The sequence below is a fragment of the Amycolatopsis sp. 2-15 genome (genome assembly GCF_030285625.1).
In the GTDB taxonomy this organism is placed as follows: Bacteria; Actinomycetota; Actinomycetes; order Mycobacteriales; family Pseudonocardiaceae; genus Amycolatopsis; species Amycolatopsis carbonis.
Genome location: NZ_CP127294.1, coordinates 1,165,304 through 1,277,002, shown reverse-complemented (window position 1 = coordinate 1,277,002; position 111,699 = coordinate 1,165,304). Strand labels below are relative to the sequence as shown.

Genomic DNA, 111,699 nt, shown 5'->3' with positions numbered 1-111,699 from the left:
CCGAGGCACACGGCTATTTCCGGCTCATGTCGACGTAACGCTGCACGTCCGGCTTCACTTGCATGGCGATCCACGCCACCACGCCGACGAGCACGATCAGCAGCAGCCACCGCTTGAGCATGGTCAGACCTCCGTCTTGAGGGAGTCTTGCGGGAGACGCGGGGTGGTGCCCCACGCCAGTTCCTTCACCGCGCGCACGGCCGCGGGCACGGCCGCCGCGACCTCGGCGCTGAGCCCGATCCCGGACTCGACCGACTTCGGCTCACAGCCCACGATCAGCACCCGCCCCGCGTCGCCGCCGAGCAGCCGCAGCAGGCGGAACACCGCCTCGGGCTGCATGCCGTGGGCGTCGATGACGGGCGCTGCCGCCATCGCGTCGACGTCGGCCTCGATCAGCGACAACGTGCCCGGCTCGACCCCGTGCGGCGTCGCGTCGAGCAGGATCGTGGTGTCGTAACCGCCGAGCAGGTCGTAGGCCAGGTGCAGGCCGGAGACGCCGTAGTCGGCGATCTGCACCCACTCCGGCAGCTCCTCGTGTTCGAGCTGCTTGAGCACTTCGACGCCGAAGCCGTCGTCGCCGAGGAAGATGTTGCCGATCCCCGCCACCATCACCTGCGGTCTCATGTCGGCTCCAATTCGTCGGGGGAGAAGTAGCGGAAGCGGCCGTGGGCGTTCTGCAGATCGGCGCCCGGGTCGTCGTCGAGGGTCACGGCCACGTGCGTGGTCCCGTCCACATCGGACAGCACCGCGCGCACGGTGGCGACGCGGCCGGTGAGGAACATGTCCTGCGCGTCGGCGCCCCGCAGGTTCGGGTGCAGCCGCACGCGCGAGCCCGCGGCGACGCGGGTGCCGGCGACCACGACACCGTCGGTCTCCGGGGAGACGGACGCGTCGGCTCCGGGGTCCCACCAGGGCACCTCGGGGTTCGCCGGCAGGTCGGTTTCCTCCCCGGTCACCGAGCGCAGGTATCGCACGGTGCCGTGCAGCCGGTCGAGCAGCTCCTGCGGCAGGTCGTCCACGCGGTCCACCAGCGCCGCCGCCCGGGGATCCGTCGCTCGGGCCTCGCGTTTCTCCTCGTCGGTGAGCGCCATCGTGCGCAACGTGAGGATCTCGTCGATCTCCGTGCCGTCGAAGAGCTCACCGGGGCTTTCGGGGGCGATCGACGGGTCGTCGTACAGGATGATGGGGGACGCCAGCATCACCCCGCTCCGTGACGACCCGCCGATCAGCACCGGCCACACGCGCTCGTTCACACACGCCTCGACGGCCGGCTTCGCCCACTCGGGCGGGTCGAGCATCGAGAGGAAGTGGCCCGAGTCCACCGCCAGGATCACGTGCGCGGCGAGCAACGCCCTGCGCAGCGCCGATTCGCGGACGTCGTCCGACGGCCACGTACTCGTGTTGCGCAGGTCCAGTCGCAGCCGCGTGCCGCCGAAGGGGCCGTCGAGCGCGTCGAGGCGGGCCGTGAGCACGCCGGCCAGCTCGCCGGAGCGGCGTACGAGCGTGCAGTGGTCGCCCACGCACTCGCGCGTTTCGGCCGGTGGAACTGAGAATGGCAGCTCCACCGGCTGCGCGAGCAACTCGGCCACGGGGATCACGAAGGTCAGCTCGTGCTCGACGGCTTCGTCCCACGTCGTGTAGTCCTTGCCGGCCACGGTCACGGAGTCGACGAACCCGTGGCCGTCGTGCACCAGGCGTTCCTGGGCCTGCAGGAACCGCAGTGTCAGGTGCACCGAGGTGTGCTTGCGCGGCTCCAGCAGGCACTCCGTGCGCGAAGTCGCGTACTCACCGGGCTCCTGCGACGCATACGTTGGCGGCATCAGCACACCCCACTGCCAGCGCACGCGGTTCTTCCGCGCCGACGCACGGTACGGGTACAGCAGGTATCCCTCGTACAGCACGGCGTCGCCGACGGCGCGGGCCTGGTCGAACACGCTGGTCACAGGTCATCACCCGCGTTCGCCAGCAGGTGCTCCATCGCCGCGTCCCACGTCGGGATGGCGTGGCGCGACTTGTACCGCAGCAGCGCGTCGACGGTCTCGCGGTGCAGCTTCAGCCACGCGACGTTGGGGAAGTACTGGTTCATCAGCTCGTCCCACGCGGCGATCGGCATCCGGCACTCGGCTTCGGTGTGCCACGGCACGGGCTCGACCCAGAAGCCCGGGCCGCCTTTCGCGAACACCGTTCCGCTGAACAGCAGCACGAGCGGGACGACGCCGTCGGCGAGCGCGTGGAAGTACTTGCCGGCGGCCACTTCCAGGTCGTACGTGCAGGGCACCTCGAGCTGGAACTCCGTGGTGCGCGTGAAACTCGGCACCATCACCGCCACGGTCGCGAACTGGAACGGCTTCAGCGTCTCGCCCCAGCGTGAGGGGTCGCCGAACAGGTTGGTGAGCAGCTCCGACTCCCCGCTGCCGTAGTGGCGCCGCTGCGGTTCGATCCGCAGCTGCACCCGCAGCACGAGCGCGTGGATCGGCTGGGCGGTGAGCTCGGTGATCTTCATGCTGAACGCGAGCGTCGGCGACGCCGCGTACTTCACCGGGCGCACGTCCAGGCAGTCGAAGGTGAGCTCAGCCATCCGCGGCGACCTCTCCGCGGTCGCGAAGCTCGGCGAAGAAGCGGTCGATGGCTTCGTGCGCTTCGGTGCCGCCGTCGAACCCGTGCCAGTGCAGCCGGACGAGGCCGACGAGCTCGTAACACACGTCGATCGGCACGAGGAACGCCTCGAAGCCGACGTCGTGCTTGTTGACCAGCACCGCCTCGACGTCGGGGGCGACGGTGCTGAACTCGGGCTGCGCGTCCAGCAGCTCGGCCCACGTGTCGAGCGGCAGCAGCGACTCCGTCGCACCGGCGGGGCTCGGGTAGAACGCGACCGCGCGTTCCTGCACCGAGTTGTAGAACAGGAACGCCATCCGCACGGGGATCCCGGCCGTTTCCCACAGCGTCGCGCCGGCCGGGAAGCGCGCGGTGTGCCGGTACCGCGTCGGCACCGCGCGATGGCGGTGGCCACCGGCGCCGGTGTGGTTGAACAGCAGGTAGCAGCCCCGGCAGGTGCACATGATGGTGCGCGATTCGAGGTCGATCACGTGTCCGTGGCCGACGCCGATCGGCTCCGTGCACAGTTCACACCTTTCACCGGGCGCCGGTCGCTCGGCCGGCGTCAGGAACTTGCGCAGACCGCCCGTCATGCCTGCTCCACGGGGACCGGGCACTCGATCGTCTCGAGTGGCAGCAGCGGACGTCCGCCCGGGCCGGTCGGTTCGGGCACCACCCCGGCCACCACCACGTCGGTGAGCTCCGGCGCGGCCTCGCGCACCACGCGTTCGATGGCCATCTTCGCCGTGACGGTGGAGGACGGGCAGCCGTCGCACGTGCCCTGCAGCTGCAGCCGCAGCACGCCTTCGGTGTCGATGCCGACGATGTCGACGTCTCCGGAGTGCGAGCCCAGGTACGGCCGCACTTCGTCGAGCGCCTCGGTCACCCGGTCCAAAGTGGACTTCGGATGCAGGTCGTGGAGGACCAGCAGCCCGCGCACATGGTCGTCGCCGGCGAGGCGCTCCAGCAGCACCTCGCCGGCGACGTCCTCTCGCAGGACGGACACGATGGTCGTCAGGCCGGCGCCGTAGAACTCGAGCAGCGTGTGGACGAGGTCCTCAGCCCTGTCCGCCACGGTGCTGCCCGCCTCCGCCGCGAGCTCACCGAGGAGCTGCTCGATACGTTCGCCGACCTGGCCGATATCGCGGTCCGTCATGGTTTCAGAACACCTCTCCGCCGAACGCGTGGGGGGTGTGGATCCGGTCGAGCGTCTTGCCCTTGCCGGTGTACATGTGCACGCCGCAGGGCAGGCAGGGGTCGAAGCTGCGCACGGTGCGCATGATGTCGATGCCCTTGAAGTTCTCCTGTGTGTTCTCCTCGAAGATCGGCGTGTTCTGCACCGCGTCCTCATACGGACCCGGCGTGCCGAAGGAGTCGCGCACGCTGCCGTTCCACGGCGTCGGCGGGTACGGGTGGTAGTTCGCGATCTTGCCGCCCTTGATCACCATGTGGTGCGAAAGGACCCCGCGCACCGCTTCGGTGAACCCGCACGACACGCCTTCCTCGGGCACCTTGAACGGCTCCCACGTCTTCGTGTTGCCGCTGCGGACCTCGCCGAGTGCACGTTCCGCGAAGTGCAGCGCGAGGCCGGCCGCATACGCCTGGAAGTACGTGCGGGCGCGGTTGCGTTCGAGCGCGTTGCTCCACTTCGGGATCTTCCACTCGAAGTTGACCTCGGGTTTCGTGGCCGTGCGCGGCAGGTTGATCACCACGCTGTGCCCGGTGGACTTCACGTAGTCGGTGTCCACGAGGCCGGCCAGCGCGGTGACCCACAGCCGGGCGATCGGGCCGCCGCCGGTGTCGAGCGCGAGGTGGTCGGTGCCGTCGAACCAGCGCGGCGACATCGTCCACGAGTACTTGTCGTCGAAGTCGCGTTTCTGCGGCCGCGGGATCGTGTGCTGGTTCCACGGGTGGCGCGAGTCCACGGGGTTGCCCAGCGGGTCGTGCGTCACGAACTTGTCCATGCCCTCCCAGTCCTCGTAGAAGGACGAGCCGAGCAGGATCCGGATGCCGAGGTTGATGTCGAGCAGGCTCGTGGTGACCAGCTTGCCGTCGACGACCACGCCGGGCGTCACGAACATCTTGCGGCCCCAGGACTCCATGTTCTCGTAGGTGAAGTCGCAGTACTCCGGGTTGTTCAGGCTGCCCCAGCAGCCGAGCAGGATGCGCCGGCGGCCGACCTCTTCGTAGCCGGGGATGGCTTCGTAGAAGAAGTCGAACAGATCGTCGTGCATCGGCAGGCAGCGCTTCATGAACTCGACGTAGCGCATCAGCCGGGTGAGGTAGTCGGTGAACAGCTGCACCGTCGCGATCGTCCCGACGCCGCCCGGGTACAAAGTGGACGGGTGGACGTGGCGGCCTTCCATGAGGCAGAACATCTCGCGCGTAGACCGGCTGACCTGCAGGGCTTCGCGGTAGAACTCGCCTTCCAACGGGTTGAGCGAGCGCATGATGTCGCCGATGGTCTTGTACCCGTGGTCACCGGCGTGCGGCGCCTCGGTGCGGTTGGCCAGCTCCAGCACGCCGGGGTTGGTCTCGGCCACCATCTTCTCGCAGTAGTCGACGCCGACCAGGTTCTCCTGGAAGATGTTGTGGTCGAACATGTACTCGGCGGCCTCGCCGAGGTTGATGATCCACTCGCCGAGGTGCGGCGGGCGCACACCGTAGGCCATGTTCTGGTTGTAGACCGAGCACGTGGCGTGGTTGTCGCCGCAGATCCCGCAGATGCGGCTGGTGATGAAGTGCGCGTCGCGCGGGTCCTTGCCCTTCATGAAGATGCTGTATCCGCGGAAGACCGACGAAGTGCTGTGGCACTCCACGACCTTCTTGGCCGCCCAGTCGATCTTCGTGTAGATCCCGAGGCTGCCCACGATGCGCGTGATCGGGTCCCAGGCCATCTCGACGAGGTCGGTTTTTCCCTTGGTGCTGACGCCCTTGTCGCTTTCCGTTCGCGTCATTTCCCCAGTCCTTTCAGCGCCAGGAGGAGCGGTAGCCGGTCTCGAGCTGCTTGCCCTTGTGGCGCCACTTGGGCTCCAGGTCGGCCTTGCGTTCGGTGAACTTCCGCAGCCGCCTGATCACCGAGCCATACGCACCGCTGGCCATCGAGGAGACGTGGGCGCCGGGCGGCTCGTCCATGAACGGCATGAACTTGTCGGGGAAACCCGGCATGGTGCAGCCGATGCAGATGCCGCCGACGTTCGGGCAGCCGCCCACGCCGTTGATCCAGCCGCGCTTGGGCACGTTGCACTTCACGACCGGGCCCCAGCAGCCGAGCTTCACCAGGCACTTCGGCGAGTCGTACTCTTCGGCGAACTGGCCCTGCTCGTAGTAGCCGGCCCGGTCGCACCCCTCGTGGACAGTCGCGCCGAAGAGCCACTGTGGACGGAGGTGGTCGTCGAGCGGGATCATCGGCGCGTGGCCGGCCGCCTGGTAGAGCAGGTAGGTGAGTGTCTCGGAGAAGTTGTCCGGGTGCGTCGGGCAGCCGGGGATGCAGACGATCGGTAGGCCGGCGCTCGACTTCCAGTCCCAGCCGAGGTAGTCGGGCACGCCCATCGCACCGGTCGGGTTGCCCTCCATCGCGTGGATGCCGCCGTACGCGGCGCAGGTGCCGGCCGCGACCACGGCCAGCGCCTTGGGTGCCAGGCGGTCGAGCCACTCGCTCGTGGTCATCGGCTGGCCCGTCTCCGGGTTGTTGCCGAAGCCGCACCAGTAGCCCTCGGCTTTGATGGCCTCGTTCGGGATCGAGCCCTCGACGACCAGCACGAACGGCTCCAGTTCGCCGCGGTCGGCCTTGTAGAACCACTCGATGAACGTGTCGGCGCCCTTGTCCGGACCGCTCTCGAAGTCGATCAGCGGCCAATGCACCTGGACCTTCGGCAGGCCGGGCAGCGCGCCGAGCACGATCTCCTCGATGCTCGGCTGCGTGGCGGCGGTCAGCGCGACCGAATCGCCGTCGCAGGACAGTCCGGCGTTGATCCACAGGATGTGGATGGGCGTCTCTTCTTCTCGGGCATGGGTCACGGCTGTTCACCCTCGAGGTCGTCGAGCGCACCGAGGGTGAGTTCCCACAGTGCGTGGTAAAGGGTCGTCTGGGCTTCTTGGATGCGGTGCACGGAAGGCGACGGCACGACGAAGAGGTGGTCGATGCTGCTGAGCTCGGCCATCTTGCCGCCGTCGTACCCGGCGATGCCGACGGTGACGAGGCCGCGGCGCGCGGCCTCGTCGAAGGCGGCCAGCAGGTTCGCCGAGTTGCCGCTGGTCGACAGGCCCACGGCGATGTCGCCGCGGCGGCCGAACGCGCCGACCTGCCGGGAGAACACGACGTCGAACCCGATGTCGTTGGACAGGGCGGTGACCACGGCGATGTCGTTGGTGAGGCCGAAGGCGGGCAGGGGCCTGGCGTTGCCGTCCGGGCTGTCGGGGCTGAGGAACAGGCTCGCGAGGTCCTGCGCGTCGGTGGAGCTGCCGCCATTGCCGAAGGCCAGCAGCCGGCCACCGCCGGCGAACGCCTGCGCGAGGTCGCGCGCACACGCGGCGAGGCGCTCGCCGTCGGATTCGAGAACCTGGCGGCGCAGCGCGACGATCTCGCGCGCTTTCTCCACAGTGGACTGCCGGACCTGGGTCAGGACCGCGTCGAGGTCACTCGTACCCGAGTACAGAAACGGGTACAGCTCCTCGAGACCACTCGCGCCCACGGAATCCATGGCCGCTCAGCTCCCTCGGCTACTCGGAAATTTCCAGACGTGCGATGGCTTCGCCGGCGTGGACGAGGATTCGGTCGCCGACACTGGCTGCCACCAGCGCAACGCTGACTTCTTCCCTGCCCTGGCCGGTGTCCACGACTGCGAACCCGAGGTCCAGGAGTTCGATGACGGTCACCTCGACCGCCGTATCTGAACAGGTGATGCACACCCCGTCGTGACAGGCGGGGGCCGGTGCTCTGTCGGCGTCACGGGCGTTCACGACGCCACCTCCGGCGTGAGAACACCGGGTTGTTCGAAGAACACGTGCACGAGTTCCCACAGAACGTGGTAAGTCGTGACGTGGATTTCCTTGACCACGCGGGGGTCGTCGGAGCGCGCGTGCAGCACGTGGTCGGCGGTGATGGTGCCCGGGCCGGTCCCACCGGTGAGCGCGATGGTGAGCATCCCCAGGTCACGCGCGGCTTCGAGGCCGCGCCGGATGTTGGCGCACTCGCCATCGGAGGAGATGCCGAGCGCGATGTCCTGCGGCTCGGCGAGGAACTCGATCTGGTACGCGAAGATCTCTTGCAACCCGTTGCGGTTCGCGACGCTGGTAAGCGTGGCGACGTCGGCCGTCAGCGAAATCGCCGGCAGCGCCCGCTTCCCCACGATCACGGGGTGCACGAACTCCACGGCCACGTGCTGCGCGTCGGTGCCCGCGCCCCCGTTGCCGAACACCACGAGCTTCCCGCCGCGGTGGAACCGCCGCGCCATCCCGTGACACGCCTGGGCCACCGCCTCCGCCTGCCCGCCCAGCTCTCCACCCGGCACGACGCGGCGCTCGAACAGCGCCGCCACCGCACCGGGAGAAGTACTCGGAGAGCCGACCATGGCGGCACTTCCCTGCGCTCGGTGGTGGGAGCAGTCCCGTCCCACACTAGAGCTGTGAGTTGGATCACACAATAGATCGCGGGAATGGGCAGTAATTCACCCGACTGGCGGCTGGTCTTGATCCACGTTGTGGTGCGCGGAACCGGGTCCGCGTTTCTTGGGACGACGTGGGGATGGCTGGAGATTTCGGTGCGGTGCCGCGGGGGTGGTGATGCGGCGGAACCGGACGCGGAGGTCTGGGGGATTGGCCCGCCCATTCGGTGCTGAGCTGAGCCGCGCTTTCGTCTCTCGCGGTCTGTCCACAGCCCACTCCGAGTTGTGGACAACTGCGGTGTGGTGGCGTCGGTCTCGCGGAATTGTCAGTGGGGGCCGATAGGATTGGACGGGACGCCCCAAGGGAGGGCAGGGTTCCGGCCACAGTCGTTTGTGGCCTGTTGCTGAGCGACCGCCGCTCCTGTTGATCGTATGATTGTCCGGGTGCCATGATCGTGTGAGAGTCGTGCTCGCTGTGGTAGTGGTGATTGTCCGCCGCGATCAGGGAATGGGCAGGCGATGCCCCCACCGGCCTGCACCGGTGTTGCTGGGTGCCCGTGTCGACACGGCAGGGCAGATACGTCGCCACGGACGAGACGGTCGTGCGCCAGGTGACCGGCCCGTTCGACAGCGACACCACCCCGGTCGTTCACCCCGCTCGGCATTCACCGCCGAACACCCGCCGACTTTGCCGGAACCCTGCCAAGGGAGGCGGGGCTGTGTGTCCCCCGGCGGCTGAGCATTGCTCGCACATCGCGGGTCCCGTTCGCCCGGCTCGCCATGCTCGGAGAGGCCGCGAAGACGCTCGGTGGTGCCGTCGGCACAGCGCGGCTCGCACATCGCCGATTCCGAACGTTGGCTCGCAGCGTCGTAGAGGTCCGGAACGCCCTCGACGCGCCCCGGCGGTGAGGCGCGCGTCGCCGATGCCGACCGGCCGGCTCGCAGGCGCCTTGCCCGCGCCGAAAATCCCCGTGCCCCGGCCACTCAAGCGCGGTCATGCTCCCCCTGAGACTCCTCCGCCCGCGACAACCACGTATCCGCCTCCTCCACCGACCCCCGCGCCTGCAACATCCGCGCCAAGCTCAACATCCCCTGCACATCCCCGGTCTCGGCCGCCGCGCGGAAAAACCGCTCTGCCTTCGCGAGCTCGTCGCGCGCCTCCGCGAGGTGCCCGAGGTTCGTCAGCGCCGGGATGCTGCCGTGCTCCGCCGCCTTGCGGTACCAGGCCGCGGCTTCGCCCTCGTCGCCGCGGTTGCGGGCCAGGACGCCGAGGTTGGTCATCGCGGCGGCGTCGCCGGCTTCGGCCGCGTCGAGGTACCAAGCCTCGGCCTCGTCGACGTCGCCGCGGCGGTGCAGGAGCAGGCCGAGGCGGACGGTGGCCTCGACGTTGCCGGAGGTCGCGCCCTGGCGGTACCAGGATTCGGCGTCCTGGAGCTTGCCGAAGCGTTCGGACTGGCGGCCGAGCAGGCACGTCGCCGAGAGATCGCCGTCGGAGAGGGCCTCGCGCCACCAGCGCGTGGCCTCGCTGTAGCGGCCGCGTTCGCGCATGACGATGCCGACGTCGATCATCGCGGACGTGCTGCCGGAGCTCGCGGCGCGGCGGCACCAGTCCTCGGCCTCGTCGTAGCGGCCGCGTTCGGCGAGCAGGTGCCCGAGCGCGCCCATCGCGTCGACGTCACCGGTCACGGCGGCCTCGTGGAACCAGTACTCGGCGTCCTCGACGCGGGCGCGCCGTTCGTACGCGCGCCCGAGCCCCAGCATCCCGCGCGGCTCGCCGGCGTGGGCGGCCTCGTGGTACCAGCGTTCGGCCTCGTCGAGCACGCCACGCTCGGCCAGGAGGTTCGCCAACGCCGTCATCGCGATGCGGTCGCCGCCGGCCGCGGCGCGGCGGAACCACGTCTCGGCCTCCGCCTGGTCGCCACGTTCGCGCAGCGCCGCTCCGAGGCGTGTCATCGCGACGACGTTGCCGCCCTCCGCGGCCTTGCGCTGCAGGTAGTCGTCGACGCGCGAGTTCCACTTCCGCAGCCGCCCGCTCATCGGCACTCTCCCTTCCGCCCGCCCCCACCCCCGTAGTCGCTCGGCGCGCCGCGGACGTGACACCGTGGTCCCGGACACGGTTCGCGCGCAGCTGAGAGTGTCGGCGCGGTCACGGGCCTCGCACCGGGCATACTGCCGCCTCCCGAACCCGTCGAGAGGATCACGCGCGCATGGCCCGGACGTTTCCCACCCAGCGGATCCTGCTGGTGGTCGTGGTTCTCGTGGTGGCCGTCGCCGGGATCTGGTACGCCGGACGGCAAAGCGGCGCCGAGCCCACGGGCACCTCACCCACGGGTGCCGCACCCGCCGACGTCACGCAGCAGCTGGCGGAGCTGAAAATCTCGACGCGCACGTCGATGTCCGGCTACTCCCGTGACAAATTCCCGCACTGGGACAACCAAGGGCACAACTGCAACACGCGCGAGCTCGTGCTCAAGCGCGACGGCAAGGACGTCAAGGCCGGCACCGACTGCAACCCGACGTCCGGCACCTGGTTCAGCGTCTACGACGCCGAGACCTGGACCAAACCCGGCGACGTCGACATCGACCACATGGTGCCCCTCGGCCAGGCCTGGGCCAGCGGCGCGCGCGACTGGCCGGAGTCCAAACGCGAGCAGTTCGCCAACGACCTCACGCGCCCCCAGCTCTTCGCCGTGACGGACAACCTCAACCAGCAGAAGGGCGACAAGGCCCCCGACGAGTGGAAGCCGCCGCTGGTGTCGTTCTGGTGCACCTACGCGACGGACTGGGTGACCGTGAAGCACTTCTACGGCCTCACCATCACGACGGGGGAGAAGACGGCGTTGCAGGACATGCTGCGCCGCTGCCCGGCCGCCAGCTGACCTTCCGTTACGGGACCGCTCCCGGCCGCCGGGACATACCATCCGTCGCGGTAACCGAAGGGAGCTGTGGATGGGTATCTTCTCGCGCCGATCGCGTCCCGGTGATCAGGTGGGCACCGGCGAGGCCTTCGAGCTGGGCATGCGCCTGTGGCGGCAAGGCCGTAGCCGGGAATCCGCGAAAGCGTTCGAGTAGGCCGCCCGCCTCGACCCGAGCTCTGTCGACGCGCACTTCCTCTTCGGAGCGTCGCTGGTGGAGGCCGGTCACCTGGCTCGCGCGGCGTTCCTCGGGCACCCGCAAGCGCCGACGACACTGCGCGGTCTGGGGATGGGGGTACTGCCGCCGGTGCGGCGACCCGGTCGATCGCGTGACGCCGACGTCCGGTTCAACGGACCAGGAGTGGGCCTGGAGTGCCTGAGCTGCCCGACGGTGTTCTTCGTGCGTTGCGTGCTGGGTGAGGCGGAGACCGCCGTCGCGCCGAGGTGCCCCGAATGCGGTGCCGTGTTGACGGAGCATCGTTCGGATTCGGATCTCTAGGGTGGCGTCGCGCGGGCCGGAATTGTCGGACCCGTGGGCTAGTGTCCCCGCCATGGCGACCTTCCTCCTCATCCACGGCGGTGGCGGCAACGGCTGGGACTGGCACCTCGTCGTCGACGAGCTGCGCCGGCGGGGTCACGAAGCCGTGGCGCCGGACCTGCCGATCAGGAACCCCGACGCGAAGCTGGCGGACTTCGCGGCCACGGCCATGGCGGCGGTGGCGGGAAAGCAGGACATCGTTGTCGTGGGGCATTCCTATGGCGGATTCACCGCGCCGATGGCAGCGGCGCGGCTGGAAAACGCGCGGCTGCTCGTTTTTCTCGCCGGCATGGTGCCCGCGCCCGGTGAGGCGCCGGGGCAATGGTGGGGCAACGTCGGATTCGAAAGCCCCGGCGAAGAGCTCACCGACACGGAGATCTACCTCGGCGACGTCCCACCGGAGCTCGCCGCCGAATGCCTGCGCCGCAGCCGCGATCAGGTCAGCGCGGAGTGGGACGACCCGTGGCCAGACGCGCAGCTGCCCGACGTCCCCACGCGCGTCCTGCTCTGCCGCGACGACAAGTTGTTCTCGCCTGAGCTCCAGCGGCGCGTCGCGCGCGAGCGGCTGGGGATCGAGGCCGACGAGATCGACGGGTCCCACGGTGTGGCGTTGAGCCGTCCGGTTGAGCTGGCCGACCGGCTCGAGCGGTATTTCGCCACGCTCTGACATCACCCGCCGCCAAATGGTCCAGACCTATTGACGAGCCGGTCGAAGGCTCCCTAACGTCGGTCTCCCGTGCACGGTTCCTCCACCCCGGTCCCCGGAGGTTCCGAAAGTGAAACTCAGAGCCCTCACCGCTGCCGTGCTCGCGCTCGGCGCGCTCGTCACCGTCCCCGTCGCGACGGCCAGCGCCGCGACTTTGCCCGCGTGCCAGCACTTCTACAGCGGTCCGATCCCCGACCGTCCCGTCTCCGGCGGACACGGACCCGGCTCACTCGTCGGCGCGGTCAACGTCGGCAACCGCCTGCCCGCACCCACCGGCGTCACCGGCGGGCTCGGCAGCGACGGCAAGGTCACCTTCACGTTCTCCCGCGTGCCGGGCGCCAAGGCCTACCGCGCGTTCCGCAACGGCCAGGCCCTGCAGTGGATCAGCGACTGGGGCCAGCCGACGCTCCAGGTCACCGACGCGAGCCCCTGCCAGAACGCCAACTACCAGCTCTACGCCATGACCGCCGAGGACAACTCGCCCGGCTCGCTCGGCCAGATTTCCACTGCCTACCGCGTGAACTCGGCCAACAAGCTCGCGCCGTACGCCCTCGCCAAGGGCATGACGCTCAACTACCGCGTCACCGCCTACAACGACATCGCCCAGACCGCCCTCGGCTACCAGGCCGGCCCGGGCTTCTGCGCCGTCGACGCCCGCAACATCCCTTGGGGCACCAGGATTTCCGTCCCGGGCTACGGCCACTGCTACGCGGCCGACATCGGCAGCTGGATCAAGGATGACATCCTCGACGTCTGGCTCCCGGGCAACCAGGCCAACGACTGGGGCGTGCAGCGCCTGACGCTCACCGTCGAATAAAAGAAAGGGCTTCCTCGAGCGAAACCACACTCGAGGAAGCCTTTTCTAGCGTGTCACCACTTGTCGTGCACCAACGGCCGGATCAGCTCGTCATACGTGGCCCGCACCCCGGCCGCCGATTCTTCCGGCAGCGGAGCGAGCCCGGCCGCAACGGTGTTCCCCCGCGCCTGCTCCGCATTGCGCGCACCAGGGATCACCACGGAAACCCCGAGCTGGTCGAGAATCCACCGAAGCGCGAACTGCGCGAAAGTCTGCCCCTCCGGCACGAGCCCGCGCAGCCGTTCGACGGCCTCCAGCCCGACCTCGAACGGCACGCCCGAGAAGGTCTCGCCGACGTCGAACGCCTCACCGTGCCGGTTGAAGTTGCGGTGGTCGTCGGCCCCGAAGGTCGTCGCGGCCGTGTAGCGCCCCGACAGCAGACCCGACGCGAGCGGCACCCGCGCGATGATCCCGGCGCCCGTCTCCACCGCCGTCGGCAGCACGCGCTCCAGCGGCTTGAGCCGCAGGGCGTTCAGGATGATCTGCACCGAAGCGACATTCGGCCGCGAAAGCGCCGTGAGGGCCTCGTCGCACGTCTCGACGCTGACGCCGTAAGCCTTGATCCGCCCCTCGTCGACCATGCGGTCCAACGCGTCGTACACGGCGTCGGACGAGTACACGGCGGTCGGCGGGCAGTGCAGCTGGACGAGGTCGAGGGTGTCCATCCCGAGGTTCCGGCGGGACCGGTCGTTCCACTCGCGGAAGTTCTTCTCGACGTAGGTTTCCGGCACCTGCTCGGCCCGGCGGCCCATCTTCGTGGCCACGAACACGCCGTCACCACGTTCGCGGCGGAAGCGGCCGACCAGCGTCTCGCTGCGGCCGTCGCCGTAGACGTCGGCGGTGTCGAAGAAGGTGACGCCCTCGTCGGCCGCCGCGTGCAGCACGCCCATGGCATCGGATTCGTCGACGTTGCCCCAATCGGCGCCGAGCTGCCAGCACCCGAGGCCGACGGCGGACACCTCACGCCCCAGCCGGGTGATCTTGCGAGTCTCCATGCGACCGATCCTAAGCGGACCCGGATCAGCGCCGAGCAGTCAAGGCACTCACGCGACCGGTCCCACCGCGAACGCTGCCCAGACGTACTTCCCGCCCGGGCACGGCTCGTAACCCCACTCCTGCGACAGTACGTGGACCAGCTGCAGCCCCCGGCTGCGCGCCGCCTCCGGCGAGGGCTCCTTGAGATGCGGCACCGCTTGGCCGACGTCGAAGACGCAGACCACCAGCCGTCCCTCCGAGAGCCGCAGCTCCAGCCGATCCGGCCGCTCACCGTGCTCGAACGCGTTGGTCACCAGCTCGGACGTCGCCAGCAATACGTCATCCCGCCATTGGTCGCCCACAGCCAGCTCTTCGAGCGCGGCGCGGACAGCGTGGCGGGCGATCGCGGGCGCGGTGACGTCGTCCGGGAGCGCCAGGCGCACGGTGGCGGGTGTCGTGGTGCCTCGCGTCGGCATCTTCGACATCGTCATGGCTTCCACACCTCCCGACCTGTCCGTTACTCGCACCGGCTTACTACCCAAGAGGGGGGACCCCGAATCAGGTGCCCTCGGTGATGTCCGTCTCGACCAGTCCCGTGCGCAGTTTCTTCAGCGTCGACGCGAGCAGGCGCGACACCTGCATCTGCGAAACGCCCACACGGCGCGCGATGTCCGACTGGCTCATCCCCGACCCGAACCGCAGCGCGACGATCTTGCGCTCCCGCTCGGGCAGGCTCTCCAGCATCGGCCGCAGCGCCTCGCGCAGCTCCGCCTGGCTGAGGTTCGCGTCGGGCGCGCCGAAGCGCGTGTGCGCCGAGTTCTCCAGCAGGTTGTCCAGCGAAGCGCCGTAGCGGCCCTGGCCGGCGCGCAGGCCTTCGTAGACGTCCTCCATCGGCACGCCGAGGTGCTGGGCGATCTCACTCGGGCGCGGCGCGCGCGAGAGCCGCACAGTGAGCTCCTCGCGCGCGGCGGAGATGGACGCGTTGAGCTCCTTCAGCCGCCGCGGCACCCGCACCGACCAGCTGTTGTCCCGGAAGTGGTGACGCAGTTCACCCGAAATGGTGGGAACGGCGAACGCCAGGAAGTCGGTGCCCTGCGTCGGGTCGTAGCGGTCGACGGCGTGGATCAGGCCGACCGTCGCGATCTGCACCAGGTCGTCCATCGCCTCGTCGCGGTTGCGGAACTTCCGCGCGAGGTTGCGGGCGAGCTCCAGGTGCTCGCGCACCAGTCTGTCCCGGATCACCTCGCGGCGCGGGGAGCCATCGGGCAGTTGGGCCAGCTCGTCGAACAGCGACGCCACATCGGTCTCGCCGCCTTCGGCGGGGGTGGTCACGGGCGGGCCACCTCACTCTCCCGGACGAGCTGAACCCGGGAGAGGTACCGGCCCTCGGCCGGGGTCACTGTGCGTCGCGCCGATGTGGCCAGCGCCGTGAGCAGCTGCCAGGACAGACCGGTGTCGTCGCCGTGGTCCGGGGTGTCGGCGACCACCGACACGGTGACCTCGATGCGCCCCTCGATCCAGGAGAAGACACAGGTCAGCTTGCCGTCGGCCGCGGACGGCAGGAGCATCGAGCACGCCTCGTCCACCGCCATCCGCAGGTCTTCCACCGCGTCGAGGTCGAAGTCCTGGCGCATCGCGATGTCCGCGACGATCGTGCGCAGCGTGGGCACCACGTGCGGGATGGCCGCCGTCCGCACCTCGATGAGCTGCGCGTCCTCCCGATCGAGCGGGGCGTTGTCCTCCACGTGCGGTCCTCTCTCCGGCTCACTCGGCCGTGTCCTGTGCTGCCCGGTCTGCTCATGCCCGGGGTGTGAGCAAACCAAACCCGGGTTTGATTCGCGCGACCGGCGGGCATGTAGCGGTCGAAGTGCTGATCCCGGGAAAGGTGGGGACGAGATGGCTGACGTGAGCCGGCTGCCCAACGTGGTCGCCGAGGAGTGGGAGTGGCAGCTGCAGGGTTCCTGCCGTGGCGCGGACAGCAGCCTGTTCTTCCACACCGACAACGAGCGTGGGTCCGCACGCGAGCGTCGTGAGTCGCGCGCCAAGGCGATCTGCCAGACCTGCCCCGTGCTGGCGCAGTGCCGCAAGCACGCCATGACGGTACAGGAGCCGTATGGCATCTGGGGCGGCCTCGGCGAGATCGAGCGCCGCGAGCTGTTCATGCGTGAACGCCGCAACGCCAAGCGCGATCCGTTGTCGGCCTGACCCAGCCCCGAACTCGCCCCGCGTGCCCTGCCGGCACGCGGGTCGCTGTGCGCGCGGCCGTTCGCCGGAATGCCGGTGCCGCCGTCCGGCTCTTGCCCGCCCGTACCGTTTTCCGGGACAGTGGCGGCCGACGCGGCGGCAGTCACCCACTGGGTTAGGGTTGGACTTTCCAGATGCCTGGAACCGTGAACGGTTGCCGCTTGAACTACAGGCGCGTACCGGCGCAGCAGCAGCGCCTGACGAGGAGAAACTGCATGCCCGCAGCCGACCAGAACGCCACCCCTCCCGGGTTCGGCATCACGCTGGACACCAAGGCCGCCGAGCCGCGGGTGGTGGTCAACGGTGAGCTCGACCTGCTCACCAGCCCGCAGCTGCAGGAAGCCCTTGCCGGGTTGATCGCGGACAAGAGCTCGCAGCGCGTGGTGGCCGACCTGACCGGGGTGACCTTCTTCGACTCCTCGGCGTTGAACGTGGTCCTGCACGCCCAGCGGCAGGCCCGTGAGCAGGACGTCGAGCTCGCGGTGGTCCCCAGCTCGGCCGTGAGCCGCGTCATCGAGCTCACGGGAGTGGCCGAACACCTGAGCGTGTCGGAGGAGCCGCCCGCCTGATCCCCGATACGGTCGCGCGGACCTGAATTCCGCTCGCGACCTGGGGGAGATCCACGATGATGGGGCGCACCCACGCCCTGACCGGCTGGTGCGCGGGGCTCGCCCTCGCGCCCGCGGTCGGCGCCGGTTCCGTGCACCAGGCGGTGGTTTTCGCCGCCACCACGGCCGGCTTCGCGTTGCTCCCCGACCTCGACCACCCCGGCGCCAGCGCGTCCCGTCTCCTCGGCTGGCTGACGGGCGCGCTCTCGTGGCTCCTGCGCCGCGTTTCGTCGGCCGTGTACGCCCTGACGAAGGGCCCCCGCGACGAGAAGGTGACGGGCAAGCACCGCCACCTGTCGCACACGGTGCTGTTCGCCGCGGGCCTCGGCTTGGCGACTTCGGCCGGCACCGCGGCCGGCGGTCCGTGGGCGGTGTTCGGCGTGGTGGTCTTCGGCCTGCTCCTCGCCGAGGGCGCCCTGGGCGACTGGCTGCTGCCGGTCAGCGTCGGCGCCATCCTGTGGTGGTACTTCACCGCGCCGCCCGACCACGTCGCCCAGCTGCAGCAGATCTCGGGCTGGCTCGGGATCGCCGTGGCGGCCGGGTGTTTGGTCCACTGCCTCGGCGACTCGCTGACCGAGTCGGGCTGCCCGTTCCTCTTCCCGCTGCCCATCGCGGGCGAGACCTGGTACGAGATCCGGCCACCGAAGATCTTCCGGCTGCGGACGGGCAAAAAGGTGGAGACGCGGTTGGTGTTCCCGATTTTCGTGGTCGTGGGGGTCCTCCTGGTGCCCGGCGTGTGGGGCTGGACGACTTCGACGGCGGAGCGGCTGTTCAGCCCTCCGGCCGCGCAGACCGCGACGCAGTGATCCGCTTCGCCGCGGCGGCAGCCCAACCCGCACCGCTTGAGCACGGGTTCCGCGGTTTCCGGGCCCGTTGCTGGACGTCACCGCCCGGCCGCAGCCCGGCCCGTCCCGGCACGCGGTGACTGTCCACGGGACTCTTGCCGAGTGGTCCCTCGACGCGATCGGGTGGCTGGCCGGGCTCGCGGCCGACCTCGGCGCGCGGGCCGGGCTCGCCACGCCGCTGCTGGTCACCGCGCAGCGGCGCTGATCCGCTTCGCCGCCGCGGCGGTGTCGGTGTAGTCGCGGGTGTGGGAGATCTTGCCGTCGCGCACGGTCAGCACCATCACGTACGACGAGACGAACGCTTCGCCGCCGAGTTCGCCGTGGAGGTCGAACTCCGTGACGAGCACGGACGGGTCGGTGGTTTCGTGCACGACGACGTTGTCCGCCTTGGTCATGCGGCGCGCTGAGCCGGCCGCGTGGAACCGGCGGCGCAGCTCCTCTCGCCCGTGCGTCAGGCGCGGCACGCCGGCCGGGGTGAAGGGCATTTCCAGCACGACGTCCTCGGCGTAGAGGTCGGCGAGGTCGTCCCAGCGGTTGTCCACGGACGCGTCCAGGAACTGCCGGAACACCGTCGTGGCACCGGTCATGGTGTGGGCCGCCGCGGTGTTGGGGAAGTCGCGGTACGCCACGATCTCTCCATTGTGGACGGTCGCCAGCCCGACCGAGGACGGGAACCCGTAGCTCTCCCCGGTGTGCGGGTTGCGGCCCTCGACGGTGAGCTCGGCGACGAACCCGTCGGCCAGCTCGCGGACGCCGACCCGCACGGAGTCCAGCCCGAGCGCGCGGGCGCGGACGGCGCCGTCGCCGAGCGTCGCCAGGATCGCTTCGCGGCCTTCGGCGCGGTGGCCCTGGAAGGGCAGTTCGTACACGGCTTCGGCGGCGAAGACGTCGGCGAGCGGCGCGGGGTCGAGCGTCTGCATGCTGTGGACGAAGAGCTGCGAGATTTCGGACACGGTTCGGCTCATCAGGAGTTCTCCGAGGAAGAATGAGGTTGAATCGGAACGGCGCACCCGGTTCCCACGATACGGAGTGGACGCTCCGATTGTCAACGAGATCGAGGAGGACGCCCGTGGACAAGCCACTGCTGCGCGCCGACGCGCGCCGCAACAGGGCCCGCGTGCTGGCTGCCGCCGAGGAGGCCTTCGCGGCCGACGGCCTGGCCGTGCCCCTCGACGACATCGCGCGGCTCGCGGGCGTCGGCGCGGGCACGGTTTATCGGCATTTCCCCAGCAAGGAGGCGCTTTTCCAGGCCGTGGTGCTGGAGCGCCTGGAGCAGTTCGCGGCCGAGGCCCGCGAGCTCGTCGACGCCGAAGACCCGGGCGCGGCCTTCTACGACTACTTCGCGCGCGTGATCAAGCAGGCCTCCCTCAACCGCGCGATCTGCGAAGCACTCGGCGCCACCACAGGCTCCGCGTACAAGGCGGAGATCGGCACGGAGTTCCGCGCGAACCTCGCCGCCCTGCTCCAGCGCGCGCAGGCGGCGGGGGCGGTTCGCCGCGATCTCGATGGCGACGACCTGCGTGCGCTGATCGTCGGCGCCCTCGCCGTCGAGCGGTACTCGCCTGGAAGCCACCATCTGGTCCGCGTGCTGCTGGACGGCCTGCGCACCGTCACCCCGGCAGGTCCCTGAGCTTCCGCAGCGGCGACGCGAGCAGGATCGCCGTCGACAGCACCAGGCCGACGCCGACGACGTACAGCGTGGCGCGCATGGACGTCACCTCGGCGAGGACGCCGCCCGCCAGGCTGCCCAGCGGTGCCGTGCCGCGGATGAGCGTCGTCGACACCGACGTCACGCGGCCCAGCAACCGCCTCGGCGTGACGGCCTGGCGGAAGCTCACGGCGTAGACGTTGATGAGGATGATCCCGAACCCCGCGCCCACACCGCCGGCGACGTACCAGGCCAGGCCCCAGCCCGGAGTGGTGAAGGCGTAGAGCAGGAACGAGCCTCCGTAGACGACTGCTGCCGCGTTCAGTGCCCGTGCCGCCCCGATTCTCGCCGCGAGCGGCCGCGCGATGGCGCTGGCGACCAGTGCGCCGGTGAGGGAAACCGTGCTGAGGACCCCGATCGGCGCGAGCTCGAGGGTCATGGCTGAGGAGTTGTGGGCATCGAGCGGAACGGGCTCGCGACCGTGCCGCGCAGGTTGGGCGATCTTGTTGCCGATCACACTTTCGGCGATTTCGAAGTGCGGAGTTACGAGAGGGCGGCGCGCCTTGGCTGCGCCGCGCGCATCATGAGGCAGGCGCCGGCTGGGTCTTCCGCCGTGCTCCTGCTTGGCCGCATCCCGGCCGGGCGGAACCGGCCCCCGGGGCCGGGCGAAAACCGTGCCACGGCCACCGCAGTCAGGCGCAACTCGGAACCTGGCCATCGGTTCCTCGCATACCGGCGCCTGCGGTCATCGCGCCGCGGTCAACCTGGGCCCTATGCCGCCCTCAACTCTCTGTGACGCGTCCTCGCAATCCGCTGAGGTGCCCGCGCCCGAGTTACCCACAGTGGCAACGGCGTTGTGGATAACTCGGGCCTCCGCGCAGCTTTTCAACGGTCTGGTCGGCGCTGGCCGGTAGAATGGAGATGGGACGCCCCCTTGGGAGGGCGGGGGTTTTGCCTGGTGAGCGCCTTGCGAAGGGGCAATTGTTGAGCGCCGAGCGGGGCGCTGCGGCGGCGGTGCGTAGCCGCGGAGCCGGTTTGAGCGTCGTCAAAGCGATCAGGCTGCGCGGGGTGGCGCTGGCGACGAGGTGAAATCGGCAGAATCCGGTGGTGCTGAACAACGTTTGCTCGTGGCCAGGCCGGCCGGGACCGGTCGCCCGGAGTCCTCGAATCTGCGGCGCGGGGTCATCTGATCGCAAACTTGCGTTTATTCGGCTCAACTTGCACAGTCTGTAACGGCGCATAAGATCAACACGACTACTCCTCGTACCCGCGCGTCGGCTCGGCGAGGGAGGTGCCGGTTTGTCCAACACGGCTCCGACCTGGGGTTCTGTCGTCGTGACCGGGCTGGCCGGCATCGCCGTCGGCCTGCTCGTGGCGGCACTCCTCGTGGCCGGGAACTCACCGAACCGTCCAGCCGGTTCGTCCGTTCCGTCGTCGCCACCGCCCGCGCAACCGGTCACGGTGACGGTCACGGGCCGGCCACCACCCCCGGTGACCGTGACGCAGTCGCAGTCCGAACCCCCGGCACCACCGCCGAGCACGACGACCTCGACGGTGTCCGTGACCCGTGAGCTGCCCGCTCCGAAGTCGCAGTCGGAGTCGGGCTCGGGGTCGCCGACGTCGCTGGATCCGACGTCGGCCATCGCGCCGAATGTCGCTTCGGCCCAGAGGTGATGCAACCACCCAGCCGCCCCCGCACGTCTGGCTGACGTGCGCAGACACCTAGCCGTCGCCCTCCTCCTGCTCGGCCTCACCGCCTGCAGCCCGCCACCGCTCATGTGCCCAGCCATCGCCGTGCCCGCCGGCCTCGCCATCGACGTGCCGGCCGGGCAGTTCAGCCGAGCCGAAGTGACCGCGTGCTGGGCCGGCCACTGCACCCAGCGCCAGGTGGGGCTCCAAAGAGCAACCACCGCCGGCCCCACCACCTGCACCCCCACAGCCTGCGGAGCATCCGCCGTGCCGACCGGCGGGCGGTACGGGTTCGTCGAGATCTCCGGACTGCCCGCCGCGCCCGTTGGCGTCAAGCTCGTGCTCGACGGCGGCGCCGCCAAGCGAACGACCGTTCACCCGCAGGCGCCGAAGGCGAGCCAATGCGGTGAACCAGGAGTTCAAGTCCGCTTGGTCGTGGGGCCCGACGGGACCGTTCGCTAACCGACGTCCCGCCGGCGCCAGCCGAACAGGCCGAGCACCAGGCACGCCACCGCGACCACCAGCAGCCACACGATCGGCGTCGCCGTGAAGGCCGCGCCCGGGAGCTTGGGCGGGTGCTGGAACGGCGAGACGTCCAGCACCGCCTGTGGCGCGTTCACGACCGGACCGAACAGGCTGATCAGCAGCCCCAGCGCGCCGGCGGCCCAGGCCAGGCCGGTGAAGCGCGGCAGCAGCCCGAAAAGCAGCGTGCACACCGAAACGATCACCCACGTCGCCGGCACCTGCACCAGCACGGCCGTCAGCATGTCGGCCACGGAAACGCCGACGTTCCCGGAGCGCAGCCCGTGCGAAATGCCTAGCAGCACCCCGCCGACGAGCACCAGCAGGGCCGTCCCGACGTACGCGAATACGAGGTGGCTCGCCGCCAGCCGGAGGCGGCCGACGCGGGTGGCGAGGAGCGGTTCGAAGCGCACGCCCGTCTCCTCGGTGCGCATCCGCAGCGTCGCCTGCACGCCGTACAGCGCGCTGAGCATGGCGAACAGGCTCACCATCGTCGCGAGGAAGGCGTCGACGATCGCATCGGAACCGCCGAGGCGCTCGAAGATCTGGCGCGTCTGCTCGGTGTCGCCGACGAGGCCGGAGATGCCGCTCGCGATGGAGCCGAACAGTGCGCCGCCGATGGCGAAGCCGACGACCCAGCCCAGGAGCGGGCCGCGTTGCAGCCGCCACGCCAGCGCGAACGGCGTGCGCAACGAAGGCGTACCGCCAGGCGGTCCCGGACGGGGCGGCACCAGGCCGGTGCCGACGTCGCGGCGCGGCAGGAGGGCGTAGCCGGCGGCGCCCAGCACGACACTCAACACAACGGGCAGCAGCAGGACCCACCAGCGTTCGCCCGCGAAAGGGCGCACCTGCTGCGACCAGCCGATCGGCGAGAGCCACGAGACCCAGTGGGCGTCGGATGTCGAGTCGCCCGCGCCGCGCAGCAGGAAGGCGACGCCGATCACCGCGGTGCCGATGCCGTTGGCCGTGCGCGAGTACTCGGCGAACTGCACGGCCACCGCCGCGACGCCCGTGAACACCAAGCCCGCCAACGCCGTGCCCGCGCCGAAGGCCAGGGCGCCGTCGGCTGGCAGCTTCGCGCTGATCATCGTGCCGACCTGGATCACGCCGATCAGCACGCTCGCCGCGCCGGACACGAGGACAGCCGCGGTCAGGGCCGCGTAGCGACCGACCACAGTGGACGCCAGCAGCTCCGCGCGGCCCGAGTCCTCCTCGGCGCGCGTGTGGCGCGTAACCGTGAAGACGGCCATCAGCCCGATGAGCAGCGCGAGGAACCCGCCCATGCGCCACGCGATGAAGCCGCCCGCCGTCGTGAGGTCGAAGGCCGGGCCGTAGAGCAGCGAGAACGACGGGTTCGCCACGGCACCCGCGGTGAGCGCCGCGCGGCTGGCGGCGTCGGGGTAGAACTGGTCGTAGCTCGACACCGTGGCGGCCGGGACGATGCTGAGCAGCACGATCCAGATCGGCAGGATCACGCGGTCACGCCGCAGCGCGAGCCGGGTGAGGTGCCAGGTGCCGACGAGTGCGGTGTTCGTGGCCGGCGCCCGCATGAGGGTCGCGGTCATTTCCCGGTCCCCTCGGTGTAGTGGCGCAGGAAGAGCTCCTCCAGCGTCGGCGGCTGGCTGACCAGGCTGCGCACGCCGACCTGCGTGAGCTGGCGCAGCGCGTCGTCGAGTGAGCGCGTCTCCACGTCGAAGCGCACGCGGTTGCCGGTCACCTCGAGGCCGTGGACGTCGGCGAGCTGGGCCAGGCCGTTGGGCGGCCCGGCCAGCTCCGCGGTGATCGACGTGCGGGTGAGGTGGCGCAGCTCGGCGAGCGTGCCGGACTCGACGGTGCGGCCGTTGCGGATGATGCTCACCTTGTCGCACAACGCTTCCACCTCCGCGAGGATGTGGCTCGACAGCAGCACGGTGCGGCCCTGCGCGCGTTCCTCCTGGATGCATTCCTGGAACACCGACTCCATGAGCGGGTCGAGGCCCGAGGTCGGCTCGTCGAGGATCAGCAGGTCCACAGTGGACGCGAGCGCGGCCACGATGGCGACCTTCTGCCGGTTGCCCTTGGAGTACGTGCGGCCTTTCTTGCGCGGATCGAGGTCGAACCGCTCGATGAGGTCCTTGCGTCGGCCCTGGTCGAGCCCGCCGCGCAGGCGTCCGAGCAGGTCGATCACCTCGCCGCCCGAGAGGTTGGGCCAGAGGTTGACGTCGCCGGGCACGTAGGCGAGGCGGTGGTGCAGGCTCGCCGCGTCGCGCCACGGATCGCCGTCGAGCAGGCTCACCTCACCCGCGTCGGCGTGCAGCAGCCCGAGCAGAACCCGGACGGTGGTGGACTTCCCGGCGCCGTTCGGGCCGAGAAAACCGTGGACTTCCCCCACGGGAACCTGGAGATCGAGGCCGTCGAGGGCCATCGCCGCGCCAAAAGACTTGTGGAGGCCGGAGATCGAGATGGCGTTTCCCATGTTTCGGAAGCTACACTCGTTTCACGAAGTTGTGAAGTTAAGAAAATGTCTGTATCTAGTGATCATGGCCTGGGGCGTGCGAGAGGATGGACGGATGACGACGCAGCGAGACGAGGACGCCGTCCGCCGGTACGTCGAGAGCCTGGGCCTCGTGCTGTCGCAGATCGGGATGCAGCGCATGGCCGCCCGCGTCTTCGCGGCACTGATGACGACCGACGAAGGTCAGCTCACGGCCGCCGATCTGGCGTCGCAGCTGTCGGTGAGCCCCGCGGCTGTGTCCGGTGCCGTGCGGTACCTGGAGCAGGTGGGGCTCGTGACGAAGATTCGCGAGCCGGGCGAACGCCGTGACCACTACCGGCTGTATGACGACCTCTGGTACGCGACTTTCCTGAAGCGCGACCGGTTCCTGATGATGTGGCGCGACGCGGCCGAGGAGGGTATCGACGCGCTGGGCGCGGACACGCCGGCCGGCAAGCGGCTGGCGGAGATGCAGGACTTCCTGTCGTTCGCGCTGAAAGAGATCACGAACCTCTACGACCGGTGGCACGAGGAGCGGGCGAAGCGGCGGGCCGCCGAAGCCTGACGGTTCACCGGAGCCCGGCGATCAGGGTCTTCGCCAAGCGGGCGGCGACGGCGGTGCCGCTGTCGGTGTCTTCGAAGGAGTCCAGGAAGGCCTGCTGGAAGCATGCGCCGAGCAGCAGGCGCGCGGCCGCGCCGAGGTCGGCGTGGGCGGGGATGCGGCCGAGCTCGGCTTCGGCCCGCAGGTATGTCTCCACCAGGACGATCGGCTGGTCGGGGCCGTGGCCGGTGTCGAGCGCGGCGCGGTGGGTGCGCAGCAGGTCGCGTGAAGAGAAGATCGAGACGGAGATCGGGAAGCTCGCGCGGTAGAACTCGAGCGCGGTGCCGGCGAGCTCGGTCAGGTTTTGTTCCAGCGACGCGTCGGCGGCGTGGCGCGTCAGGTGCGCGGCCGTGGCGCCCAGCGCCGGCAGCTCCTCGCTCAGCACGGCGAGGAACAACGCTGTCTTGTCGCGGAAGTGCTTGTACAGCAGGGCTTCCGAATACCCCGCGGCCTGCGCGATGGCCTTCGTGGTCGCGTGCGCGTAGCCCTGCTCGCGCATGACCTTGGCGGCTGCGGCGACGAGGTCCTGACGGCTTCCCAACGGTGCTCCCTGAGGACGTTCTCAGCGTGGTGAGTGTTCACTCACCCTACCTGGTGAGTGAACACTCACCCCTGGGCGGGAGGAGTCGCCATGAAAATCACCGTTCTCGGCGCGAGTGGACGGATCGGCACGCTGGCCGTGCGGGAGGCGCTGGCGCGGGGCTCGCACGTGACGGCCGTGGTCCGGTCGCCCGAGCGGCTGCACGTCGCGAGTCACCCACAGCTGGACGTCGCGGTTTTCGAGCTGGACGATCCTTCGCTGGGTTCGGCGGTGGAGGGACGCGACGCGATCGTCCTGGCGCTCGGGGCGCGCGACCGGCGGCCGACCACGGTGAACGCCGACGGTGCGCGGGCCGTGATCGCGGCGGCGGGCACCGCGCGGTTCGTCGCGGTGAGCGCGATCGGCCTGACGACCGAGGGCGACGACCCGTTCACGCGGTTGGTGGTCAAACCCATCCTGGGTGCGGTGCTGCGCAACGGTTTCGACGATCTGCGCGTGATGGAGTCGGTGATCCGGGCCAGTGCCATGAAGTGGACGATCGTGCGGCCGCCTCGGCTCACCGATGGTCCGGCCACGGGCCGCGTGCGCTTCAGCAAGCACGGCGCGGTGCGGGGCGGCTTCGTCATTTCGCGCGCCGACGTTGCGACGTTCCTGCTCGACGCGGCGGAGGATACGGCGTTGATCGGGGAGACCGTCGGGATCGCGCGCGGTTGAGGGCGAGTTGTCCACAACTCGCTCTGCCTGTGGGCAACTCGGCTTCGGGCGCCGGAACCGTCGGTGATCGTGTTTAAGGTCGGTGGCATGGTCCTCCTCCGGTTCTTCCTGTTCGCCGCGCTGGCCCCGGTCCTCGCGGTGCAAGCGCTGCGCGTTCGTCGCGGCACCCCGCGCCTGCCCGGCGCCGGCGGCCCCGCCGAGGGGATCACCGGCGAGGGTCCCGTGGTCCGGGTCGCCGTGCTGGGGGAGTCCACCGTGGACGGCGTCGGCGTGGCCGCGCACGCCGACGGGCTCACCGGGCAGCTCGCGAACGAGCTCGCCCGCCGCGGTCTGCGGGTGCGCTGGCAAGCAGTGGGCCTGACGGGGGCGACTGCCGCGGTGGTCCGGCGTTCGCTGGTCGCGCGGCTGGCGCCGGCTGACGTTGTGGTGGTCGCGCTGGGGGTGAACGACACCCTCGAGCTGCACTCGGCCGCGCGGTTCCGGCGCGACCTGCTCGGGGTGGTCGTCGACGTGCGGCGGCGGCTGGGGCCGGTGCCGGTGGTCCTGGCCGGGGTGCCGCCGATGGCGAGCTTCCCGTCGTTGCCGCGGCCGCTGCGGGACGCGCTGTCCGCGCGCTCGACGGCGTTGGACACGGCGGCGGCCGAGCTCGCGCGGCTGCCGGGCGTCACGTACTCGGCGATGACACCCGACCTGCTGCACGAGGGCACGTTCGCCGAGGACCGCTTCCACCCGGGGCCGGTCGGGTACCGCGACTGGGCCGCGGCGTTGGCGCCCGCGGTGGTTGCCGGCCTACCGGTGGTCACGGTCGGTCCGCATCCGAGAGAGCCGCGCCAGCCCATCTGACCAGCGGAGACGAAGAGTTCCCAGAAATCTTTGCTCTCCGTGTATCTGGGTGGACCCTGGTTGCGTCCTATGGGGCAGCCGAGGGAAAAGGGAGACCCCAATGCCTGCCGAATCCACCGAAGAACCCACGCCGACCACGGTGCCGCCGGTCACCACCGGCGAGCCGCCCCACGGCGGCGGCACCACGACGCAGCCCGATGGCTCTTTCGACCCGTACGACGAGCCGACCACCTCGAAGTAGCGAGACCGGGCGGCGCCCGGGGGCCGAGGGGGCTGCCGGACGCCGTCTGCCGGGCGGGTTCAGGGGAGGACCCGTCCGGACGGGTCCGATGGGGAGCGGACCCGTGGAAGAGGGAGGGGAGCGCCGGCCGGTGCGGGTGCACGCTCGCGCCGGTCGGTGCACAAAGTCGCCTTGCCGGGCCGGCTCACGGGGGAGCCGGTCACCGGATCGGTCCCTGGGCGGGGCCGGGGTGGTTGCCGGTCCGGTGCACCACGCCGGATCAGGTGATCAACCGGGCCGGAGGACCAGACCGGTCCACGACGAGCCGGTCCGCCACCGCGGACCACGAGGACAAGAACCTGCACACCACGCCGGCTCACCGCGAGACCACGTGACCAACGACCGGCCCTCCGAGTCCGGGCGATCGAGGACCGACCCGCGAGGTCGGGTCGCGGACAACCGAACAGCGGGGACGGGGACGAGGACCGGCACACCGAGCCGGCTACGGAGTCCGGAGGACCGAGGACCGACCCGTCAGGTCGGGTCGCGGACAACTGAACTGCGCGGACGAGGACCGGCACACCGAGCCGGCTACCGAGTCCGCGCGACCGAGGGCCGACCTACCAGGTCGGGCCATGGACAACCGAACCGCGACGGACTGGCCTCTACCGGGCCGGCCCACCGCAGCAGGACCGCGTCGAGGAGGGCCGACCGACCAGGCCGGCCCGCACCCGACCGGACCGCCGAGAACCCGACCCTGCGCCACCGATCCACCGCACCGATCAGCACTGATCAGCACTGATCAGCACTGATCAGCACCGATCCACCAACGACCCACCACACCGGCCCTCCACCCGAGTAAGTGACCCGATGTATCCCAGCCCTTCCTGCCTGCTCCTTCCCCGAGAAGGCCCCCGAGACAGACCCACCACACCGCCGCCGAACCCAACGCGCCTCGCGAGCGAGGCAGATACGGTGACCGACGTGCAAACCACCGAGGTAGACCCGCCATGGGAAGGCCTGACCGGCGTCGACCTGCACGCTGCCTGCATGGAGGCGGCGCGGGCCGGTGACCGGCGGGCGATGGCGAAACTCGTCGAGGAGCTGACGCCGCTCGTCTGGCACGTCGCGCGCGCGAACGGGCTGAACCGCCAGGTCGCCGAAGACGTCGTGCAGACGGTGTGGCTCGCTCTGTTCAGCCAGCTGGAGAAGCTGCGCGATCCGCGCGCGCTGGCCGCGTGGCTGATCACCACCGCGAGACGCGAAGCAGCCCACCCGTACGGGCGCCGCGTCCAGCCGGTGCCGTTGAGCGACGAGGTCGCCGAGAACCTCGAAAGCACTCACCCCGCGCCGGAGGACGAAGCGGTGCGCGCCGACAACGACCGACGGGTCTGGCGCGCCTTCCTCCGGCTGCCCACTCGCTGCCAGGAACTGCTTCGCCTCACCGTGCTCGCCGGCCGCGCCGAATACCAGGCGGTGGCCGAAGCGATGCGGATGCCGCGCGGCAGCATCGGACCCACCAGGGGTCGTTGCCTCGACACGATGCGCGATCTCCTCGCAGGAGAAGGGGGTGGCCGATGAACGACATCGGCGCGCCGGGAAGTGGCAGCGCTCTGCCTGACGACGAGACGCTGCTCGCCGACCTAGGTCGTTTCCTCGACGAACTGGACCCGCCACCGGACGATCTGGTGCAGCGGGTCCAATTCGCGCTCGAACTGGAGAACCTCGACGTCGAGGTCGCGCGGTGGGAGCGTGCCGGCGAGCTCGCCGGCGTCCGCAGCACGGCCACGGGCACGATCACGTTCACCGTCAGCGACCTGACAGTGATGGTCAACCTGACCCGCGTCGGCAAGCTGCACCGGATCGACGGCTGGCTCGCGCCCGCCGGCGGGTACCAGGTGGAGGTTCGCGTCGCCGACGAGGGCACGTTCGCCACCGTCGCCGACGAGGGTGGCCGGTTCGTGCTCGAGAACGTGCCGTGCGGGACCACGCAGATCCTGGTGCACCTCGGTGAGGGGCCGCGGCGCCGGACTGTCGTGACTCCCACGGTCGTGCTCTAGAACCCGGACGGGCGTTACGGCGTGTCGCTGGAGTGTGCTCAGATAGAAGGTGTGTCAGAGCAGTTGTCAGCCCTCGATCGAGTGATCGCGGCGGCGGCTGATTTGTACACCCGAGGTCGCGCCGCGGCCGCCGATCATCGGCCCGGCCTAGCGATCCGGCTGTTCCGGCACACGCTCAGCCGGCTCGCTCGCGCGCCCGAACCGGTGCCCGACGTCCTCGAGCTGCGCACCAGGGTGCTCATCAGCCTGGCCTCGGCCGAAGCGGAGGTCACGTCGACCCGGGCGGGCCTGGCGCACCTCGAGGTCGCCGAAGACGTGCGATTGCGGCTTCCGCCAGGGGCGTTGCGGAGCTCACTGCGGCTGATCATCAGCCTGCAGCGCGCCGTCATCGTCATGCGCGCGGGCCGCTTCGCCGACGCGCGGGCCCTCTACGACCTGGTGCTGCCGTCCATCGAGTCCGAAGTGGATGATGGGTTCGTGCTGCTCGTACGGACGCTGAACAACCGCGCCCTCGTGCACATGGCGATGAACAAGCCGGACCTCGCGCACGGTGACCTGAGCCGCGCGCTTGCCCTCGCGGTCGAGCACGGTCTCACCTTGCTCGAGGCGAAGATCCGGCAGAACCTCGGCGACCACGCCCAGCTCGTCGGCGACGTGCCCGAGGCACTGCGCAACTACGAAGAGGCTGCGCGGCTGCTCGGCACGGTCGCGCCCGGGGCGCTGATGGTCGTGCGGCTCGACCAAGCGCGGGCGCTGCTCACCGCGGGCCTCGGCGAGGAAGCGGCACGTCACCTCGACGAAGCGTTGCCCGAGCTGCGCGCGAACGGCTCGGGCCAGTACGTCGCTGAAGCCGAAGTCGCCCGCGCAGCCGCCGCGTTGCTGGAAGGTGACTTCGCGCTGGCGCGCAAGTTCGCGTCCGCCGCGCGGCGCCGGTTCCTGCGCCGTGGCAACACGAGGTGGGCCGAGATCGCCGGCCTCGCCCGGTTCCGCGCCGACGCGCACAAGATCCTCAGCACGCGGGGCGCCCGGTCGACGCCGCGGCTGCCCGCCGAGCTCGTGGCGCTGGCTGAACGCCTGTCGGAGCTCGGGGTGCGCGATGAGGCGGCCGTCGCGCGGCTGCTCGCCGTCCGGCTCCTGTTGCGGCGTCAGGAAATCGACGAGGCCGCGAAGGTGCTGGCCCGGGTGCCGAAGCCGCGTGAGACGACGCCGATCGACCACCGGATGCTGTTCCGGCTGTGCCGCGCGGAGCTGGCCGTGGCCACGGGCCGGCCGCGGTCCGCGCTCGCGCAGGCGCGCGCCGGGCTTCGTGAGCTGGGCATGATCCGCGACCGCATGGGCGGGCTCGACCTGGTGTGCGGCACGGCCGTGCACGGCGAAGAGCTGGGCCGGCTCGCGATGCAGCTCGTGTTGCGCCGCGCCCGCAACAACGCCGCGGGCGCCCGCCGGATGTTCGCGTGGCTGGAGCGCACGCGGGCACAGGTCTACCGCTACGAACCGTTGCCGGTGATCGAGGATCCGGCGCTGTCGAAGCACATCACCGAGATGCGGCACCTGCAGCGCACCATCCAGCGCGCCCGCGCCGAGGGCGAGCCCGTGAAGGCGCTGGAGCAGCGCTACTCTGCGCTGCAGCACGAGGCGAGCCGACTCGGCTGGCACACGAGCCCGTGGGGCCGGCCGCGGCCGGTCGCGACGCCGGACGAGGTCGTGGCGCAGCTCGGCGACCGCGTGCTCGTGAGCCTGGTGCCCTACAACGGGCAGCTGTACTCAGTGGTCGTCGACCGCGGCTCGTTCCGGCTGCTGAAACTCGGGCCGTACCACGACATCGTGGAGACGGCGAAGCAGCTGCACGCCGACCTCGACGCGTTGGCGCCCGATCACCTGCCCCCGATGCTTGCCGAGACCGTGGCGGCTTCCGCCGTCCAACGCGCGGACAAGCTCGACGCGCTGATCTCCGCGTCGCTGGTCAAGACCCTCGACGACCGCGAGCTCGTGATCGTCCCGATCGGCCAGCTCTACGCGATGCCGTGGGGCGCGCTGCCGTCGCTGCGTGGCCACGCGGTGTCCATCGCGCCGTCGGCCACCGCGTGGATCACCGCCAAACGCGCCACCGACGCCGGCGCCGTGCTGCTCGCGGGCGGCCCCGGTGTGCCCGGCGCGGTCGGCGAGGTGAGCAAACTCCGCTCGGTCTACCCGGACGCCCGCCTCGTCGACGGCTCCGGTGCCACCAGCTCCGCCGTCCTCGCCGCCCTCGACGGCACCCGCCTGGCCCACCTCGTCGCCCACGGCGCCCACGAGCCGGCCAACGCGTTGTTCTCCCGCCTCGAACTCGTCGACGGCCCGTTGTTCGCCCACGAGACCTCGCGCCTCGCGAACCCGCCCGAACGCGTCGTCCTCGCGGCCTGCGAGCTCGCCATGAGCCACATCCGCCCGGGCGAGGAAGCCCTCGGCTTCGCCGGCACGCTGCTGGCGAGCGGTTCCCGCACGGTCATCGGCGCCGTCGCCCGCGTCGGCGACCGCGCGGCGGCGGACACGATGTCGGACCTGCACCAGCGGCTGTCCGACGGCACGCCGCCCGCGCTGGCGTTGGCGGAGGCGATCGCCGTGGACCCGCTGCGGCGGCCGTTCGTGTGCCTGGGTGCGGGCTGACGAGCTAGCCCACGAAGTCCGCCAGCGGCACCGGCGTCAGACCGTCCTTCTTTGCCTGCGCGAGGAAAGCTTCGTAGTCTTCCTTGAACGTCTTGCGGAAATGCATGAGCACGATGTCGCCGGGTCGCAACTTGTCGCCGACCTGGAACTGGACGTGGCCGTCGTTCACGGCGGCGGACCACAGCACCGCGACCCGCATGCCGCAGAGCTGGGCGGCGTGCAGGGTGTTCTGGTCGTAGTTGCCGAACGGTGGGCGGAACAACACGGGCCGCACGCCGAGCTCGTGCTCGAAGTCGTCGGCGTCGTCACAGATCTGCTTTTGCTGGTAGGCCAGCGGTTTTCCCTTGAGGTTGGGGTGGTCGACGGTGTGGTCGCCCAGCGTCGCGCCCGTCGAGTCCAAAATGGACTTGAAGTAGGCTTCGTGGCCCTTGACGTAGCGCTGGTTCAGGAACAGCACCGGGTGCCCGCCCGACTGCTGGATCAGCCCGGGTGCCGAAGGATCCCTGACGGCGCCGTCGTCCATGGTGATGAACACGTACGGCTTGGTGGTGGTGATGCGGCGAACCACGCCGACCTTGCCGTCGGCGATGGCGGGTGCCTTCTGCTGCACCGTGCCGAACGCGTACGGCCCCGGCGGAGCCGCCGGGTGCACCGCGCCCGGCGCGGGGTTCGGCTGGCTGGGCGGCGGCGCGACAACCGGTGCCGGGGCGGAACAAGCCGCCACCACGAACAACCCGGCCACCACAGCACCCAGCTTCGTCACGCGCTTCACACGAGGGGAGACGTCGCGACCGTGGCCGGAGTTGAACCGCTGTGGCCCAGCACACCCGGGTCAGCGCCCGGAGTCGGCCGCTTTGACCAGTTGTGCCGACAGGATCCGGATCGCCCTGCGGAGCGCGGCGGCGGCGAAAGCTCCGGTTCCGGGCACGGACTCGCTGAACGAACCCGTCCAGCGCAGGTCCGTGCCGCCCGCGGTGTTGGGGGTGAAGAACACTTCGGCGCGGTAGTCGCGCACGGGCCCGGAGCCGTCGAACGTGTAGACGTGGCGCCGGTCGGGCTCGTACTCCACTGTCTTCTCCCGCAGCAGCACCGGCCACAGTCCCACTTCGCGGACGGCGCCGACGCCGTTGGGATCGTCGTCACCCCGCCGCGCCCAGCGCGCCTGCACGATCAGCGGCCGGCCCCACGTCGACCACAGCGGACCCTCGGTTTCCAGGCGGAACAGGACTTCCGGCGGCGCCGTGCTCACGCGGTTGACCTCGAACGAGTACGTACGGCCCGGCATCGTCGGCCCCTTCCGTCTTGTTGACAGGGTGATAATTGACCCGAGGCGCTCAGCGTAGGTCAAGATGGGTGCGTGAGCCGCCCCGACTTCGCCGCGCCGCACTGGCTGGTCCAGCTCCTCCGCTCGAAACCGGTCCCGGTGCCGTGGAACATGGTCGCCCGCGCCGTCGTCGCGCTCGCCACGCCACTGGCCGTCGCGTATGCGGCCGGGGACATCGGCGTGGGCGCCCTGGTCTCCACCGGCGCGCTGCCCGCCGTGTTGTCCGAGGCCGCCGGGCCGTACCGCTACCGCGCCCGCCGGCTGGGCGGCGCGACGTTCGCGGCGGCCGGCGGCTACCTCGTCGGCCTGCTCACGGGCGGGATGCCGGCGTGGTCGATCCCGGCGATCGTGGTGATCGCGGCCGTGTCGGCGCTGATCAGCGCGGGCGGCAGCAACGCGTCGGTGGCGGCGCTGCAGATGTTCGTCTTCTGCGTGCTCGGCACCGCGCAGCACGCGACGGGCCTGAAGGTCGAAGAGCTGTTCGGCTACTTCTGCCTCGGCGCGGCCTGGAGCCTGTTCGTGGCGCTGGTGACGTGGACGGTCCGCGGCACGAGCCCCGAACGCACCGCTGTCGCGCAGGTCTACATCGAGCTCGCGGCGATGCTGTCGGCCACAAACGAGCCGACCTCGCGCGTCGCCCGAAACCAGCTCACCACGGCGATGAGCACCGCCTACGACCGGCTGCTCACCGCGCGCTCGTGGCTCTCGGGCCGCGACGCCACCTACCGTCAGCTGCTGAACCTGCTGTCCGCCACCACACCGGCCGTCGAGGCGTCCGTGGCGATGGTCAACGCCGGGCACCGGCCGCCGCCCGAGGTCATCGACTACCTCACGCGCGTGGCCGCGTCGGTGCTCGCGACGCAGCCGCCACCCGAGCCGCCGCCGGTCCCCGAGGACGACCTCAACCCGGTGGAGTCCGCGCTCTACGCCGGTCTCGCGCGCATCGAGAAGGGTGACGACCGGCAGCGCCGCAAGCCCGCGTCGCCGTGGCAGCGCTTCCGCGAATGGCTCGGTTCGCTCGCTTCGGGGCCCTACACGTGGCTGGCTGCCCTGCGGCTCACGGTGTGCGTGGCGGTGGCCGAGGTCGTGGCGCTGCTGGTGCCGTTCGAGCGCTCGTACTGGATCACACTGACGGTCGGCGTCGTGCTGAAACCCGACTTCGGCTCGGTCTTCGGCCGCGCGCTGCTCCGTGGCACGGGGACGATCGCGGGCGTCGGCATCGGCGCCGTCGTGCTCGCGATCGGCGCGCGCGGCTGGGTGCTGGTGGCGCTGATCGCCCTGTTCGCGGGCGGTGCCGCGATCGGGAAGGTGCGCAACTACGGCATGCTCGGCACCTTCGTGACGCCGCTGATCATCCTGCAGATGGACCTCGCCCAGACGGGCAGCTGGTCGGTCGTCCTCGCGCGGTTGCTGGACACCGTCACCGGCTGCGTGATCGTGCTGCTGATCGGCTACCTGCTCTGGCCCGGCTCCCGCCGCCCCCGGGTCGGCGGCCGGCTGGCGGACAGCTTCGACACGGTCGCGGCTTACGTCCGGGCGGCCTTGGTCCTCAACTCGACGCCCGAAGCGCGGCTGGCCCGTTCCCGCTCCCGCCGCGCCGCCTACCGCGCTCTCGCGGACCTGCGCACGGCGTTCCAGCAGGTGATCGTGGAGCCCTCACCCGCGGGCCGGCACGCCGTGGCCTGGTGGCCGGTGATCGCCGGGCTCGAACGCGTGACGGACGCCGTCACCGAGGTCTCCGTGACGCTCGGCCGCGGCGTACCGGCCCCGTCGCCCGCGGAGATCACGCTGGTCACCGACGCGCTGGCCGAGCTCGCGGCGGCCGTGCGCGAGCAACGTGAGCCGGAGTCCGTGCCCTTGCCGGACAGCGCCCAGCTCGCCGGCGTCGTCGACCAGCTCGGCTCGACGTTCGACGCGGTGCGCGGCCCGGACCTCGTGGAAACCACCCCGCTGCGGCTGGTGCGCCGGTTCCTGCCCTACCACCGGCGCACCTGACCGGCCGCTACTGCTGCGGCGGCTGCTGACCCTCGCCGGGGTTGCCGTTGCCGGGCTTGTCGTTGCCGGCGAGCTTTCCGAGGAAGCCCTTGGCCTTCTCGACGCCGCCGTCGATCTGCGAGTCGTGGCCACTCGTCTTGGACTTGGCGAACCCGGCCGCCTTGTCGAGGCCCTGCTCGATCTTGTCGCTGTTGTCGCGCAGCGCCTCGGTGGCTTTGTTCTTGAGCTCGTCGAAGTTGATGCCCATGTTCGCTCCCCAATCCCGGAGTTGAGACGCCCTCATCGTCACACAACGGACGCCCCCGGCAACTCCGGCGAATTCCCTGGGTTAGGTGACTTCGCCGCCGGCCACGCCGTCGTCGAGGGCGGTGATCCGGCCCCCGCGCTCGCCCAACCCGATCAGCGCGTCGCGGGCGTCCGGGGCGGAGAGCGTGATGCGCACGCCCGAGCGGGCGGCGTCGTGGGCGGTGGAGTAGGCCAGCGCGCCGTCGTGGCCGGCTTTGATGGTGGCGGCGAGGCCGCCGGTGGAGGCGAGGGAGCCGCGAGCGGCGCCGAGGCGGCCGAGGGCCTCGTCGACGATGGGCAGCAGCGCGTCGCGGTTGCCTTCGGTCATGGCGCGGACCAGTTCGGGGCTGGAGCCGGCCACGCGGGTGCCGTCGCGGTAGGAGCCGGCGGCCAGGGACATCGCGAGCGGGCCGCCCTGGGCGCCGATGGTCGCCAGGATGGCGGCGAACAGGTGGGGCAGGTGCGAGATCCGCGCGACGGTCTCGTCGTGCGAGTCGGCGGGCAGCGGCACCGCGAACGCGCCCACGTCGAGCACCAGCCGGGTCACCTCGGCCCAGGCCAGCAGGTCGGTGTCCTCCTCGACGCCGACGACCCAGGCCGCGCCCTCGAACAGCGAGGCGTTGCCCGCGAGCCAGCCCGACTCGGCGGTGCCCGCCATCGGGTGCCCGCCGACGTAACGCGTGTATGGCGCGCGCCGGCGCACGGCGTCGAGCATCGGGCCCTTCACGCTCACCACGTCGGTGAGCACGCAGTGCGGCGCGTGTTGCGCGACCAGCCGCAACAGGTTCTCGACGGCCGGCAGCGGCACGGCGAGCACGATCAGCGCCTCGGCTGTCGCCGCGCGGTGCAGGGCCGCCTCCACGTCGGTGGTCACGTCGTAGCCGGCGCGGCTGGCGGCGTCGGCGTCCACTTCGGACACCGCGGCGCCCCACGTGGTCCTGCCGCTGGCCACGCTCGCGCGCAGCAGCGACCCGCCGATGAGCCCGAGCCCGATCACGCACACATCTCGCACGGGCCTCATCCTGCCAGTGGCCGCAACCCGGCTACAGCGTGGCCGCCAGGCGCGTGCCCTGGTCGATGGCGCGTTTCGCGTCGAGCTCGGCCGCCACGTCGGCCCCGCCGATGAGGTGCACCGGCGTCGAACCCAGCGCGCCCGCCAGGTCCCGCACGGGCTCCTGACCGGCGCAGACCACCACCGTGTCCACCTCGAGCAGCCGTGTTTTCCCGTCGACGGTCACGTGCAGCCCGGCGTCGTCCACCCGCTCGTATGTGACGCCGGAGATCTGCTCCACGCCCTTCGCCTTCAGCGCGGCCCGGTGCACCCAGCCCGAAGTCTTGCCCAGCGCCGCCCCGATCGGCGTCTTCTTGCGTTGCAGCAGGTAGGCGGTCCGCGGCGACGGCGAAGGCCGCGCCACCCCGAGCCCACCCGGGGCGAGCTCGGGGTCCGTGACACCCCACTCCGCCATCCACTCGTCGCGATCCGGAGAGGTCGACGACGTGAGGAACTCGCTCACGTCCACCCCGATCCCGCCGGCCCCGATCACGGCGACCCGCGACCCGACCGGCGCGCCGCCCCGCACGACGTCCACGTAGGACACGACCTTCGGATGATCGATCCCCTCCAGCGCCGGCACCCGCGGCACGACGCCCGTGGCCAGCACGACCTCGTCGAACCCGGTCAGATCCGACGCCGAGGCCCGCCGCGAAAGGTGCACCTTCACCCCCGTTACCTCCAGCCGCCGCGCGTAGTAGCGGATGGTCTCGGCGAACTCCTCCTTGCCCGGGATCCGCCGCGCGATGCCGAACTGGCCGCCGATCTCGCCCGCCGCCTCGAACAGCTCGACGCGGTGGCCACGCTCGCCCAGCGCCGTCGCCGCCGCGAGCCCGGCCGGCCCGGCGCCGACCACGGCCACGTGCTTCACGCGCCGAGCCGGCGACAGCACCAACGTCGTCTCGTGCCCGGCGCGCGGGTTGACCAGGCACGACACGGGTTTGCGGCTGAACGCGTGGTCGAGGCAGGCCTGGTTGCACGCGATGCAGGTGTTGATCTCGTCGTCTCGGCCCTCCGAAGCCTTGCGGACCCACGACGGGTCAGCGAGGAACGGCCGCGCCAGCGACACGAGGTCCGCGTCGCCGCGCGCCAGGACTTCTTCGGCGACCTGCGGCATGTTGATGCGGTTCGACGTCACGACCGGGATCGACACGTGCGGTTTGAGCTTCCCGGTCACCCACGTGAACGCGGCGCGCGGCACCGACGTCACGATCGTCGGCACGCGGGCCTCGTGCCAGCCGATGCCGGTGTTGATGATCGTCGCGCCCGCGGCCTCGACCTCGCGGGCCAGCGCCACGACGTCGTCCCAGCTCTGCCCGCCTTCGACGAGGTCGAGCATCGAGAGCCGGTAGATGATGATGAAGTCCGGGCCCACCTTTTCGCGCGTGCGCCGCACGATCTCCACGGCGAACCGGCGGCGCTTCTCCGCCGAGCCGCCCCAGCTGTCGGTGCGCTTGTTGGTGCGCTCGGCCAGAAACTGGTTGATCAGGTACCCTTCCGAGCCCATGATCTCGACACCGTCGTACCCCGCCTCACGGGCGAGCGCGGCGCAGTCGGCGAACGCGCGGATCGTCCGCCGGATGCCGTAGCCGGTCAGCGCACGCGGGCGGAACGGGTTGATCGGCGCCTTGCGGCTCGACGCCGAGACGCTCAACGGGTTGTAGGAGTAGCGGCCCGCGTGCAGGATCTGCAGCGCGATCTTGCCGCCGGCCTCGTGCACGGGCGCGGTGAGCTGCTGGTGTTCCTTCGCTTCCGCCGTTGTCGAAAGCTTCGACGCGAACGGCAGCAGCCAGCCCGTGCGGTTCGGCGCGAACCCACCCGTGACGATCAGGCCGACGCCGCCGCGGGCGCGCTCGGCGTAGTACTCGGCGAGCTGCGGGAAGTGGGCCGCGCGGTCTTCGAGGCCGGTGTGCATCGAGCCCATGAGCACGCGGTTGCGCAGGGTCGTGAAGCCGAGGTCGAGCGGTCGCAGGAGGTGGGGGTAGGGCGTCATCGGGCGTCCTTCTCGTCTTGGAGAGCGGTGAGGACTTCGTCGAACCACTCGACCTGGCCCTCTTCGGCCCGGATTCCGCCGCGCAGCACGAGGTACTGGTGCAGTGCGCGGCCGTGCAGCTCGGCGGGGGCAGGGAAGTCGCGTTTCTCGATCTGGCGGTAGGCGTCGAGGCGTTCGGCGTGGGCGGCTCGGTGCCGGCGGAGCTCCTCGGCGACGGCGTGCTCGTTCCCGAACGACGCCCCGCGCAGCTTCACGGCCAGCTCCTGCGGCCCGGCCGCCGCGTTGGGCTCCGCGAGCCACCGCCGCAGCTCGGCGCGCCCGTTTTCGCTGACGGTGTGCACCTTCTTGTCGGGCCGCCCGTCCTGCGTGACGGTCTCGACGGCCACCCAGCCGGCGTCGGCCATCCGCTTGAGCACGCGGTAGATCTGCTGGTGGGTGGCGCTCCAGAACAGGCCGATGGACTTCTCGAAGCGGCGCGCGAGCTCGTAGCCAGAACCCGAGCGTTCGGACAGCGAGACGAGGATCGCGTGCTCCAGTGCCATGTCGCTCAGAGTTCTATGCAACTAGGTGCAGTGCAACCCAGTGCAACGCAGGTCACCCGGCAGGGTGGGGCAAATCGGGTCGACGAATGGCGTGAACCGACCAGGATGGACACCGTGCACCCGGTTCTGGAACTGATCAACGAGCGGCTGGCGTCGGGCAGCGTGCCGGGGGAGCGGAGTGACGACCGCCGCCTCGTGCTCGCGATCGAAGGGGGCAGCAGCCGCGGTACGTACTCGAGCGGCATGGTCCTGGCCTTGGACGAGATGGGCGCGACGCCCGCGTTCGACGCGGTCTACGGCTCGTCCGCCGGCGCTCTGAACGCCGCGTGGCTGCTCTGCGGACGCTCGCAGACGGGCGTGCGCACCTGGTGGAACCCCACCGTGATGCGCCGGATCATCAACCCGCTCCAAGCTCTGCGCGGCAAGTCCGTGATCGACCTGGACTACCTCGTGCACCAGGTGTATTCGGTGCTGGAGCCCATGGACTTCCCGGCGATCCTCGCCAACCCCGTCACGTTCCACCCCTTGGCGACCGACGCGGACACCGGCGAGTCCACCGACCTGCACCCGTTCATCTCCGAGGTCGCCGACATCAAAACCGCCCTGGCGGCCTCGTCGTGCATGCCCGTCCTCGCCGGGCCGCCCATCGCGATGGGCGGCCGTCGTTTTGTCGACGCGGGAGTCGCGGAGCCGTTGCCCTTTCGGACGGCTCTGGCTCAAGGGGCGACGGACGTGCTGGTCTTGCGCACCCGCCGGTCGGACGAGGTACCGGCCCCGCCGCCCCGGGTGCAGGACGTCGTGGTGCCCCGGTTCCTGCGCCGCCACGCCCCGGGCACGATCACCGCCTGGCGCGAGCAGTACGCCCACGACCTGGAAGACGAACACCTGCTGCGCGAGGACCCACGGCTGGCGACCATCCGCCCACCCGCCGGCTCCCCGGCCGTCGGGGCGCTGGAACGCGACCCCGCCGTGCTGCGGCGGGCGGTGGAGCTGGGCCGGGAAGCGGTGTACAGCGCGTTGGAACAGTTGAGGGAAGCTTCCTGAAGCTCAGCGCCGCCGCGACCGCCGCCGCACACGCTCGATGCGCTCCTCGGCGGCTTCGGGCGTGGTCATCCCCTTCCGCGCCCGGCGCGCGAGGCGATAGACGACGTCGTCGGCCAGTGGAGCGTCACGGAACTTCCGCCAGCCCTTGGTGAACCACTGCGACTTGTTGACGCCGAGCCGCTCGTCCGCCTGCTCGGCGGCTTCGAGGTCGACGGGGCCGGTCGCCGAGTGCGTCACCAGGCGGTCGTGGCGCCGGTCGGCGCTGTTGGACCCGCGCTTGTTGCGGCGGATGTTCTTGCGTGAGCTCTTGTCGTTCTCGCCGTAGTTGTTGCGCCGGTTTAGCTCAGGGCCTTCTTCTCCTGCGGGCTCTTGCGCGCCGTCACCTCAGGCCGCCACGACGTGGTTCGCCCTTGACTGCACCACAACCCGTTGCGCACCCAGCGAAACCGCCAGGTACAGCAGGATCGAAGCACTCCCCAGGCCCTTCGCCGGGCTGTTCGCGTCGATCACGAAGTCCAGTCCGATGTGGATGGCGATGGCGGCCACCCACAGGGCCACGGTCAGCCAGGTGCCCTGGCGCCAGAGTTGTCCGTCGGCGCGCCAGAGGCGCACGGTGTAGGCGCGGACGAGGCCGAAGAGCGCCGCGACGATCAGGCTGCCGATGAGCAGCAGCACGGCGGGCGTGCCCGGGGTGCCGCCCTTGAAGAAGGACGCGAGGGAGACCACGCCGAGCACGGCGAGGATGAGCAGGACGGTCGGTTTGCGGTCTTCGCGCACGAGGCGTTTCTGCGTCTGTCGCCAACACAGCCGCGCCAGCACGACGAGTCCGATGAGGATGTTGACGGTGTTGCTCACGGTGGTCCCCTCCAGGCCGAACCCAAGGTGAGCACCAGCTTGGCGGGCGGCGGGCCGGGAAACGTCAAACCCAGGGTTGATCCCGGGTCGGTTTCACCCCGCCGAGGCCGCGTAAACCGGTCAGAGCGACGGTTTCCGCGCCACCCCGCCGATCACGCGCGACTCCGAAGGCGCCTTGGCGAACACGGTGTTGCGGTCCGGGTGCCACGCCGGCGCGTAGACGAGGCCGGGCTCCAGCAGTGGCCACCCGCCGAAGAACCGGGAGAACTCCGCCATGGTCCGCAGAACGCCGGGGTTGGTCGTGGACTCGTAGTACTCCAGCAGGTCGGCCAGCGCCTGGCGTTCGTCGTCGTCCACGGGGTTCTCGTTGGTCATCTGCGAGAGCACCAGCAGAGAACCGGGCGCCACGCGGTCGCGGTAGAAGGACAGGATGGCGTCGGGGTCCTGGTCGTCCTTGATGAAGTGCAGCACCGCGTTCACGATCAGCGCGACGGGCTCGCGCACGTCGATGACGTCGGAGTCCATCACGCGGTCCCACAGCTCTTCCGGCTGCAGCAGGTCGGCGGCCACGGCCTCGTGGCGCTCCGGGTCGGCGGTCTCGTCGAGCAGGATCCGCGAGTGCGCGAGTGCCACGGGCTCGTTGTCGGTGTAAAGCACGTTGACGTCGTGCTCGGGGCGCTCCTCGTCGGCGACCTCGTGCACGTTGCCGGCCGTCGGCAGACCCGAACCGATGTCGATGAACTGCCGGATGCCGGCGCGCACGCACTGGCGCACGGCGCGGCCGAGGAACTGCCGGCTGGTCAGGCAGTAGTCGCCCATGAGCGGCAGCCGCGCGCGCACCTTTTCGGCGAACTCGCGGTCGATGGCGTAGTTCGTGTGACCGCCGATGAAGTAGTCGTAGATCCGGGCCGCGGACGGCCGGTCGATGCTGCCTTCGACAGCGCGCAGGGCTTCGTCGTTTTCGATCATCGCCGTCCTCACCGCTCGATTCGCGCCCATGCTAACCACGGCGCGGAACACGCGGATCAGTTCGGGGTGATGGCGTCCCGATAGGCGTTCACGGATTCCGTCAACTGGTCCATCGAAGTGCGCAGCCGGACGATCGTGTCGAGGTCGAAGCCCAGTGCGCGGCCGATGTGCGGCGGGATCCGCTCGGCCTGTTCGCGCAGCGCCTGGCCTTGGTCGGTGAGCGTGATGCGCACGGAGCGCTCGTCGTCGGCCTGCCGCTCGCGCGTGACGAGGCCGGCTTTCTCCAGGCGCTTCAACAGCGGCGACAACGTGCCCGAGTCGAGGTTCAGCGCGGCGCCGAGCTCCTTGACCTGCTGGGCGTCGTGCTCCCACAGCGCCAGCATCACGAGGTACTGCGGGTACGTGAGGTCGAGCGGCTCGAGCAGTGCCCGGTAGAGCGACGTGACGGCGCGCGACGCGGAGTAGAGCCCGAAGCAGAGCTGGTCGTCGAGCAGGAGCGAGCCCGTCTCACCGGGATCCTGGCTGGTCATGGGTACCTCCTCTGCAAGGTGTAACTCTCGATGATCCCCGAATTGTGCCCAACAGGCAACTCAAGTGCCTTACATCTCATTGTACTCAGCTTAGTTGTGCGCAACTAAGTTGTGTACTAGTTTCATGAGGGTCAGCAACGGACACCGCCTGGAGGAGACCCGAGATGACCACCCCGAACCCGCAGAACCTCGCCCTCGAACCCGCAGCGCAGGCGTTTTCCGAGGCCACGGCCGCGCCCCGTTCCTGTTCGAGCTCCCGCCGGCCGAAGGCCGCAAGGCTGTCGACGGCGTGCAGGACGGCCCCGTCGAGATGCCGCCCGCCGACATCGAGGTCGTCCAGGTGCCGGGTGGCCCGAACGGCGACGTCGAGGTCCGCATCGTCAAGCCCCAGGGCGTGACCGGTCCCCTGCCGATCCTCGTTTACGTCCACGGCGCCGGCTGGGTCTTCGGCGGCTTCCACACCCACGAGCGCCTGGTCCGCGAGCTCGCTGCCGGCACCGGCGCGGCCGTGGTCTTCCCCGAGTACAGCCTTTCGCCCGAAGCTCGCTACCCCGTCGCGATCGAGGAGAACTACGCGGTCGCGAAGTGGGCCGTCGAGCACGGCGCCGAGAAGGGGCTCGACACCTCCCGTGTCGCCATCGCGGGTGACTCCGTGGGCGGGAACATGACCGCCGCCCTCACGATCATGGCCAAGCAGCGCGGCGACGTGCGCTTCCTGCAGCAGGTGCTCTTCTACCCGGTCACCGACGCCAACTTCGACACCGAGTCCTACCGCCTGTTCGCCACGGGCTACTTCCTCCAGCGCGACGCCATGAAGTGGTTCTGGGACCAGTACACGACCGACGAGGCCCAGCGCGCCGAGATCACCGCGTCGCCGCTGCGCGCGGCGCTCGCGGACCTGGCGGACCTGCCGCCGGCGCTCGTGATCACCGGCGAAGCCGACGTGCTTCGCGACGAGGGCGAGGCGTACGCGGCGAAGCTGCGCCAGGCGGGCGTCGCCGTGACGGCCGCGCGCTACGGCGGCGCCATCCACGACTTCGTGATGGTCAACGCGCTGCGCGAGACCCTGGCCGCCGACGCCGCGATCAAGCAGGCGATCAGCGTCCTGCGTACCGCGTTCGGGGCCTGAAACCGCAGCTGAGACGCCCGGCGGGCTACCCTCTTGATCTTGTGACAGCGCTCACCTGATCACAACGGGGGTGGCCTGCCGAACGTTTCTTGTACAGAGGTTTGTACAGCGGGTTCGATCTTCCGGACACGCGTCCTGGAGGGGGTTCCCGTGCACCTGAGCAGCATCCCGCTGGACTCACCGGTCGAAGTGATCGTGATCGGCGTGCTGGCCGTGCTCGCGGTCGTGGCCGTTCCGTGGTTCTGGGACCGGTGGCGCAAACGCAAGCAGCTCGGACGCAGCGCCACTGTGCTCACGGCGGTGGTGCTGGTCGTGGGGAGCGTTTCGCTGGTGGGCAACCTGATCGGCGGCTTCTTCCCCACGCTCGGCTCGCTGCTCGGCACGGGCGTGTACGCGGCCGAAAGCGTCGACGCCGAGGCCGGCGACAACGGCGCGGACCTCGACAAGATGCGCGACCTCGGCGTGGTGCACGCGCGCGAGGGCAAGGGGACCGTGCTGCACATGAAGGTCACGGGCCGGCGCACCGGGCTGGTGCGCGACGTCGCCGTGTACCTGCCGCCGCAGTACTTCCAGCTGGCCTACCACTCGCTGAAGTTCCCGGCGATCGAGTGGATCCCGAACTACCCCTCGGGCCCGGAGGTCGCCACGAGCGGCTACCGCCTGCCCGAACAGCTCGACGCGGCGATCGCCAAGCACGTGCTGCCGCCCACGGTCGTCGTGATCCCCGACCCGACGGGTGTCCCGAAGGTCGGCCACGACACCGAATGCGTCGACGAGGTCGGCGGGACCCCGAACGACACCTACCTCTCCGCCGACGTCCGCGAGTGGGCCATCCAGCGCCTCGGCCTCAACCCGGCGCGCGGCGCGTGGACCATCGCGGGCTGGTCCTCGGGCGGCTACTGCGCCATGAACCTCGTGACGCGCCACCCGCAGTGGTTCGCGCAGGCCGTCAGCGTGAGCGGCTACGACCGCGCCCAGGTCGACTCCGAAACCGAGGACCTCTTCCACGGCCGCCACGACATCGACGACGCCAACAACGTCCGCGTGAACGTGCGGCTGCACCCGTCCCCTGTGGACATTCTCGCCATCTCAGGCGACAAGGAGAGCTACGAGAGCTTCGCCATCGACCAGATCCGCGCGGCCGCCCAAGCCCCCGTCCGCTTCTCCTCGTGGCGGATCCCCGACGCGGGGCACAACATGAACACCTTCAAGTCGCAGCTGCCGGACGTCCTGGCGTGGATCGGCGCGCGCATCCCCGGGCCGTGCGCGGCCGGTCGGCAGCTCGACGTCAGCGGGGGAGTGCGGCCGTGGCCGCTGCCTTCGGCGGGTGCCCGAGGTGGACTGTCCTCAACGGACCAGTGATCAGCTTCTCAGCAGTGACACCAGGTTCTTGATGACGGCGGTGATCTTTGCCGACGCCTTGCCGTAGTCGGCGGCCGCCGGCTGTTGCGTGAGGACGGTGACGAGGAAGCGGTCGTCGTCCACCAGTCCGGTGGTGTGCAGCATGATCGAGTCGGACGGTTCGCAGCAGGACCACCCTTGCTTCACGGCGAAGTTCCCGGGCCCGAAGGCGTCGGGGATACCGAAGAACTGGCGGATGCCGTCGGCCCCGTATTCGGTCGCGTGGTGCAGCGCGTTGAGGATCACCGTGCGGTCACGCTCCGGTGCCTCGTCCATGAGGTACTGGTAGATCCTGGTGATGTCGCCGGCCGTGATCCGCGTGTCGCCCCAGTGGCCGGCGCTGGCCGGTGGCCGCGTGTTCTTGAGCCCCATGCGCGAAACGGCGTCGTCGACGATCGACGTCCAGCCGTACTGGGTCCAGAGCGCGCTGGCGGTGTGGTCGTCGCTGCGTTCCAGCATCTCCGTGACGGTCGACGCTGCCGCGCCGTGGTCGAGAGCCCGGAACGCGATCATCAGCTTCACCAGCGACGCCGAGGTGTAGGTGCGGTCGGGGTTGAGTGAGATCACCGTGGACTTGGTGCGGCGGTCGTAGACGACCACGCTCACGTGTCCGTCCGGGACCAGTTTCTCCAGCTGCTTGCCCCGATCGGCGCCAGGTTTGGCGGGGGCGTGCGACTTCGCGCTCGCGCCGCTGGACCGGGTCGGGGCCGGGGTGTCCGAGGTGTCCGGCGCGGGCTCCTGACCGCCGGTGGTCTCCGTGCCCGCCGCCGCGACGGGCGTCGGTCCCAGCGCGGTGACGATGTGGCGCTGCGGCTGCACCACCACGAGCACCAGCGCGACGAGTGCCCCCAGGCACAGCCCCACGAGGAAGAGGATGTTCACTTTGCGCATGACCGGATTTGTCCGATCACCCGTTCGGTGTTGCCGAATCGGAGGCCTTTTGTGGCATTGATCTCGAAGAAGGCCAAATCCGGTGACGCTCCGGGGGCCTGCGGGCAAGCACCGGCGTTTCACCCCGGGTGAAGACGGGGTACTTCCTCCGCGTGAGTCAGCTCACCACGGGAAGGACTGAAGTCATGGTTCATGCGCATGGAGCCCGGATCCGGGTGGAGGGTCTGCAGCCCGCGCAGGTTCTGGCCGCCCTGGTGGGCATCGCGTTCCTGGTCTACGGCGTCATCGGCTTCGCGCGGACCGGCGTCGGGGACTTCACCGGGCACCACGCCGCCGGTTTCTGGCGGTTCTCCGGCAACCCGATGAACAACCTGGTGCACGTGGTGACCGGCGTGATCGGCCTGCTGTTCGCGTTCGGCGCCGGCCGCGCGCGGACGTTCGGCTGGCTGCTCTTCCTCGGCTACGGCGTGCTGTTCGTGTGGGGCCTGATGATCACCGGCATGATCGCCGCCAACCCGTTCGTCGTCGCCGGCAACCCGCTGGACCTCACGACGCCGGACAACTGGCTGCACCTCGGCATCGCCGTGCTGGGTCTGGTGATCGCGATGGCGCCGGCGCGCCGCAAGGTGCGGCTGCCGGAGGAGGACGTGGAGCCGATCACGGCGGATCAGGCCCAGACGAGCATGATCGAGCGCGTCGAGGACGACGAGCACGCCGGGTCGACGCGGGAGATCCAGCCCCGGGAGAAGCGCGGCCCCGGTCTCGCGCACTGATTTCCCCAACACGATGGCCCGGCAACCCCCGCGGTTGCCGGGCCATCGTTTGTGCTCGGGAACTGCCCTCCTTCCGCCGCCCGTGGCCGGTTGTCCTGACGACGCGCTGTCGGGGCGCGGCGCCGGGTCTGGGGTCAGTAGCTGTACGGGTCGCTCGAAGCGCTGGGGGCCGGGGCGCTCGTGGCCGGCTTGGCCGGGGCGGTTCGGGTGCTCGCGGTGGTGCCGGACTTGCAGCCGTTGGGCTCGATCACGAACCACGTGCCCTTCACGCCCATGCCGTTGGCCTGGCCGGGCGCGGTGTCCTTCGAGTACCGGTACAGCGGCCAGCCGCCGAGCGTGGCCTGCGTGGTGCCGTCGGCGCGCTTGACGCTGCCGAGCAGCTTGGCGTCGATGCCGTCGAGTGCGACGTCACCGGTGGTCAGCACGGGCGGCCACAGCTTGGCGCAGTCACCGTCGCAAGTGGACTTCGAGGGTTTCTTGCTGTCCTTGGTGAACAGGTAGAGCGTGAAGCCGTCCTGGTCCGTCACGGCCGCGCCGACGCCGTCGACCTCGCCGGCACTGAGCTTCACAGTGTCCGAAGTGGACTTGGCCTTGCCGCCCTGGGGTGTGGCCGCGAACCAGGTGCCGTTCACGCCCTGGCCGGTGGCGTCGCCGGGCGTGGCGTCCTTGGCGTAGGTGTAGAGCGGCCAGCCGTTCACGGTCACCTGCTCGGTGCCGTCGTCGCGGGTCACGCTGCCGACGAGGCTCTTGTCCACGCCGTCGAGCTGCACGTCGCCCTTCGACAGCAGCGGCGGCCACGCCTTGGCGCAGTCGTCCACGCAGGCGGACTTCGGCGGTTTGGCGGTGTCCTTGTCGAAGCGGTAGAGGGTGTGGCCGTCGCCGTCGGTGAGGACCTTGCCCAGCTCACCGACGTCGGTGGCCGCGAGTTTGACGGCCGTCTCGGTGGCGGCCGCGGCGAGCTTGCCCTGACCGCCCCCGGTCCCGCCGCCGGGCACCGGCGCGGGTGGAGCGGTCGTGCCCGAGCAGGCGCTCAGCAGCGTGAGCCCTGCGGCTGCCGAGACGACGATGACGCCCGTGCGGAACCTGCGAAGCATGAAACTTCTCCTTGGGTACGTGGTCGCCGCGCCAGGCGCAGCTGCCGGTACCCCCCGCGTTCCGCGAGGAACGCTTCCCACCCTCCTACACGGGAGGCCGGGCGGAGCGGTTCAGCAGAAGTTGTGACTACTTTCCGTCACCCTTCGAGGGCGCGGTCGACCAGTCGCCCGGCCGCGCCCGTGTACTGGGCGGGGTCGAGGAGGTCGTCGAGCTTCGCGGGGTCGAGGACGTCGGTGACCTCGGGAATCTCGGCGAGGACCGTCCGCAGCGGCCGGTTCTCGCCGACCGCCCGCTTCGACGCTTCGCCGAGCACGTCCTTCGCGCGCGCCTTGCCGAGCAACGGCGCCAGCGCGGCCGACAGCCGCTCCGACACGATGAGCCCGTGCGTGAGGTCGACGTCCTCCCGCATCCGCTCCGCGTCCACGGCCAAGCCGCGCGCCAGTTCGACGGCCGTGTGCGCGGCCCCGCCCGTGAGGCGCAGGCACTCGCGCAGGAGCTGCCACTCGGCCTGCCACACGCCGGCGGACCGCTCGTCCTCGGCCAGCCCGGACTGCGTCACGCCGGCCGCGAGCACCGGCGCCTGGAGCGCGGCGGAGCGGATCAGGGCCGACAGCACGGGATTGCGCTTGTGCGGCATCGCCGACGAGCCGCCGCCCGTGGGCTCGGCGACCTCGCCGATCTCGGTGCGCGTGAGCACCTGGACGTCGACCGCGAACTTGCCCAGCGCCGTGGCCGCCTGCGCCAGCGCGGCCACGAGATCGGCGACGGGCGTGCGGTTCGCGTGCCAGGGCAACGTGGTGGCGGCCAGCCCGGTTTCCGCGGCGAAGGCCTCGACGAGCCGCTCCGCGTAGTCGTCGGTGCCGTCGCCGTACTCGACGTACGCCGCCAGCGTCCCGGCCGCGCCGCCCAGCGACACGGGCAGCTCGAGGCGGCGCACCCGCTCGGCCGCGTCGAGCACGTACTGCCGCCAGCCCGCGGCCTTGAGCCCGAACGTCGTGGGCACGGCGTGGGCCGTGAGTGTGCGGCCGGGCATCACGGTGTCGCGGTGCGCGCGAGCCAGGTCCGCGAGCGCCGCCGCGGTTGTCGCCAGGTCGTTTCGCAGCAGCTCCAGCGCATCCTTCGCGACGAGCATCAGCGCCGTGTCGACGATGTCCTGACTCGTCGACCCGCGGTGCACGTAGTCGGCGTGCTCGGCGCCCACTGCCGCCGTGAGCTCCTTGACCAACGCGACAACGGGATTCGCCGTCGCCCGCGCCGTTTTCGCCAACGTCGGCACGTCGATCTCCCGCGCCACCTCGGCGGCCTTCGCGGTGATCGCCTCCGCGGCCCCGGCCGGCACGGTCCCCAGCCGCGCCTGCGCCCTCGCCAGCGCCGCCTCGACCGCCAGCATCGCCCCCACCACGGCGTTGTCCCCGGTCACCGCCTCGACCGGGGTCCCGGCCCGCACAGGCGACAACAACCCGGAATCAGGATCGACGCTCATGCCGCCCAGCATCGCACGCAGGCCTCGCCGCCACCGTGCTCCTGTGCGGAGCCTCGCATCGGGTCAGTGGCCCACCGTGCCGTCGAGGGATTCGCGCAGCAGATCGGCGTGGCCGTTGTGGCGGGCGTACTCCGCGATCTGGTGCACCAGCAACCACCGCAACGTGAACGGTTCACCGGTCACCAGCGACGTCCCCTGGTCCTCCAGCGACGAAGCCGCCGCGACGATCTCCCGCGAGCGCGCGCACTCCGAGCGCCACAGGGCCATCGCCTCCGTGACGTCCCCGTCGAGGGAGTCGAAGTCCTGGTTGGGGTCGTCGTCGGAGTAGTGGAGCAGGGGAACGTCCTCACCGGCGAACTGTTGCTGGAACCACCAGCGTTCGACGCCCGCGAGGTGGCGCAGGATGCCGTGCAGGGAAAGGCCCGACGGGGGCACGGCCTTGGTCGACAGGGCGCTCTGCCCGAGGCCGGCGCACTTCAGCGCGAACGTCTCGCGGTGCCAGTCGAGGAACGCGACCAGCGTGTCGCGCTCACCGGCCAGCCTGGGGATGGCCTCTCGCGTGCCTTCGGCCACGGGCGAGAAGTGCTGGGGAATCTCCATCCGCCCACGGTCTCACCCGGCACCGACAAATCCGGCTCACCGCGTTACCAGCCGCGAAACCGCCGTGGCCAAGGCCGTCCGCTGCGAATCCGGCCACAACGCGGCGTTCCCGGCCTGCGCGATGTTGCCGTACGTCAACGCCAGGACCAGGTCGAGCAGCACGGCAGCCGGCAACGCCGACGACACCGCCCCCGAGGCCTGCGCCGCCGCGATGCCCGCCACCTTGTCGGCCATCGCGCGCTCGACCGGAGCCAGGGACGGCAGCAGATCCGGCCGTTCGAGCGCCTGCCACAGGTTGAGCCGCGCCATTCGCGGATTGGCGCGGTAAAAGTCGAAGACCTGGCACGCGTACCCCGGCAGGTCCTCGGCGTCGAACATCACCGCGGCCTGCGCCTGCAGCACCTTTTCCGTCAGCACGGCCTCGAACAGCCCGTCCTTGCTGCCGAAATACGCGTAGATCATGCGCTGGTTCGCGCGTGCCCGCTCGGCGATGCGGCCGACGCGCCCACCGGCGAGCCCGGCGTCGGAGAACTCCTCGACGGCCGCGTCGAGGATCCGGCGGCGAGTGGCGGCGGCGTCGCGGGCCGGAACCTCAGCCATGGGCCTCCACCGAGCGGCTCAGCTCCTCCCACCGGTCCAGCTCCGCGAGTTTCCGCTGCTCCGCGGGCCGGATGAAGTCCACGGCCTCGCCTGAGAGCGGCAGCCACAGCGGCGGGTCAGTCAGCTCGAACACGCTCAGGATCATCGCCGCCGCCCGCGCCGGGTCGACACCCGGGGCCTGCCCGCAGGCGTGGGCTGTGCGCATCGGCGCCAGCACGGACGCGTACGCGGGGCTCGGCTCAGGCGCGTCCATCGACGAGTACAGCGACGTCGCCATCGACCCGGCTTCCACCACCGTCACGCGCACGCCGAACCCGGCCGTCTCCAGGGCCAGCGCCTCGGAGAACCCCTCCAAGGCGAACTTCGCCGTGACGTACGGCCCGAGCCCCGCCGCCGGCGCCAGCCGCCCGCTCACCGACGAGATCTGCACGACGTGCCCCGCGCCCTGCTCGCGGAACACCGGCAGTGCCGCGCGGCTGACGTGGACCGCGCCCCAGAGGTTCGTCTCGACCTGGTCGCGGAAGTCGGCGAGCGGGGTGTCCTCGAGGCTCGAGACGTTGGCGTACCCGGCGTTGTTGATCACGCCGTCGAGCCGGCCGAACTCGTCCACCGCGACCTGCACGGCGGCCGTGGCGGCCTCGGGATCCCGCACGTCCAAGGCCACCGCGCGGGCCGACTCGGGATACGCCGAGACGAGGTCCGCGACCGCGTCGGCGCGGCGTGCCGTGGCCACGACCCGGTGGCCGGCCTCGAGCGCCGTGACCGCGAGCGCCCGGCCGAGGCCGCGGGAAGTTCCGGTGATGAGCAGGGCGCGTCCCATGGCCGTCCTCAAGTAAGTAACTGAATACTTACTACGATAGCGGAGAATCCTCCGAATTGCCACCGTCTGGCCTCGGCCCCCCTCAGCCACCGCGACGGACCGCCACCCCACCAAACGCGAGGGACTACCACCCCAGGACAGGGATCAGCTCTGAACGGTCGCCCGCAGCACCTTCCGCAGGATCTTTCCTGCGGCCGACTTCGGGATGGCGTCCACGAACTCCACCTGCCGCACCTTCTTGTACGGCGCCACCCGCTCGGCGACGAACGCCTGCACCGCGGCCTCGTCCAGTTCGGGTGACCGCCGCACGACGAACGCCTTGGGCACCTCGCCGGCCTCGTCGTCGGGCACGCCGATCACGGCCGCGTCGGCGATGCCCGGGTGGGTCAGCAGCAGCGCCTCCAGCTCGGCGGGCGGGACCTGGAAACCCTTGTACTTGATCAGTTCCTTGAGGCGGTCGACCACGTGGAACACGCCGCCGTCGTCGACGGTCACGATGTCGCCGGTGTGCAGGTAGCCGTCGGAGTCGATGGTCGCGGCGGTGGCGGCGGCGTTGTTGAGGTAGCCGCGCATCACGTTCGGCCCGCGCACCCACAGCTCACCGCGCTCGGCGTCTTCGCCGGTCACGGGGTCGACCACGCGCGCCTCGACGCTCGGCATCAGCAGCCCGATCGACCCGCGGTCGACGTCGGGCCGGTCGGCCGGGATGCCGTGGGTGCAGGGGCTGGTCTCGGTGAGGCCGTAGCCCTGCAGGACCGTGACGTTCAGCCGCGCGGCCAGCTCCTGGGCGATGCCGGCGTCGAGCGGCGCGGCGGCGCTCATCACCACGTCGACGCAGCCGAGGTCGTAGTCGGTCACGAACGGGACCTTCGCCAGCGCGAGCGCGATCGGCGGCGCGATGAACAAGTGGTCCACGCGGTGCTCGGCCACGGCGGCGAGGAAAGCCTTGAGGTCGAACCTCGGCATGGTCACCACGGTCGCCCGGTTGAGCAGGCTGACGTTCATGATCCCGTTCATGCCGTAGATGTGGAACAGCGGCAGCACGGCGATAGAACGCTTGCCCGGGCGCAGCTCCGTCAGCGGCTGCATCTGGCTGAGGTTCGCGGCGACGTTCCGGTGCGTCAGCAGTACGCCCTTCGGCAGGCCGGTGGTGCCCGAGGAGTACGGCAGCACGGCGAGGTCGTCGGCCGTCGGTTCGGGCGGCGTGGCGGCGGTGCTGGTGAGCAGGTCGTCGAGCGACGGCACGCCGTCGGCCGCGTCGAGCACCACGATCTCTTCGACGCGTACGCCTTCTTCTTTCACGGCGGCGCGTGTGGTGCCGAGCCCGGCGGAGGTGGTGAACAGGATCCGCGCGCCCGCGTCACGCAGTTGGTGCGCCAGCTCGGCGGGGGTGTTGAGCGGGTTGGCAGGCGACACCGCGGCGCCGGAGCGCAACACGCCGTGGAACACCACGGGGTACTCGGCGCAGTTCGGCGCGGCGAGTACCGCGACGTCGCCGCGGCCGATGCCGCGTTCGGCCAGCGCGGCGGCCAGCCGCTCGACGGCCGTGGCGAGCTCGCCGTAGGTCAGTCGCTTGCCCGAGCCGGCGTCGATGACCGCGGGGTGCGCGGCTTCCTCGGGTGTGAGCGAGCCCAGCAGCAGGCCGGGCAGGGATCCCTCGGGGATGACGACGTCGGGGTAGGTGCTGCGAATGGCCATCGCTCCTCCTGGGCAGGCCGCGGGTTCAGCGCGCGGGCTTGGGTTCCTTGGGCAGCCCGAGCAGCAGGTCGCCGATGATGCCGCGCTGGATCTGCGACGAGCCGGCGTAGATCGTGCCGGCGCGGGAGTTGAGGTAGACGCTGGTCCACGACGCGGTCGAGTTCGGCGCGCCGGGATCGTCGGTGTGGTACCAGTTCGGCGACGGCCGCCCCGACGGCGTGAGCGCGTCGAGGCCGAGCACGTCGAGCGCGAGCTCCGTGACCACCCGATGGTACTCGCTCCACAGCAGCTTGAAGGCCGCCGCGCGCGGCCCGGGCTCCTCGCCGTCGATCAGCTGCGCGGCCGTGCGGAGGCCGTGGCAGCGCAGCTGTTCCACCTGCACGTGGCACCACGCGACGCGGCGGCGGACGTCCGGATCGGAGTCCAGGCCGCGCTCCCGGACCAGCTCGACCAGCCGGTCGAGTTCGGCGCGGAAGCGGATCGGGGCGTGCAGCGCGGTTTCGCCGCGCTCGAAGCCGAGCAAGGTCATCGCGACGGCCCAGCCGCGGTCGACGTCACCCACCACGAGCTCGCGGTCGGTGGTGGCGTCGGTGAAAAACACCTCGTTGAAGTCGGTGCCGCCGGTGATGTTGCGGATCGGCCGGATTTTCACGCCGGGCTGGTCGAGCGGGACCAGCAGCATGCTGATCCCCTTGTGCGGCGCGGCTTCCCGATTGGTACGGGCGAGCACGAACATCCAGTTGGCCAGGTGCGCGCCCGAGGACCACAGCTTCTGGCCGTTGAGCCGCCACCGGTCGCCGTCGGGCTCGGCGCGCAGGGCGAGCGACGCGAGGTCGGACCCGGCGCCCGGCTCGGAGAAGCCCTGGGCGAACACGTACTCGCCGGAGACGATGCGCGGCAGGAACCGCCGGCACAGCTCGGGTTTCGCCCAGCGGAGCATGGTGTTGCCGAGCATGCCGATGCCGAACGCGTCGTTGTCGGAGCCGAACGGGATCCCGGCGGTGGACAGTTCTTCCACCAGCACCACGAGTTCGGCGGGGCTGAGGCCGGCGCCGCCGTATTCGACGGGCCACGCGGGCGCGACCCAGCCGCGCTCGGCCAGCGCCGCGCGGGCCCGGGTGCGGAACTCGGCGTAGGCGTCGCCTTCGAGGCCGCCGATGCCGCGCCAGCCGGGCGGCACGAGGGCGGCGACGAACTCGCGGACCTGCTCGCGAAAACTTCCCACGCGGCCTCCTGCCTGGGCGACAACTCCGTCCTGACCTCAACAGTTGCGTAGATAGACCCGATAGTCAATGCTCGGTACGGGCCTGGTTCTTCGAGGAGGCGTGATGGGTTACGCGACGACGGACGAGCAGCGCGAGCTCGCCGGGGCGGTGCGGCGGATGCTCGCCGACGCCGCGCGCACGGCGCCGCTGCCGCCCGCGTGGGAGGCCGTGGGCGCGGGCCTCGACGGAGCCCTGTGGAAGACGTTCGCCGAGGCCGGTCTGCTCGGGTTGGGCGTACCCGAAGAACGCGGTGGGTCCGGTGGTGGTTTGCGGGAACTGTGTGTGGTGGCCGAGGAAGTCGGGGCCGCGCTGCCGCGGATCCCGTTCGCCGCGGCGGTTTCCGCGGTGGCCGTGCTGAGTTCTGTGCACAATGTGGACAACCTTGTGGAGGGTTCGGCCGTGGCGGTGGCGGCGTGGGAGACGTTCCCCGTGTTTCCCGGGCATCGTTCGCCGTTGCGGCTGAGCGGATCCACTGTGGACGGTGTGCTGGGGGCGGTGCCGTTCGGGCTCGACGCGGAGGTGCTCGTGGCGGCCGTCGAGGGCCGGTTCGTGCGGATCGACCTGACGGCGGCCGGGGTACGGCGGGAGTCGGTGGGGGCGTTCGACGTGATCGAGCCGGCCGCGGCGGTGTCGTTGTCTGCGGTACCGGTTGTCGAGCTGCCCGCGGCCGACGTATCGGCGCGAGTGCTGACGGTGCTCGCGGCGGAGCTGGTCGGCACGGGGCAGCGGGCACTCGACGGCGCGGTGGAGTACGCGAAGCAACGGCAGCAGTTCGGGCGGGCGATCGGGTCGTTCCAGGCGCTCAAGCACCTGCTCGCCGACCGGTTCGTGCAGCTCGACGCGGCGCGGCTGCTGGTCGAATGGGCTGCCTCCACGGTGGATTCCGGCGTTGCCGGCCTGGCCGCGGCGCGCACCGCCGTGGCCGCCGCGAGCGACGCCGCTGATGCCGCAACCCGTGACGCGCTGCAGGCCCACGGCGGCATCGGCTTCACCTGGGAACACCCGTCACACGTCCACCTCAAGCACGCCCGTGCGCGCCGCCAGCTGCTGGGCTCGGCGGCGCGGCAGCTCGACGCGGTGGCGGAGCACGTGTTCGCCTGAAACGTGGGTGCCTCCTTGATCCGGTTCGGGTAGTTTTCCGATCCGGAAAGAGGGGAAATATTCATGCGGATCGTCGTGATCGGTGCTGCGCTGCTCGTGGCGTTGGCGGCGTGTAGTTCCGGGCCGCAGGCGAGTGCGCCCAAACCTGAGGCGCTGGGGCCGGACGGGTTGCGCGGCCTCGCGCCGGGCGTCACCAAGGCAGCCGCCGGCGCCACGCTCGCGGCCGAGCCGATGTCGGGCTTCGACGGTTGCAAGTCGTACTCGTTCGCGGGCGGGCCGGCGCCCCAGCCGGGCGCCATCGAGGAAGAGCAGCGGGCCGTCGCCAAGGCCGACGGCCTGAACCGGAAGGCCCAGGCCGCCGACGCGCACGTGCTGGATCCGGGGCTGCGTGGTTCGGCGGCCGACTACGCGAAGTCCGCCGCTGAGTCGGAGGCGGCAGCCAAGCTGAGCGCGCAAGCCGCGGCGGCCACTGTCGTCGTCACCGAGCTGCGCGAGGAGCGCGCGGCCGACCTCGCGGCGAGTGGCGGGGCGGTGTTCGCCGGGGACAAGGTGCGGTCGGTCGTGGCTCCACCGCAGGTCAAGACGCCGGAGGGGGCCGGCGCGGGCACGCCGCTCGCCGATCTGCACCGGCTCTACGACGCCACGGGCCTCAAGCCGACGCCGGAGGGGCATTTCGCGGTGGCCGTGCCGGGGCACCCGACGTGGACGTACGACTTCACGGCCGTCGGCGCGAAGGCCACGTACGTCGCGTTGCTGGACGCCTCCGTGAAGTGTGGCTGACGGTCAAATCTCCTGGTACGAGGGGACACTCCCGGCCGGTCGCCGTCGACCCGATCGCACCGCGCGTGGTCTGATCGGCCTCAGGAGTTCTTGCTGAAGGAGAGCGCGTGACGAGGTTTGAGTTTCCCGGGTCTCAAGGCACGTCGCTGGCGGCGCGGCTCGAATTGCCGGAAGGCGCGCCCAAGGCGTACGCGCTCTTCGCGCACTGCTTCACGTGCAACAAGGACGTGGTCGCGGCGACGCGGGTCGCGCGGGGGCTCACGGCGTTCGGCGTGGCCGTGCTGCGGTTCGACTTCACCGGGCTCGGCGGGTCGGAGGGCGAGTTCGCCAACACGGACTTCAGCTCGAACGTCGGCGACCTCGTCGCGGCCGCGAACCACCTGCGCGACGAGTACGAGGCGCCGCAGCTGCTGATCGGGCACTCGCTGGGTGGGGCGGCCGTCTTGGCGGCGCGGCACGCGCTGCCGGAGGTGCGAGCGGTGGCGACGATCGCCGCACCCGCGGATCCGCAGCACGTGGCGAGGCTGCTCGGCGACAGCCGTGAGGAGATCGAACGGCAGGGCGAGGCCGAGGTGGTGCTGGCGGGGCGGCCGTTCCGCATCCGCAAGCAGTTCCTGGAGGACATCGCGGCGCAGCCGCAGGCCGAGCGCATCCGCGGGCTGAAGGCGGCGCTGCTGGTGATGCATTCGCCGGTCGACGCCGAGGTGGGCGTGGAGAACGCCCGCATCATCTTCGACACCGCGCGGCACCCGAAGTCGTTCGTCGCGCTCGACGGGGCCGACCACCTGCTCACGGGCCGCGCGGACGCCGCGTTCGCCGCGGACATCCTCGCCACCTGGGCCAAGCGCTACCTGGTCTGACCGCGGTGAAGGGCCCCTCGCGGAGCCCTTCACCGGCGGCGGTCAACCGAGCACGTCACGCCACTTGTCGGCCAGCGACGTGAGGAACGCCGGGTCGCTGGAGGCCACCTTGGGGAAGGTGGCCAGGCGTTCGAAGGGGCGGCACGCGTCGATGATGGCCCGGCTGTTGTAGGCGGGAGAACCGTCCACGTACAGCGGGTCGAGCTTGCTGCCCCACGTCTGCTTCATGATCTCGATGTCGCGGGACGGGTCGCTGCGGGTGGACATGGCCCAGATGACCTCGTCCGGGTCGGCGGGATCGACGTCGTCGTCCACGACCACCACGTAGCGGTTCATGTACGCCGCCGCGGGGCACTGCGCGGCCAGGTACGCGACCTGCCGCGCGTGACCGGGGTACTTCTGCTGCAGCGAAACGGCGATGAACAGCCGCCCGCCACCCGATTCGTGCGCCCACGCCTTCACCACACCCGGCACGCCGGTGGCGGCGAGCTCGTCGTGGATCATCGCCGACTTCATCACGGTCCGCATGTACGAGTAGTCGTGCGGCGGTTTCCCGGGCGGCGCGCCGAGCAGGATCGGGTTGTCGCGGTAGTACATCCGCGTGATGTCGATGGCCAGGTTCGGCCGGCGCTTGCCCGAGTAGTACCCGGTCCACTCGCCGAACGGGCCCTCGTCGCGCTGGTGGTCCGGCCGCAGCCAGCCCTCGATGGCGATCTCGCTGCCGGCGGGGATGGGGAGGCCGGTGTCGGGGCCGAGGACGACCGGCACCCGCGAACCCAGCACCGCGCCCGCGTACTCCAGCTCCGAAACCCCGCCCGGCACCTCCGTGCCGCCGAGGACCAGCAACAGCGGGTCGTGGCCGAACGACACCGTGACCGGGGCGCGGCCTTCCTTCTCGAACCACGCCCGCACGTTCTGGTCGCCGTGCTTGCCGGGGACCATGGCGACGGTGACGCCGCGGCCGTCGTCCTGGACCTCCATGCGGTAGCAGCCGCCGTTGTGGACGCCGGTTTCCGGGTTGGACGTCACCACGAAGCAGCCGGTGCCGATGAAGCGCCCGCCGTCGTCCGCGTGCCAGCGGGGCACGGGGAAGTCGAGGAGGTTGACCTCGGTGCCGGGCACGGAGTTGGCCAGCAGCGGCGCGTCCGAGACCGGCAGCACGGGGAAGTCCCGCGCCGTGGCCGACCACTGGGACGGCTTCCCGCGCAGGGCGTCCACTACGCCGACGGAGTCGAGGTCCTCGCCGAGGCGCAGCGTGCGGCCCAGCCGGCGGGGTGAACCCGTGCTGCCGGTCAGGACGCGCAGGCCGCTCGCGTAGCCCTTGATGTCGTCGAACAGCAACGCGGGCGGCGGGTCCATCCGGTAGCTCAGCTCGGCGATGCCGCCCAGCTCGAGGTCCCAGTCGGCGCCCTTCACGTCACGCAGCTCGCCGTAGCCGGCGATCGCGTCGAGGTGCGTGCGGAGGCTGAGGAGAGGTTCGTCCGTCACTGCGGGCCGCCGAAGAACGCGGCGAGCGAGGGCCACAGATCCGGTCGCTCCAGCAGGCTGAGGTGCCGGGTCTTCTCCAGGACGCGCAGCTCGGCCCCGGCGATGCCCGCGGCCAGTGCCTCGGACATCTCGGGCGGAGTCGCGTAGTCCTCCTCGCCGACGAGAACGAGCGTCGGAGCCGCCACGTCACCGACCCGCGCACGCGCGTCCAGCCCGCCCAGCGCCCGGCACGCAGCCCCGTGCGCGGCCGAGTCCGTCTTCAGGAAGATCTCGCAGACGCGCTCGACCTCGTCCGGGTGCTCGGCGAGGAAGGGCGCCGCGAACCACCGGTCCCGCTGGAATTCCAGCTGCTTGTCCCGGGCAACCGTCGTCGCGCGCTCGGCTCGCTCCGCCCAGACCGGCACGGCGTCGTCACCGTAATACGCCGTGCCGTCGGCCAGGACCAGCCGGTGCACGAGCTCGGGCCGCGTCGCCGCGAGGGTCAGCGCGGTGCTGGCGCCCATGGACAAGCCGACGACGTCGGCGGGACCGGCGTCCGCCGCTTCCAGGACGGCCGCCGCGTCCGCCGCCATGTCGTCGACCGTGAAGTCGGCACCGTCCCAAGTGGACTCGCCGTGGCCTCGTGCGTCCAGTGCGAGGACCTGCGCCTTGTCCGAGAAGAACCGCGCCACCGGGTCCCAGACCGCTCCGGACAGCGCGAGCGGGTGCAGGAGCAGCAGTGGCCGGCCGGACGTTCCCGTCCGGTGGACGTGCAGCGTGCCCTGCGGGGTTTCGACGTTCACGCGGTGGCCCTTTCGTTCCGGGCGGCCCGGCGCGTGGCCGCGGCCTTGATCGCGGCGTGGATCTCGGAGTACGTGCCGCAACGGCAGATGTTGCCCTCCAGGTGCTCCACGACCTCTTCGTCGGTCGGCTGCGGGTTCTCGCCCAGCAGCTCGTGGGCCATCATCACGAACCCGGGAATGCAGTAGCCGCACTGCATCGCGCGGTTGGCGACGAACTCGTCGACCACCTCGTCGTCGTCCGGCAGGCCGTCGGCGGTGGTGATCTCGGCACCGTCGAAGCGCGCGGCCCGCGAAAGACACGTCGACACGCTCTTGCCGCCGACCAGCGCCGTGCAGGCGCCGCACGCGCCGACGCCGCAGCCTTCGCGCACGCTCGTGGTGCCGAACTCGCGGCGCAGCACGTCGAGCAGCAGCTCGTCGTCGGCCACGCCCAGCTTGCGGCGCAGGCCGTTGACCTTCAGTTCGATCTCCCTCACGGCTGTTCCTCCAGCGCGGTCAGGACGCGTTCGGGCGTCAGGGGAAGCGTGGTGATGCGCACGCCGGTCGCGTCGCGCACGGCGTTGGCGATGGCCGGCGCGAGCGGGATGATGGTGGTCTCGCCGACGCCCTTCGCGCCGAACGGACCCGTCCGATGTGGACTCTCGATGATGATCGGCGTGAGCTTGTCCGGCATGTCCTTGATGGATGGCAGCTGGTAGTCCAGCAGTGTGCCGTTCACGATCTGGCCCTCGTCGAACACCATCTGGTCGAACAGCGCGTGCCCGATGCCCATGATTGCCGCGCCGGAGAGCTGCTGCTCCACCATCGCGGGGTTGATCGCGCGGCCCACGTCACCGGCCACGGCCAGGTGCTCGATGTGGATGCGCCCGGTCGCCGTGTCCACGGTGAGCTGCACCGCGGCCGCACCGGCGAACCAGTGCTCGGTGACCTGCGGCGACAGGCCGTTCTCGTGGTCGTACGGCTGCCACGACGTGCTGAAGTTGGCCTCCGCCGTCAACGTCGTGCCGCGCGCCCCGAAGTGCCCGTGCAGCAGTTCCGAGACGGACACGGTCTCCTGCGTCTGCGCGCTGACGAGACCGTCGGACGTGAGCTTGATGTCCGTCGCCTCCACACCGAAGCGCTCCGCCGCCAGCTCCACGAGCTTGTCGCGCATGTTCTCCGCGGCCAGGCGCACGGCGTTGCCGGTGTGGTAGGTCGAGCGGCTGCCGGCGGTGATCGTGTCGTAGGGCGTCACGTCGGTGTCGGCTTGGATCACGCGCACGTCGCCCTCGCCGAGGCACAGCACCTCGGCCGCGATCTGCGCCATGATCGTGTCGCTGCCCTGGCCCATGTCGATGGTGCTGATCAGCAGCGACGCCGAGCCGTCCTGGTTGAGCTGGACCACGGCGTTGGAGATCGTCGGCGTCAGCACGGCCTTCACGCCCACCGCGACGCCGCGGCCGCGTACCAGCGTGCCCTCCTGCTTCACGAACGGCGTGCCCCACCCGATCGCCTCGGTCACGGCGTCGAGGCTGCCGAGGAAGTCGGCGCTGTGCATCGGCGTGCCGACGGGCGCGATGTCGCCTTCGCGCAGCATGTTGCGGCGGCGGAACTCCACCGGGTCCTCGCCGAGCTGCCGCGCGAGCTCGTCGGCCAGCGACTCGTGCGCCCACGTCACCTGCGGCACACCGAACCCGCGGAACGGCCCGGCCGACGGCTTGTTCGTGTACACGCACCGCGACTTCACGCGAACGTTTTCGATCTTGTACGGACCCGGTGCGACCAGGCCCGACTTCGCGGTGATGCGCGGGCCGACGTCGGCGTAGGCGCCGGTGTCGTAGCGAACGTCCGAAGTGGACGCCACGATCATGCCGTTCTCGTCCGCGGTCATGCTGCCCGCCACCGCGCAGCCGTGGCGCGTGGTGAGCAGGAACGCCTCTTCACGCGTCGCCGTGATCTTCACGGCCATCTTCTGCGTCCACGCCAGCGCCGCGACCAGCGGTTCCAGCCGGTCGTACATCTTCGCGCCGAAGCTTCCGCCCAGCGGCGCGGTGCGCACGCGGACGCGGTTCAGCGGCAGGTCGAGCAGGTCGGCCAGCGACTGGCGCACGTACGACGGCGTCTGCGTGGTCGCCATCAGTTCCAGCCGCTCGCCCTCGCACCAGGCGGCCGCGTACGGCAGCTCGATCGGCACGTGGTGCGTCGGCGGGCACCAGAAGTCGTACGACACCGTGGTGCCGCTGACGCTCGACGGGTCGCCCTTGCGCAGGTTGTACTCGTAGTTCACGTTCGTGTCGCGCTTGCCGCGCAGGTGCTTCAGGTCGCCGAAAACGATCGACGGCCGCAGCTCGTCGTGCACGAACGGTGCCCCTTGCACAGCCTTGTCGACGTCGTGCACCGGCTCGAGCTCGTCGTAGGAGACCTCGATCAGCTCGGCCGCCTCCCGCGCCTGCTTGACGCCGTGCGCGATCACCGCGGCGATCGGCTCGCCGACGTAACGCACCTTGCCGTAGGCGAGGCACGGCTGGTCGGAGAACGCGGGGCCGGTCATGAGCCGGTCGCCGAACTCCGCGTACAGGTCGGCGCCGGTCACCACGGCGACCACGCCCTCGGCCGCGAGCGCGCGGCTCGTGTCGATGGCGGTGATCTTCGCGTGGGGACGGGTGCTGCGGTGCACGGCGACATCGAGACACGGGCGCACCGGCTGGTCGGCCGCGTAGCGCAGCTCGCCGCGGACCTTGGCCCGGCCGTCGACACGCGCCCAGCGCTCACCGACGGCGGCGACCGAAGATCGAGACTCGACGGTGGTCATCGCTGCCCTCCTTCCAGGAATTGCGGATGGCTTCTTCAACGGCCACGAGGCCGAGACGCCGCTTGTAGTCGGAACTCCCGCGCACGTCGGGAAGCGGGTCGAGCAGCGGCGTCGCGGCGTCCTTCGCCGCGGTGACGACGTCGTCCACCGACGTGTCGGCCGCTGCCTCGAACTGCAGGAACACGGGCACGTGGCTCAACGCGCCGAGGCCGAGCCGGACGTCGCGCTTGCCGCGCGAGCCCTGGACCACGAGCGCGGCCGCCGAAGCCGCGGGCCAGTCGTTGGCCGCGAGGCTGGAGAGCTTCGCGAAGTGCGCGCCCGCGGACTCGGGCTGGCTGGGGATCTCGATCGCCGACACGAGCTCGCCGTGCTCCAGCGCGGTCTGCTGGAAGTCGACGAAGAACTCGCGCGCCGGCACTTTGCGCGAGCCGCGGCGCGAGGTGAGCTCCACGGTCGCGTCGAGCACCATCAACGCCGTCGGTGGGTCGAGCCGGTAGTCGCCGTGGGCGATGTTGCCGCCGACGCTCGCCGTGTTGCGCACTCGCGGGTTGGCCACGCGGCCGTAGACCTCGGCCGCGATCGGGGCGACCCGGCGCACGATCGGGCTGGTCTCCATGCTCCGCAACGTGACCAACGGGCCGACACGCAGCCCCTTCGACGTCTCGGTGATCTCGTCCAGGCCCGGCACGCCGCCGATGTCGACCAGGTCCGTGGCGAACAGCACACCCTGCTTGAGCAGGATCTGCACGGCCGTGCCGCCGCCGTAGACCATCGTGTCCTCACCGTCGTCGAGGAGCGCGCACGTCTCGTCGAGCGTGGTGGGGTAGTGGTAGGCGGTCATTTCTTGCCACCGAACAGCTTGGCGAGCAGGCGGCGCCACCAGGATTCCTTCGCGGGCGCGGCGGCACCGGCCGGCGTCTCGGCGACCCGCTTCTTCGGGCCTTCCCGCTTGGCGATCACACTCGCGAGGCCGGGGTTGTCCGGCCCGGGCGGGCCCGCGGCGCAGATCTCGGCGAACGCGGCCACGAACTCCCGCTCCACCTCCTGCGAGCGGCGCCGGACGATCGACTCGCCCATGCGCCCGATCTTGCCCCAGATCGCCACGTCGAGGCTGTAGTCCACTTTGGACGACGAATCGCCCTCGGGCTGCACGCCGAGCCGGGCGTCGATCTTGATCGAGCTGCCGAGCTTGTGGTCCTCGCCCTTCAGGAGGGCTTTGACTTCCTCGGGCTCGGTCAGCTCCGTGATCTCGGCGGAGAACCCGGCGCTGAACTTCACGTGCGCGATCTCGTTGACCAGCTTGCCGCGGTAGTGCGTGCTGTCCGAACGGACGAGCTCCGCGGCGCCGGGGATGGCGACCCGCATCGTGTCGGGGTCGAGGAAATGGGCGAACACGCGTTTGTGGTCCGCGGGGACGACAAAGGAGGATCCAAGCTTCATAATGACCACCATAGAGGACTAAGTGTCTGCTCCACAGGACGTTAACACGGTCGTGGCGAGTCCGGAAAGGGCTCGGCTACCGTGCGCTGAAGCAGAATGGCGAGGGGTGACGGATCATGAGCGACGTTCCGGCGGTGCTGAACGCGATGCGGCTCCTGGAGCGAATTGCCCGCGATTGGCCGGAACCGGTGTCTTCCGGGGCGCTGATCGACGAGCTCGGGCTCAACCGCAGCACGGCCTACAACATCCTCGGCACCCTGCAGCGGGCCGGCTGGACCGCGACCCGCGGCGACCGCGGTGGCTGGTCGCTGGGGCCGCGGCTGCTGTCGATGGCCCGCGTGTCCGAGGACTGGATGACCGACATCGTGCAGCAGGAGCTCGATTCGCTGAGCCAGCGCACGGGTTTCATCGTCTTCGCGGTGCAGCGCCACGGTGCCGCCGAGTACTCCGTGCTGGCGAAGGGTGATCGCGGCAAGGGCGTGCGGATCACCGTCGGCATCGGCGACACGTTCCCCTTCTCCGCGCCCGCGATCATGCGCGCGTTCTACGCGTGGGAGGACCCGGCGAACGTCGAACGGCTCGCGGAGCGTTATGGGCTGGAGGCTTTCACGGCCGAAACCGTGACCACGCGGGTGGCGTTGCGTGAGGAGATGGCTGCCACACGTGAGCGTGGCTACAGCGTCAGTATCAGGGAGTTCGACCTCGGCCAGTCGGGTGTCGCGGCGCCGGTGTTCGACGCTCAGCGGCGCGTGTCGATGGTCGTCTGCACGCTCGCGTTCTCTTCGGACCTGAACGAGTCCACTGTGGATCAACATGGCTCTTTGATCCGCGAATGCGGACTAAGAATCACCGACCGCACCGGAGGTGCGGTTAAAATCGAGTAATAGTTCCGCATCTGCGGAGGTACTGCGATCTTGCCTGGTCGCGCGTTTCTTGACCGCTGTCGACCGGCTCGCTTAATGTGCCGCATGCGGGACTCTATGTCCTCGATAGAGGACAACCTGTCCCGCCCTTCGAATCTCGATCCGGCCCATGGCGGCCCGGAAAGGAGATGGCCGTGAGCGACGTCGCCGTCAAGCCCACCTCGTGGACCAAGACCCTGAACCGCACCCAGTGGCGGTCACTTGTCGCAGCCAACCTCGGTTGGCTGTTCGACGGCTTCGAGACCTACGCCCTGATCCTCACGGCGGCCGTGGTGCTCAAGCGGCTCGACCCCGGCGCGCCCGCGAGCCAGGTCGCCTTCCTGACCGGCGCGACCATCGCCGTGACGCTCCTGGGCTGGGGCTTCGGCGGCATCCTCGGCGGAATCTTCGCCGACTACTTCGGCCGGCGCCGGGCGCTGCTGACGTCGATGGTCCTGTACGCGGCGTTCACGGGCCTGACCGCGGTGTCGTGGTCGTGGACGTCGTTCCTGGTCCTGCGCTTCATCACCGGCTTCGCGCTCGGCTCGGAGTGGGGCACGGGTACGTCGCTGGTCGCCGAGACCTGGCCGGCCAACGCGCGGGCCAAGGCCGCGGGTCTCATGCAATGCGGTCTCGGGCTGGGCTTCTTCATCGCATCGGCCTGCTGGCTGTTCATCGCGCCGCTGGGCGCGGACTCGTGGCGCTACATGTTCCTCATCGGGGTGCTGCCGGCGCTGTTCGCGCTGTGGCTGCGCAAGTCGGTGCCCGAGTCCGAGAACTGGAAGAGCGCGCACAAGCGGCGCAAGGAACTGAAGGAACGCAAGGGCCAGGGGCTCACCGAGCACGAGCAGTCGTTCACGCGGCTCACGTTGCGCCAGATCATGATCGACCCCAAGCTGCGCAAGCTGACCATCCTCGGGTCGCTCATGTCCCTGGTGACCACGCTCGGCTGGTGGGGCATCTCCACCTGGGTGCCCTCGTACGTCGCTTCGGTGGCGGCCCAGAACGGTGCTTCAGGGCAGTCGTGGGCCAGCGCGGCCGGGATGATCTACAACGCGGGCGCCATCGCCGGGTACATCGCGTTCGGCTTCATCGCCGACCGCTTCGGCCGAAAACCCGCGGTGCTGCTGTTCTTCGGTGCGTCGCTGGTGCTCACGCCCGTGTTGTTCCTGTGGACGCACAGCCTCGGCCTGATCGTGGTCGTGCTGGTGATCAACGGCTTCTTCACCCTCGGCCAGTACACGTGGATGCCGGTGTGGCTGCCCGAGTTCTACCCCACGCACCTGCGCGCGACCGGCGCCGCGTTCGTGTTCAACGCCGCACGCTTCATCGCCTTCCTCGGCCCGCTGACCGCGGGCGCGATCATCTCGCAGCTCGGCGGCTACGGCGTGGCCGCCACCGTCGTCGGGCTCATCTACATCCTCGGCCTCGTCGTCGCCCCGTTCTGCCCCGAGACGCGCGGCCAGCAGCTGCCCGACTGATCCTCGCTCATCCCAACCCCCGCGAAAGGCCCCTGCATGTCGACCGTCCGCATCTCCGCCCCGTCCGGCGGGGGCACCGGCGTCCACCCGGCAACCGCGCGCATTCTCGTGTTCGCCTTCCTCGGCACGCTCTTCGACGGTGCGGAGCTGAACCTCGTCGGCTACCCGCTGGCCTACCTGTCGGAAAGCCTGCACGTGAGCACCATCCAGATCGTGCAGGTCGCGACGCTGCAAGGCTTCGCCTCGATCGCGGGCGGCATCCTCGTCGGCTGGCTCGGTGATCTCTACGGCCGCCGCTGGACGTACACGGGCTCGGTGGTCGTCTTCGGGCTCGCCGCGCTGCTGGGCGGGCTCGCGCCGAACTACCTGCTGTTCCTGCTCACGCGGCTGCTCGCCGGCGTCGGCATGGGTGGCCTGTTCGGACTGTCGTACTCGATGTTCGCCGAGGCGTGGAAGACGAGCAAGCGCGGCCTGATGGGCGGCTCGATCCAGTCGATGTACATCGTCGGGCAGATCGTGACCGAGGGCGTCATCTACTTCTGCATCGTCCAGTTCGGCACGGCGTCGGGCTGGCGCGCCGGCTACATCGTGATCGGTGCCGTGACCCTGCTGATCGGTGTGCTGTCGGCGATCATGCTGCCGGAGTCGGAGCAGTGGCGGACCTACCAGCGGGAGCTGCGCGAGGGCCGCGTGCCCGAGGACAAGCGGCGCACCAAGGTGCCGATCTTGGACCTGTTCCGCAACGGCTACGCCGGCGGCACCATCCTGTTCATGGGCATCGCGACGGCTCTGTTCCTCACCACGAACTCGATGATCTCGTACCTGTCGACGTTCCTGATCAAGGTGGAGAAGGTGCCGCTCGGCACGGCCAGCCTGATCGTGTTGCTCAACCTCATCGTCACGGCGGTCACCTATCCGATGGCCGGCGCGCTGTCCGACAAGATCAAGCGCAAGTGGGCCATGTTCGTGGCCGGCGCGTTCGGCGTCATCGGCTTCGCCTGGTTCCTCATCCTCGTGGTGGGCCACAACGCGAAGATCGGGTCGAACTTCTGGGGCGCGCCGACGTTCTGGGCACTGATGTTGTGCGCCGCGGGCGCCAGCGGCTTCGGCGTGCTCGGCGTGTGGATGGCCGAGTTCTTCCCCACGCGCGTGCGCTCCACCGGCTCGAACCTCAGCTACTACGCCGGCCGCGGACTGGGCGCGGGGCTGTTCCCGCTCATCGCCCTGTCGATCGCCGGCACGGTGCCGCTCGCGCTGGCGTTCGGCATCGTCGGCCCGGTCGCGGCGGCAGTGCTCTCTCTGGCCGCGCCCGACTCGACCGGGCGGCGGATCGAAGCCGTCGAGTAGGTCTTCGGTAGCAGGGCTTTGTCAGGTCCGCGGTCGCTCGAGCGACCGCGGACCTGACAAAGCCCTGTCCCGAAGGAAACAACGCTAGAACGGCTTGGTCGCGACCAGTTTGGCCACGGAGAACACGCCGGCGGCCCGAGCCGCGTCGAGCGCGATCTTCGAGTCGTGGAAGAGATCGTTGCGGTCACCTTCGTAGGTGAGCCACTTGTCCCGCTCCTCCTCGGGCGTCGAGCCCCAGCAAGGGCCGGACGGGAAGAGGTCGACCGCTTCGCGCACGTCGAACCCGGCGGAGACCAGCATGGCCCGGTACTGCTCGACGGTGGCGTGGTGCGGGATGCAGAATCCGCGGTTGACCTCGGCCATCACTGCCTCGATCTGCTCAGGGCTGCGGTGTTCGCCCCACGGGCGCTGGATCCAGTCCACGGCGGCCAGGGTGCCGCCCGGGCGCAGCACCCGGAACGCGGCGTTGAAGAAGGCTTGCTTGTCCGGCAGGTGGACCACCGACTCCTGGTAGGTGATGGCCGCGAACGCGGCGTCCGGCCACGCGCCGAGCGTCCGGTACTCGGTGTCCCCGACCGAGTGGAAGAAAGCCTTGTCCGCCAAGCCACGCGCCGCGGCCAGCCGCTGGGCTTTCGCCGTCAGCGCGTCGTTGTTGGAGATGCCGACGAACCGCGCGCCCGACATCTCCGCCATGTTGACCACCGCCCCGCCGACTCCGGAGCCGAAGTCGAGCACGAGGTCGCCGCCGGTGATCCCGGCCGCGGCGACCAGTTGGCGCTGCATGTCCAGCGCGGCTTCCTCTGAGGACAGTCCCGCGTTGTGAGCACGCTCGTCGCCGTGGTGCCAGGCGTCCTGGGGCATCATCACGGCATAGGCGTCGATGGCTGCGTTGTAATAGCCGCGCACGGTCTCTTCGACTCCGCCAGTGTTTGTCACTGAAGTCACTTCTGCACCCCTTCGGAACCGCCTGATGGCGCGAATGATGATGGCATCGGCTTCGGAACGCGTCCAGCCGCCAACCGGGCTGCGCGGTGGGCGCCGACTCGCGTGTGCGCGCCCGCGTACCCGCAGTACCGCTTCGTGTCGATGCGTTGTTCAGGTGAACTCTTTGATCCCGCAAGCACACTCAGGCACAGCTTTTCATGTCCGGATCGCCCCGTCAGACGTAGCGGCGCCGTATTCCTCCGTCTAATCTATCGACGGTTCTCTTGGCTGTCCGCCAACTGGCGGCGGCGGCATTGGGCCGAACGCGCGAAGCACGAATGAATGGTGAATACGGCGTCATGGTCGGAGCGAGTGTGTCGATGGCTGATATGTCGATGTACACCCACCTCAGCGGACAACTCGAGCGGCTTTGTGAAGTAGTCGGTTTCGACGACGCGGACGGCCGTCACCTGGGCTTATTGCGCGGCCTGCTGGGCGCCCAGGGAGAAAGGAGCCTGGCGACCCCGTCTGAATTCCCCTCGAATGTGGCGGACGACACAACTCCCGTCGAATTCTCGCTCGCCTTCGACACCACGGGTGAATGTGTCGTGCGGGTCCTCGGCGAGACCGTCGGGTCGAGGAGCCCCCGTGAGTTCCTCGACGAGGTGGCCGGCGAATACGGCCTGGTCACCGACCGGCTCGACGCTGTCGCCGACCTGTTCCTGCCGCACGAGGAGCGGCAGGGGCCGTTCACGCTGTGGTACTCGCTGATCTTCCGGCCCGGCCGCGCGCCGAAGATCAAGGTCTACCTGAACCCGCAGATCAGCGGTCCCTCGATGGCTGATTCCCTGGTCAGCGAAGGGTTGCGTCGGCTGAACATCGACGAGGCATTCGATTCCATGATCGAGCACGCGCTGCGCCGCGGCGAGCGGGACAACTTTTCCTTCTTCGCGCTCGACCTCGACGACGATCCTCTCGCGCGGGTGAAGGTGTACGTGTCGCACGAGGCCGCGGAATCGGCGGACGTCGAGTTCGCGGCGGAGCTGGTGGCCGGCACCGACCCGCTGCTGATCCGCGAGTTCCTCGCCGTGCTGGGTGGCGGGAAAGGTCCGTTCGAAGCCCGGCCACTGGTCTCCAGCTATTCGTTCGTGGAGGGCTCAGGAGCCCGACCGGCCAACTACAGCGTCTATCTGCCCATTCGCAGCTATGTGCCCGACGATGAAGTGGCCCGCGCCCGCGCGCACGCCGTTCTCGCGCAGTACGGCTTCGACGGGACAAAACTGGACAAAGCCCTGGCAGCGGTTTCGCAGCGCCCGCTGAGCGCCGGTGTCGGGCTGATCGCACACGTCTCTCTGAGAATGGGGGAATTCGGCTCGGGAATCACCGTGTACCTGTCGTCAGAGGCATATCAGGTTCTGCCGGCGCGAAAGAGGCCGGTCCTCGGACCGGTTTCGTGACTGCGGTAGTTTTTCACCGACACCAGACAGTGGAGGAAATACCTGATGCGGACCTTCCCGCCCTACCGCGCCCAGGTTGTCGCGGAAATCCCGGTGACCACCCGCGCGGAGCGTGAACGTGCGCTCGCCGCGGCCGGCTACAACGCGTTCAACCTGCCGGCCAACATGGTCTCGATCGACCTGCTCACGGACTCGGGAACCGGTGCGGTCTCCGCGAAACAGGAGGCGGCGGCCGCGGCCGCGGACCGCTCTTACGCGGGCTCCGAGTCCTTCTTCCGCTTCCGCGAGGCGCTCAGCGAGCTCACGCACTACCCCCACCTCCTGCCGGTGCACCAGGGCCGTGCGGCCGAGCGCGTGCTGTTCACGAACGTGCTCGGGCGAGGCAAGATCTCGGTGAGCAACACGCACTTCGACACCACGCGCGCCAACGTCGAGCTGCTCGGCGCCGAGGCCCGCGACCTGCCGTGCGCGGAGTTCGGTGACCTCGACAGCCTGGAACCGTTCAAGGGCAACATCAACCTCGACGTCCTGGAGCAGCTGCTGACGGGGCCGGAGGCCGGCCGCGTCGGCATGGTGCTCGTCACGATCACCAACAACGGCGGCGGTGGCCAGCCCGTGTCGATGGCGAACCTGGCCGCCGCGAGCCGCCTGGCTCGGGCGCACGGCGTGCCGATCTTCCTCGACGCCGCGCGGTTCGCGGAGAACGCCTGGCTCGTGGTGCAGCGTGAGGAGGGCTACGCGGGCAAGACGCCGCGCGAGGTGGCGGAGGAGGCGTTCGGCCTCGTCGACGGCTGCGTGGCCAGCCTCAAGAAGGACGGCATCTCGCCGATGGGCGCGTTCATCGGTCTGCGCGATCCCGAGCTCGCGCAGCGCTGCGAAGCGCTCCTGATCGCGACCGAGGGGTTTCGCACCTACGGCGGCCTCGGCGCCCACGACCTCGATCGTCTCGCCAGGGGCCTGCGAGAGGTGCTCGACCCGCACTATCTCGAGGCGCGCGCGGCTGAGGCCGCGCGGCTGGCGCAGCTCGCGAACGAGGCGGGCGTGGACATCGTGCAGCCGCCGGGAATCCACGCGCTCTACCTCAACGCCGGCCGCCTGCTGCCGCACCTGCCGGCGAGCCGCTTCCCGGGCCACTCGCTCGCGTGCGAGCTGTACCTGGCGGGCGGGATTCGTTGCGCGGAACTGGGTTCGCTCTACATCGGCGAGCTCGACGAGAACAACGAGCTGGTGACGCCGGCGCCGTTCGAGCTCGTCCGACTGGCGCTGCCGCGCCGGACCTACTCCCGGGGCCACTACGACTACGTCGCCGAGATCCTGGGTGACATCGCGAAGAACCCGGAAAGCGTGCCGGGCTACCGGATCGTCGAGGCGCCGAAGATCCTGCGGCACTTCAACCTGACGATGGCGCCCGTCGCCTGATCCAGTCCACAGTGGAGGGTAGCTTCCAGCTGGGAGCGACCCTCCACTGTGTTTCATGGAAGCCGGTGTTTCCACGGAGGCCGGTGTTTCACGCAGGTTGCGGTACCACTGTCATCGCGTGTTTCACGAGGCGGATCAACGCGATCTTGCTCGAGTCCCGCTGCCGCGCGTCGCACATCACGATCGGCACGCGGTCGGGCACGACCAGCGCTTCCCGGATTTCGTCGGCGGTGTAGCGCGGCGCGTTGTCGAAGCAGTTCACCGCGACGATGAACGGAATCCGCCGGCGCTCGAAGAAGTCGACGGCCGCGAAGCTCGTCTCCAGGCGGCGCGTGTCCGCGAGCACGATGGTCCCGATCGCGCCGCGCGCGAGGTCGTCCCACATGAACCAGAATCGTTCCTGGCCGGGCGTGCCGAAGAGGTACAGCACGTGGCGCGGTGAGATCGTGATGCGCCCGAAGTCGAGGGCGACCGTGGTGGTCTTCTTGCGTTCCACGCCGGACAGGTCGTCGACGCCGTGGCTCGCCTCGGTCAGCACCTCCTCGGTGGACAGCGGCGGGATTTCGCTGACCGAGCCGACCATCGTGGTCTTCCCGGCGCCGAAACCGCCCGCGATGATGATCTTGACCGGTGTCGGGACCGAGTCGGCACCCTTGCCGTCAGAGCTTGATGAGGCCATCGAGAACCGCCTGGAGAGTTTCGTGGTCCGGCGCCTGGGCCGGCTGGTGGGACGGGGACCGCGTGATGACGAGGCCGCGCTCGATCAGGTCGCCGCACAACACGCGGACGACGCCGAGCGGCAGCTTCACGTAGACCGCGATCTCCGCGACCGACAGCGGCCGGCGGCACAGCCGGGTGATCGCCAGGTGCTCCGGACCGAGACCGGCCGGCTCCTGTTCCGACTGCAGGGTCATCACCTGCGTGGACACGTCGAGCTGCGCGCCTTCGGACGGCGTGCGGCCGCTGGTGATCGTGTAGGGCCGCACCAGCGGGCCGGCGGCCTCGTCGTACCAGTTGTCGTCTGTCATGCCGCCTCCGCGGGAACGAGCACGTCGGCGGTGGTCACGTGGCTTCCCTGAGCATGGTGGCGGCTTCCCGCGGCGCCGAGGCGAGGTAGTCGCCGACGCGTTTGACCAGCCGGTTCATCTCATAGGCGATCATCTCCACGTCCACGTCGGCGCCGGCCAGCACCGCGAGGCACGCGCCCTGGCCGGCCGCCGACACGAAGAGGTACCCGCCCTCCATCTCGATCATGTTCTGCAGCACGGGACCCCGGTTGAACTGCCGGCTCACCCCCTTGGCGAGGCTCTGCAGGCTGGACGCGATCGCCGACAACTGGTCGGAGTCGTCCTTGCTCATGCCGCTCGACTTGCCGAGCAGCAACCCGTCGGCGGACAGCACGATGGCGTTCTGCGCGCCGACGACGCGGTGGACGACATCGTCGAGGAGCCAGTTGAGGTCGGGTTTGGAGTTCCCGTACTCGTTCATGCGGAGAGACCTTGACTTTCCTGTGTGGACTTTCCTGTGTGCGGTCGCGGACTAGGCATCGTCGGTGCCGCCACGGGCGCGGCGGGTGCCCTTGTGGAACGCCAGCAGCGTGCGGGCCGTGGCTTCGCCGGTGCCCGCGAGGTCGACGTCCCGGTCGCCCGGGTCGTCCTGCTGCAGCTGGGCGACGAGGTTCTGCTGCGGCTGCCGCCGGGGCAGCCGGGGCCGATCGTCGCCGACCAGCAGGCTCTGATCGGGCTCGCGGGCCGGTTCCACGGCCGCGGCTACCGGTACCTGGACCGGAGCCGGCGGTTGTGACTGCAGGGGTTCCGGCTCGCCCGAGGTGTACGCGCGAGCCGGGTACGGCCTCGGCTTGGCGTCTCGCCTCATCGGGATCTGGCCGGTGAACGAGCTGGTGGGTTCCATGACACGCGGTGAGCCCTCCAGTGCCGGACGCGCGGCACCGCCCACCGGCTCCAGTACCCCGGCTTGCTCACGCGGGGCTTCGGGCCGGAACTCGGCGTTGCCGACGGCGTCGGCCGACTCGTTGCCGGCCAGGTGTTGGGACGGGATCAGCACGGTGGCGCGCGTGCCGCCGTACCGGGACGGGTCGAACGTGACAGTGATGTCGAGCCGCGAAGCCAGGCGCGCGACCACGAACAGGCCGAGGCTGGAGTCGGCCCGCAGCGCCATGGCGTCGAACTCGGGCGCGTCGGCCATCATCGCGTTGGCCCAGTCACGCACCGCTTCCTTCATGCCGAGACCCTGGTCGGAGACGTCGACGACGACGCCGCGCGCGACCATGCGGCTGGTCACCTCGACCGGCGAGCCGGGCGGGGAGAACGACGTGGCGTTGTCCACGAGTTCGGCGATCAGGTGGATGGCGTCGGCCACGGCCGAGCCGACGATCGACACGTCGGGCACCTGCTCCACCTGCACCCGCGAGTACTGCTCGGTCTCGGACACGGCCGCGCGCAGCACTTCCATGAGCGACACCGGCTTGCGCCAGCGCCGGCCGGGCTGCTTGCCACCGAGGATGATCAGGTTTTCCGTGGTGCGGCGCGCGCGGGCGGCGAGGTGGTCGAGCTGGAACAGCGACGCCAGCTGCGTCGAGTTCTCCTCGCGGCTTTCCATCTCGTCGAGGATCTGCAGCTGCCGGTGCACGAGCACCTGGTTGCGGTGCGCGATACCGAGGAACACGTTGTGCACACCGCTTCGCGCCTTCGCCTCGCTCGCCGCCGCGTTGACGGCGGTCAGCTGGGCGGCGTTGAAGGCCTCGGCTACCTGGCCGATCTCGTCGAGGCCGTGGTCGAGCTGGGGCAGCTCGGCGCCGACATCCACGGCTTCGCCGTTCTTGAGCCGGTCGACGATGTTCGGCAGGCGGTTGCGCGCGAGGTCGAGGGAGTCGTTGCGCAGGCGCGCCAGCCGTGTCATCAGGGTGCGGTCGACGAGCGACCGGGACACCCGCACGGCGATGATGATCGCGACCAGCGAGGCGATCAGGGCCGCGATACTGCCGATGATCGCGTTGCGCAACTGCGAGTCGCCGGACTCGATGGCAGCGGCGGACACCTCGTCGCCCTGGGCGATCGTCAGCTGGGTGAGGCTGTTCGAGACCTGGCCGGTGAGGGTCAGCCAGTCCGCTGCCGTGACCGGCACCGTGTCCCGGTCCGCCTGCGTCCACGGGCCGTGCTTCACCAGTGCGCTCTCCGCGTCGGTGAGCTGTTTCCAGCCCGGGCTCGCCACGAGCGCCTGGTAGTCGTCGCGCACCTTGGGCTCGAGGAACGGCGCGATCTGGCTGACCTGCGTGCGGTAGAAGCCCGTCAGCTGTGTGAACTGCACGAAGTCGTCGGGTGCGAAGCTGCCGCTCGCGAGCGCGCTGGTCACCAGCGAGGTCTCGCGCGACATCAGGTCGGTCGCCCGGAACAGTGAGGTCGCGGAGATCGCGCCCTGCACGGCTGTCGCGTCGGGCACGATGCGGGCCTGGGTGTCGAACAGCGTCGACGCCGTGTCGAGCACGCCGTTGAAGTAGGAGTTCACCTGCGCCCGGCCGATGGTGCGGAAGTTGATCTGCGAACGCAGCACCGGCAGCTGGTCGAGCTGCGTCTTCAGCGCGGTGACCTTGTCGGCGATCTCGGCGGGCGCGCTCGAGATGGTGGACGCGAAGGCGTCCTGCATGCCCCTGAGCTTCTCGTCGTTGCCCTTCTGCAGCTGCTGGAGCTCGCCGTTCCCCGCGCTGGGGGTGTCGAGGAACTGAAGCGCCACCTGGCGCTCCTGCTGCAGTGACGACAGCGCCTGGATCGCGGGGATCGACACCTCACGCACGGAGACGGCGACGAGGCGCACGTACAGGCCGTTGATGAAAAAGTACGACGAGACCGCGGCCACCAGCACCAGCAGCGTGATGCTCGGGATGAGAACGGTCCTGGTCAGCCTTTTCCGGATCGACTTGTCGTACGCCTTGCCGGACTCATCTTTGTTCTCCACGACGATTCACGAACTCCTGAGTCACAGTCGGCGAAAAGCCGGAAGCCGGCAGGGGAAGCGGACACGACGGTGGGACCGGGGCGGCCGTCGTCACGAGTCCTCGACTCACCCTTCGTTTCACCACGGAACAGATCAGGGTCCGTTTTTTACCATGAACCGGGGCATCGTGGTGCCGCTGATCGAGCGCTCGACCTGCCGATGTGTGGCCCACCGTGACCCATCACGTCGCGTGAGGGGCCGATTACCGGCATTTCTGGTGGTAATGACCTCGGCAGGCAACCTCTTGGACGTGTGCTGAGCTGAACGGGTGAATGCGAAATCCGGGGGAAGGTGGTGAATCCCACTGGTCGGGTAGTCGCCGAATTGATTTGTCGACAGACGAGTGGGCTGTCCGGTGGGCAGGGCCGGTCAGTGTCCCGTCCGGATTGGTTCGGCGGGTAGCCAAGCCTGCATCAGCGCTGCGTATCGCCGTGAATGGACCAGCAGTTCGGCATGACTGCCGAGCAGCGTCTCCCGTCCGTCGAGCACCAGGACGCTGCGCGCCCGCACGGCGGAGGACAGGCGGTGCGCGATCACGACCAGCGTGCCGCCACGGGTGGTGAAGGCGCGCTCGGCGCGGGCCTCGGCGGCGGGGTCCAAAGTGGACGTCGCTTCGTCGAGGATGACGATGCGGGCCGCGCTCGCGTGGACGCGGGCGAGGGCGATGAGCTGGGCCTCGCCGCCGGAGAGGCCCTCGGCTTCGTGGCCGAGCTCGGCGTCGAGGCCGCCGAGGCGGGTGAGCAGTTCTTCGGCGCCGACGGCTCGGGCGGCGTCGCGAAGGTGCTCGTCCGACGCGGTGGGAGCGAAGAGGCCGAGGTTGTCACGTAGTGTGCCGGCGAAGACGTAGGCCTGCTGGGGGATGAGGGCGATGAGCTCGTGCCGGTTGGCGGCCTCGGCCACGGGCACGCCGTCGAGCAGCACCCGGCCGGCCTGGGGGGTGAGCAGTCCCGTGAGCAGTCCGGCGAGTGTCGACTTGCCGATCCCGCTCGGCCCGACGACGGCGAGGTGATCGCCCGCGCGCAGGTCGAGGTCCAGTCCACGCACGACGGGTTCGGGCGCGGCGCCCCAGCGGAAGGTGAGGCCGCGGACTTCGAGGTCGGCGCCGTGGGCTTCTCGGGTTTCGGGTTTCGGCGGTGGCACCTCGGCGGTCTCGGCCAGCCGCTTGAGCGCCACGATCAGCCTGAGTACAACTGTTCCGGCGGTGGCGGCCAGGCCTCGTAGCGTCGGTTGCATCGTCGTCGCCAGGTAGACCAACGCGCCGAGCGCCGCGCCCGCCGTCAACTCTTGGCTCTCGACCAACCCCGGCGCGACCGCCAGGCTCGCGATCAACGGGACGAACGCCCCGAGCGAGATCACCAACGACCGCGCCGCCCCGGAATGCGCCACTTTGACGGCGGCTTCGGCCTGCTTCTCGACGGCGTCGTACACCGCCAACGCCGCCCCCGGCTCGGCCCCGCACGCCACCACGTCCCGCATCCCGCCGAGCACGGCGCCGGTGGTCTCGGCGGTCCGCTCGTCGGCCAGCACCAGCGCCCGCTGCCTCCGCGCGAGCGACGGCAACAGCGCCGCGAACACCGCGACGGCGACCACCACGGGCACCGCCACCGGCAGCAGCAGCTGCCCCGCGACGGTCGCCAGCCCCACGATCGCCGCCGCCGTCGTCACGACCATCGCGCGCGCCTGCACGAGCAGTCCCGCCGTGGCGTCGCGCACCACCTCCACGTGCTGCGTGATCCTCGCGACGCCACTCGCGTCGGCCGCGTTCCGCGGCGGGTTGGGGTCGTGCAGCACGCCCCGCACCACGGCCGTCACCAGCGCGTCCCGCAGCGGCTCCACCACCTGGCCGAGCTGCCGCCACACCAACCGCGACCCGAACGCCCCGGCCAGCGCCGCCACCCCGAACAACGCGAGATAACCGACGCCGGCCTTCGGCGCCCCCACCGCGAACCCCCGGTCGACGGCCAGCTCGACCAACCGCCCGGAGAAGAACGCGGGAGCCCCTTCGAGCGCGGAACAGGCCAGGAGGACGAGGCCGCCGCGCCATTGCTGTAGGAGGGTGGCCCGGTAGAGGTGAGTGACGCTCATCCCGCCTCCTTCGCGGGGTGCTTGGATCCGCCGTTTTGTTGCTGGTCGGTTGGGTTCGTGTGGCCGCGCTGGGCGAGTGGCGTTGCGGGTGGTGCCGCGAGCGGCGAGGCGGCGCGCGGTTGGTGCGGGGGAGTGGTGCGGTCGAGGTTGCTGCCGCTTGACCCACGGTGTTCGCGTTGCCGGCCGGCGGGATTCGTGTGGCCGCGCTGGCGATGTTGCGCTGCGGGTCGTCCCGCGAGCGGCAAGGCGGCGCGGGGTTGGCGGGCGGGTGTCGTGCGGTCGATGTCGTCGGTCATCCCGCCTCCTCCGTGAACACGGCGCGGTACCGCGGGTCCTGGCACAGCTGGGCGTGCGGGGCGACGGCTCTGACGTGGCCGTCGTCGAGCCAGACGACGGTGTCGGCGCGGGAGGCGAGGGTGGCGCGGTGGGTGACGGCCACCAGGGTTCGTGCGCCGACGTCGGCGAGGGCGGACTGTTCGGTGACGGTGTCGAGGCTGGCGGTGGCGTCGTCGAGGAGGAGGACGCGCGGGTGGTGCACGATGGCCCGCGCGAGGCCCACGCGTGCCGCTTCTCCGCCCGAGAGCGGGGTTTCGGCGAGCGGCGTGTGGTAGCCGTGGGGGAGGCGGGTGATGACGTCGTGGATGCGGGCGGTGCGGCAGGCCGTGCGGACGGCGGTGTCGCCGGCCCAGCTGCCGTAGCCCACGGCGTCGGCGACGGTGGTGCCGAGCAGGTGCGGCCGGGCGAAGCCGTAGCCCATCACGGCGCGGAGTTCCTCGGGGCGCAGGGTGGTGAGGTCGCGGCCGTCGAGGTGGGCTTCGCCGGCGTCGGGAGTGGTGAGGCCGCCGAGGAGACTGACCACAGTGGACTTTCCGGAGCCGGATTTCCCCACTATGGCGGTGAACGTACCGCCGGGGATGGTGAGCGTGGTGGGGTGCAGGGCGCCTTGGACGGTGGCGTTGTGGAGGGTGAGCGTCCCGTTGCCGGGCAGGAGGCCGAGCTTGCCGCGCTCGGGCGTGGGGACGTCGAGGACCTCGGCGACGCGCTGGGCGCAGCTTCGGGTCCGCGAAACCGTGGTGAGCAACGGGATTTGCGTCACGATCCCCATGCCGAGGGCGACGTAGCCGAGGGCGGCGAGCACGTCGCCGACCGTCAGCCGGTGCGCGAGGACCCCGAACCCCGCCGCGGTGAGCGCCGCCAGCTCCACGGCCGGCAACAGCAACGCGGCGCGCCACACCATCTTCGCCTGTGTCCGCCACATCCCGCGACCGGCAAGACTGAGCCGGGGTAACGGTTTCAGCACCCGCTCGGCCTCCTGGTCCGCGGTCCCGGAGGCGGCGATCGTGGCGAGCCCGGCGTTGGCGTCGAGCAGCCGCGCCGCGAGCTCGCCGGAGACGCGCTGGTAGGTGAGGACGTCGTCGGCCGTGTTCTTGAGGTGCGACCGCGCGAGGAGCAGCGCCACGGGAATGCTGCCGAGGAACACGAGCGCCAGCCGCCAGTCGAGGACCGCGAGCAACACGATGGCACCCACCGAGATCACGGCGGCGGACACCAGCTGCACGACGACCGGCACGATACTGCCCGCCCCCACGGCGTCCCCGGCCATCCGGCTCACTGCATCCCCTTCGGCGAACGGGGTCTTCGTCCGCTGGGCCAGCAGCCGATCGATCATCCTGCGCCGCAGCCACGCGCCGGCACCACTGGTGACCCTCACGACGACCACCCCGCCCACCACGTCGGCCACGATCTCAGCCCCACCGACGACGACCAGCCAGGCAACCTGTTTCGCGGCGCCCCTGCCGCTGATCACGGCATCGGTGGCACCCGCCAACGCCCCGGGCAACAACAAACTCGCCCCCACCGCGACAAGCCCGACCACGACGAGCACCCCGACCCGCCACGGATCCCGCTTCGCGACTTCGCCCAGCAGCCGATCGCCGGGTGCCGCTGGTTTCCTGGCCTTTCGCTTGTGTTTTGCCACGGACTCCGGCAAGTCGGGTGCTGGTTCGGCAACTTGCCGCGCAGCTACGCCAGATGCCGGCCTCGCTCGTGCCGCTCGGCCGTGGTGTGCCATGGGCTGTGGCAAGTCCGGGCGGAGTTCGGCACCTTGCCGTTCGACTCCGCTGCCTGCCGGTCGTGCGGCACGGTCTCGGTGTGCCGTTGGCTGTGGCAAGTCAGTGCGGGTATCGGCAACGTGCCGTTCGGGGGTGGTGCTTGCCGGTGGCTGAGGAGCCGCGGGGTGGCGGTGTGCCGTCGGCTGTGGCAAGGGCGAGTGTGGAGTGGCAACTTGCCAGACCGCAGCCGAGCCTGCCGAATCGGGGCGGGGCGCACCGGTGGGGCCGGTGGTAGGCACCGCGTCGACGGGACCGTCGGAAGGTGCTCCGTACCCCGGCATCTCACTCCTCGTCCAACGAGTCCAACGAGTCCAACGAGTCCAACGAGTCCAACGAGTCCAACCAGCCGACTAGCCAACCAGCCCAACCAACCGCCGACCGCGCAGCAGAACCCAGCGAACCCGGTGCCCAAACCCCCGGCACCGGGGCAGAATGATGAGGCGGGAGCGGCGCACTTGGCCTGCGCCGCTCCCGCACCCGGTCCGTGACACTCGAAGAGCGTCAGAAGGTCGACAAGGATCGAAGGGTCAGTAGGTCAGCTAACTCAGTGGCAGGTCAGCAGGCTGAGCGTGCTGTGCGCGCACGAAGCCAGCAGGCTCAGGTTGCTCGGCGCCCGTGGCCGTGACCGTGACCGCCGCCGTGGCCTTCGAGGGCTTCGGGGGCTTCCAGGGCCTGCAGGTCGAGAACCAGTTCCATGGTGATCCCTTCTCGTGTTCTTCCGCCGGCCATCAGCGGCCGGAGGTGTGGGGGGACGGCGTGGCGCCCAGGAACGGCAGCACCTCCGAGCCGTCCAGCAGGGCCGACAGCGCGAGCAGCACACCCGCGCTCCCGGTGGTGACGTCGGTGGACAGCCGCAGCAGCTGGTTGCCCGGGAAGGCCAGACCCCCGCGGTACGGGACGGCGTGCCACGCCAGGCGCGCCAGGTGCAGGTCGATGGCCGAGCGAACCCGGTCAGGAGGCGAAGCGTCGAACGACAACGCCGCCATCAGGCCCGCTCGGCCGTGCAGCAGGCTGGGCTGGATCACGAACTCGCCGCGGCACGCCTCGCGCAGCGCGGGCAGATTCGAGCACGCCAAGGCGGCAGGCGAAACGCGCGCCAGCTGCTCCAGCACCAGCAAGATCCCGGCGCTGCCGATCCCGGCATACGGCAGCGTTCGCCGCTCGCCGTCGCGGACCTGGAGGGAGGCGTCGTCCGCGGTGTCGCATTCTTCGAGGTCGCGGCGCAGCGCCTGGTCCGCGAACGACAGCCACGCGGGCTCACCGGTCCGCTCGTACAGCCGGATGAACAGCAACGCCGGCCCCGACCAGCCGCTCAACAGCCCCGCCCGCGCGAACTTCCCCGGCGGCGCGGCCGTCTCCAACGTCTCGGCGAGCCGCACGGCGGTGGCCAACGCCTGGCGCCCGTATTCGTTGTCGCCGCGCGAAGTCGCGAAGTGCAGCTGGGTCAAGGCGATCCCCGCGAGGCCGCCCTCGAGCGCGTGGTCAGTGGTCTGGTCCACCAACGCCCGAGACGAGGCCAGCAATGCCGAAGCCGCGTCGTGGTGGCCGAAGCGCTCGAGCACGTACGCGATCCCGTGGCTGCCGTCGAAGAACCCCGGCCGTGCGGGTGGCTCGCGGCGCACGGCGTCGAGCAGCCACTGCTCGTGCTCCGGGAACCGACCGGCCCCGGCCACGTCCAGCGCCCACAGCACACCCGCCGCGCCGAAGCCGAAACACGCGCCGCCCACCCGGAACTGCTCGATGTCGCCCGGGAACAACCGGTCCAGTCGCGACGGGGTCGCCGAAGCGAGAATGCCCTCCACGACCTGTTTGCGCACCAGAGTCCAGTCGGGGCGCTCCTCGTCGAGCGCGGTGTGGGTCACGCCGACGCCCGGCGAGCCAAGCACCCGCACCAGCTCGTCCGCGTACCCGTCCGGCAGCCCGAACCGCCATTGCGCGAACTCGGCCGCGCCCCGCAGCTTCGCCGGCGCCAGCTCCAGCAGTGCTGCCAACGGCAGGAACAGCCACAGCCGCAGCATCGCCAGCGCGTACCGGTCGATGTCGAACCCGTGCCGGTCGGCCGGCGCGCGGAAGCCGGGCGCACCCAGCGCCGGCCGCGATCCCGAGGCGACGTCGAAGGCCATCTCGAAGTCGATCAGCGACACCGTGTCGTCGTCGGCCACCAGCACGTTCAGCGCGTGCAGGTCACCGAACACCACCCCGCGTTCGTGCAGGTCGGCGACGATCCGCTCCACCTGCGCGAGCACCCCCAGCGCCCGGTCGCGGTACGCCAGCAGGTCGGCCTCGCTGCTGTCGCGGCGCGTGAGCGGGTAGTGCAGCGCGAGCCAGCTGCCCAGCGACGTGCCCGGCATCCGCTGCATCGCCAGGTAGTGGTGCTCCCACACGGTGAAGCGCTCGTACGCGTCCGGAACGCCCGGAACGTCCGCCAGCCGCCGCAGCACCTCGTGCTCGCGCCGCAACCGTTCGACGGCGTCCACCAGCTCGCGGTCCAGCCCGGCGTGGGGCCGGGCCTCCTTGAGCACGACTTCCGCCCCATCCGCCTTGCGCTCGGCCAGGTACACGCCGCCGCCGTTGGAGAAGTGCAGGGAGCTCGTCACGCGGTACGGGAACTGCCCCGGATCGCCGCCTTTGCGGGCCGCGACACTCGCGTCCAGGCATGCCGGAATCTTCACCCAATCGGGTACCGAGAAAACGGGCTCACGCCGGTCGGGCACGGGTGTACCGTCGGGTTTGCGGATCGCGAGCACCCGAGTGCCGTCGTGTTCCACCCATTGTTCGGCGAATCCACCATAACGTACGTATAACGGTCCGGATTCGTAACGAAGGTCGCTGAGCACATAAGCGCCGTGTTCGCCACTCAGCCGCTCGGAAAGATCTCGAAGAACCCGCGCCAGTTCGCACTCGTCGAGCGAATAAAGCGTGATCAACTTGCCGCTTCCGTCGCGAGATGCGTATTTCGAATTCCGCGCCAGCAGGATGGTCCGTGATCGCAGGTGCTTGAACGCAAGGCGATGGTCCACGCAGTACTCGTGCACCGTCGACAGTACGCGGTCCGCATTGTCCATTCCGGCCGAAACGTGGACCTTCCAGCCCTGTTCCGGCAGGTCAACGCCCTGCGGGTGCAGCACGCGCCAGATGCCGCGGGTGGCCACCGTCCACATCGGTCCCGGCGTCGGCAGCCCGGCGGCGAAGTCGTCGGCAGGCGCTCGGGTTTCGCGTTGTTCGTCGAAGAACAGCGGATCCGCGAAGCAGAAAGCTTCATACCGCATGTCCATGAAACCGCACCCTCCGCGTACTTCCGCACTTCCTGACGAGGAATATTCCCGCACGCCGGAGGTGCGTAGGCCAATCCGCCAACCCGGGGGTTCGGCTGGGCTGATCAGGGTAGGCGGAAGTGCTGGGGGAGTCCGAAAGCGGAGACCCTGTGTGATTTCACGGATTACTCGACCACTCGGTCGTGGTGTAACACCCGGCGCTGCGCATTGTTCATGCAGGTCCGGCGAAGCGCGGCATAACTGTACCCCGAAATTGGCAGAATGCCATCAACGGATTCCGGTGTCCGATTTCGACGGCCACGCCGACCTGGGGGCGGGCTCAGTCCACAGGAGACCGACGGCCGTGGCGCCGGCCACGTCGGCAGCCCTCGGCGAACAGCCCCGGAAACGCCAGCGGGTACCTTGTGGCCAGCGCGGCAGAAGGAGGAACGGGTGATTCTCGGTTTCGCGGTGGCGGTGGCGGTGTGCGCACTGCTGGTCGCGCTGTGGAGCTTCGTGCAGGCCGCGCGCAAGCGCCTGCCGGACACCCCGCTGCTCGTCGCGCTCGGTGTGGTGGAGGTGCTGCTCGTCGCCCAGCTCGTGGTCGGCATCGTGCTGCTCGCGAGCGGCGAGAAGCCGGGCAGCCTCGCCACGTTCCTGGCCTACCTGATCGGCTGCCTGGTCGTGCTGCCGGTCGGCGCGGCGTGGGCGCTGGCCGAGCGGAGCCGGTCGAGCACGGTCGTGCTCGGCATCGCCTGCCTGGCCATCCCGGTGATGGTGCTGCGACTGAACGAGGTGTGGAGTGGAGCAAGCGCGTAAGACGGCCACGGGCCCGGGCCGGGTGCTGGTCGCGGTGTACGCGATCTTCGCGCTGGCCGCGACCTCGCGCGCCGGCGTCCAGATCGGCACGAAGTTCCACGAAGCGCCGCTGGCCTACGTGCTTTCGGCCTTCGCCGCCGTCGTCTACCTCCTCGCGACCTTCGCCCTTGCCAAGGGCGGTGAACGCTGGTGGCGCGTCGCACTCGTGGCGTGCAGCATCGAGTTCCTCGGCGTGCTGACCATCGGCACGCTCAGCGTCTTCGACCGCCAGGCCTTCCCCGACGCGACCGTGTGGTCGGTCTACGGCCAGGGTTACGTGTTCATCCCGCTCGTGCTGCCGCTGGTCGGCCTGTACTGGCTGTGGCGGACCGCGCCCCAGCGCGTCTCGGCCTGAGCGGCCTCGGAAACACTACGCAGAACTGCACGTAGCCGTCGATCCTGCGGAAAACAGGTATCCCCCCGGCTACATTCGTCGGTTCCGGCATCCGGACAAATCCCCTGATGATCAGGGCCTCTCCGAGTCCCCACCGGAACCCCGCGGCGAGATCCGCCGCAGAAACGAGCGAACATGCGTCTGCGCACGTGTTTGATGCTGCTCACCAGCAGAACTGCACCGCCACGATCATCGCCCCGCGCTACATCCTCACCGCGAAGCACTGCGTCGCCGAGTCGGGCACTTACACCTTCCGCATCGGCAGCCTCGACCAGACCGCCGGCGGCACCACCGCGACGGCCGACGCGATCACCAAGTACCCGGGCGTCGCCGACCTGGCCATCGCCCACCTGTCCACCTCGGTCAGCGCCACCTACTCGCCGCTCGGCCGCACCGGCGACGTCGCCGTCCGCCAGACCGCCCAGGTCTACGGCTGGGGCGCCACCAGCCAGTGCGGCTCGGAGATCAACTGCCAGTCGCGCCTGCTCAAGGTCGCCGACGTCCGCGTCAACTCCATCACCTGCCGCGACTACACGGGCGGCATCGCCGTCTGCGCCAACCGCGGCACCGGCATCACCGCCGGCGGCGACTCCGGCGGCCCGATGTTCGCCTCCGGCCGCCAGGTCGGCGTCGCCTCCACGAGCGACCGGTCGAACAACACGGCGTACACCAACATCACGCAGGACCGCAGCTGGATCTCGCAGGTCGCGGGCGTCTGACGGAACGTGACCGGGCCGCCACCCTGCGCGGGCGGTGGCCCGCTCGACCAGGCGACGGGAAGGGTCCGCGCCGCTTCGTGGTTGTCACTACGAGAAGACGCAGCGGAACGAGGAGACCCATGTCCCAGGCAACGCAGCAGAAGATCCCCGGCCCCAACCACCCGATCACGGTCGAGGTCAACCCGGCCCGCGTGCTCGTGAAGCTGGGTGACACGGTCATCGCCGACACGACCCGGGCGCAGGTGCTGCGCGAGTCCACGTACCCGGCGGTGCAGTACATCCCGCGTGAGGACGTCGACTTCGCCGCCCTCGCGCGGACCGAGCACCACACGTACTGCCCGTACAAGGGCAACGCGGCCTACTACACCCTGACCTCGGCCGGTTCCGCGGGCGACAATGCCGTCTGGACGTACGAGGAGCCCTACGACGCGGTGTCCCCGATCAAGGACCACGTCGCCTTCTACGCGGACCGCGTCTCGATCGAGGAACTGCCCGCCTGACCCACGCGAAAAGCCGGGCGCGCCCCAGGAAACAGGGCGCGCCCGGCCTTGAAACGATCAGCGCGTGACAGCCAGCTGAGCCGACCCCGTCACGCCACCGCTGGTCACCGAGATCGTCACGGTGCCCGCGCGGCGAGCGGTGATCTCGCCCGTCTTCGCGTCCACCGAGGCGACGCGAGAGTCGCTCGACGACCACACGTGCGAGGCCGGATCGGCGATCGGCATCTTGGCGGCGGGGAGGTTGTCCCCGCCGACCTCGGCGCCGGTGGCGGAAGCGCTGACCGAAGCACCCACCCGCAGCGAAGCCGAGGGCACCGTCACCGCGATCGACGACAGCACCGGCTCCACCGAGAACTGCACGTCACCGCGAGCAGTGTGCAGCAGCACGAAGTGGTAGATGCCGCCCTCGTCCGAAGGCGCGTACGCCGGCATGCCGAGGTCCGCGATCGTCAGCTGCGGGACACCGCCGGCGGCCGGCGACGTCGGGTTGCCCAGCGGGTCGATGACCTGGTCGGCGAACCCGCGCGCGTGGCCGTAGAGCATCACCACGTGCTTGTCCGGGTGCGTCTGCTGGTAGCGCTGCACCAGCCGCACGTACATGCGCGCTTCCCACCGGTCGCTGAATTGGCTGTTGGCCACCGGGTGCGGGTCGTACGCCGGCATGTGCGTGGTCACCAGCACGGTCTGCGACGAAGCGTCCGTGAGCTGCTTGACCAGCCACGGGTACTGCGCCTCGGCGGGCGATTGGAACGCGTCCGACGACTGCAGGCTGCCGTGCGCGTTGTCGGTCACGATCACCTGCGCGTCGCCGGCCTTGTACTGGTAGTGCGTGGCCCCGAAGACCTGGGCGAAGTTGCCGTTCTCCGGCAGCACGCCCTGGCTGATCTCGTGGTTGCCCACCACGTCGTGGTACGGCACGCCCAGCGCGGCGATCTTCTGCTGCGCGTACTGCAGGTCGGCGAGTGCGCCGTCGTCCGACATGTCACCGAGCGCCTGCACCGAAGACGGCCGTGCCTGCGAAGGCAAGGTCGGCAGCCGGCCCTTGATCGTGTCCATGACGTTCGACGACGCCGAACCCGGGTCGCTCGCCACCATGTGCGCGTCGTCGCCCAGCAGCATCGTCGAGCCCGAACGCGAGAAGTCCGCTGCGTTCTCCGAGAACTTCAACCACGACGGGTTCTGCGGAATCGCCTGGTACGGCGGCGCGACCAGCGGGCGCGGTGAATACAGCGCCTGCAGACCGCTCACGTTCAGCGTGCCCGACGTCGTCTGGCTCGGGTTGATCGTGAGGAAGCCGACGAAGCTGATCCGTAGCGGGAAGTTCAGGCCCGGCGGCAGCGTCGCGATGGCCAGGCGCCAGTCCTTCCACGTCACCGTGGTCGGGTACAGCGTGGTGGTGGCGCCGTCGATGCCGATGTACGACTCGGCCAGCTGGATGCCGGTGCCGTCACCCTTCACCCACACGCCGATGCCGGTCGGGTTCTGGCCGCCGGCGTTGGCGCCGGCCGTGATCGTGGACTTCGGCGACAGCACAAGCTGCTTCACGCCGGAGCCCGCGGGCATCGTGTACGTCAGCTGCGTCGAGGCCGAAGCCGTCGAACCCGGCGGGACCACGCCCGGCGCGGCGACCATCGTGGCCGGCTGGCCCGTGGTGTTGCGCAAGCTCCACGCCGACGGGTCGCTGAAGTCGTTGAGCTCCTGCGACACGCTGCCGATGGCCACGGTCGCGGTCGCCGTGGCGCCGCCGACCTTCGCCGTCACCTTCTCCAGGCCCGAGTTCACCGCGTCCGCCGTGAAGACACCGGACTTGTCGACGCTGCCCAGCGTTGCGTCGCTCACCGACCACGAAGCCGCGGCGGCGGGGATGGCGACCGCAGTGCCCGTGGACGTCGAGCCGGACAGGGTGAACGTCTGCGTCCCACCGTTGTTCAGGTCCGGGTCGGTCGGCGAGATCTGCAGCGACCCGAGCCGGTCGACGACCCGCAACGGCTGCACGGAGACCGCGATGCCCGCGCGGGCGATCAGCACGCCGATGCCCGCGTGACCGGCGGTGAACTGGCCGTCCTTCCACGAACCGAGCGTCGAGGGCACGACCTGCACGGACGCCTTCTCGAGCGCGGGGTTGCCGAGCGAGTCGAGGCCGAACGCGGGGACCGGCACGGTCGCGCCGGGCACGGTGTCCACGCCCTTGTTGCCGTTGACGACCATCGACCGGGCGAAGCCGGGGGCCTGCTCGGTGGAGTAGAGGAACAGGCCGTTGGCGACGGGCCGCTCGTGGCCGTCCGACGGGCTGTTCATCACCGAGACGGCCGGGTCACCGGGCTTGCGGGCCACCATCTCGGTGGAGCCACCGCCGTCGAATAGCACGGCGTTGTACGCGCCGTGGGCCACCATGTAGCCCGCGACCTGCGCCGGCGTCACGCCCAGGGCCGCGCTCGCGCCGAGGCGCCCGTCGAGCGTCGCGATGATCGTGTGCTTGCCGTCCTTGCTCACGCCGACCACGGTCTCGGGGTTGACGCCGCCCGGCGGGTTGCCGGTGGGGTCGTTGTAGACCGCGCCGTCCTTGACCAGCATGGTCGAGCCGGACAGCAGCTGCTTGAGGCCTCCGGTGTCGGCCGTGACCGAGACCGAGTCTCCACTGTGGACGGTGGTCGACAGCCACGTGCCGCCCGCGCCGCCGCCGAGGAGGCCGAGCTGGCCCTTCGGCAGGGCCGGAGCCGCGGTGACGCCCGTCTGCACGGAGTCGACGACGAACGTGCCCGCCTTCGTCTCGTGCCCGAGCACGAGAGTGCTGGCCGGGAGAGCCGTCGCGCTGCCGAGGTCGGGGGTGATCTCGGTGATGCCGCCGGACGCCACGTCGTTGACAACGTTGACAGAGGTCAGCGGAGTGCTCGCGGCACCGTCCTTGACCGAGCCGGAGAAGGTCTGCGGGCCGAGCACCATCGTGCCGTCGGCGCGCACGCCGAGCTGCGCGTTGAAGTTCGGGCGCGGGCTCTTGAGCAGCTTGCCGTTCGTGATCACGCCGCCGAGCGGGCGGCCGCTGGCGTTGATCTCGAAGAAGTCGCCGTTGACGCCGGCCACCGCGTGGGTGCGGGCGGCCATCGAGCCGACCGTCTCGTCGGCCGGGTTGGTGATCACGTCGCCGGCTTCGACGACGCCGAGGCGCACGTTCGGGTCGGCGAGGTTCACGTCCAGCACCTGGGTGCGCTGGCGGCCGCCGACGGTGTCGTAGGTCTCGGAGTACTGGGTCACGCCGCGCGTGACCGTCACCGGCGTCGTCTTCGTCTGGTCGACGACGAGGCTCCAGTTTGCGGGAGTGGCCGGCAACCACGGCTTGGGTGCCGCGGCCTCCGCCGTTCCGGTGGCCCCGAAGGTGACCACGCTTCCCGCGAGCAGAGCGGCGACCACCGCGCTGCTTCTTCGACTGCGTTTCAAGACAGCTCCTCGTTCCGGTGCACGGGGATGTGCGCACGTCACCCCAGCACCGCCTCGTGAAAACAAGATGTCCGGTCGTCGGCGCGCAGGGGTGCGGCAGGGAACGGGCGGTGCCGAACCGGGCGAAACGCCGCGTGGGTTGCGCCACACGAGCGGGGGTAGCCGTGAGAAGCGCCGCTACGTGCTGGTGTTGCCTACGTCATAACGTTGATACGGGAATGCTCTAGCGCGGATACGAGTTCAGTTGTAACGTTGGTACCAACAGAGCGAAACGACGATACGGAGACTGAGATGACCAGCAACGAGACCACGCAGCGTGTCGCGATCGTGACCGGTGGGTCGGGCGGGATCGGCCGGGTCGTGGCCGAGCGCCTGGCCAAGGACGGCATGCAGGTGCTGGTGCACTACTCGGGCAACCCGCAGCGCGCCGACGAGGTCGTGGCCGCGATCACCGCCGCCGGCGGCACCGCGAGCTCGGCGCAGGCCGACGTGGCGGACGAGGCTCAGGTCGAGGCCCTGTTCGACACCGCGGAGCAGCGTTACGGCGGGGTCGACGTGGTCGTGCACACCGCCGGGATCATGCTCCTGGCGCCGCTGACCGAGCTCAAGCTCGACGACCTTGACCGCATGCACCGCGTCAACATCCGCGGCACCTTCGTGGTCGACCAGCAGGCTGCCCGCCGGCTGCGTTCCGGCGGCGCCCTGATCAACTTCTCGACGTCGGTGACCAAGCTGGCGCTGAACAACTACACCGCCTACGCGGCTTCCAAGGGCGCGGTCGACGCGATCACCCTGATCCTGGCCCGCGAGCTGCGCGGACGTGACATCACCGTCAACGCCGTGGCCCCCGGTCCCACCGCGACCGCCCTGTTCCTCGAAGGCAAGCCGCAGGAAGTCATCGACCGCCTCGCCAAGGTCCCGCCGCTCGAGCGCCTCGCCGTCCCCGAAGACGTCGCCGAAGCCGTCGCCTTCCTCGCCGGCCCGGCCCGCTGGGTCAACGGCCAGGTCATCTACGCCAACGGCGGAGCCATCTGAGCCACCGCGTCTCCCCGTAACTGCTGCGTCGAAGGAGAACTCCCATGTCCCAGACCATCGTCATCACCGGTGCTTCCAGCGGCTTCGGCGCCCTCACCGCCCGCGCGCTGGCCGACCAGGGCCACACCGTCTACGCCGGCATGCGCGAGACGACCGGCCGCAACGCCCCGCAGGTCCAGGCCGTCGCCGACTACTCGAAGGAGCACGGCGTCGACCTGCGGGCCATCGAGCTGGACGTGAACTCGCAGGACTCCATCGACGCGGCGGTCGCGCAGATCGAAGCCGACGCAGGCACCATCGACGTGCTGATCCACAACGCCGGCCACATGGTCACCGGCCCGGCCGAGGCCTTCACTCCGGAGCAGCTCGCGGAGCTCTACGACGTGAACGTGCTCAGCACCCAGCGCGTGAACCGCGCCGTGCTGCCCGGCATGCGCCACCGCGGCGAGGGCCTGGTCGTGTGGGTCTCCAGCTCCAGCGTCAAGGGTGGCACCCCGCCGTACCTCGCGCCGTACTTCGCCGCGAAGGCCGGCATGGACGCCCTCGCCGTGAGCTACTCGACCGAGCTGACCCGGTGGGGCATCGAGACGTCGATCGTGGTCCCCGGCGCGTTCACCTCGGGCACCAACCACTTCGCCCACTCGGGCCGCCCGGCTGACGACGCCGTCGTCGCCGACTACGAGACGAAGTACGCCGGCCTGATGGAGCAGGTCTCGGGCAAGCTCGCCGCCCTGGAGCCGGCCGACGCCGACGTCTCCTCGGTCGCCGCCGAAATCGCTCGCATCGTCGCCCTGCCCCGCGGCGAACGCCCGTACCGCGTGATCATCGACCCGTCCGACGACGGTTCGGCCGAGGTCTCGGCGGTCGCCGACCGCATCCACCGCGAGTTCTACGAGCGCATCGACCTGGCGGACCTGCTGTCCGTGCGGAAGTGAGTCGCTGACGCGAAAGGGAGGGAAGCCGAATCGGCTTCCCTCCCTTTCGGCGTGACTAGGGCACTCGGATGACGATCCCCGTCAGTCCACTCAGGATGCTCGCCACGCCCGCTCGCACGGCCGCCGCCGCGCGGGCGGGGGTGAACGACGCCGGGTCGCCGTCGGTGGCCGTGGTCAGGCCGGCGCCGCGGAAGGTGGCGCCGGTCCAGTTCGCCGCGGTCACGTTGACGGTGGGTTCGGCGACCTCGGCGCCGAGCACGAGGAACTGCCGGTCGAGGTGGCTGGCCGTGACCACCGTCACGGCGTCGATGAGCTCGCTGCCGGCCGTGATGATGAGGTCCGGCGCGAGGTTCATGGCGTCGACGATGCAGTCGGTGTGGTGAGCGGGGTCGTCGGCCGACAAGACCTTGAGGCTCACCTTCTCCTGCTCGGCCCAGTCCTTCACCGCGTCCATGAGGGTCTTTGTCTGCGCGTCGTCGCCGGCTGTGAGGAGCACCACGCGGTAGCCCGGCGCCGGGTGCACGCCGTCCCACGAACCCGGGCGCGGGGTGATTGTCGCTTCCGGAGTCGGCGGTGTGCTGGTGAAACCCTGGCCGAGCACGCCGACCGCGGCGGGCGCGGGATGGGGTTTCGACCAGTCGTCGGAGACACCGCACCCGCTCAGCAGCAGGGCGGCCAGCGCGCCGACGGCGACGAGTCGTGAACGCAAGCCGGATCGTCCTTTCGGGGCAGTGGTGACGGAGTCGAGCTCCTTCCTACCCGATCGTCAGCCGGTATCCCTTGCGCCGCTTTCTTCCGTCGGCATCCGGTCGCTGCATGTTCGCCCACCCTCCGCCAGTTGTTCTCTTGAGCCCAGCAAAGTGCGGGGAGCAACTGGAAAGAGGAAGATCATGCTCCGCCGCATCCGAAGTTTCGCCCGCCTGGCAACGGTTTTCGGGTTAGCCGCACTGGCGGTTATTCTCGGTACTTCCACGGCCTCCGCGCACGGCTTTTCGTCGGTCGTCTACGCCGACGTGACGTCACCCGGGTCCGGGCAAGTGCGTGCGGAGCTGGGGCTCGAGTACGACCTGCTGGTGGTTTCCGTCGCCGACGCCGAGCACGACGACCCGCTGTTCCAGCAGGGCACTGCTGCATTCGACGCACAAGATTCGGCCGCGCAGGCGAAAGCGCTGGAAGGCCACTCGGCCGCGGTGATCAAGTACGTGACGGACCGCTTCCACGTGAGCACGGAAAGTCCCTGCGTGCCAACGAAAGACGGCGGCTTCCGCATGGAGCAGCGGGAAGGCGTGCCCTACGCGCTGCTCGACCTCGACTACCGCTGCGAGGGCGCCGACGCCCATGAGGTGCGCAGCGCGCTGTTCCCTGACACCGAGGGTTACGTCCGCGACACCAAGACGGTCGTCACCTACGACCTCGACCTGACCTCGGGCAGCGCCGCCCTCGACGCGCACCAGCCGTCGTTCTCCACGCAGCAGTCGTTCGGCGAGCGGTTCTGGGAGTTCTTCCGGCTCGGCGCGGAGCATCTGCTCACTGGTCTCGACCACATCCTCTTCCTGCTCGCGCTCATCGCCGGCTCGCGGCGCCTGCGCGAGATCGTGCTGGCGGCGACCACGTTCACGCTCGCCCACTCGGTCACGTTCGTGCTGGCGGCGCTCGGTCTGGTCACGGTGCCCGCCAACATCATCGAGCCCCTCATCGCCCTGTCGATCGCGGTGGTCGCGGCCTGGCCGCTGTGGCGGCTGTGGCGGCGCAAGGTGAACGGCATCGACGACGAGCTCCTCGGCGACGGCCACTTCAGCCTCGACCGTGCCGGGTGGACCCGGCTCGCCGTGGTCTTCTGTTTCGGGCTCTGCCACGGCCTCGGGTTCGCTTCGGCGCTCGGCATCGACACGGCGTGGTCTTGGACACTCCTGTGGTCGCTGCTGGTGTTCAACGTCGGTATCGAGACGGTGCAGCTGGCGATCATCGCGATCGTTTTCCCACTTCTCGTGCTGATCCGCCGCAAGGCGAACTTCGCTCCACAGTGGACGACCGGGGTGATCGCGGCGGCCGTGTCGGTGATGGGTCTCACATGGTTTGTGCAGCGTATCGCTGAGGGCTGACACGTAATTCGCAGGTGGTCCACCCGTCCTTCCGGCGAAGTTCACCTATCGCACACCAGAGCCGATAACGCTACCAATCGGTCTTCCCGACCCATTGACCCGAAAGGGAACGCACATCCGATGAAACCTTCCAGATCCGGGCGGAACCTCGCCTTCGGTATCGCGACCGTGGGCGTGAGCCTCGCGCTGGCGTTCGGCAACGGTTCGGCGACCGCTGCCACGTGGACGCCCACCCCGCCGGTCAAGGCCAACACCATCGTTCTCGGTGTCGGCGCCCAGGAATCGCAGCGCGTGCTGTCCTGGTACACCAGCACGAACACCGACCAGCGGGTCGAGCTCGTGCCGACCAACTGGCTCAACCACGGCAAGTTCCCCACCAACGCCAAGAAGTTCGCGGCGGTCATCGGCAGCAACTCGGTCAACGGTGGCTTCAACGCGCACGCCACCCTCGACGGCTTGCAGCAGAACACGGCGTACTCGTACCGCATCGGCAACAGCGACGGCTGGTCGCCGACGTACTCCTTCAAGACGCAGTCCTTCAAGGGCGACTTCGACTTCCTGTTCTACGGTGACCCGCAGATCGGTTCGTCGGGTGACCTCGCGAAGGACGGGGCCGGCTGGGCCGACACCCTGAACGTGTCGCTGGCCGCCAACCCGAAGGCCGAGCTCCTCGTGTCGGGTGGCGACCAGGTCGAGAGCGCCAACACCGAGGCGGACTGGGACGCGTTCCTGGGTTCCGACAAGCTGCGCCAGTACCCGTGGGCCGCCACGATCGGTAACCACGACGTGGGTGGCAAGTCCTACGAGCAGCACTTCTGGACGCCGAACACCGACCGTTCGACGCCCTTCTACAACGGCTCGCAGAACACCAACTCCGGTGGCGACTACTGGTACACCTACAAGGGTGTGCTGTTCATCGACCTGAACAGCAACGCCTACGCCAACGGCGCGGACGAGGCGCACATCGCCTACGTCACCGACGTGATCAAGAAGCACGGCAAGGACGCCAAGTACACGGTGCTCGTGTACCACCACTCCATCTACTCGCCGGCTTCGCACGCCAACGACGGCGACAACCAGCTGCGCCGCAAGGACTTCCCGACGGCGTTCTCGAACCTGGGTGTCGACCTGGTCCTGCAGGGTCACGACCACAGCTACTCGCGTAGCTACGTGCTCAAGAACGGCCAGAAGGCCAACCCGGCCGAGCAGCCCGGCGCCACCTCGGTGGTCCAGGGCCCGGGTGGCGTCGTCTACGTGACGGCGAACTCCGCCTCGGGGTCGAAGTACTACGACCTGACCGACCCGGACGTCACGAAGGACCCGAACTACGGTCCCGACCCGCTGAACCCGACCAACCACTACGCCAACTCCGTCGAGAACCAGGAGCACGTGCGCACCTATGTCAAGGTCGAGGTGCGGGACGACAAGCTGATGGTCGAGAACGTCCGCAGTGGCACCTGTGCCGCTCCGAACGCCGCCGTCGAGCGCGGCAACGACAAGTGGTGCGGCCCGGACGAGGGCGCTTCGCCCGCGGGCAAGGTCGGTTCCCTGGTCGACCAGGTCGTCATCCACACCAAGGGTGACAACGGCCACGGCAACGACGGCCACAACGGCGGTGGCAGCAGCAACGGTGGCCACGGCAATGACGGTCACGGTCACGACGACCACGACGGGCCGTGCTGGGTCAGCCAGACCCTCGGCAAGCTCGGCTCCACGCTCACCGCGTTGAGCTGACTCGCCTGATCCACCAGGCAGGGGCGGGTGCTCGCCGGCACCCGCCCCTGCCGCCCACTCCGTTCTGATCACCTGCCCGAGGACTGCACATGCGTTCCACGCTCACCCGCGCGCTCGCCGCGGTGCTGCTCGCCGCCGGGTTCGCCGCCACCACGGCGATGCCCGCCGCCGCCCAGGACACCAGTTCCCAGGACACCGCTTCTCAAGACACCGTGCCCTGGGCCGTCAGCACCGCGGCCAACGAGTTCGGCGCCGACCGCGTCAACTACAGCTACACCGCCGAGGCCGGGGAGCAGGTGCACGACGGCCTCAAGGTCGTCAACAACGGCCCCGCGCCGCTGGAGCTGGCCGTGTACACCGCGGACGCGTTCACCCGGCCGGATGGGCAGGTCGACCTCCTCGCGCGCGACAAGAAGTCGGTCGGCGTCGGCGCGTGGGCGCGCGCGGCGAGCGACCACCTGAAGCTCGGGCCCGGCGAATCGGCCGACGTGCCTTTAACCATCGCCGTTCCTGCCGGCACCAAGGCCGGTGACTTCCTGGGCGGCATCGTGACGTCGGTGCAGCAGGGCACCGTCGAGCGCCGCCTCGGCATCCGGATCCGCCTGCGCGTGGGCGGTGACCTGGCTCCCGCGTTGTCCGTGGAGGACGCGCACGTCGACTACTCGGGGACGGCGAACCCGTTCGGCACGGGCGACGCCACGCTGTCCTACACCCTGCACAACACCGGCAACGCCATCGCCGCCGCCCGTCAGAGCGCGTCGGTCGCCAGTCTGTTCGGTGCCTGGACCGCCCCGGCCGCCGCGATCCCGGACTCGCCGCAGCTGCTGCCGGGGGAGACGTGGCACGTTTCGGTGCCCGTTCACGGTGTGGTTCCGGGGGTGCGCGTGTCCGCTGACGTTTCGCTGACGCCGTTGCTCACCGACGCGTCCGGCTCCGTCGCGCCGCTCGCTGTGGTGACGGGTTCGGCTGGTGGCTGGGCGATCCCGTGGACGTTGCTGGTCGTGCTGGTTTTGCTGGTGCTCGTTGTCGTTTTCGTGGTTCGGCGGCTCCGGAAGCGCCGGGCGGACTCAGCGGGGGCAAGCCCGGCTGAGCGCCCCTCCGCCGAATCCGAGCCCGCGGCGGCCGGAACTGCCGAGTCTGAAACCGTCGAGCCCGAAACCGCTGTGTCTGAAACCGCTGTGTCTGAAACCGCTGTGTCCTAAAGGTTCGGGTGCCGCTGCGCCCACGGCGCGACGGCTTCGAACGTCTTCGCCGCCGAGAACACCGCCTCGTCGTGGTACGGCTTGCCGACGATCTGCAGCCCCGTCGGTACGCCCGACGAGCTGACGCCCGACGGCACGGTGAGCACCGGGAGCTGGCTCAGCAGGTTGAACGGGTAGGTCAGTGCCCACGCGAGGTAGGCGTCGACCGGCTTTCCGTTGATGGTGAAGGACTTGTCGTCGTTCTGGTGGTTCGCGGCCAGTGCGGGCACGGCCTGCGTCGGGCACATCAGCAGGTCGTAGTTCGCGAAGACGGCCGACAGCTTCGTCCACATCTCCGTGCGCACGAGCTCCGTCTTCTTGACCCGCACGTGGTCGAGCTGCTGGCCCTGCAGGATGAGGTGGCGCACGAACGGGTCCATTTTGTACTGCCACTGCGGGATGTGCTCGCCGGCGATGGCCGCGAACAGCCCTTGCCAGTGTGACCCAGGCGTCGTACGTGCTCTCGTTCCAGCCGAGGTCCACCTGCTCCACCACGGCGCCGGCCTCGGCCAGCTTCGCGACGGCTTCCTCCGTCTTCCGCGCGACCTCGGTGCCGACCTCGACGTAACCCAGGTCCGGCGAGTACGCGATGCGCACGCCTTCCACGGAGCCGGGACCAGCGGGAATGGTCACGCGTTCGCGCAGGGTCGTGATGTCGTCCGGGTGCTGACCGGAGACGACGTTCTGCGCGAGCGCCACGTCACCCACGGTCCGGCCGAGCACGCCGACGTGCACGATGGCCTCGAACATCGTGTCCAGCAGCGCCGACGGGTTGCGCCCGAACGGCGCCTTGTACCCGACGATCCCGCACGACGACGCGGGCATGCGTAGCGAGCCGCCGCCGTCGTCGCCCCCGGCCAGCAGGGCCATCCCGGTCGCGACGGCGACGGACGAGCCGCCGGATGAGCCACCGCTGCTGAAGTCGAGGTTCCACGGGTTGCGGGTGATGTCGTAGAGCGGGCTGTGGCAGTGGCCGCAGTGCGCGAACTCCGGCGTGGTGGTGCGGATGTGCATGATCGCGCCGGCGTCGAACATGCGCTGCATGGCCGGCAACGTGTGGTCGGCCTCGACGCCTTCGAAGATCTTGGAGCCCCACGACGTCGTCACGCCCTTCACGGGGTGCAGTTCCTTGACAGCGAAGGGAATTCCCTCGAGCGGGCGCGCGGTTCTTTCGCGGTAGCGCTGGTCGGCGTCGGCCGCCTGCTGCCGGGCCTGGTCGTAGAACCGGTTGGTGATCGCGTTGACGTGCGGGTTGACCGTTCGAAGGTAGGACGCCCGGCCGCTATGACACAAGGTTTCCTATCGTCAACCATGTCTCATTCTGAGACACTGACCAGGTGAGAGGCTGCGATACGTGAGGACCCTCCGGATGCTGCGCCAGGAACGCGGCTGGACGCTCGACGAGCTCGCCCGCCGGACGGGCCTCACCAAGTCGTATCTGTCCAAAGTGGAGCGAGGCAACAGCACGCCCTCCATCGCCGTCGCGATCGGCCTCGCGGAGGCCTTGGGCGTCGACGTCACCCAGCTCTTCGGCGACGCGCAGGACAGCGCCAACCTCGAAGTCCGCCGCGTCGGCACCGCCGCGGACCCGACCGTGCCCGACTCCGGTTCGAGCTTCGTGCACCTCGCCGGCGGCGTGGTCGGCAAGCAGATGCTGCCGTTCCTCATCTATCCGCCGGCCGACGAGGTCGAGTGCCTCTACCGCGCGCACTCCGGTGACGAGCTCATCCTCGTGCGCTCCGGCGAGATCGAGATGCGTTTCCCGGACCGCACGGAACGCCTGGCCGCGGGCGACTCGGTGTACTTCCGCGGCGGGATTCCCCACTACGTCAAGTCGATCAGCCCTGAGCCCGCCGAGGTGCTCTTGGTGATCGCGGCCCCGGAGGAGCAAGCGTGACCCGAGCGCGCGTTGGCGGTTCGACACGTGGCTTTCGAGGACCTCGGCGTTCTCGAGCCGCTGCTGCTCGCCCGCGGCTACACCGTCGACTACCTCGAAGCCGGCGTCGACCCGATCACGCCGGAGCGGCTGTCCGCCCCGGACGTCGTGGTCGTCCTCGGCGGCCCGATCGGCGTCGGCGACACCGCGTTGTACGCCTTCCTGTCGGACGAACTCACCGCGATCGCCGCGCGGCTTTTTCTGAGGCGCCCCACCCTGGGCATTTGCCTCGGCGCCCAGCTCATCGCCGCCGCCCTCGGCGCCGCCGTCACCCCGACCGGCAAGAAGGAAATCGGCTACTCGCGGCTGGCCTTGACCCCCACCGGCCGCGACTCGATTCTGTCCCCTTTGGACGGCGTCCCCGTCCTCCACTGGCACGGCGATCAGTTCGCCATCCCCGCCGGCTCGGTGACGCTGGCCGAAACCCCGGGCTTCCCCCCACCAGGCGTTCAGCCCCGCCCCGGGCACCCTCGCCCTCCAGTTCCACCTCGAAGCCGACCACACGCGCCTCGAACCCTGGCTCATCGGCCACACTGCCGAACTGGTCACCGCGGGCGTCGACCCCCGCACCCTCCGCGTCGACGCCATCACCCACGGCCCCACCCTCGCCCCCGCGGCGCACACCGTCTTCACGGCGTGGCTCGACGAAGCCGAAGAGGTGCTCGCCGGTCCCGCGTGACCAGGTAAAATCGTGAAAGTTCCGTTGGGATCCCAGCGGCTTCACCGAGGCCGGCGGGAACGGAACCCGCCTGCGCGGCACGACAGGAGAACAGGCGGAGTGGATGAGGAGACGAAGATGTCGGAAGAGCTCGACGAGCTCACCGAGGCCATGCGTGGCCTCACTCGCGCCCTCGAGGACGACGAGCAGGGCACCGCGCTGTTCGAAGTGATCTGCGCCGAAGCCGTGCGCGCCGTCCCGGGCGCCGACATGGCGAGCGTGACCGTGCTCCGCTCGGGCAAGGGCGAGACCGCCGCGACCACCGACCCGCGCGCCACTCAGGTCGACGCCGCGCAGTACGCCGCCGGCGAGGGCCCCTGCCTGCAGGCCGCCGACACGGGCGAGATCGTGCGCCTGTCGCTGCCCGCCGCGGACCACCGCTGGCCCGAGTTCACCGACGTCACCAAGGAACTCGGCCTCGGCAGCTACCTGGCCGCGCCCCTGCGCGTCGACGAGGACCTCGCCGGCGCGCTCAACCTCTTCGGCTTCGGCGACCACGGCTTCCGCGAGCTCGACAGCCAGCTGCTCAAGGTCTACCTCACCATGGTCGCCTTCGGCCTCCGCACGAACCACCGCTACCACGCCGCCCGCGGCCGCGCCGAACAACTCGACCACGCGATGCAGTCGCGCAGCGTGATCGAGCAGGCCAAGGGCATGCTCATGGCCATCCACCGCATCAACGCGGACGAAGCCATGCACCGCCTCATCACCGAATCGCAGACGACCAATACCAAACTCCGCGACATCGCCGTGCGTTTCGTGGCGACGGTTTCCGACCGCTGACTCACTCCGCCACGGCGGCCGGCGAAACCGATACCACGCGGTCGACCGGACTGTCCAAAGTAGCCAAAAGCCTGAGCCGTCGCCCGGACTCTCCGCTGGGGTTCCTGCCTGCCTCGGCGTAGAAGGTGGCAAAAATCCGGTTCCCGTACCCGGAATTCTGGTTCTTCAGGCATGGTCCGAGCAGCACGCCGACAGCTCGATCACGGCCGACGACACCGAACCGCTTTCCTGCTCCGCCCGGACATCCCCAGCCACCGCGTTTCCTGTTGTGCCAGCTCGCTTTCGTCAGTTGTCCACAACTCGGCTCGGCTGTGGACAACTCGGCTTGGGAGATCATTTTGTCGGTGGGTGGCGGTATGCTGGACAAGGGCCGTTCCCCCGAGGATGGGTGGGGGCTTGCCCGAGGTGAGTTACGCGGCGCAAGCAGCTCAGCCGCGGATTCCACTCCAGCAGGCGGGAAATGAGTACGTTGAGCATGGCGGGCGGTACGGTCGTCGGGATGCCGCTGGTGGCCGCGTCGGCGCCGGGTTTGTGAGGTCGCGAGCCACAGCAGGCAGGCGGTCCCCTCCTTGACCAGCTGCAACGTCTGGGCGGGCCGCGTCTCCGCTGGTCGAGGGCATCGGCGGCCGCTATTTCGAGGACGTCAACGAGGCACCCGGTGGTCCCTTCGCGCCCGCCGGGTTCGGTGTCCCCGGCGTCGCCGCGTACGCGCTGGACCCGGCCAATTCCGAACGCCTGTGGGATCTCTCGACGTCCATCCTGCGGTGACCCGCGACGGGTAGCGTGCCGCTCGTGGAACCCATCGCGATCCCCCTGGGCGGCCCGCGCGAGGAGCGCGCCGACGCGGCCCGTAACCGCGCGCACCTGATCGAGGTCGCGCGCGCGATGGTCGACGAGCTCGGCGCCGACAAGGTCACGATGGACGGCCTCGCCGAGCGCGCCGGCCTGGGCAAGGGCACCGTCTTCCGTCGTTTCGGCACGCGCGCCGGCATCTTCCTCGCGCTGCTCGACGTGGAGGAGACGGCGTTCCAGGAGCGCGTCCTCAACGGCCCGCCGCCGCTGGGCCCGGGCGCGCCGGCCGTGGACCGCCTCGTCGCGTTCGGCCACGCGCGCATGGAGTTCCTCGTCGAACGCACGGTGCTGGCCCGCGCGGCGCTCGACCCGGCCCAGCCCATCCCGGTCTCGGCGAGCCCGTCGCTGTTCCACGTGCAGATGCTGCTGCGCGAGGCCTGCCCCGACGTCCCGGCGATCCCCGCGCTGGCCCTGCAGCTGACGGCCGCGCTCGAAGGCCCGCTCCTGCTCTACTTGCGCGCCTCCGACGGCACCGCCCCCGTCGCCATGCCGCGGGATCTCGCCGCCGGCTGGAAAACCCTGGTCGAACGCGTCTGCGGCTGATCTTCGCTGTGAGTGTTGCCGCCGTCACTTCTGCGCGCCAAAGCAAGGTATAGTCCGCTCATCGAGAAGTCCGGTGGCCAAGAGGGCACGGACAACCAGGGCAAGCCCGTCGTCGTGCTGACCTCAGTGGGCGCCAAGACCGGGAAGCTCCGCAAGAGCCCGCTGATGCGCGTCGAGCACAACGGCGAGTACGCCGTGGTCGCGTCGCTCGGCGGCGCGCCGAAGAACCCGGTCTGGTACTACAACGTCGTCGCCAACCCCCACGTCGAACTCCAGGACGGCCCCGTCAAGAAGGACTACGAGGCCCGCGAAGTCCACGACGCCGAGTACGCCACCTGGTTCGACCGCGCCGTCGAGGTGTGGCCCGACTACGCCGACTACCAGACCAAGACCACCCGCAAGATGCCGATCTTCGTCCTCAGCCCGATCGAGGCCTGAGCTCCCTCGACGCCGCGGTGGGGTCCCTCGCCGCGGCGTCTTGCGTTCGGTGGCCTCTTCCGCGGCGAGCTCGACACCACCCCTGCCCACTACGTCGAACAGATCCGCGTCGAAGCCGCCAAATCCTGCCTCGAATCCTGCGACGACGCCGTCGCCACCATTGCGCGCCAGGTCGGTTTCGGTTCGCCGGCGTCGTTGCGTCGTGGCTTTGCTCGTGAGTCGGTGTGGCCCCGACGGCGTTTCGGGAGCGTTTCACGAGTGCCGGTGGCTGAGTTGATGCTGCGGTGCCGCGGTCGCCACTGTTGCGGGTCAGGTCGGCGTCGTTGTGTCGTGCTTTTGCGTGAGCTCGGCATGGTCTCCACGGTTTCCGCGAGCGCTTCACCAGCACCGGCGGCTGAGTTAATCGTTTGCGGCGGTCAGCGCGGTCTTTTCTGGTCGGGCCATGTCGATCGTGCTGAGCACCCCGGCCGTCTGGGACCTGCCCGAAACCGTGGCCGCCCTGCGCGACTGGCAGCGCGACCACACCCCCTGGCAACTCCACCCGGGCGACCTGGGTTGGTTCTGGCGCGCCGGCGCTGCCCAGGCGGCCGCGGCGCTGCGCACCTGGCGCCGCTCCGGCCGGCTCGTCGCCGTCGGCCTCCAGGACGGCCCCACCCTCCTGCGCCTCACCACGGCCCCGACACCCGCCGCGACGAGCTCCTGGCCCAGCACCTCTTCACCGACGTCACCGAGCCTCTTCGGGGCGTCCTCCCCGCCGGCCGCGTCAGCCTCGAGGTCCCCGCCGACGCCATCCTCCACGACCTGCTCGCCGACGCCGGCTGGCCCCTGGACGAGCCCTGGACCCCGCTCCACCGCGACCTTTCCGCCGCGGTCGAGCGTCCCGGCTTGCGCTTCGAGGTCATCGGCCCTTCGCAGGCGGCCGCTCGCACCGCCGTCCAACGCGCCGCCTTCACCGGCTCGACCTTCACGGCCGACGCCTGGCACACGATGGCCACGGGCGTCCCCTACGCCGACGCCCGCTGCCTCCTCGCCCTCGACGCCCACGGCGCCCCGGTCGCCGCCATCACGGTCTGGTCGGCCGGCCCCGGTCGCCCCGGCGTCATCGGGCCCCTCGGCGTCCGCCACGGCCACCGCCACCACGGCTACGCCGCGCGATCACCGTCGCCGCGGCCGCCACACTCCGGTCCCTGGGCTCGTCGAGCGCCCTCGTCTACACACCGAGCTCCAACACCGGCGCCGTCGCCACCTACCGGTCCGCGGGCTACGAGGCCCGGTCCGAAATCCACGACCGCTACCGCCCCGCCTAGCCCGACGTCTCGCTGCTCACCGGCTCGTCGTCACCCGTGGGCAGGTCCACCATCCTTCGCAACGGCGACGCGACGAGCGGCACCGCGGCCAGCAACATCCCGCCGCCGGCCACCCACAGCATCGGACGCAACCCGATGCCGGTCGCGAGCACGCCGGCGAGCAGGCTGCCGATCGGCGCGGCACCCCAGTAGAGGAAGTTCATCGTGGCGTTCATGCGGCCGAGCAGGTGATCCGGGCACAGCGTCTGCTGGAAGCTGACCTGCACGACGATCACGATGATCACGCACGTGCTCGTGAACAGCCCCGCCACCACGTACCACGCCAGCTGCCACCCGGGCCCGGTCAACGGCACCAGCAGGTACGCCAGCCCCTCGACCACCGCGACCGTCACCAGCAACCTCGCCGCGCCAACCTTCTTGCTCAACCGCCGGGCCAGCACCGATCCCAGCAGCGCCCCCACCAGGCCGAGGCTCCCGAGCAGCCCCACCGCCCCGGCGGACAACCCGATCACCCGCACCAGGAACAGCGTCGAAATCGCCAGGTACGCGCTCGAGAACAACGCCGACACCATGTTGTTCAACGCGATGGCTCGCAGCACCGGGTGGCGCAGCACCAACCGCAGCCCCTCCCGGATCTGCGCCCGCAGCGCCGCTTCCCGATGCTCAGGCGCAACGACCTCCCGCACCCGCACCGTCCTCAGCCACGCCGCCGACCAGAGATAGCTGACCGCATCGACCAGCACGGCAACCGGCGCCGCCAGCCACTGCACGAGCAGCCCACCCAACCCGGGCCCCACCAGCGCGGCCGCGGATGTGCTGAACTTCAGCTTCGCATTTCCCTCGATCAGATCCTCTTTCGTCACCAGCCTCGGCAGAAACGACTGGTGCGCCACATCGAAGAACACCGTCAACACCCCCGCGACGAAAGCCGCCGCGTACACCTGTCAGATCGTCAGCGCCCCGAACACCGCGGCGACCGGAATCGACCCCAGCGCCACCGCCCGCCCGAGATCAGCACCCACCAGCACCGGCCGGTTCCGCACCCGGTCACACCACGCCCCCGCTTGCAGCCCGATGAGCAGATACGCCAACGTCTGCAGCGTCCGCAACACGGAAACCTCGAACGTCGTGGCGTGGAGCGTGATCACGAACAGCAGCGAGATCGCCGTGCCACTCACCCTGGTGCCGACTTGGCTGATCGCGTCAGCCAGCCAAAAATGCCGGAAATCGCGATTCCGGAACAGTCCGCCTATTTTCTTTTCCGACCCACTCGACACCGAACGATCTTACCGCGCCGGCCATTTCCGTTGCCAGGCTTGACAATCAGTGGTTCTTCCCGGCCGGCTTGATTATGCGGCTGTTCACGTCGGAAACAATGGTGCAACGCTCCTTCCTCTCCGGTAAACGAACGCCGCCAACGCCAGCTGGTCTGCGTGTTCACTCCCTCCAAGCAGCCCAGATCTTCGACGATGTGTTCATCGGCGGCGTGGCAGGCAAAGCGCTCAAGGGTGCCCGCGCTGGTGAGAAATCGGACAGGCCCCCGGAGCGGCCCGCAGGGCCTGCGGCGGTGAAGGTCACTTTGTCGGAATACTTCGACGGAGGTAGTCCACCGAAGGTATCCGAACCGACCCGTCCGGGAACCCGTCAGGCTGAAGAGCCCTGGCAGCCACACACCGATGACCTGGGACCAGTAGGCGTGAAGAACTACACCGACATCGCCAACCTCGCCCAGGTGCATCTGGAGGACAGCTACGTCCTGGCGCTCAACGAACGCCCGGACGCTGTGTCGTTCACCCTCGACCTCGTGCTCACCCCAGGTCACCCCCGCTACCATGCGCCGCCACCCGACGAGCAGTACTGCTACGCCGACGCCGTGCTGACCATTGGCAACGCCACGGAGATCGACTGGATCGCCCGCTCGGGCCGGACCTACCGCGATGCCGCGGGCGAAGAGGACCTTGGCAACATCGACAGCCTCCAATACCGCGACGGCTACTTCGACATCACCGGCGACTGGGGTCACGTCCGCGTTCACACGGAAGCTGCCCCGCAGTTGACCTTCAGCCCGGAGACATCCGACGCGACGTAGCCCTGGACAGGTTCCGTCTCAAGCGGCGGCGGCGAGCCCGGTGGGTGTCCTCGACCAACGATGTCGAGGTAAAACTGCATCACGAGGATGACAGGACGCCACACGACCAGGTCAGGACAGTCCGGGTTCACCGGAGGGAAATACCTAGCTGACCTGCAAGAACGAGTGGGCCGCCAGGGGCTCGAACCCTGGACCCGAAGATTAAAAGTCTCCTGCTCTACCAACTGAGCTAGCGGCCCGCGGGCACAGTTTAGCGGGCGCCCGCCGTCTCACCAGCAGGGTGGGCCTTGATCCTCGTCACCTCGCCGGCGGGGCCGGGCCCATCGGGGATTCCACAATGGACGAGGGCTCACCGGACCCGGTCGTAGACCATCGCCATCTCGCCGAGGTCGCCGGTTTCGTGCAGGGACAGCTTCCACTTCGTGGCGGGCAGGCCGTCGTCGAAGAGGCGCTCGCCGCCGCCCGCGATTTCGGGGGTGATCATGAGGTAGAGGCGGTCCAGGAGGTCGGCCTTCAGCAGCGCCTTGATCACGGTGGTGCTGTTGTTGACCAGGATGTCGCCCTCGCCGGTGGCCTTCAGTTCGGTGATGACGTCGGCCGCGGGGGCGTTGGCGATGCGAGCGTGGGGCCACGGCGCTTCGGTGAGCGTGGTCGACAGGACGACTTTTTCCGTGTCCACCAGCCACTTGGCGTAGCCGCGGTCGCGGGGGTCGGCGTCCTCGTCGTCGATGACGGTCGGCCAGAAGCCCAGGAAGCCTTCGGCGTTGAGGCGGCCGAGGACGGCCGTGGTGGCGCCGTCGTGCAGGCGGGCGAGGTGGTTGCGGGCGACCTCCGTCATGGCGTACGGGACGATCGCGGCGAGGTCGTCGGGGCCGCCCGCGCCGTTGTAGCGGCCGTCGAGGGTGATGCTGATGTTGGCGGAAACGGTGCGGGTCATTTCTGTGCTCCCAGGGTGTCGATCTTGATGGTGTCCATGAGGTTGTCGAGGACCTGGCCCCAGCCGGTCGCGATGCCGGCGATGTGCGGCGCCGCCTCGACGGTCGTGTCGGTGATGCGCAGCCCGAGCCGCAGGTGGGTGCCTTCGGCGACTTCGTCGAGCTCCAGGTCGTATTCGGTCGTGAACGACGCCTCACCCAGCACGGCCAGGTCGAACACGAGCCGCTCGTTCTCGGTGGCTGCCTGAACGTGGCCTTCGGACCGGTAGCTGGCCTCGGCGTCGCGGAACTCCACCACGGCTTCGCCGTGCGGATGCGGGTCGAGTACGACCTCGACCACCGAGAACGCCGGTGGTGCCCACCAGTCGGCCAGCTTCGCCGGCTCCACCCAGTACCGCCACACCACGTCCGGCGGCGCGGGCACCAGGCGCTCGAACGAGAACTCCCGCCCGTCCGCCCACCTCTCCCGATCCGCGGCCGCCGTCTCGGTCTCGACGGCCGCCCGGTACCGCTCGAGCACGTCCCGCTCGCCGGCGTGCGCCTCGACCTTGTCGAGGATGACCTCCAGCCGATCCGCGAACGCCCTCAGCGGCACGGCGTCGACCGCGTACACCCGCCTCTGCCCGAGCGGCGTCACGGACACCACTCCGACCTTCGCGAGCGCCTGGAGGTGCTTCGTCGTCTGCGGCTGACGCAGCCCCGTGAGCTCCGCAAGCTCCCCCACGGACCTCGGCCGCCCCGCCAGCAACTCGACGATGCGCCACCGCGCCCCGTCACCCAACGCTGCTGCGATCTCGTTCATGACGAGAAGTATTCCCTGAGTAGAATATTCTTGTCAAGGAATATATGAAAACAGACCTCTGGCCTGCGATTTCGCCAAGAAAATTCAGCCGGCAGAAGCCCCGAGGGCGCGAAGGCCCACGATCAGCCTTCCGACCCCTTCACCTTCGCCGCCTCCCGGCGCACCTCGGCCTGCGTAGCGCGTTCCCGCTCCAGCCAGTCCGGTCCCGCGGCCTTGATCTCCTCGATCTGCGCCGTGGTGAGGGGCTCGGTCAGCCCCGCGCGGGACAGCCCGCCGATGGAGATTCCGAGCTTCGCGGCCACCACCGGACGCGGGTGGGGGCCGTTGCGTCGCAGGTCGCGGAGCCATTCGGGCGGGTCGGTCTGCAGGGCGTTGAGCTCGTCGCGCGAGACGGCGCCTTCCTGGAACGACGAGGGGGTCGCCTCCAGGTACACGCCGAGCTTCTTCGCGGCGGTGGCGGGCTTCATCGTCTGAGGGGTCTTGCGCGAGGTCATGGGGCCCAGGGTAACCACCGTCGGTAATCTGGCCTGCGTGACCGGCCCGGACGCACCGCCCTCGTTCACGCTCGGCTACGTCCCGGGCGTGACGCCCGGTAAGTGGGTCCGCACCTGGCAGGAGCGCCTGCCGAAGGTTCCGCTGATCCTCAACGCGGTCAACCCACCGGAAGCGACCCGGAAGATCCACGACCGCGAAGTCGACGCCGCGCTCCTGCGCCTGCCCATCGACCGCACCGGGCTGCACGCGATCCCGCTCTACGTCGAGACCACGGTGATCGTCGTGCCGAAGGACCACGTCGTCGCGGCCGCCGACGAGGTCACCCTCCAGGATCTCGCCGACGAGCTCTTCCTCCATCCCCACGACGACACCCTCGACTGGCCCCACCCGCCCGGCAAGCTCGCCGAGCACCGGCCGGAGACCACCGCCGACGCGATGGAGCTCGTCGCCGCCGGTGTGGGGCTGCTCGTGGTGCCGCAGTCGCTCGCCCGGCTGCACCACCGCCGCGACCTCACCTACCGGCCCCTCGCCGACGTCCCGGAATCGCAGGTCGCGCTGTCCTGGCTCGAGGACGAGACCACGGATCTGATGGAACAGTTCATCGGCATCGTCCGCGGCCGCACCGTCAACAGCACCCGCGGCAAAGCACCGGAACCCAAGCAGCCCAAGCAAGCCAAGGCCAAAGCCAACCCCAAATCGCCCAAGCCGCCCAGAAAACCCCAGCGGCAAGGCAAAAAACCCCGCCGCCGCTCCTGACCCGCATCGGCCATTCGGCTGATCTTCGCCGCCGCGATCGCGGCCGAACGGCCACCGCGCCAGGCCGTTCAGGTGATCAACGCGCAGCTCGTTCCCGCCAGGCTCGGATCCCGGATCGACCAGAACCGGGAACCCGAGGTGACTGCGGACATGGACATCGGCACGTGGGCGCATGCGCAAGCAGAACGGTTGCGCGCCAACAGGAAGCGCACGCTCCTGTTCGCCGGGGCGGCGGTGGTGATCGTCGCGGCGGTGCTCGTGGCCGTCGGCAGCTTCGGGCTGATCGACCTGCAGATCTACCGCTTCGGCGCGCTGGCCGTTCTCCACGGCGACGACCTCTACGGCCCGCTTCCCTTGCCGACCTCCGGTACCCCGCTGCCGTTCATCTACCCGCCGTTCGCGGCCGTCGTCTTCACGGTCATGGCAATCCCGCCGCTGCCGGTGGCGGCCGTGCTCATGGACCTGATCTCCCTCGCCGCCCTGTGGGTGGCTCTCCACGCGGCGGTCCGCCGGCTCTGGCGGCCCACCCGTACGACGGCGCTGATCGCGACCACCGCGCTCACGGTCGCCGCCCTCGCGCTCGAACCGGTGCGGGAGACCATCACCTTCGGGCAGATCAACCTCGTCCTCATGGCTCTGGTCGCCGTCGACTGCCTCGAGCCGAACCCGCGTTGGCCGCGCGGCCTCGGCGTGGGCATCGCCGCCGCGATCAAGGTGACCCCCGCCGGGTTCCTGCTGTTCTTCTTGCTCACCAAGGATTTCCGCGCCGCCCGCAACGCCCTCGTCGCCGGTGCGGCCGCCACCGCGCTCGGTTTCCTCGTCGCCTCGGCCGCCTCCGTGAAGTACTTCTTCGGCGGTGGCCTCACCGGCGCGGCGGGCCTCAGCGGCTCGCCGTACGCCACCAACCAGACGATCGAAGGCGCGCTGCACCGCCTCAACCTGCCTTCCTTGCCGTACCACGTGCTGTGGCTGGGCCTGTCGGCTTTCGTCGTCTGCGCCGCCGCGGTCGTGATGCGCCGCGTCGACCAGCCGCTCGCCTTCGTGGTCAACGCGACGGCCGTGCTCGTCCTCTCTCCGATCTCGTGGTCGCACCACTGGGTGTGGATCGCCCCCGCGCTGCTCGTTCTCGCCACGCGCGTCCGCACCACCGGCCAGGCCGTGGCGCTGGCCGTCGGCGCTCTCGTGTTCGTCCTCGCGCCACACTCGTTCGTGCCGTCCAGTGACTTCCGCGAGCTCGCGTGGACGCCCTGGCAGCACGTGATCGGCGACTCCTACCTCCTGCTCGCCCTCGGTTTCCTCACCTGGCAGGTGGTCGCGACGCAACCGGCTTCGGTCGTGCTCGAAGAACGGAAACCGTTTTCCCCACTCATCGGACGGAATTCATAATCGCGTTCGGCAAACCAGAACAATTCCGTCCCCGTCGAGTGAACGGGGCGAAAATTCGGTCACGCCATCGTAGGCCCGCAGGGCTGAATTGGTGAACGTGCTGGTCTGTTCGGGCGAACTGAAGCCGGCGGCGTCCGCCAAGGTCTGGACCGCGGCGAAAGGTCCCATGGCGCGCGTTGATCACACGCAGCGTCACATCGGGAATCGCGAAGAGTGGCGACAGGCCGGAAATCTCACGTCAAACCGCTGCGGCGACGCCCTATTAGCACCCCGCCAGGGCACTGGTGCTCGCAGCCTGGATGTGATGGCGCTAATATCCGGGTCCCGTCATCCAGGCATGGGGGAGCGGCGCCACCGGCGGGAAGCGAGAACCGCGCTTTGCCGAAAGCCGTGAACCAGCGAAGAGCCCGAACAACGAGCCAGAACAACGAGTGAGACCACCAACCCGGCGCACGGCCTGCCACCAACCGGACGCGAGGACTTGAAGCCATGTCGGAACAACTGCCCGCCCGCCACGCGCAGCAGCGCGGGCGCGCCGTCCCGGCCGCGGTCGCGGTCCCGGTGACGGCGGTCGTCGCCGGTGCGCTGTGGGCGTGGGTGACGTTGGAGGTGCCCGAGCAGAACCGGGTGCTCGTCGCGGTCGTCGCGGCCGTCACCTGGGTCGCCCTCGTCGTCGCCGTCTACCTCGCCACGCGCGGGTCGTCGGCCCTCACCGAGGCCGAGGAGCGTGCCCGCCACGCCGAGCACCGGGCGCAAGTCGAGGCCCGGCAGATGACGGCCGTGAACCTCGAGCTCTCCATGATGGTCGACCAGACCCTGCCGGCCGTGGTCAACCGCCTGCGCGACGGCACGAGCGCCGCCGACGTCTACAACTCCACGCAGCTGCCGGAAGACCCGTTCCAGAACCGGATCATGCGCCTGTTCATCGACGAGGTCGCCCAGGGTGAACGCCGCCGCGCCGCCGCCACGGCCGCGTGCGCGAACGCCGCCGGCCGCGTGCAGGCGCTGTCCACCAGCATCCTCGCCGACCTGCGCGAGATGGAGAACCACTGCCCCGAGGACATGCTCGGCGAGGTCCTCAAGGTCGACCACAGCACCGCCCAGGCCGGCCGCCTCGCCGACTCCATCGCGGTGCTCACGGGCGCGCGCTCGGGCCGCCGCTGGGCCAAGCCGATCCGCATGGAGAGCATCCTGCGCGGCGCCATGGGCCGAATCGGCGCGTACACGCGGGTGCGCATCCACTCCACCAGCGGCAGCGCCATCGCCGGATACGCCGCCGAGGACGTGATGCACGCCCTGGCCGAGCTGATGGACAACGCCACCAAGTTCTCCGCGCCGTCGGAAGAGGTCCACGTCTACGTCGAGGACCTCCACAACGGCGCGGTGATCACCATCGAAGACGGCGGCCTCGGCATGAAGCCGCAGGCGCTCATGCGAGCCGAGATCGCCGTGGCGCAGAACGAAAAGCTCGACCTCACCACGATCTCCGGCACGCGCCTCGGCCTCGCCGTCGTCGGCCAGCTCGCCCGCAAGCACCAGCTGCACGTGTTCTTCCGCCCGTCCTCGCGCGGCGGCACGGGCGTGGTCCTGCGCATCCCCAACCACCTGATCACGCAGCCGCGCACCGACCCCTTCTCCGACCCCATCTCGGACGCTCAGCCGCGCCGCGAAGCGGTGGTCAGCGCCGTGCGCACCGAGGAGCGCGAGTCCACGCGCGGCACGCTGGAACCCGTGCTCGGCGAGTCGGGCGGCCTGCCGAAGCGCCCGCGTGGGCAGACGCTCGCCGCGTCGCGCCAGCTGGCGCCGAGCCCCGGCCCGCGGCCCACCAACCGCAGCCACGGCGACAGCGGCACCCGGTTCGGGGCCTTCCAGCAGAGCCGCACCCGCAGGGTCGCCACCAGTCCGGCCGAGTCGCAGGCGGACGCCGATGACAACGACTGAGCCCCTGCCGCACCGGAACCCCCAGATTGGAGTGAGGGGGCGCGCGTTTTCCGCCCCCGGATCCTCGATGACCCAGAACACGAACCTCGAATGGCTCCTGGAGAACCTCGTCGGCAACACGCCGGGAGCCGTCCACGCGCTGGTGCTGTCGAAGGACGGCCTCAAGCTCTGCCACACCGCCGGCCTCACGATCGACAAGGCCGACCAGCTGGCCGCGATCGCCGCCGGCGTGCAGGCGCTCTCGCACGGCGCGTCGGCCGAGTTCGGTGACGGCAGCGGCGGCATCCGCAACTCGATGACCGAGTTCCACGGCGGCATCCTGTTCATCGTCGAGGCCGGCATCGGCGCGCACCTCGCGGTGATCGCCGCCGAAGACGCCGACGTCGGCCTGATCGGCCACAACATGGACGAGCTGGTCGAGCAGATCGGTTCGTTCCTGACCGCCGCTCCGCGCTACGCGCAGGCCGGTCCGACGGCATGATCCGCCGCGCTGTCGAGGAAGAGGACCCCGACCGCCTCTACACGCTCACCGGCGGGCGCAGCCGCACGGAAGACCTCGAGCTCGACCTCGTCACGATCATCGTCGCCGAGTCGGCGCCGTCGGCCGGGATGCAGTCCGAGCACGTGCGGATCCTGCGGATCACCCTGCACCCGACGTCGGTCGTCGAGCTCTCCTCGGAGCTTTCGCTGCCGGTGAGCGTCGTGAAGATCCTGGTCACGGATCTGCTCGACAGCGGCAAGGTCTCGGCCCGTCACCCCTCTTCGGCGCTGCAGCGCGCGTCCATCCCCGACTCCGAATTCCTCAAGAAGGTGCTCGTTGGACTCCGCAATCTCTGAACGCACCCCTCGCGCCCCGCTGGCCGCCACCGCCGCCGACGGGCTGAAGATCGTGATCGTCGGGGGTTTCGGCGTCGGCAAGACCACGATGGTCCGGTCGGTCAGCGAGATCCGGCCGTTGAGCACCGAGGAGACGATGACGCAGGCCGGTGTCGGCATCGACCAGGGCCTGCAGGGCAAGACCACGACCACGGTCGCGTTCGACTTCGGCCGCATCAGCCTCGACGAGCGCATGGTGCTGTACTTGTTCGGCGCACCCGGCCAGGAGCGCTTCTGGTTCCTGTGGGACCGGCTGTTCTCCGGCACGCTCGGCGCGGTGGTCCTCGTGGACACCCGCCGCCTGGCCGACTCGTGGTACGCGATCGACCGGCTCGAGCACCACGGCACGCCGTTCATCGTGGCGCGCAACAACTTCGAGCCGCCGGCCCACGATCTGGACCAGGTCCGCGCCGCGCTCGACCTCTCACCCGAAGTGCCCCTGATCGACTGCGACGCGCGCCGCCGCGA

General features: G+C 70.0%; 112 protein-coding genes, 1 tRNA gene and 4 pseudogenes (2 of these 117 only partly in view). 52 read left to right on the top strand and 65 right to left on the bottom strand.

Features of this window, described 5'->3' with window-relative positions; genetic code table 11:
- From QRX50_RS06335 to QRX50_RS06280, 12 genes are all read right to left on the bottom strand, one after another.
- A protein-coding gene (locus QRX50_RS06335) for a HypC/HybG/HupF family hydrogenase formation chaperone (protein ID WP_220245723.1) crosses the window boundary here: on the bottom strand, nucleotides 1-11 show its 5' portion. Its footprint begins 262 nt before the window's first position; 11 of the gene's 273 nt are visible here — the first part of the coding sequence; the start codon lies at nucleotides 9-11; its stop codon lies off the left edge, out of view.
- Between the two features lie 112 nt (nucleotides 12-123).
- Complete coding sequence (locus tag QRX50_RS06330; protein ID WP_285971024.1) at nucleotides 124-624, bottom strand: hydrogenase maturation protease; 501 nt, start codon at nucleotides 622-624, stop codon at nucleotides 124-126.
- Nucleotides 621-1,943 (bottom strand): hypothetical protein, encoded by a 1,323-nt coding sequence (locus QRX50_RS06325; RefSeq protein WP_285971023.1) that lies wholly within the window; start codon nucleotides 1,941-1,943, stop codon nucleotides 621-623. Before QRX50_RS06325 ends, QRX50_RS06330 begins: the two co-directional genes overlap by 4 nt.
- A complete protein-coding gene (locus QRX50_RS06320) occupies nucleotides 1,940-2,578 on the bottom strand; it encodes a DUF6084 family protein (protein WP_285971022.1) in 639 nt (212 codons plus the stop codon). Before QRX50_RS06320 ends, QRX50_RS06325 begins: the two co-directional genes overlap by 4 nt.
- Entirely contained in the window at nucleotides 2,571-3,188 is a 618-nt protein-coding gene (locus tag QRX50_RS06315) for a DUF5947 family protein (protein WP_285971021.1), read from the bottom strand. Before QRX50_RS06315 ends, QRX50_RS06320 begins: the two co-directional genes overlap by 8 nt.
- Nucleotides 3,185-3,751 carry a NifU family protein gene (locus QRX50_RS06310; RefSeq protein ID WP_285971020.1) on the bottom strand — a complete coding sequence of 189 codons (567 nt, stop codon included), beginning with the start codon at nucleotides 3,749-3,751 and terminating at the stop codon, nucleotides 3,185-3,187. The genes QRX50_RS06315 and QRX50_RS06310 overlap by 4 nt, the downstream gene beginning before the upstream one ends.
- Nucleotides 3,752-3,755: 4 nt before the next feature.
- Complete coding sequence (locus QRX50_RS06305; RefSeq protein WP_285971019.1) at nucleotides 3,756-5,552, bottom strand: nickel-dependent hydrogenase large subunit; 1,797 nt, start codon at nucleotides 5,550-5,552, stop codon at nucleotides 3,756-3,758.
- 13 nt (nucleotides 5,553-5,565) lie between these two features.
- A complete protein-coding gene (locus tag QRX50_RS06300; RefSeq protein ID WP_285971018.1) occupies nucleotides 5,566-6,615 on the bottom strand; it encodes an NADH-quinone oxidoreductase subunit B family protein in 1,050 nt (349 codons plus the stop codon).
- Entirely contained in the window at nucleotides 6,612-7,298 is a 687-nt protein-coding gene (locus QRX50_RS06295) for a D-sedoheptulose-7-phosphate isomerase (RefSeq protein WP_285971017.1), read from the bottom strand. Before QRX50_RS06295 ends, QRX50_RS06300 begins: the two co-directional genes overlap by 4 nt.
- Nucleotides 7,299-7,317: 19 nt before the next feature.
- Nucleotides 7,318-7,506 carry a HypC/HybG/HupF family hydrogenase formation chaperone gene (locus tag QRX50_RS06290; RefSeq protein ID WP_434533322.1) on the bottom strand — a complete coding sequence of 63 codons (189 nt, stop codon included), beginning with the start codon at nucleotides 7,504-7,506 and terminating at the stop codon, nucleotides 7,318-7,320.
- A 47-nt stretch (nucleotides 7,507-7,553) separates the two neighbouring features.
- Nucleotides 7,554-8,168, bottom strand: a complete 615-nt coding sequence (locus tag QRX50_RS06285; RefSeq protein ID WP_285971015.1) for a D-sedoheptulose-7-phosphate isomerase — start codon at nucleotides 8,166-8,168, stop codon at nucleotides 7,554-7,556.
- 1,017 nt (nucleotides 8,169-9,185) lie between these two features.
- Complete coding sequence (locus QRX50_RS06280) at nucleotides 9,186-10,238, bottom strand: SEL1-like repeat protein (RefSeq protein ID WP_285971014.1); 1,053 nt, start codon at nucleotides 10,236-10,238, stop codon at nucleotides 9,186-9,188.
- 170 nt (nucleotides 10,239-10,408) lie between these two features.
- Between QRX50_RS06280 and QRX50_RS06275 the strand changes: the two genes are divergently transcribed.
- From QRX50_RS06275 to QRX50_RS06265, 3 genes are all read left to right on the top strand, one after another.
- Nucleotides 10,409-11,080 (top strand): HNH endonuclease family protein, encoded by a 672-nt coding sequence (locus QRX50_RS06275; protein WP_285971013.1) that lies wholly within the window; start codon nucleotides 10,409-10,411, stop codon nucleotides 11,078-11,080.
- A 587-nt stretch (nucleotides 11,081-11,667) separates the two neighbouring features.
- Nucleotides 11,668-12,321 (top strand): alpha/beta fold hydrolase, encoded by a 654-nt coding sequence (locus QRX50_RS06270; protein ID WP_285971012.1) that lies wholly within the window; start codon nucleotides 11,668-11,670, stop codon nucleotides 12,319-12,321.
- Nucleotides 12,322-12,430: 109 nt separating this feature from the next.
- Complete coding sequence (locus QRX50_RS06265) at nucleotides 12,431-13,177, top strand: 3D domain-containing protein (protein WP_285971011.1); 747 nt, start codon at nucleotides 12,431-12,433, stop codon at nucleotides 13,175-13,177.
- Nucleotides 13,178-13,230: 53 nt separating this feature from the next.
- On the opposite strand, the gene QRX50_RS06260 is transcribed toward QRX50_RS06265, so the two are convergent.
- The 4 genes from QRX50_RS06260 to QRX50_RS06245 all read right to left on the bottom strand — a co-directional run bounded on the left by QRX50_RS06260 (nucleotide 13,231) and on the right by QRX50_RS06245 (nucleotide 15,936).
- Nucleotides 13,231-14,211 (bottom strand): aldo/keto reductase, encoded by a 981-nt coding sequence (locus tag QRX50_RS06260; protein ID WP_285971010.1) that lies wholly within the window; start codon nucleotides 14,209-14,211, stop codon nucleotides 13,231-13,233.
- Between the two features lie 48 nt (nucleotides 14,212-14,259).
- The gene (locus QRX50_RS06255) at nucleotides 14,260-14,682 is read right to left on the bottom strand and encodes an ATP-binding protein (RefSeq protein WP_285971009.1); all 423 of its coding nucleotides are present in this window, start codon (nucleotides 14,680-14,682) and stop codon (nucleotides 14,260-14,262) included.
- Nucleotides 14,683-14,749: 67 nt separating this feature from the next.
- On the bottom strand, nucleotides 14,750-15,523 hold the full coding sequence (locus tag QRX50_RS06250) for a SigB/SigF/SigG family RNA polymerase sigma factor (RefSeq protein ID WP_285971008.1): 774 nt from the start codon (nucleotides 15,521-15,523) through the stop codon (nucleotides 14,750-14,752).
- Entirely contained in the window at nucleotides 15,520-15,936 is a 417-nt protein-coding gene (locus QRX50_RS06245; RefSeq protein ID WP_285971007.1) for an ATP-binding protein, read from the bottom strand. Before QRX50_RS06245 ends, QRX50_RS06250 begins: the two co-directional genes overlap by 4 nt.
- 151 nt (nucleotides 15,937-16,087) lie before the next feature.
- Between QRX50_RS06245 and QRX50_RS06240 the strand changes: the two genes are divergently transcribed.
- The 4 genes from QRX50_RS06240 (at nucleotide 16,088) to QRX50_RS06225 (ending at nucleotide 18,093) form a co-directional block, all read left to right on the top strand.
- Entirely contained in the window at nucleotides 16,088-16,396 is a 309-nt protein-coding gene (locus QRX50_RS06240; protein WP_285971006.1) for a WhiB family transcriptional regulator, read from the top strand.
- Nucleotides 16,397-16,650: 254 nt separating this feature from the next.
- Nucleotides 16,651-17,004: an STAS domain-containing protein gene (locus QRX50_RS06235; protein WP_285971005.1), complete on the top strand. Its 354-nt coding sequence runs from the start codon at nucleotides 16,651-16,653 to the stop codon at nucleotides 17,002-17,004.
- Nucleotides 17,005-17,063: 59 nt separating this feature from the next.
- Nucleotides 17,064-17,849 (top strand): metal-dependent hydrolase, encoded by a 786-nt coding sequence (locus QRX50_RS06230; RefSeq protein ID WP_285974372.1) that lies wholly within the window; start codon nucleotides 17,064-17,066, stop codon nucleotides 17,847-17,849.
- Between the two features lie 67 nt (nucleotides 17,850-17,916).
- Entirely contained in the window at nucleotides 17,917-18,093 is a 177-nt protein-coding gene (locus QRX50_RS06225) for a hypothetical protein (RefSeq protein ID WP_285971004.1), read from the top strand.
- Here the strand turns inward: QRX50_RS06225 and QRX50_RS06220 are convergent.
- Nucleotides 18,074-18,853 (bottom strand): nuclear transport factor 2 family protein, encoded by a 780-nt coding sequence (locus QRX50_RS06220; RefSeq protein ID WP_285971003.1) that lies wholly within the window; start codon nucleotides 18,851-18,853, stop codon nucleotides 18,074-18,076. The two genes, QRX50_RS06225 and QRX50_RS06220, sit on opposite strands and share 20 nt — an antisense overlap.
- Nucleotides 18,854-18,957: 104 nt before the next feature.
- On the opposite strand from QRX50_RS06220, the gene QRX50_RS06215 reads away from it, so the two are divergent.
- A complete protein-coding gene (locus QRX50_RS06215) occupies nucleotides 18,958-19,518 on the top strand; it encodes a TetR/AcrR family transcriptional regulator (protein WP_285971002.1) in 561 nt (186 codons plus the stop codon).
- Here the strand turns inward: QRX50_RS06215 and QRX50_RS06210 are convergent.
- Nucleotides 19,499-19,975 carry an MFS transporter gene (locus QRX50_RS06210; protein WP_285971001.1) on the bottom strand — a complete coding sequence of 159 codons (477 nt, stop codon included), beginning with the start codon at nucleotides 19,973-19,975 and terminating at the stop codon, nucleotides 19,499-19,501. The two genes, QRX50_RS06215 and QRX50_RS06210, sit on opposite strands and share 20 nt — an antisense overlap.
- A gap of 860 nt (nucleotides 19,976-20,835) precedes the next feature.
- Here QRX50_RS06210 and QRX50_RS06205 point away from each other — a divergent pair.
- A complete protein-coding gene (locus QRX50_RS06205) occupies nucleotides 20,836-21,210 on the top strand; it encodes a hypothetical protein (protein ID WP_285971000.1) in 375 nt (124 codons plus the stop codon).
- Nucleotides 21,211-21,246: 36 nt separating this feature from the next.
- Complete coding sequence (locus QRX50_RS06200; protein WP_285970999.1) at nucleotides 21,247-21,687, top strand: hypothetical protein; 441 nt, start codon at nucleotides 21,247-21,249, stop codon at nucleotides 21,685-21,687.
- Here the strand turns inward: QRX50_RS06200 and QRX50_RS06195 are convergent.
- Nucleotides 21,684-23,312 carry an ABC transporter permease gene (locus tag QRX50_RS06195; RefSeq protein ID WP_285970998.1) on the bottom strand — a complete coding sequence of 543 codons (1,629 nt, stop codon included), beginning with the start codon at nucleotides 23,310-23,312 and terminating at the stop codon, nucleotides 21,684-21,686. The two genes, QRX50_RS06200 and QRX50_RS06195, sit on opposite strands and share 4 nt — an antisense overlap.
- Nucleotides 23,309-24,202: an ABC transporter ATP-binding protein gene (locus QRX50_RS06190; protein ID WP_285970997.1), complete on the bottom strand. Its 894-nt coding sequence runs from the start codon at nucleotides 24,200-24,202 to the stop codon at nucleotides 23,309-23,311. Before QRX50_RS06190 ends, QRX50_RS06195 begins: the two co-directional genes overlap by 4 nt.
- Before the next feature lie 94 nt (nucleotides 24,203-24,296).
- Here QRX50_RS06190 and QRX50_RS06185 point away from each other — a divergent pair, with 94 nt between their 5' ends.
- A complete protein-coding gene (locus QRX50_RS06185) occupies nucleotides 24,297-24,785 on the top strand; it encodes a GbsR/MarR family transcriptional regulator (RefSeq protein ID WP_285970996.1) in 489 nt (162 codons plus the stop codon).
- A 4-nt stretch (nucleotides 24,786-24,789) separates the two neighbouring features.
- Here the strand turns inward: QRX50_RS06185 and QRX50_RS06180 are convergent, their stop codons facing one another.
- Nucleotides 24,790-25,362: a TetR/AcrR family transcriptional regulator gene (locus tag QRX50_RS06180; RefSeq protein ID WP_285970995.1), complete on the bottom strand. Its 573-nt coding sequence runs from the start codon at nucleotides 25,360-25,362 to the stop codon at nucleotides 24,790-24,792.
- Between the two features lie 90 nt (nucleotides 25,363-25,452).
- Here QRX50_RS06180 and QRX50_RS06175 point away from each other — a divergent pair, with 90 nt between their 5' ends.
- The 6 genes from QRX50_RS06175 (at nucleotide 25,453) to QRX50_RS06150 (ending at nucleotide 31,845) form a co-directional block, all read left to right on the top strand.
- Nucleotides 25,453-26,076, top strand: a complete 624-nt coding sequence (locus QRX50_RS06175) for an NAD(P)-dependent oxidoreductase (RefSeq protein ID WP_285970994.1) — start codon at nucleotides 25,453-25,455, stop codon at nucleotides 26,074-26,076.
- A gap of 87 nt (nucleotides 26,077-26,163) precedes the next feature.
- Nucleotides 26,164-26,919, top strand: a complete 756-nt coding sequence (locus QRX50_RS06170; RefSeq protein ID WP_285970993.1) for an SGNH/GDSL hydrolase family protein — start codon at nucleotides 26,164-26,166, stop codon at nucleotides 26,917-26,919.
- A gap of 100 nt (nucleotides 26,920-27,019) precedes the next feature.
- Nucleotides 27,020-27,160 (top strand): hypothetical protein, encoded by a 141-nt coding sequence (locus QRX50_RS06165; RefSeq protein WP_285970992.1) that lies wholly within the window; start codon nucleotides 27,020-27,022, stop codon nucleotides 27,158-27,160.
- A 954-nt stretch (nucleotides 27,161-28,114) separates the two neighbouring features.
- Nucleotides 28,115-28,720, top strand: coding sequence for an RNA polymerase sigma factor (locus QRX50_RS06160; RefSeq protein ID WP_285970991.1), 606 nt, complete (start codon nucleotides 28,115-28,117; stop codon nucleotides 28,718-28,720).
- On the top strand, nucleotides 28,717-29,199 hold the full coding sequence (locus QRX50_RS06155) for a carboxypeptidase regulatory-like domain-containing protein (RefSeq protein ID WP_285970990.1): 483 nt from the start codon (nucleotides 28,717-28,719) through the stop codon (nucleotides 29,197-29,199). The genes QRX50_RS06160 and QRX50_RS06155 overlap by 4 nt, the downstream gene beginning before the upstream one ends.
- A 63-nt stretch (nucleotides 29,200-29,262) precedes the next feature.
- Nucleotides 29,263-31,845 carry a CHAT domain-containing protein gene (locus QRX50_RS06150; protein ID WP_285970989.1) on the top strand — a complete coding sequence of 861 codons (2,583 nt, stop codon included), beginning with the start codon at nucleotides 29,263-29,265 and terminating at the stop codon, nucleotides 31,843-31,845.
- 4 nt (nucleotides 31,846-31,849) lie between these two features.
- On the opposite strand, the gene QRX50_RS06145 is transcribed toward QRX50_RS06150, so the two are convergent.
- Entirely contained in the window at nucleotides 31,850-32,608 is a 759-nt protein-coding gene (locus tag QRX50_RS06145; protein WP_434533242.1) for a polysaccharide deacetylase family protein, read from the bottom strand.
- Nucleotides 32,609-32,677: 69 nt separating this feature from the next.
- Nucleotides 32,678-33,130, bottom strand: a complete 453-nt coding sequence (locus QRX50_RS06140; protein ID WP_285970988.1) for an SRPBCC family protein — start codon at nucleotides 33,128-33,130, stop codon at nucleotides 32,678-32,680.
- 72 nt (nucleotides 33,131-33,202) lie between these two features.
- Here QRX50_RS06140 and QRX50_RS06135 point away from each other — a divergent pair, with 72 nt between their 5' ends.
- A complete protein-coding gene (locus QRX50_RS06135; RefSeq protein ID WP_285970987.1) occupies nucleotides 33,203-35,164 on the top strand; it encodes an FUSC family protein in 1,962 nt (653 codons plus the stop codon).
- A 7-nt stretch (nucleotides 35,165-35,171) separates the two neighbouring features.
- On the opposite strand, the gene QRX50_RS06130 is transcribed toward QRX50_RS06135, so the two are convergent.
- The 4 genes from QRX50_RS06130 to QRX50_RS06115 form a co-directional block, all read right to left on the bottom strand.
- Entirely contained in the window at nucleotides 35,172-35,411 is a 240-nt protein-coding gene (locus QRX50_RS06130) for an antitoxin (RefSeq protein ID WP_285970986.1), read from the bottom strand.
- Between the two features lie 81 nt (nucleotides 35,412-35,492).
- Nucleotides 35,493-36,446, bottom strand: coding sequence for a prephenate dehydrogenase (locus tag QRX50_RS06125; protein WP_285974370.1), 954 nt, complete (start codon nucleotides 36,444-36,446; stop codon nucleotides 35,493-35,495).
- A gap of 46 nt (nucleotides 36,447-36,492) precedes the next feature.
- Nucleotides 36,493-38,493 (bottom strand): NADPH-dependent 2,4-dienoyl-CoA reductase, encoded by a 2,001-nt coding sequence (locus QRX50_RS06120; RefSeq protein WP_285970985.1) that lies wholly within the window; start codon nucleotides 38,491-38,493, stop codon nucleotides 36,493-36,495.
- Nucleotides 38,490-39,035 (bottom strand): PadR family transcriptional regulator, encoded by a 546-nt coding sequence (locus tag QRX50_RS06115; RefSeq protein ID WP_285970984.1) that lies wholly within the window; start codon nucleotides 39,033-39,035, stop codon nucleotides 38,490-38,492. The genes QRX50_RS06120 and QRX50_RS06115 overlap by 4 nt, the downstream gene beginning before the upstream one ends.
- A gap of 105 nt (nucleotides 39,036-39,140) precedes the next feature.
- Between QRX50_RS06115 and QRX50_RS06110 the strand changes: the two genes are divergently transcribed.
- Nucleotides 39,141-40,079, top strand: coding sequence for a patatin-like phospholipase family protein (locus tag QRX50_RS06110; protein WP_285970983.1), 939 nt, complete (start codon nucleotides 39,141-39,143; stop codon nucleotides 40,077-40,079).
- Nucleotides 40,080-40,082: 3 nt separating this feature from the next.
- Here the strand turns inward: QRX50_RS06110 and QRX50_RS06105 are convergent, their stop codons facing one another.
- From QRX50_RS06105 to QRX50_RS06090, 4 genes are all read right to left on the bottom strand, one after another.
- Nucleotides 40,083-40,316: a hypothetical protein gene (locus QRX50_RS06105; RefSeq protein WP_285970982.1), complete on the bottom strand. Its 234-nt coding sequence runs from the start codon at nucleotides 40,314-40,316 to the stop codon at nucleotides 40,083-40,085.
- 147 nt (nucleotides 40,317-40,463) lie between these two features.
- Complete coding sequence (locus QRX50_RS06100; protein WP_285970981.1) at nucleotides 40,464-40,934, bottom strand: hypothetical protein; 471 nt, start codon at nucleotides 40,932-40,934, stop codon at nucleotides 40,464-40,466.
- 120 nt (nucleotides 40,935-41,054) lie between these two features.
- Nucleotides 41,055-41,903 carry an SAM-dependent methyltransferase gene (locus QRX50_RS06095; RefSeq protein WP_285970980.1) on the bottom strand — a complete coding sequence of 283 codons (849 nt, stop codon included), beginning with the start codon at nucleotides 41,901-41,903 and terminating at the stop codon, nucleotides 41,055-41,057.
- Nucleotides 41,904-41,959: 56 nt separating this feature from the next.
- The gene (locus QRX50_RS06090) at nucleotides 41,960-42,433 is read right to left on the bottom strand and encodes a MarR family winged helix-turn-helix transcriptional regulator (protein WP_285970979.1); all 474 of its coding nucleotides are present in this window, start codon (nucleotides 42,431-42,433) and stop codon (nucleotides 41,960-41,962) included.
- Between the two features lie 164 nt (nucleotides 42,434-42,597).
- Here QRX50_RS06090 and QRX50_RS06085 point away from each other — a divergent pair.
- Both QRX50_RS06085 and QRX50_RS06080 read left to right on the top strand, forming a co-directional pair.
- Nucleotides 42,598-43,562 (top strand): annotated as a pseudogene (locus tag QRX50_RS06085) (alpha/beta hydrolase).
- Nucleotides 43,563-43,712: 150 nt separating this feature from the next.
- Nucleotides 43,713-44,924 carry an alpha/beta hydrolase gene (locus QRX50_RS06080; RefSeq protein ID WP_285970978.1) on the top strand — a complete coding sequence of 404 codons (1,212 nt, stop codon included), beginning with the start codon at nucleotides 43,713-43,715 and terminating at the stop codon, nucleotides 44,922-44,924.
- Here QRX50_RS06080 and QRX50_RS06075 read toward each other — a convergent pair whose 3' ends face one another.
- Complete coding sequence (locus tag QRX50_RS06075; protein ID WP_285970977.1) at nucleotides 44,925-45,854, bottom strand: serine hydrolase; 930 nt, start codon at nucleotides 45,852-45,854, stop codon at nucleotides 44,925-44,927. It lies immediately after the preceding gene.
- 215 nt (nucleotides 45,855-46,069) lie between these two features.
- Here QRX50_RS06075 and QRX50_RS06070 point away from each other — a divergent pair, with 215 nt between their 5' ends.
- A complete protein-coding gene (locus tag QRX50_RS06070) occupies nucleotides 46,070-46,627 on the top strand; it encodes a DUF4383 domain-containing protein (protein ID WP_285970976.1) in 558 nt (185 codons plus the stop codon).
- Nucleotides 46,628-46,761: 134 nt separating this feature from the next.
- On the opposite strand, the gene QRX50_RS06065 is transcribed toward QRX50_RS06070, so the two are convergent.
- The 7 genes from QRX50_RS06065 to QRX50_RS06035 form a co-directional block, all read right to left on the bottom strand.
- A complete protein-coding gene (locus QRX50_RS06065) occupies nucleotides 46,762-47,721 on the bottom strand; it encodes an SCO0930 family lipoprotein (RefSeq protein ID WP_285970975.1) in 960 nt (319 codons plus the stop codon).
- Nucleotides 47,722-47,858: 137 nt separating this feature from the next.
- Complete coding sequence (locus QRX50_RS06060; RefSeq protein ID WP_285970974.1) at nucleotides 47,859-49,205, bottom strand: nitrosuccinate lyase; 1,347 nt, start codon at nucleotides 49,203-49,205, stop codon at nucleotides 47,859-47,861.
- 63 nt (nucleotides 49,206-49,268) lie between these two features.
- On the bottom strand, nucleotides 49,269-49,805 hold the full coding sequence (locus QRX50_RS06055) for a DinB family protein (RefSeq protein WP_285970973.1): 537 nt from the start codon (nucleotides 49,803-49,805) through the stop codon (nucleotides 49,269-49,271).
- Between the two features lie 36 nt (nucleotides 49,806-49,841).
- Nucleotides 49,842-50,405, bottom strand: a complete 564-nt coding sequence (locus QRX50_RS06050; RefSeq protein WP_285970972.1) for a TetR/AcrR family transcriptional regulator — start codon at nucleotides 50,403-50,405, stop codon at nucleotides 49,842-49,844.
- Nucleotides 50,398-51,225, bottom strand: coding sequence for an SDR family NAD(P)-dependent oxidoreductase (locus QRX50_RS06045; protein ID WP_285970971.1), 828 nt, complete (start codon nucleotides 51,223-51,225; stop codon nucleotides 50,398-50,400). Before QRX50_RS06045 ends, QRX50_RS06050 begins: the two co-directional genes overlap by 8 nt.
- Before the next feature lie 144 nt (nucleotides 51,226-51,369).
- Nucleotides 51,370-52,923 (bottom strand): AMP-binding protein, encoded by a 1,554-nt coding sequence (locus QRX50_RS06040; RefSeq protein WP_285970970.1) that lies wholly within the window; start codon nucleotides 52,921-52,923, stop codon nucleotides 51,370-51,372.
- Nucleotides 52,924-52,948: 25 nt separating this feature from the next.
- Complete coding sequence (locus QRX50_RS06035; RefSeq protein ID WP_285970969.1) at nucleotides 52,949-54,148, bottom strand: acyl-CoA dehydrogenase family protein; 1,200 nt, start codon at nucleotides 54,146-54,148, stop codon at nucleotides 52,949-52,951.
- Between the two features lie 103 nt (nucleotides 54,149-54,251).
- Between QRX50_RS06035 and QRX50_RS06030 the strand changes: the two genes are divergently transcribed.
- From QRX50_RS06030 to QRX50_RS06020, 3 genes are all read left to right on the top strand, one after another.
- Nucleotides 54,252-55,289: an acyl-CoA dehydrogenase family protein gene (locus tag QRX50_RS06030; RefSeq protein ID WP_285970968.1), complete on the top strand. Its 1,038-nt coding sequence runs from the start codon at nucleotides 54,252-54,254 to the stop codon at nucleotides 55,287-55,289.
- Nucleotides 55,290-55,352: 63 nt separating this feature from the next.
- Nucleotides 55,353-56,069: a hypothetical protein gene (locus QRX50_RS06025; protein WP_285970967.1), complete on the top strand. Its 717-nt coding sequence runs from the start codon at nucleotides 55,353-55,355 to the stop codon at nucleotides 56,067-56,069.
- Between the two features lie 107 nt (nucleotides 56,070-56,176).
- The gene (locus tag QRX50_RS06020) at nucleotides 56,177-56,929 is read left to right on the top strand and encodes an alpha/beta hydrolase family protein (RefSeq protein ID WP_285970966.1); all 753 of its coding nucleotides are present in this window, start codon (nucleotides 56,177-56,179) and stop codon (nucleotides 56,927-56,929) included.
- A gap of 42 nt (nucleotides 56,930-56,971) precedes the next feature.
- Here the strand turns inward: QRX50_RS06020 and QRX50_RS06015 are convergent, their stop codons facing one another.
- The 6 genes from QRX50_RS06015 to QRX50_RS05990 are packed head-to-tail and all read right to left on the bottom strand — an operon-like array spanning nucleotide 56,972 to nucleotide 63,430.
- Nucleotides 56,972-58,417, bottom strand: coding sequence for a UbiD family decarboxylase (locus tag QRX50_RS06015; RefSeq protein WP_285970965.1), 1,446 nt, complete (start codon nucleotides 58,415-58,417; stop codon nucleotides 56,972-56,974).
- Nucleotides 58,414-59,199 (bottom strand): alpha/beta fold hydrolase, encoded by a 786-nt coding sequence (locus QRX50_RS06010; RefSeq protein WP_285970964.1) that lies wholly within the window; start codon nucleotides 59,197-59,199, stop codon nucleotides 58,414-58,416. Before QRX50_RS06010 ends, QRX50_RS06015 begins: the two co-directional genes overlap by 4 nt.
- The gene (locus tag QRX50_RS06005) at nucleotides 59,196-59,675 is read right to left on the bottom strand and encodes a (2Fe-2S)-binding protein (RefSeq protein ID WP_285970963.1); all 480 of its coding nucleotides are present in this window, start codon (nucleotides 59,673-59,675) and stop codon (nucleotides 59,196-59,198) included. The genes QRX50_RS06010 and QRX50_RS06005 overlap by 4 nt, the downstream gene beginning before the upstream one ends.
- Entirely contained in the window at nucleotides 59,672-61,990 is a 2,319-nt protein-coding gene (locus tag QRX50_RS06000) for a xanthine dehydrogenase family protein molybdopterin-binding subunit (RefSeq protein WP_285970962.1), read from the bottom strand. The genes QRX50_RS06005 and QRX50_RS06000 overlap by 4 nt, the downstream gene beginning before the upstream one ends.
- Entirely contained in the window at nucleotides 61,947-62,831 is an 885-nt protein-coding gene (locus QRX50_RS05995; RefSeq protein ID WP_285970961.1) for an FAD binding domain-containing protein, read from the bottom strand. The genes QRX50_RS06000 and QRX50_RS05995 overlap by 44 nt, the downstream gene beginning before the upstream one ends.
- Entirely contained in the window at nucleotides 62,828-63,430 is a 603-nt protein-coding gene (locus QRX50_RS05990) for an SRPBCC family protein (RefSeq protein ID WP_285970960.1), read from the bottom strand. Before QRX50_RS05990 ends, QRX50_RS05995 begins: the two co-directional genes overlap by 4 nt.
- A gap of 116 nt (nucleotides 63,431-63,546) precedes the next feature.
- On the opposite strand from QRX50_RS05990, the gene QRX50_RS05985 reads away from it, so the two are divergent.
- The 3 genes from QRX50_RS05985 to QRX50_RS05975 all read left to right on the top strand — a co-directional run bounded on the left by QRX50_RS05985 (nucleotide 63,547) and on the right by QRX50_RS05975 (nucleotide 67,160).
- On the top strand, nucleotides 63,547-64,314 hold the full coding sequence (locus QRX50_RS05985; protein WP_285970959.1) for an IclR family transcriptional regulator: 768 nt from the start codon (nucleotides 63,547-63,549) through the stop codon (nucleotides 64,312-64,314).
- 173 nt (nucleotides 64,315-64,487) lie between these two features.
- Nucleotides 64,488-65,813, top strand: coding sequence for an MFS transporter (locus tag QRX50_RS05980; RefSeq protein ID WP_285970958.1), 1,326 nt, complete (start codon nucleotides 64,488-64,490; stop codon nucleotides 65,811-65,813).
- A 36-nt stretch (nucleotides 65,814-65,849) separates the two neighbouring features.
- The gene (locus tag QRX50_RS05975) at nucleotides 65,850-67,160 is read left to right on the top strand and encodes an MFS transporter (RefSeq protein WP_285970957.1); all 1,311 of its coding nucleotides are present in this window, start codon (nucleotides 65,850-65,852) and stop codon (nucleotides 67,158-67,160) included.
- A gap of 84 nt (nucleotides 67,161-67,244) precedes the next feature.
- Here QRX50_RS05975 and QRX50_RS05970 read toward each other — a convergent pair whose 3' ends face one another.
- Nucleotides 67,245-68,105 (bottom strand): SAM-dependent methyltransferase, encoded by an 861-nt coding sequence (locus tag QRX50_RS05970; protein ID WP_285970956.1) that lies wholly within the window; start codon nucleotides 68,103-68,105, stop codon nucleotides 67,245-67,247.
- 263 nt (nucleotides 68,106-68,368) lie between these two features.
- Between QRX50_RS05970 and QRX50_RS05965 the strand changes: the two genes are divergently transcribed.
- Complete coding sequence (locus QRX50_RS05965) at nucleotides 68,369-69,541, top strand: tryptophan dimethylallyltransferase family protein (RefSeq protein WP_353074095.1); 1,173 nt, start codon at nucleotides 68,369-68,371, stop codon at nucleotides 69,539-69,541.
- A 45-nt stretch (nucleotides 69,542-69,586) separates the two neighbouring features.
- Nucleotides 69,587-70,960, top strand: coding sequence for a tryptophanase (locus tag QRX50_RS05960; protein WP_285970955.1), 1,374 nt, complete (start codon nucleotides 69,587-69,589; stop codon nucleotides 70,958-70,960).
- An 88-nt stretch (nucleotides 70,961-71,048) separates the two neighbouring features.
- On the opposite strand, the gene QRX50_RS05955 is transcribed toward QRX50_RS05960, so the two are convergent.
- The 10 genes from QRX50_RS05955 to lanKC form a co-directional block, all read right to left on the bottom strand.
- A complete protein-coding gene (locus QRX50_RS05955; RefSeq protein WP_285970954.1) occupies nucleotides 71,049-71,639 on the bottom strand; it encodes a GTP-binding protein in 591 nt (196 codons plus the stop codon).
- Nucleotides 71,620-71,988, bottom strand: a complete 369-nt coding sequence (locus QRX50_RS05950; protein WP_285970953.1) for a DUF742 domain-containing protein — start codon at nucleotides 71,986-71,988, stop codon at nucleotides 71,620-71,622. Before QRX50_RS05950 ends, QRX50_RS05955 begins: the two co-directional genes overlap by 20 nt.
- A gap of 34 nt (nucleotides 71,989-72,022) precedes the next feature.
- Complete coding sequence (locus tag QRX50_RS05945) at nucleotides 72,023-72,448, bottom strand: roadblock/LC7 domain-containing protein (protein WP_285970952.1); 426 nt, start codon at nucleotides 72,446-72,448, stop codon at nucleotides 72,023-72,025.
- Between the two features lie 51 nt (nucleotides 72,449-72,499).
- Nucleotides 72,500-74,932: a sensor histidine kinase gene (locus tag QRX50_RS05940; RefSeq protein ID WP_285970951.1), complete on the bottom strand. Its 2,433-nt coding sequence runs from the start codon at nucleotides 74,930-74,932 to the stop codon at nucleotides 72,500-72,502.
- 408 nt (nucleotides 74,933-75,340) lie between these two features.
- On the bottom strand, nucleotides 75,341-77,056 hold the full coding sequence (locus QRX50_RS05935; protein ID WP_285970950.1) for an ATP-binding cassette domain-containing protein: 1,716 nt from the start codon (nucleotides 77,054-77,056) through the stop codon (nucleotides 75,341-75,343).
- On the bottom strand, nucleotides 77,053-77,352 hold the full coding sequence (locus QRX50_RS05930; RefSeq protein ID WP_285970949.1) for a hypothetical protein: 300 nt from the start codon (nucleotides 77,350-77,352) through the stop codon (nucleotides 77,053-77,055). The genes QRX50_RS05935 and QRX50_RS05930 overlap by 4 nt, the downstream gene beginning before the upstream one ends.
- A complete protein-coding gene (locus tag QRX50_RS05925) occupies nucleotides 77,349-78,941 on the bottom strand; it encodes an ABC transporter ATP-binding protein (protein WP_285974368.1) in 1,593 nt (530 codons plus the stop codon). Before QRX50_RS05925 ends, QRX50_RS05930 begins: the two co-directional genes overlap by 4 nt.
- 770 nt (nucleotides 78,942-79,711) lie before the next feature.
- A complete protein-coding gene (locus tag QRX50_RS49430) occupies nucleotides 79,712-79,759 on the bottom strand; it encodes a hypothetical protein (protein ID WP_353074148.1) in 48 nt (15 codons plus the stop codon).
- A gap of 5 nt (nucleotides 79,760-79,764) precedes the next feature.
- A complete protein-coding gene (locus QRX50_RS05920; protein ID WP_353074205.1) occupies nucleotides 79,765-79,863 on the bottom strand; it encodes a SapB/AmfS family lanthipeptide in 99 nt (32 codons plus the stop codon).
- A 32-nt stretch (nucleotides 79,864-79,895) separates the two neighbouring features.
- Nucleotides 79,896-82,442, bottom strand: coding sequence for a class III lanthionine synthetase LanKC (gene lanKC / locus QRX50_RS05915; protein WP_285970948.1), 2,547 nt, complete (start codon nucleotides 82,440-82,442; stop codon nucleotides 79,896-79,898).
- 432 nt (nucleotides 82,443-82,874) lie between these two features.
- On the opposite strand from lanKC, the gene QRX50_RS05910 reads away from it, so the two are divergent.
- The 4 genes from QRX50_RS05910 (at nucleotide 82,875) to QRX50_RS05895 (ending at nucleotide 84,892) form a co-directional block, all read left to right on the top strand.
- Entirely contained in the window at nucleotides 82,875-83,240 is a 366-nt protein-coding gene (locus QRX50_RS05910) for a hypothetical protein (RefSeq protein WP_285970947.1), read from the top strand.
- A 22-nt stretch (nucleotides 83,241-83,262) separates the two neighbouring features.
- Nucleotides 83,263-83,634 carry a hypothetical protein gene (locus tag QRX50_RS05905; protein ID WP_353074147.1) on the top strand — a complete coding sequence of 124 codons (372 nt, stop codon included), beginning with the start codon at nucleotides 83,263-83,265 and terminating at the stop codon, nucleotides 83,632-83,634.
- A gap of 107 nt (nucleotides 83,635-83,741) precedes the next feature.
- Entirely contained in the window at nucleotides 83,742-84,392 is a 651-nt protein-coding gene (locus QRX50_RS05900; protein WP_434533241.1) for a S1 family peptidase, read from the top strand.
- 119 nt (nucleotides 84,393-84,511) lie between these two features.
- Nucleotides 84,512-84,892 (top strand): DUF427 domain-containing protein, encoded by a 381-nt coding sequence (locus tag QRX50_RS05895; protein WP_285970944.1) that lies wholly within the window; start codon nucleotides 84,512-84,514, stop codon nucleotides 84,890-84,892.
- 57 nt (nucleotides 84,893-84,949) lie between these two features.
- On the opposite strand, the gene QRX50_RS05890 is transcribed toward QRX50_RS05895, so the two are convergent.
- A complete protein-coding gene (locus QRX50_RS05890; RefSeq protein ID WP_285970943.1) occupies nucleotides 84,950-88,327 on the bottom strand; it encodes a phosphodiester glycosidase family protein in 3,378 nt (1,125 codons plus the stop codon).
- A gap of 291 nt (nucleotides 88,328-88,618) precedes the next feature.
- On the opposite strand from QRX50_RS05890, the gene QRX50_RS05885 reads away from it, so the two are divergent.
- Entirely contained in the window at nucleotides 88,619-89,362 is a 744-nt protein-coding gene (locus tag QRX50_RS05885) for an SDR family oxidoreductase (RefSeq protein WP_220245805.1), read from the top strand.
- A gap of 44 nt (nucleotides 89,363-89,406) precedes the next feature.
- Nucleotides 89,407-90,297 carry an SDR family oxidoreductase gene (locus QRX50_RS05880; RefSeq protein ID WP_285970942.1) on the top strand — a complete coding sequence of 297 codons (891 nt, stop codon included), beginning with the start codon at nucleotides 89,407-89,409 and terminating at the stop codon, nucleotides 90,295-90,297.
- Nucleotides 90,298-90,352: 55 nt separating this feature from the next.
- Here the strand turns inward: QRX50_RS05880 and QRX50_RS05875 are convergent, their stop codons facing one another.
- Nucleotides 90,353-91,006 (bottom strand): type 1 periplasmic-binding domain-containing protein, encoded by a 654-nt coding sequence (locus QRX50_RS05875; RefSeq protein WP_285970941.1) that lies wholly within the window; start codon nucleotides 91,004-91,006, stop codon nucleotides 90,353-90,355.
- Between the two features lie 304 nt (nucleotides 91,007-91,310).
- Here QRX50_RS05875 and QRX50_RS05870 point away from each other — a divergent pair, with 304 nt between their 5' ends.
- From QRX50_RS05870 to QRX50_RS05860, 3 genes are all read left to right on the top strand, one after another.
- Nucleotides 91,311-92,399 (top strand): HupE/UreJ family protein, encoded by a 1,089-nt coding sequence (locus tag QRX50_RS05870; RefSeq protein ID WP_285970940.1) that lies wholly within the window; start codon nucleotides 91,311-91,313, stop codon nucleotides 92,397-92,399.
- 120 nt (nucleotides 92,400-92,519) lie between these two features.
- Nucleotides 92,520-94,133, top strand: a complete 1,614-nt coding sequence (locus QRX50_RS05865) for a purple acid phosphatase family protein (RefSeq protein ID WP_285970939.1) — start codon at nucleotides 92,520-92,522, stop codon at nucleotides 94,131-94,133.
- Between the two features lie 89 nt (nucleotides 94,134-94,222).
- Entirely contained in the window at nucleotides 94,223-95,335 is a 1,113-nt protein-coding gene (locus QRX50_RS05860) for a WxL protein peptidoglycan domain-containing protein (RefSeq protein WP_285970938.1), read from the top strand.
- Here the strand turns inward: QRX50_RS05860 and QRX50_RS05855 are convergent.
- Nucleotides 95,332-95,754: an amidase family protein gene (locus QRX50_RS05855; protein WP_285970937.1), complete on the bottom strand. Its 423-nt coding sequence runs from the start codon at nucleotides 95,752-95,754 to the stop codon at nucleotides 95,332-95,334. The genes QRX50_RS05860 and QRX50_RS05855 overlap by 4 nt on opposite strands.
- 127 nt (nucleotides 95,755-95,881) lie before the next feature.
- Nucleotides 95,882-96,667: pseudogene (locus QRX50_RS49425) on the bottom strand (amidase family protein); the annotation flags it as partial.
- Between the two features lie 61 nt (nucleotides 96,668-96,728).
- On the opposite strand from QRX50_RS49425, the gene QRX50_RS05845 reads away from it, so the two are divergent.
- From QRX50_RS05845 to QRX50_RS49415, 6 genes and pseudogenes are all read left to right on the top strand, one after another.
- On the top strand, nucleotides 96,729-97,271 hold the full coding sequence (locus tag QRX50_RS05845) for a helix-turn-helix domain-containing protein (protein ID WP_285970935.1): 543 nt from the start codon (nucleotides 96,729-96,731) through the stop codon (nucleotides 97,269-97,271).
- A 27-nt stretch (nucleotides 97,272-97,298) separates the two neighbouring features.
- The gene (locus tag QRX50_RS49420) at nucleotides 97,299-97,997 is read left to right on the top strand and encodes a glutamine amidotransferase-related protein (RefSeq protein ID WP_353074094.1); all 699 of its coding nucleotides are present in this window, start codon (nucleotides 97,299-97,301) and stop codon (nucleotides 97,995-97,997) included.
- A 109-nt stretch (nucleotides 97,998-98,106) separates the two neighbouring features.
- A complete protein-coding gene (locus QRX50_RS05840) occupies nucleotides 98,107-98,811 on the top strand; it encodes a GAF and ANTAR domain-containing protein (RefSeq protein ID WP_285970934.1) in 705 nt (234 codons plus the stop codon).
- A 792-nt stretch (nucleotides 98,812-99,603) separates the two neighbouring features.
- The gene (locus QRX50_RS05835; protein ID WP_285970933.1) at nucleotides 99,604-100,206 is read left to right on the top strand and encodes a TetR/AcrR family transcriptional regulator; all 603 of its coding nucleotides are present in this window, start codon (nucleotides 99,604-99,606) and stop codon (nucleotides 100,204-100,206) included.
- 15 nt (nucleotides 100,207-100,221) lie between these two features.
- The gene (locus QRX50_RS05830) at nucleotides 100,222-100,644 is read left to right on the top strand and encodes a nitroreductase family deazaflavin-dependent oxidoreductase (protein WP_285970932.1); all 423 of its coding nucleotides are present in this window, start codon (nucleotides 100,222-100,224) and stop codon (nucleotides 100,642-100,644) included.
- A gap of 102 nt (nucleotides 100,645-100,746) precedes the next feature.
- Nucleotides 100,747-100,800, top strand: a pseudogene (locus QRX50_RS49415) (hypothetical protein); the annotation flags it as partial.
- 1,147 nt (nucleotides 100,801-101,947) lie between these two features.
- On the opposite strand, the pseudogene QRX50_RS05820 reads toward QRX50_RS49415, so the two are convergent.
- Nucleotides 101,948-103,228 (bottom strand): annotated as a pseudogene (locus tag QRX50_RS05820) (MFS transporter).
- A gap of 74 nt (nucleotides 103,229-103,302) precedes the next feature.
- On the opposite strand from QRX50_RS05820, the gene QRX50_RS05815 reads away from it, so the two are divergent.
- Nucleotides 103,303-104,040 (top strand): hypothetical protein, encoded by a 738-nt coding sequence (locus QRX50_RS05815; RefSeq protein ID WP_285970931.1) that lies wholly within the window; start codon nucleotides 103,303-103,305, stop codon nucleotides 104,038-104,040.
- Between the two features lie 166 nt (nucleotides 104,041-104,206).
- Here QRX50_RS05815 and QRX50_RS05810 read toward each other — a convergent pair.
- The 4 genes from QRX50_RS05810 to QRX50_RS05795 all read right to left on the bottom strand — a co-directional run bounded on the left by QRX50_RS05810 (nucleotide 104,207) and on the right by QRX50_RS05795 (nucleotide 106,271).
- Nucleotides 104,207-104,279, bottom strand: a tRNA-Lys gene (locus tag QRX50_RS05810).
- A 110-nt stretch (nucleotides 104,280-104,389) separates the two neighbouring features.
- On the bottom strand, nucleotides 104,390-104,977 hold the full coding sequence (locus tag QRX50_RS05805; protein WP_285970930.1) for a dihydrofolate reductase family protein: 588 nt from the start codon (nucleotides 104,975-104,977) through the stop codon (nucleotides 104,390-104,392).
- The gene (locus tag QRX50_RS05800) at nucleotides 104,974-105,777 is read right to left on the bottom strand and encodes a metalloregulator ArsR/SmtB family transcription factor (RefSeq protein ID WP_285970929.1); all 804 of its coding nucleotides are present in this window, start codon (nucleotides 105,775-105,777) and stop codon (nucleotides 104,974-104,976) included. The genes QRX50_RS05805 and QRX50_RS05800 overlap by 4 nt, the downstream gene beginning before the upstream one ends.
- Nucleotides 105,778-105,899: 122 nt before the next feature.
- Nucleotides 105,900-106,271, bottom strand: a complete 372-nt coding sequence (locus QRX50_RS05795; RefSeq protein WP_285970928.1) for a DUF5997 family protein — start codon at nucleotides 106,269-106,271, stop codon at nucleotides 105,900-105,902.
- 37 nt (nucleotides 106,272-106,308) lie between these two features.
- Between QRX50_RS05795 and QRX50_RS05790 the strand changes: the two genes are divergently transcribed.
- The 6 genes from QRX50_RS05790 to QRX50_RS05765 form a co-directional block, all read left to right on the top strand.
- Nucleotides 106,309-107,028 (top strand): LysR family substrate-binding domain-containing protein, encoded by a 720-nt coding sequence (locus QRX50_RS05790; protein WP_285970927.1) that lies wholly within the window; start codon nucleotides 106,309-106,311, stop codon nucleotides 107,026-107,028.
- A gap of 150 nt (nucleotides 107,029-107,178) precedes the next feature.
- On the top strand, nucleotides 107,179-108,414 hold the full coding sequence (locus tag QRX50_RS05785) for a glycosyltransferase 87 family protein (RefSeq protein ID WP_285970926.1): 1,236 nt from the start codon (nucleotides 107,179-107,181) through the stop codon (nucleotides 108,412-108,414).
- Nucleotides 108,415-108,903: 489 nt separating this feature from the next.
- Nucleotides 108,904-110,355: an ATP-binding protein gene (locus QRX50_RS05780; protein WP_285970925.1), complete on the top strand. Its 1,452-nt coding sequence runs from the start codon at nucleotides 108,904-108,906 to the stop codon at nucleotides 110,353-110,355.
- Between the two features lie 67 nt (nucleotides 110,356-110,422).
- Nucleotides 110,423-110,836: a roadblock/LC7 domain-containing protein gene (locus QRX50_RS05775; protein WP_285970924.1), complete on the top strand. Its 414-nt coding sequence runs from the start codon at nucleotides 110,423-110,425 to the stop codon at nucleotides 110,834-110,836.
- A complete protein-coding gene (locus QRX50_RS05770; protein ID WP_285970923.1) occupies nucleotides 110,833-111,192 on the top strand; it encodes a DUF742 domain-containing protein in 360 nt (119 codons plus the stop codon). Before QRX50_RS05775 ends, QRX50_RS05770 begins: the two co-directional genes overlap by 4 nt.
- Nucleotides 111,193-111,244: 52 nt before the next feature.
- Nucleotides 111,245-111,699, top strand: the 5' portion of a protein-coding gene (locus QRX50_RS05765; RefSeq protein ID WP_353074146.1) for a GTP-binding protein. The gene runs 76 nt beyond the window's last position; 455 of the gene's 531 nt are visible here — the first part of the coding sequence; the start codon lies at nucleotides 111,245-111,247; the stop codon falls past the right edge of the window.

Bases quoted from the DNA above. Each gene is read 5' to 3' on its own strand.
- QRX50_RS05930 (WP_285970949.1), bottom strand. From the start codon at position 77,352: ATGACCGACGACATCGACCGCACGACACCCGCCCGCCAACCCCGCGCC.
- QRX50_RS06130 (WP_285970986.1), bottom strand. From the start codon at position 35,411: ATGGGCATCAACTTCGACGAGCTCAAGAACAAAGCCACCGAGGCGCTG.
- QRX50_RS06095 (WP_285970980.1), bottom strand. From the start codon at position 41,903: ATGATCGAAAACGACGAAGCCCTGCGCGCTGTCGAAGGCAGCATCGAC.
- QRX50_RS05975 (WP_285970957.1), top strand. From the start codon at position 65,850: ATGTCGACCGTCCGCATCTCCGCCCCGTCCGGCGGGGGCACCGGCGTC.
- QRX50_RS06295 (WP_285971017.1), bottom strand. From the start codon at position 7,298: ATGGATTCCGTGGGCGCGAGTGGTCTCGAGGAGCTGTACCCGTTTCTG.
- QRX50_RS05950 (WP_285970953.1), bottom strand. From the start codon at position 71,988: ATGACAGACGACAACTGGTACGACGAGGCCGCCGGCCCGCTGGTGCGG.
- QRX50_RS06185 (WP_285970996.1), top strand. From the start codon at position 24,297: ATGACGACGCAGCGAGACGAGGACGCCGTCCGCCGGTACGTCGAGAGC.
- QRX50_RS06220 (WP_285971003.1), bottom strand. From the start codon at position 18,853: ATGAGCCGAACCGTGTCCGAAATCTCGCAGCTCTTCGTCCACAGCATG.
- QRX50_RS06025 (WP_285970967.1), top strand. From the start codon at position 55,353: ATGCGGATCGTCGTGATCGGTGCTGCGCTGCTCGTGGCGTTGGCGGCG.
- QRX50_RS06040 (WP_285970970.1), bottom strand. From the start codon at position 52,923: ATGGCCATTCGCAGCACCTACCCCGACGTCGTCATCCCCGAGGGATCC.
- QRX50_RS06320 (WP_285971022.1), bottom strand. From the start codon at position 2,578: ATGGCTGAGCTCACCTTCGACTGCCTGGACGTGCGCCCGGTGAAGTAC.
- QRX50_RS06310 (WP_285971020.1), bottom strand. From the start codon at position 3,751: ATGACGGACCGCGATATCGGCCAGGTCGGCGAACGTATCGAGCAGCTC.
- QRX50_RS06285 (WP_285971015.1), bottom strand. From the start codon at position 8,168: ATGGTCGGCTCTCCGAGTACTTCTCCCGGTGCGGTGGCGGCGCTGTTC.
- lanKC (WP_285970948.1), bottom strand. From the start codon at position 82,442: ATGGACATGCGGTATGAAGCTTTCTGCTTCGCGGATCCGCTGTTCTTC.
- QRX50_RS05795 (WP_285970928.1), bottom strand. From the start codon at position 106,271: ATGACCTCGCGCAAGACCCCTCAGACGATGAAGCCCGCCACCGCCGCG.
- QRX50_RS06155 (WP_285970990.1), top strand. From the start codon at position 28,717: ATGAACGACATCGGCGCGCCGGGAAGTGGCAGCGCTCTGCCTGACGAC.
- QRX50_RS06050 (WP_285970972.1), bottom strand. From the start codon at position 50,405: ATGGCTGAGGTTCCGGCCCGCGACGCCGCCGCCACTCGCCGCCGGATC.
- QRX50_RS06060 (WP_285970974.1), bottom strand. From the start codon at position 49,205: ATGAGCGTCGATCCTGATTCCGGGTTGTTGTCGCCTGTGCGGGCCGGG.
- QRX50_RS05995 (WP_285970961.1), bottom strand. From the start codon at position 62,831: ATGACCGCCTACCACTACCCCACCACGCTCGACGAGACGTGCGCGCTC.
- QRX50_RS06190 (WP_285970997.1), bottom strand. From the start codon at position 24,202: ATGGGAAACGCCATCTCGATCTCCGGCCTCCACAAGTCTTTTGGCGCG.
- QRX50_RS05865 (WP_285970939.1), top strand. From the start codon at position 92,520: ATGAAACCTTCCAGATCCGGGCGGAACCTCGCCTTCGGTATCGCGACC.
- QRX50_RS06230 (WP_285974372.1), top strand. From the start codon at position 17,064: ATGGGGCGCACCCACGCCCTGACCGGCTGGTGCGCGGGGCTCGCCCTC.
- QRX50_RS05800 (WP_285970929.1), bottom strand. From the start codon at position 105,777: ATGAACGAGATCGCAGCAGCGTTGGGTGACGGGGCGCGGTGGCGCATC.
- QRX50_RS05895 (WP_285970944.1), top strand. From the start codon at position 84,512: ATGTCCCAGGCAACGCAGCAGAAGATCCCCGGCCCCAACCACCCGATC.
- QRX50_RS05945 (WP_285970952.1), bottom strand. From the start codon at position 72,448: ATGAACGAGTACGGGAACTCCAAACCCGACCTCAACTGGCTCCTCGAC.
- QRX50_RS06175 (WP_285970994.1), top strand. From the start codon at position 25,453: ATGAAAATCACCGTTCTCGGCGCGAGTGGACGGATCGGCACGCTGGCC.
- QRX50_RS06315 (WP_285971021.1), bottom strand. From the start codon at position 3,188: ATGACGGGCGGTCTGCGCAAGTTCCTGACGCCGGCCGAGCGACCGGCG.
- QRX50_RS06055 (WP_285970973.1), bottom strand. From the start codon at position 49,805: ATGGAGATTCCCCAGCACTTCTCGCCCGTGGCCGAAGGCACGCGAGAG.
- QRX50_RS06120 (WP_285970985.1), bottom strand. From the start codon at position 38,493: ATGACGCCCTACCCCCACCTCCTGCGACCGCTCGACCTCGGCTTCACG.
- QRX50_RS05815 (WP_285970931.1), top strand. From the start codon at position 103,303: ATGCGGCTGTTCACGTCGGAAACAATGGTGCAACGCTCCTTCCTCTCC.
- QRX50_RS05785 (WP_285970926.1), top strand. From the start codon at position 107,179: ATGGACATCGGCACGTGGGCGCATGCGCAAGCAGAACGGTTGCGCGCC.
- QRX50_RS06280 (WP_285971014.1), bottom strand. From the start codon at position 10,238: ATGAGCGGGCGGCTGCGGAAGTGGAACTCGCGCGTCGACGACTACCTG.
- QRX50_RS05840 (WP_285970934.1), top strand. From the start codon at position 98,107: ATGTCGGAAGAGCTCGACGAGCTCACCGAGGCCATGCGTGGCCTCACT.
- QRX50_RS06305 (WP_285971019.1), bottom strand. From the start codon at position 5,552: ATGACGCGAACGGAAAGCGACAAGGGCGTCAGCACCAAGGGAAAAACC.
- QRX50_RS06170 (WP_285970993.1), top strand. From the start codon at position 26,164: ATGGTCCTCCTCCGGTTCTTCCTGTTCGCCGCGCTGGCCCCGGTCCTC.
- QRX50_RS05955 (WP_285970954.1), bottom strand. From the start codon at position 71,639: ATGGCCTCATCAAGCTCTGACGGCAAGGGTGCCGACTCGGTCCCGACA.
- QRX50_RS05985 (WP_285970959.1), top strand. From the start codon at position 63,547: ATGAGCGACGTTCCGGCGGTGCTGAACGCGATGCGGCTCCTGGAGCGA.
- QRX50_RS06090 (WP_285970979.1), bottom strand. From the start codon at position 42,433: ATGACCAGCCAGGATCCCGGTGAGACGGGCTCGCTCCTGCTCGACGAC.
- QRX50_RS06210 (WP_285971001.1), bottom strand. From the start codon at position 19,975: ATGACCCTCGAGCTCGCGCCGATCGGGGTCCTCAGCACGGTTTCCCTC.
- QRX50_RS06075 (WP_285970977.1), bottom strand. From the start codon at position 45,854: ATGCGCAAAGTGAACATCCTCTTCCTCGTGGGGCTGTGCCTGGGGGCA.
- QRX50_RS06235 (WP_285971005.1), top strand. From the start codon at position 16,651: ATGCCCGCAGCCGACCAGAACGCCACCCCTCCCGGGTTCGGCATCACG.
- QRX50_RS05900 (WP_434533241.1), top strand. From the start codon at position 83,742: ATGATCAGGGCCTCTCCGAGTCCCCACCGGAACCCCGCGGCGAGATCC.
- QRX50_RS06330 (WP_285971024.1), bottom strand. From the start codon at position 624: ATGAGACCGCAGGTGATGGTGGCGGGGATCGGCAACATCTTCCTCGGC.
- QRX50_RS05780 (WP_285970925.1), top strand. From the start codon at position 108,904: ATGTCGGAACAACTGCCCGCCCGCCACGCGCAGCAGCGCGGGCGCGCC.
- QRX50_RS05960 (WP_285970955.1), top strand. From the start codon at position 69,587: ATGCGGACCTTCCCGCCCTACCGCGCCCAGGTTGTCGCGGAAATCCCG.
- QRX50_RS06165 (WP_285970992.1), top strand. From the start codon at position 27,020: ATGCCTGCCGAATCCACCGAAGAACCCACGCCGACCACGGTGCCGCCG.
- QRX50_RS05805 (WP_285970930.1), bottom strand. From the start codon at position 104,977: ATGACCCGCACCGTTTCCGCCAACATCAGCATCACCCTCGACGGCCGC.
- QRX50_RS05885 (WP_220245805.1), top strand. From the start codon at position 88,619: ATGACCAGCAACGAGACCACGCAGCGTGTCGCGATCGTGACCGGTGGG.
- QRX50_RS05990 (WP_285970960.1), bottom strand. From the start codon at position 63,430: ATGAAGCTTGGATCCTCCTTTGTCGTCCCCGCGGACCACAAACGCGTG.
- QRX50_RS06270 (WP_285971012.1), top strand. From the start codon at position 11,668: ATGGCGACCTTCCTCCTCATCCACGGCGGTGGCGGCAACGGCTGGGAC.
- QRX50_RS06115 (WP_285970984.1), bottom strand. From the start codon at position 39,035: ATGGCACTGGAGCACGCGATCCTCGTCTCGCTGTCCGAACGCTCGGGT.
- QRX50_RS06000 (WP_285970962.1), bottom strand. From the start codon at position 61,990: ATGACCACCGTCGAGTCTCGATCTTCGGTCGCCGCCGTCGGTGAGCGC.
- QRX50_RS06030 (WP_285970968.1), top strand. From the start codon at position 54,252: ATGGGTTACGCGACGACGGACGAGCAGCGCGAGCTCGCCGGGGCGGTG.
- QRX50_RS05855 (WP_285970937.1), bottom strand. From the start codon at position 95,754: ATGGACCCGTTCGTGCGCCACCTCATCCTGCAGGGCCAGCAGCTCGAC.
- QRX50_RS06240 (WP_285971006.1), top strand. From the start codon at position 16,088: ATGGCTGACGTGAGCCGGCTGCCCAACGTGGTCGCCGAGGAGTGGGAG.
- QRX50_RS05770 (WP_285970923.1), top strand. From the start codon at position 110,833: ATGATCCGCCGCGCTGTCGAGGAAGAGGACCCCGACCGCCTCTACACG.
- QRX50_RS05920 (WP_353074205.1), bottom strand. From the start codon at position 79,863: ATGGAACTGGTTCTCGACCTGCAGGCCCTGGAAGCCCCCGAAGCCCTC.
- QRX50_RS06195 (WP_285970998.1), bottom strand. From the start codon at position 23,312: ATGACCGCGACCCTCATGCGGGCGCCGGCCACGAACACCGCACTCGTC.
- QRX50_RS06260 (WP_285971010.1), bottom strand. From the start codon at position 14,211: ATGGAGACTCGCAAGATCACCCGGCTGGGGCGTGAGGTGTCCGCCGTC.
- QRX50_RS05775 (WP_285970924.1), top strand. From the start codon at position 110,423: ATGACCCAGAACACGAACCTCGAATGGCTCCTGGAGAACCTCGTCGGC.
- QRX50_RS06255 (WP_285971009.1), bottom strand. From the start codon at position 14,682: ATGACGATGTCGAAGATGCCGACGCGAGGCACCACGACACCCGCCACC.
- QRX50_RS05880 (WP_285970942.1), top strand. From the start codon at position 89,407: ATGTCCCAGACCATCGTCATCACCGGTGCTTCCAGCGGCTTCGGCGCC.
- QRX50_RS06275 (WP_285971013.1), top strand. From the start codon at position 10,409: ATGGCCCGGACGTTTCCCACCCAGCGGATCCTGCTGGTGGTCGTGGTT.
- QRX50_RS06140 (WP_285970988.1), bottom strand. From the start codon at position 33,130: ATGCCGGGCCGTACGTACTCGTTCGAGGTCAACCGCGTGAGCACGGCG.
- QRX50_RS06110 (WP_285970983.1), top strand. From the start codon at position 39,141: ATGGACACCGTGCACCCGGTTCTGGAACTGATCAACGAGCGGCTGGCG.
- QRX50_RS06065 (WP_285970975.1), bottom strand. From the start codon at position 47,721: ATGCTTCGCAGGTTCCGCACGGGCGTCATCGTCGTCTCGGCAGCCGCA.
- QRX50_RS05860 (WP_285970938.1), top strand. From the start codon at position 94,223: ATGCGTTCCACGCTCACCCGCGCGCTCGCCGCGGTGCTGCTCGCCGCC.
- QRX50_RS06045 (WP_285970971.1), bottom strand. From the start codon at position 51,225: ATGGGACGCGCCCTGCTCATCACCGGAACTTCCCGCGGCCTCGGCCGG.
- QRX50_RS05935 (WP_285970950.1), bottom strand. From the start codon at position 77,056: ATGAGCGTCACTCACCTCTACCGGGCCACCCTCCTACAGCAATGGCGC.